General features: G+C 48.0%; 80 protein-coding genes, 1 pseudogene and 1 riboswitch. Of the genes and pseudogenes, 13 read left to right on the forward strand and 68 right to left on the reverse strand.

Features of this window, described 5'->3' with window-relative positions:
• Nucleotides 1-148: 148 nt before the first annotated feature.
• The 23 genes from ACY2VT_RS03210 to ftsH form a co-directional block, all read right to left on the reverse strand.
• Entirely contained in the window at nucleotides 149-1426 is a 1278-nt protein-coding gene (locus tag ACY2VT_RS03210; protein WP_461878852.1) for a hypothetical protein, read from the reverse strand.
• Nucleotides 1423-3030 (reverse strand): serine/threonine protein kinase, encoded by a 1608-nt coding sequence (locus ACY2VT_RS03215; protein ID WP_461878911.1) that lies wholly within the window; start codon nucleotides 3028-3030, stop codon nucleotides 1423-1425. Before ACY2VT_RS03215 ends, ACY2VT_RS03210 begins: the two co-directional genes overlap by 4 nt.
• A gap of 188 nt (nucleotides 3031-3218) precedes the next feature.
• Complete coding sequence (argS, locus tag ACY2VT_RS03220; protein WP_461878853.1) at nucleotides 3219-4985, reverse strand: arginine--tRNA ligase; 1767 nt, start codon at nucleotides 4983-4985, stop codon at nucleotides 3219-3221.
• A 22-nt stretch (nucleotides 4986-5007) separates the two neighbouring features.
• Nucleotides 5008-5475: a CBS domain-containing protein gene (locus ACY2VT_RS03225; RefSeq protein WP_461878854.1), complete on the reverse strand. Its 468-nt coding sequence runs from the start codon at nucleotides 5473-5475 to the stop codon at nucleotides 5008-5010.
• A gap of 275 nt (nucleotides 5476-5750) precedes the next feature.
• Entirely contained in the window at nucleotides 5751-7001 is a 1251-nt protein-coding gene (locus ACY2VT_RS03230; protein ID WP_022461146.1) for an ABC transporter permease, read from the reverse strand.
• Nucleotides 7002-7012: 11 nt separating this feature from the next.
• The gene (locus ACY2VT_RS03235) at nucleotides 7013-9427 is read right to left on the reverse strand and encodes a hypothetical protein (protein WP_461878855.1); all 2415 of its coding nucleotides are present in this window, start codon (nucleotides 9425-9427) and stop codon (nucleotides 7013-7015) included.
• Nucleotides 9424-10107 carry an ABC transporter ATP-binding protein gene (locus tag ACY2VT_RS03240; protein WP_461878856.1) on the reverse strand — a complete coding sequence of 228 codons (684 nt, stop codon included), beginning with the start codon at nucleotides 10105-10107 and terminating at the stop codon, nucleotides 9424-9426. Before ACY2VT_RS03240 ends, ACY2VT_RS03235 begins: the two co-directional genes overlap by 4 nt.
• On the reverse strand, nucleotides 10104-11558 hold the full coding sequence (locus ACY2VT_RS03245) for an efflux RND transporter periplasmic adaptor subunit (protein ID WP_461878857.1): 1455 nt from the start codon (nucleotides 11556-11558) through the stop codon (nucleotides 10104-10106). Before ACY2VT_RS03245 ends, ACY2VT_RS03240 begins: the two co-directional genes overlap by 4 nt.
• A 217-nt stretch (nucleotides 11559-11775) precedes the next feature.
• The gene (locus tag ACY2VT_RS03250) at nucleotides 11776-12039 is read right to left on the reverse strand and encodes a hypothetical protein (protein WP_022461142.1); all 264 of its coding nucleotides are present in this window, start codon (nucleotides 12037-12039) and stop codon (nucleotides 11776-11778) included.
• Between the two features lie 223 nt (nucleotides 12040-12262).
• On the reverse strand, nucleotides 12263-14071 hold the full coding sequence (aspS, locus tag ACY2VT_RS03255) for an aspartate--tRNA ligase (RefSeq protein WP_461878858.1): 1809 nt from the start codon (nucleotides 14069-14071) through the stop codon (nucleotides 12263-12265).
• Between the two features lie 92 nt (nucleotides 14072-14163).
• Nucleotides 14164-15420, reverse strand: coding sequence for a histidine--tRNA ligase (hisS, locus tag ACY2VT_RS03260; RefSeq protein WP_461878859.1), 1257 nt, complete (start codon nucleotides 15418-15420; stop codon nucleotides 14164-14166).
• Nucleotides 15353-16033, reverse strand: coding sequence for an HD-GYP domain-containing protein (locus ACY2VT_RS03265; protein WP_461878860.1), 681 nt, complete (start codon nucleotides 16031-16033; stop codon nucleotides 15353-15355). The genes hisS and ACY2VT_RS03265 overlap by 68 nt, the downstream gene beginning before the upstream one ends.
• Nucleotides 16030-17529 (reverse strand): coproporphyrinogen dehydrogenase HemZ, encoded by a 1500-nt coding sequence (hemZ, locus tag ACY2VT_RS03270; RefSeq protein WP_461878861.1) that lies wholly within the window; start codon nucleotides 17527-17529, stop codon nucleotides 16030-16032. Before hemZ ends, ACY2VT_RS03265 begins: the two co-directional genes overlap by 4 nt.
• Complete coding sequence (locus tag ACY2VT_RS03275) at nucleotides 17501-18124, reverse strand: MBL fold metallo-hydrolase (RefSeq protein WP_461878862.1); 624 nt, start codon at nucleotides 18122-18124, stop codon at nucleotides 17501-17503. Before ACY2VT_RS03275 ends, hemZ begins: the two co-directional genes overlap by 29 nt.
• 15 nt (nucleotides 18125-18139) lie before the next feature.
• Nucleotides 18140-20437 carry a RelA/SpoT family protein gene (locus tag ACY2VT_RS03280; protein WP_055265315.1) on the reverse strand — a complete coding sequence of 766 codons (2298 nt, stop codon included), beginning with the start codon at nucleotides 20435-20437 and terminating at the stop codon, nucleotides 18140-18142.
• 47 nt (nucleotides 20438-20484) lie between these two features.
• On the reverse strand, nucleotides 20485-21009 hold the full coding sequence (locus tag ACY2VT_RS03285; protein WP_117509253.1) for an adenine phosphoribosyltransferase: 525 nt from the start codon (nucleotides 21007-21009) through the stop codon (nucleotides 20485-20487).
• A gap of 131 nt (nucleotides 21010-21140) precedes the next feature.
• On the reverse strand, nucleotides 21141-22865 hold the full coding sequence (gene recJ / locus ACY2VT_RS03290) for a single-stranded-DNA-specific exonuclease RecJ (RefSeq protein ID WP_461878863.1): 1725 nt from the start codon (nucleotides 22863-22865) through the stop codon (nucleotides 21141-21143).
• A gap of 78 nt (nucleotides 22866-22943) precedes the next feature.
• Entirely contained in the window at nucleotides 22944-25223 is a 2280-nt protein-coding gene (secD, locus tag ACY2VT_RS03295) for a protein translocase subunit SecD (protein ID WP_461878912.1), read from the reverse strand.
• Between the two features lie 24 nt (nucleotides 25224-25247).
• On the reverse strand, nucleotides 25248-26606 hold the full coding sequence (gene scfB, locus ACY2VT_RS03300; protein WP_117509255.1) for a thioether cross-link-forming SCIFF peptide maturase: 1359 nt from the start codon (nucleotides 26604-26606) through the stop codon (nucleotides 25248-25250).
• Nucleotides 26607-26722: 116 nt separating this feature from the next.
• Nucleotides 26723-26863: a six-cysteine ranthipeptide SCIFF gene (scfA, locus tag ACY2VT_RS03305; RefSeq protein ID WP_022461131.1), complete on the reverse strand. Its 141-nt coding sequence runs from the start codon at nucleotides 26861-26863 to the stop codon at nucleotides 26723-26725.
• Between the two features lie 133 nt (nucleotides 26864-26996).
• Nucleotides 26997-27389, reverse strand: coding sequence for a TIGR04086 family membrane protein (locus ACY2VT_RS03310; RefSeq protein WP_022461130.1), 393 nt, complete (start codon nucleotides 27387-27389; stop codon nucleotides 26997-26999).
• A gap of 61 nt (nucleotides 27390-27450) precedes the next feature.
• Nucleotides 27451-29154: a hypothetical protein gene (locus tag ACY2VT_RS03315; RefSeq protein WP_461878864.1), complete on the reverse strand. Its 1704-nt coding sequence runs from the start codon at nucleotides 29152-29154 to the stop codon at nucleotides 27451-27453.
• A 157-nt stretch (nucleotides 29155-29311) separates the two neighbouring features.
• On the reverse strand, nucleotides 29312-31171 hold the full coding sequence (ftsH, locus tag ACY2VT_RS03320; protein WP_238061039.1) for an ATP-dependent zinc metalloprotease FtsH: 1860 nt from the start codon (nucleotides 31169-31171) through the stop codon (nucleotides 29312-29314).
• 257 nt (nucleotides 31172-31428) lie between these two features.
• On the opposite strand from ftsH, the gene ACY2VT_RS03325 reads away from it, so the two are divergent.
• Nucleotides 31429-32319 (forward strand): RluA family pseudouridine synthase, encoded by an 891-nt coding sequence (locus tag ACY2VT_RS03325; RefSeq protein WP_461878865.1) that lies wholly within the window; start codon nucleotides 31429-31431, stop codon nucleotides 32317-32319.
• Between the two features lie 260 nt (nucleotides 32320-32579).
• Here the strand turns inward: ACY2VT_RS03325 and ACY2VT_RS03330 are convergent, their stop codons facing one another.
• The 10 genes from ACY2VT_RS03330 to ACY2VT_RS03375 all read right to left on the reverse strand — a co-directional run bounded on the left by ACY2VT_RS03330 (nucleotide 32580) and on the right by ACY2VT_RS03375 (nucleotide 42220).
• On the reverse strand, nucleotides 32580-33080 hold the full coding sequence (locus tag ACY2VT_RS03330) for a heme-degrading domain-containing protein (RefSeq protein ID WP_022461366.1): 501 nt from the start codon (nucleotides 33078-33080) through the stop codon (nucleotides 32580-32582).
• 191 nt (nucleotides 33081-33271) lie between these two features.
• Nucleotides 33272-34066: an RnfABCDGE type electron transport complex subunit B gene (locus tag ACY2VT_RS03335; protein ID WP_461878866.1), complete on the reverse strand. Its 795-nt coding sequence runs from the start codon at nucleotides 34064-34066 to the stop codon at nucleotides 33272-33274.
• 13 nt (nucleotides 34067-34079) lie between these two features.
• Nucleotides 34080-34655 (reverse strand): electron transport complex subunit RsxA, encoded by a 576-nt coding sequence (gene rsxA, locus ACY2VT_RS03340; RefSeq protein WP_461878867.1) that lies wholly within the window; start codon nucleotides 34653-34655, stop codon nucleotides 34080-34082.
• Nucleotides 34652-35356: an electron transport complex subunit RsxE gene (gene rsxE, locus ACY2VT_RS03345; protein WP_461878868.1), complete on the reverse strand. Its 705-nt coding sequence runs from the start codon at nucleotides 35354-35356 to the stop codon at nucleotides 34652-34654. Before rsxE ends, rsxA begins: the two co-directional genes overlap by 4 nt.
• Nucleotides 35353-35991, reverse strand: a complete 639-nt coding sequence (locus ACY2VT_RS03350; protein ID WP_461878869.1) for an FMN-binding protein — start codon at nucleotides 35989-35991, stop codon at nucleotides 35353-35355. Before ACY2VT_RS03350 ends, rsxE begins: the two co-directional genes overlap by 4 nt.
• Complete coding sequence (locus tag ACY2VT_RS03355; RefSeq protein ID WP_461878870.1) at nucleotides 35988-36944, reverse strand: RnfABCDGE type electron transport complex subunit D; 957 nt, start codon at nucleotides 36942-36944, stop codon at nucleotides 35988-35990. The genes ACY2VT_RS03350 and ACY2VT_RS03355 overlap by 4 nt, the downstream gene beginning before the upstream one ends.
• Before the next feature lie 13 nt (nucleotides 36945-36957).
• Nucleotides 36958-38286 carry an electron transport complex subunit RsxC gene (gene rsxC, locus ACY2VT_RS03360; RefSeq protein ID WP_461878871.1) on the reverse strand — a complete coding sequence of 443 codons (1329 nt, stop codon included), beginning with the start codon at nucleotides 38284-38286 and terminating at the stop codon, nucleotides 36958-36960.
• 107 nt (nucleotides 38287-38393) lie between these two features.
• Nucleotides 38394-39131 (reverse strand): tRNA pseudouridine(38-40) synthase TruA, encoded by a 738-nt coding sequence (gene truA / locus ACY2VT_RS03365; protein WP_461878872.1) that lies wholly within the window; start codon nucleotides 39129-39131, stop codon nucleotides 38394-38396.
• An 89-nt stretch (nucleotides 39132-39220) separates the two neighbouring features.
• On the reverse strand, nucleotides 39221-40660 hold the full coding sequence (locus tag ACY2VT_RS03370) for an ATP-binding protein (RefSeq protein ID WP_461878873.1): 1440 nt from the start codon (nucleotides 40658-40660) through the stop codon (nucleotides 39221-39223).
• A gap of 87 nt (nucleotides 40661-40747) precedes the next feature.
• Nucleotides 40748-42220 carry a vWA domain-containing protein gene (locus tag ACY2VT_RS03375; protein ID WP_461878874.1) on the reverse strand — a complete coding sequence of 491 codons (1473 nt, stop codon included), beginning with the start codon at nucleotides 42218-42220 and terminating at the stop codon, nucleotides 40748-40750.
• 403 nt (nucleotides 42221-42623) lie between these two features.
• Between ACY2VT_RS03375 and ACY2VT_RS03380 the strand changes: the two genes are divergently transcribed.
• Nucleotides 42624-43145, forward strand: coding sequence for an FKBP-type peptidyl-prolyl cis-trans isomerase (locus ACY2VT_RS03380; RefSeq protein ID WP_461878875.1), 522 nt, complete (start codon nucleotides 42624-42626; stop codon nucleotides 43143-43145).
• A gap of 117 nt (nucleotides 43146-43262) precedes the next feature.
• Here the strand turns inward: ACY2VT_RS03380 and ACY2VT_RS03385 are convergent, their stop codons facing one another.
• The 16 genes and pseudogenes from ACY2VT_RS03385 to ACY2VT_RS03460 all read right to left on the reverse strand — a co-directional run bounded on the left by ACY2VT_RS03385 (nucleotide 43263) and on the right by ACY2VT_RS03460 (nucleotide 58040).
• Nucleotides 43263-45263 carry an ABC transporter permease gene (locus tag ACY2VT_RS03385; RefSeq protein WP_461878876.1) on the reverse strand — a complete coding sequence of 667 codons (2001 nt, stop codon included), beginning with the start codon at nucleotides 45261-45263 and terminating at the stop codon, nucleotides 43263-43265.
• A complete protein-coding gene (locus ACY2VT_RS03390) occupies nucleotides 45256-46023 on the reverse strand; it encodes an ABC transporter ATP-binding protein (RefSeq protein WP_461878877.1) in 768 nt (255 codons plus the stop codon). Before ACY2VT_RS03390 ends, ACY2VT_RS03385 begins: the two co-directional genes overlap by 8 nt.
• Before the next feature lie 146 nt (nucleotides 46024-46169).
• Entirely contained in the window at nucleotides 46170-47189 is a 1020-nt protein-coding gene (locus ACY2VT_RS03395; RefSeq protein WP_461878878.1) for a sensor histidine kinase, read from the reverse strand.
• Nucleotides 47190-47213: 24 nt separating this feature from the next.
• Nucleotides 47214-47885: a response regulator transcription factor gene (locus ACY2VT_RS03400; RefSeq protein ID WP_461878879.1), complete on the reverse strand. Its 672-nt coding sequence runs from the start codon at nucleotides 47883-47885 to the stop codon at nucleotides 47214-47216.
• A 107-nt stretch (nucleotides 47886-47992) separates the two neighbouring features.
• Complete coding sequence (locus ACY2VT_RS03405; protein WP_461878880.1) at nucleotides 47993-48514, reverse strand: nitroreductase family protein; 522 nt, start codon at nucleotides 48512-48514, stop codon at nucleotides 47993-47995.
• Between the two features lie 74 nt (nucleotides 48515-48588).
• Entirely contained in the window at nucleotides 48589-48765 is a 177-nt protein-coding gene (locus ACY2VT_RS03410) for a DUF6472 family protein (protein ID WP_461878913.1), read from the reverse strand.
• Between the two features lie 170 nt (nucleotides 48766-48935).
• Nucleotides 48936-49115 (reverse strand): hypothetical protein, encoded by a 180-nt coding sequence (locus tag ACY2VT_RS03415; RefSeq protein ID WP_461878881.1) that lies wholly within the window; start codon nucleotides 49113-49115, stop codon nucleotides 48936-48938.
• Between the two features lie 2 nt (nucleotides 49116-49117).
• Nucleotides 49118-49432: an SDR family NAD(P)-dependent oxidoreductase gene (locus ACY2VT_RS03420; protein ID WP_461878882.1), complete on the reverse strand. Its 315-nt coding sequence runs from the start codon at nucleotides 49430-49432 to the stop codon at nucleotides 49118-49120.
• Between the two features lie 8 nt (nucleotides 49433-49440).
• Nucleotides 49441-50199 (reverse strand): annotated as a pseudogene (locus ACY2VT_RS03425) (EFR1 family ferrodoxin).
• Nucleotides 50196-50786, reverse strand: coding sequence for a TetR/AcrR family transcriptional regulator (locus ACY2VT_RS03430; protein WP_461878883.1), 591 nt, complete (start codon nucleotides 50784-50786; stop codon nucleotides 50196-50198). Before ACY2VT_RS03430 ends, ACY2VT_RS03425 begins: the two are co-directional and overlap by 4 nt.
• A 214-nt stretch (nucleotides 50787-51000) precedes the next feature.
• On the reverse strand, nucleotides 51001-51459 hold the full coding sequence (locus ACY2VT_RS03435; protein WP_461878884.1) for a GNAT family N-acetyltransferase: 459 nt from the start codon (nucleotides 51457-51459) through the stop codon (nucleotides 51001-51003).
• Between the two features lie 290 nt (nucleotides 51460-51749).
• Nucleotides 51750-52952, reverse strand: coding sequence for a class I SAM-dependent rRNA methyltransferase (locus tag ACY2VT_RS03440; RefSeq protein WP_461878885.1), 1203 nt, complete (start codon nucleotides 52950-52952; stop codon nucleotides 51750-51752).
• A 42-nt stretch (nucleotides 52953-52994) separates the two neighbouring features.
• Nucleotides 52995-53903, reverse strand: coding sequence for a radical SAM protein (locus ACY2VT_RS03445; RefSeq protein ID WP_461878886.1), 909 nt, complete (start codon nucleotides 53901-53903; stop codon nucleotides 52995-52997).
• A 214-nt stretch (nucleotides 53904-54117) separates the two neighbouring features.
• Complete coding sequence (locus tag ACY2VT_RS03450) at nucleotides 54118-54993, reverse strand: methionyl aminopeptidase (RefSeq protein ID WP_117760778.1); 876 nt, start codon at nucleotides 54991-54993, stop codon at nucleotides 54118-54120.
• A 190-nt stretch (nucleotides 54994-55183) separates the two neighbouring features.
• Entirely contained in the window at nucleotides 55184-56602 is a 1419-nt protein-coding gene (locus tag ACY2VT_RS03455) for a GH32 C-terminal domain-containing protein (RefSeq protein ID WP_461874877.1), read from the reverse strand.
• 4 nt (nucleotides 56603-56606) lie between these two features.
• The gene (locus ACY2VT_RS03460) at nucleotides 56607-58040 is read right to left on the reverse strand and encodes a family 43 glycosylhydrolase (protein WP_461878887.1); all 1434 of its coding nucleotides are present in this window, start codon (nucleotides 58038-58040) and stop codon (nucleotides 56607-56609) included.
• 180 nt (nucleotides 58041-58220) lie between these two features.
• On the opposite strand from ACY2VT_RS03460, the gene ACY2VT_RS03465 reads away from it, so the two are divergent.
• Together ACY2VT_RS03465 and ACY2VT_RS03470 are read left to right on the forward strand one after the other, a co-directional pair.
• Nucleotides 58221-58649: a hypothetical protein gene (locus tag ACY2VT_RS03465; RefSeq protein WP_461878888.1), complete on the forward strand. Its 429-nt coding sequence runs from the start codon at nucleotides 58221-58223 to the stop codon at nucleotides 58647-58649.
• Between the two features lie 283 nt (nucleotides 58650-58932).
• Nucleotides 58933-60696, forward strand: coding sequence for a Na/Pi cotransporter family protein (locus tag ACY2VT_RS03470; protein WP_461878889.1), 1764 nt, complete (start codon nucleotides 58933-58935; stop codon nucleotides 60694-60696).
• A gap of 135 nt (nucleotides 60697-60831) precedes the next feature.
• Here the strand turns inward: ACY2VT_RS03470 and glgD are convergent, their stop codons facing one another.
• The 3 genes from glgD to ACY2VT_RS03485 form a co-directional block, all read right to left on the reverse strand.
• Complete coding sequence (gene glgD / locus ACY2VT_RS03475; protein WP_055219498.1) at nucleotides 60832-61974, reverse strand: glucose-1-phosphate adenylyltransferase subunit GlgD; 1143 nt, start codon at nucleotides 61972-61974, stop codon at nucleotides 60832-60834.
• A complete protein-coding gene (locus ACY2VT_RS03480; RefSeq protein ID WP_461878890.1) occupies nucleotides 61968-63176 on the reverse strand; it encodes a glucose-1-phosphate adenylyltransferase in 1209 nt (402 codons plus the stop codon). Before ACY2VT_RS03480 ends, glgD begins: the two co-directional genes overlap by 7 nt.
• Before the next feature lie 302 nt (nucleotides 63177-63478).
• Nucleotides 63479-66094, reverse strand: a complete 2616-nt coding sequence (locus tag ACY2VT_RS03485) for a glycoside hydrolase family 3 protein (protein ID WP_461878891.1) — start codon at nucleotides 66092-66094, stop codon at nucleotides 63479-63481.
• 321 nt (nucleotides 66095-66415) lie between these two features.
• Between ACY2VT_RS03485 and ACY2VT_RS03490 the strand changes: the two genes are divergently transcribed.
• Nucleotides 66416-66820: an amino acid-binding protein gene (locus tag ACY2VT_RS03490; RefSeq protein WP_461874884.1), complete on the forward strand. Its 405-nt coding sequence runs from the start codon at nucleotides 66416-66418 to the stop codon at nucleotides 66818-66820.
• A 74-nt stretch (nucleotides 66821-66894) separates the two neighbouring features.
• On the opposite strand, the gene ACY2VT_RS03495 is transcribed toward ACY2VT_RS03490, so the two are convergent.
• A complete protein-coding gene (locus ACY2VT_RS03495) occupies nucleotides 66895-68274 on the reverse strand; it encodes an MATE family efflux transporter (RefSeq protein ID WP_461878892.1) in 1380 nt (459 codons plus the stop codon).
• Between the two features lie 33 nt (nucleotides 68275-68307).
• On the reverse strand, nucleotides 68308-69630 hold the full coding sequence (locus ACY2VT_RS03500; protein ID WP_461878893.1) for an APC family permease: 1323 nt from the start codon (nucleotides 69628-69630) through the stop codon (nucleotides 68308-68310).
• Nucleotides 69631-69931: 301 nt separating this feature from the next.
• Here ACY2VT_RS03500 and ACY2VT_RS03505 point away from each other — a divergent pair, with 301 nt between their 5' ends.
• The 5 genes from ACY2VT_RS03505 to ACY2VT_RS03525 all read left to right on the forward strand — a co-directional run bounded on the left by ACY2VT_RS03505 (nucleotide 69932) and on the right by ACY2VT_RS03525 (nucleotide 77978).
• Complete coding sequence (locus ACY2VT_RS03505; protein ID WP_461878894.1) at nucleotides 69932-71467, forward strand: aminotransferase class I/II-fold pyridoxal phosphate-dependent enzyme; 1536 nt, start codon at nucleotides 69932-69934, stop codon at nucleotides 71465-71467.
• Between the two features lie 431 nt (nucleotides 71468-71898).
• The gene (locus ACY2VT_RS03510; protein ID WP_461878895.1) at nucleotides 71899-72636 is read left to right on the forward strand and encodes an extracellular solute-binding protein; all 738 of its coding nucleotides are present in this window, start codon (nucleotides 71899-71901) and stop codon (nucleotides 72634-72636) included.
• A 2-nt stretch (nucleotides 72637-72638) separates the two neighbouring features.
• Entirely contained in the window at nucleotides 72639-75656 is a 3018-nt protein-coding gene (locus ACY2VT_RS03515; protein ID WP_461878896.1) for an EAL domain-containing protein, read from the forward strand.
• Between the two features lie 286 nt (nucleotides 75657-75942).
• Nucleotides 75943-76935 (forward strand): choloylglycine hydrolase, encoded by a 993-nt coding sequence (gene bsh, locus ACY2VT_RS03520; protein WP_461878897.1) that lies wholly within the window; start codon nucleotides 75943-75945, stop codon nucleotides 76933-76935.
• 92 nt (nucleotides 76936-77027) lie between these two features.
• Nucleotides 77028-77978, forward strand: coding sequence for a tRNA dihydrouridine synthase (locus tag ACY2VT_RS03525; RefSeq protein WP_461878898.1), 951 nt, complete (start codon nucleotides 77028-77030; stop codon nucleotides 77976-77978).
• A gap of 60 nt (nucleotides 77979-78038) precedes the next feature.
• Here ACY2VT_RS03525 and ACY2VT_RS03530 read toward each other — a convergent pair whose 3' ends face one another.
• From ACY2VT_RS03530 to ACY2VT_RS03590, 13 genes are all read right to left on the reverse strand, one after another.
• A complete protein-coding gene (locus tag ACY2VT_RS03530; RefSeq protein WP_461877604.1) occupies nucleotides 78039-78830 on the reverse strand; it encodes a GTP pyrophosphokinase in 792 nt (263 codons plus the stop codon).
• A gap of 76 nt (nucleotides 78831-78906) precedes the next feature.
• Nucleotides 78907-79608, reverse strand: a complete 702-nt coding sequence (locus ACY2VT_RS03535) for a response regulator (RefSeq protein WP_461877605.1) — start codon at nucleotides 79606-79608, stop codon at nucleotides 78907-78909.
• On the reverse strand, nucleotides 79601-81490 hold the full coding sequence (locus ACY2VT_RS03540) for a DUF4118 domain-containing protein (protein ID WP_461878899.1): 1890 nt from the start codon (nucleotides 81488-81490) through the stop codon (nucleotides 79601-79603). The genes ACY2VT_RS03535 and ACY2VT_RS03540 overlap by 8 nt, the downstream gene beginning before the upstream one ends.
• Nucleotides 81491-81824: 334 nt before the next feature.
• Nucleotides 81825-82472, reverse strand: coding sequence for a potassium channel family protein (locus tag ACY2VT_RS03545; protein WP_461874897.1), 648 nt, complete (start codon nucleotides 82470-82472; stop codon nucleotides 81825-81827).
• 19 nt (nucleotides 82473-82491) lie between these two features.
• Nucleotides 82492-83832, reverse strand: a complete 1341-nt coding sequence (locus ACY2VT_RS03550) for a TrkH family potassium uptake protein (RefSeq protein ID WP_461878900.1) — start codon at nucleotides 83830-83832, stop codon at nucleotides 82492-82494.
• A 328-nt stretch (nucleotides 83833-84160) separates the two neighbouring features.
• Entirely contained in the window at nucleotides 84161-85336 is a 1176-nt protein-coding gene (locus tag ACY2VT_RS03555; RefSeq protein WP_461878901.1) for a glycosyltransferase, read from the reverse strand.
• A 32-nt stretch (nucleotides 85337-85368) separates the two neighbouring features.
• Nucleotides 85369-86214 carry a LicD family protein gene (locus ACY2VT_RS03560; protein WP_022461471.1) on the reverse strand — a complete coding sequence of 282 codons (846 nt, stop codon included), beginning with the start codon at nucleotides 86212-86214 and terminating at the stop codon, nucleotides 85369-85371.
• 68 nt (nucleotides 86215-86282) lie between these two features.
• Entirely contained in the window at nucleotides 86283-88445 is a 2163-nt protein-coding gene (locus ACY2VT_RS03565) for an ATP-binding protein (RefSeq protein ID WP_461878914.1), read from the reverse strand.
• Nucleotides 88429-89244 (reverse strand): substrate-binding periplasmic protein, encoded by an 816-nt coding sequence (locus tag ACY2VT_RS03570; protein ID WP_461878902.1) that lies wholly within the window; start codon nucleotides 89242-89244, stop codon nucleotides 88429-88431. Before ACY2VT_RS03570 ends, ACY2VT_RS03565 begins: the two co-directional genes overlap by 17 nt.
• 195 nt (nucleotides 89245-89439) lie before the next feature.
• Nucleotides 89440-92391, reverse strand: coding sequence for a hybrid sensor histidine kinase/response regulator (locus ACY2VT_RS03575; RefSeq protein WP_461878903.1), 2952 nt, complete (start codon nucleotides 92389-92391; stop codon nucleotides 89440-89442).
• Nucleotides 92392-92396: 5 nt separating this feature from the next.
• A complete protein-coding gene (locus tag ACY2VT_RS03580) occupies nucleotides 92397-94247 on the reverse strand; it encodes an extracellular solute-binding protein (protein ID WP_461878904.1) in 1851 nt (616 codons plus the stop codon).
• An 84-nt stretch (nucleotides 94248-94331) separates the two neighbouring features.
• Nucleotides 94332-94407: riboswitch (cyclic di-GMP riboswitch) on the reverse strand.
• A 128-nt stretch (nucleotides 94408-94535) separates the two neighbouring features.
• The gene (locus tag ACY2VT_RS03585) at nucleotides 94536-94853 is read right to left on the reverse strand and encodes a helix-turn-helix domain-containing protein (RefSeq protein ID WP_461878905.1); all 318 of its coding nucleotides are present in this window, start codon (nucleotides 94851-94853) and stop codon (nucleotides 94536-94538) included.
• A 215-nt stretch (nucleotides 94854-95068) separates the two neighbouring features.
• A complete protein-coding gene (locus tag ACY2VT_RS03590; RefSeq protein ID WP_461878906.1) occupies nucleotides 95069-95470 on the reverse strand; it encodes an antA/AntB antirepressor family protein in 402 nt (133 codons plus the stop codon).
• A 62-nt stretch (nucleotides 95471-95532) separates the two neighbouring features.
• Here ACY2VT_RS03590 and ACY2VT_RS03595 point away from each other — a divergent pair, with 62 nt between their 5' ends.
• From ACY2VT_RS03595 to ACY2VT_RS03605, 3 genes are all read left to right on the forward strand, one after another.
• On the forward strand, nucleotides 95533-95991 hold the full coding sequence (locus ACY2VT_RS03595) for a helix-turn-helix domain-containing protein (protein ID WP_461878907.1): 459 nt from the start codon (nucleotides 95533-95535) through the stop codon (nucleotides 95989-95991).
• Between the two features lie 200 nt (nucleotides 95992-96191).
• On the forward strand, nucleotides 96192-96761 hold the full coding sequence (locus ACY2VT_RS03600; RefSeq protein ID WP_461878908.1) for a DNA translocase FtsK: 570 nt from the start codon (nucleotides 96192-96194) through the stop codon (nucleotides 96759-96761).
• A 34-nt stretch (nucleotides 96762-96795) separates the two neighbouring features.
• The gene (locus ACY2VT_RS03605) at nucleotides 96796-97350 is read left to right on the forward strand and encodes a Uma2 family endonuclease (RefSeq protein WP_461878909.1); all 555 of its coding nucleotides are present in this window, start codon (nucleotides 96796-96798) and stop codon (nucleotides 97348-97350) included.
• 402 nt (nucleotides 97351-97752) lie between these two features.
• On the opposite strand, the gene ACY2VT_RS03610 is transcribed toward ACY2VT_RS03605, so the two are convergent.
• Nucleotides 97753-98128: FtsX-like permease family protein (locus ACY2VT_RS03610; protein ID WP_461878910.1), on the reverse strand; the 376-nt coding region annotated here is incomplete at its 5' end.

Genomic DNA, 98128 nt, shown 5'->3' on the forward strand with positions numbered 1-98128 from the left:
TAATTATACAATAAAAGGTGTCCTTTTTGGTTGTTTATCCAGAAAAAACAGTGATTTTTCTTTCAATAAGGGAATTCCCCATTCTGCTGGATGCGCTCTCGGCAAAACGGGGATATTATTTTCTAAAAGCGAAATCTCTGGGATCAGGCTATTTTCTGCAGAGGGCGCGCAGATAGCGGGTGGTCTGATTCTGAATTTCGGCAATGGCACGAATCAGGTTCCAGAGGCGCCTCAGGGACTGCCAGAGTCGGGTTCCTTTTGGTCTCTGGCTGGTTCTTTGGCTGACAAGTGTGGAAGTTTTTGGTTTCACGTTGACTTCCCACGGTTTCATGGTTCGAACAATGCCGTCTGCGCCGCGCACTTTTACAGTGATGCGGTTGTAGCCTTCGGAAAGGCTCTCGGCTTTCAGACAGATTTTGTTTTCTTTCCATTCATATTCGGCTTCGGAGCCATTTACCATGCAGGAAAGAATTTCAGCCGTGTCGGCGGCTCCCTCGAGCAGAATTTCCGGGGTATAACCGGGATCTACTTCGACGCTGGTGTCGGCCGGGCGGATAATCAGGGGGGTCGGCGCTTCGAAATCTTCGTCTGCTATCTGTGATAATATGAAATCGGCGATGATCTGCGGCGGTATTTGAGATGGCTCCTCCCCGGCACTCTCAGATGGAGTTTCGGCAGGCGGAGGACTGCTTTCTTCTGTTTGTAGCGGAATATCATCTGGATCTTGGATCACCTCCTCGGGTGTGGCTGCAGCAACGGGCAGCTGTTCGTCTGTTTTGAGTTCTTCTTTCTCCGGAGACGATTGCCCGGGCTCCGTTTGTTCCTGCTTTTCTGTGTTTGACTTTCCGGCATCTGGCATTACGGCAGACTCCTCTTTTTCTGGTGCTTTTGTTTCCGAGGTTTGATTTTCTGACTCTTCTGTCTCTGATTCTTTTGTATCTGTTTCTTCACATCCTTCCTCTGATTCCGATTCCCCGGAACCCATATCTCCTGCCTCCGGCAATTCTTCTGGCTTCCCCGATTCTGAATCTTCCGAAATTTCTTCCTCCTCTTCTTCCCACTTTTCCGCTGGTTCCTTCTCCGGATCCGGAATTACCGTCGGGGGAAGCATTTTTTCTTCTCCTTCTGTCTCTTTCTTTCCGGTCTCTGCCGGATCTGTTTTCTCTTCCGGCGGCTCTGGTTCCTGCTCTGGTTTCTCTTCTATAGGCGGTTCTTCTTCTGACTTTTCGTCCGGCAGCAGTTCCTCCGGTCCGGCTTTCCCGTCTGCATCTGTCACATCACTGTTCTCGATGATTTCAGCTTCTAATTCCACGCTTTCCACCGCACTTGCGGCCTCGCCTGTCGTCTGCTGTGTCTCCGCGTGGACTTCGATTCCCTGGACGGCCAGGAATCCTGTCATCATTGCGCATATGGTCTTTTTTCTCATCCTGCTTCCTCCCATCTTTTTCTGATCTGCTGATAAAAAATGTCCTCCTCCATTCCCGGAATTTCTGCTGCCTCGTTGAGGTACTGTTCTGCTTTTTCCTGCATGTCGAACTGCAGTGCCAGCTCTGCGGCCCTGAGCAGATTTTTCCGCCGGTTTCCATCCTGTCTGCTGCACAGAAGCCGTTCGTAATAGAGAAAGCTCTCCTGGCACCAGTCCTGTTCTCTTTCCCCATCCCCGGATTTTCCGCCAAGATAGCACGCATCCGCCAGTCTCTGCCAGATAACCGCCTCCCACTGCCCCTCCATATTCTCGCCTGCAGCCTTTTCCAGCACTTCGATTCCTTTCCGCATGGCGTCTGTGTCATTTTCACGCGCCAGTTCTTCAGAAAAACTGAAATACATTCCTGCAACAGCAAGATATCTGCGGCAGCGTTTTTCTTTTTCCGGCTCCTGCTGCGTGTCATCATAAAATTCAGCCAGCAATGGCTCCATCTGCATTTTTTCCCTTGCCGCATCATCCGCCAGACAGTATTCCACAAGTTCCTGCTCCACACGTCCCGCCTGACTGAGATGGTCTGCCTTTAAGAACGCTTCCCGCGCTTTCCGGTAGTTCGGCAGACTGCCTTCTTCCACCGGATTTCCGCAGAACCAGAGATCGCCCTGCTCCTCCCATTCGTCTGCCGCCGGAAACTGCCCCCATGGCATCCTGCTGGCAACTGCAGCCGCTCCTCCTGTCAGAAAAGCAAAAACTGCAAAGATCCGCAGAGTCTTCCTGCCTTTTTGCTTTCTTTCCAGCCGCCGCAGTGCCTTTTTGACTTCTCCGGCAGACGCATACCGCTCCTCCGGCTTTTTCTGCATACACTTTTCCAGCACCCGCCAGAGTCCTCTTTTCTGCCGCTTTTTCGCATGCTTCGCCATTGCCGCAAGCAGTGCGCCGAGTGCATAAAGATCGGAACGGGCGTCACACTTCCCGTCATACTGCTCCGGCGCTGCATAACCGCGGGTTCCATAACGGACTTCCACACCCGTTTCTTCTGTTCCGGCTGCACCGAAATCCACAAGGTATATTTCACCACGCTCTGTTATCATCACGTTGTCCGGCTTCAGATCCCGGTGGAAAACCGGCGGGTTCTGTGCATGGAGATAACAGAGAATCCCGCTCAGGGCAATTCCCGTTTTCAGAATTTCCCGGCTGGAAAACCGTTCTCCCTTACGCATACGCTGTCCGATAGATTTTCCGTTTACAGCTTCCATCACCAGAAAGCTTTTTGTCCCACTTTCCAGAAGTTCCACCGCACAGGGAATCCCGGGATATGAAAACTTCTGTAAAAGAAACGCCTCCCGGCGCAGTTTTTCCCTGTCACATATACTTACCTTGACTGCATACCGCTTTCCGGATCCAGTTTTCTCTGCAAGATAAACGACAGACGTTGCCCCTCTTCCGAGCACTGACAGCAGGCGATACTTCCCTCCCGGAAGTTCTACTTTTCCAATGATCCCGCCTCCTCTTTTTACGTCAAAGCGTTTGTCAGTCCGATATTCTGTTTTTGTACATGGATATAAATTGAGCCGAATGGCTCTTCGATAGAGTAATATAGAATCGATTTTTCAGGACGAATGTCCAAGCGGATGAAAAATCGTGATGTAAGTATAACACAACAGCCGCCGTTTCTGCAAGAACTACAGAAGCCGACGGCTGCCAAAAAAATCGCCTGTTTTTTATCTATTTTTTCCCTCTTGACTCCGCGCAACGCCAGATTGCGTCGGACTTTTAAGTTTGATCCCCTGGCGTTTTACATCCGTTCCGGTGCCGAGAATCCCAGCAGGTCGATGCAGGTCTCGAGTACCTCGCGGACGAGATCCAGCAGTGCCAGGTAAGATGCTTTTCTTGCCTCATCCTGCTCACTTAAGATCTTGGTCTCGTGGTAGAAGTGGTTGAACTCGTTTGCAAGCTCGTAGATATAAGCACAGATCTTATGCGGTGCTTTCTCCTCGAATGCGTTCTCCACAACGCCGTTGAAACGAGATACGGAAAGCATCAGAGCTTTCTCGCTGTCGCTCTTCGGTGCCAGAAGTGCGCCTTTCTTCAGTTCATTTCCCTCTTCTTTATATTTTCCGAGGATGGATTTTGTACGAACGATCGTGTACAGGATGTACGGACCGGTGTTTCCCTCGAAGGAAGTAAATCTCTCAACATCGAATACATAATCTTTCGATGCCTGGTTGGACAGGTCACCGTATTTAATAGCAGACAGTCCGACAATCTGTGCCGTTCCTCTTGCATCCGTATCTTTTACGCTGCGGTTCTCCACGATCTTCTGATACATCTCATCGTTGATCTCGCCGATCAGACGCTCCAGACGCATAACGCCGCCCTCACGGGTCTTGAACGGTTTTCCGTCTTTTCCGTTCATGGTACCAAATCCGATAAAGGAAAGAACGGTATCATCATTCACCAGTTTGGCTTTTCTTGCACAGCGGAAGCACTGTACAAAGTGAAGCTCCTGACGTTTGTCTGCCAGATAGCAGATCTCGTCCGGCTTGTACAGTTTCATACGCTGGATGATGGTTGCCAGGTCTGTCGTATCGTACAGCGCTGCTCCATCGGATTTTAAGATCATGCACGGCGGGATCTCTTTTGTGTCTGTCTCTTCTTTGACATCAACAACGAGTGCGCCCTGGTCATAATGTGCATAACCATTGTCTTTCAGGTAATCTACCATGTCCGGAATGTACTCCTGTGCATCGGACTCACCCATCCACAGATCGAAATGAACGTCGAGGTTTCCATAGTTCTTCTTCAGATCGGCAACAGAAACATTCATAATGTGTTTCCAGATCGCACGATATCCTCTTCTGCCCTGCTGCAGCTCTCTCGTTGCCTCGAGTGCACGTTTCTTATAGTCCTCGTCCTCTTTCGATTTGCCGCTTGCGCAAGGATAAATCTCCTCGAGCTCGCTGATCGTAAACGGTGCTTCCTCCGGGTACTCTCCCGTAAAGGACTCATCAAAATAAACAAGCTCCGGATGGCGCTCCTGCAGCTCGGTGATGATCAGTCCCATCTGCAAACCCCAGTCTCCAAGATGAACGTCACCGATCATGTTGTGGCCCATGAAGCGTCCCATACGCTTGATGCTCTCGCCGATGATCGCGGAACGGAGATGGCCGACGTGAAGCGGTTTTGCCACGTTTGCTCCGCCGTAATCTATGATGATGGTTTTCGGATTTTTTGCCTTCTCTACAGAAAGATCTTCATCGTTCTGCATTTTGGAAAGATAATCTGCCAGAAATTCCGGGTTGATTTTCAGGTTGATGAATCCCGGTTTTACGGCTTCAATTTCACCGATCACGCTGTGGTCGGTCACTTTTTCTACAACTGCTTCAGCCAGCTGGATCGGTGCTTTGTGGTATGCTTTTGCAGCTGCCATTGCGCCGTTGCACTGGTATTCGCACAGATCCGGGCGGTTGGAAACGGAAACCCTTGCATAGGACGGGTCCATCTCCGCAGCGGTAAAGGCTTTTACCAGCTCTTCCTGGATAAGATCGATCAGTTTTTTCATAATGCTTCCCTCATTTTCTTCTTTACTGCAGAATCATCTGTTCTGCGTTTTGTTTCCGCGCGCTGCGCCGGGCTTCTTCCTCTTCTTTGATGCCGCTTTTCTGATAACAGTACTGGATGATGTCTCTTCTTCGGATGATGCCGATGAAGGTTCCCTCGTCATCCACAACTGGAACGAAATTCTGCCGCATGGACATCTCGATCAGGTCCTCGATGTTGCTGTTGATGTTGACGGACTCATAATTCCACCGTTTCGGAACCTGCCAGAGCGGGATATCCTCTGCTTCATGGTAATTCAGCAGATACCGTTCTTTTACGATGCGGAGCAGATCTCCTTCCGTCAGTGTTCCCACGTAGCAGCCCTTTTTGTTCAGTACCGGAACCGCCGTGTATTTATGATATTCGATCTTCTCGATGGCCTGCCGAAGTGAGCAGTCATCATACAGATAAGCCGTTTCACTTTTCGGTGTGATAAAAAACAAAATATTCATTCGCGTATACTCCTTTTCGTTGGTCATACTCTTGTTTGATTATACCATAGACGAATGTGAAATGTCTTTGAATCTTTCTTATATTTTCATAAACATACCGAATCCGAAACTCGAATGCCTCTTTGCTGCGCTGCAAATTGCGCTTATTTTCCAGTATAACCGACTTTCCGCAAAAAGTAAAGATCTTAAGTTTCATCCGCACACGCCGCACAAAAAATCCGTACGGATCCAGCACCTACGCTGTACCCGCACGGATTTTTCAACTCTTTCTTGTTCTATTCTCTTCGCAGCGCATCAATCGGATTCAGGTTCGCTGCTTTTACCGACGGCAGCAGTCCGAATACGATACCGATCACCATGGAGAATACCACGGAGAAAATGATCGCCGGAATACTGATCGCCACAGGCGTCTGCGATACCCTCGAAATCACCTGTGCCATGATAATGCCGCCCAGCACGCCGAGCAGTCCGCCGATGCTGGTGAGCACCGCCGCCTCGGTCAGGAACTGGAACAGAATTCTGCGTTTTCTTGCTCCGATCGCCTTTTTCAGGCCGATCTCGCTTGTACGTTCCGTTACAGATACCAGCATAATATTCATAACACCGATACCGCCGACCAGAAGCGAAATGCTCGCGATCCAGATCAGCTGCTGGTTTGTGCTCTGGCCTAACTCCTGCAGACTCTTTGCTTTCTCCAGCAGATCCTCTGCCTGATAGGAAAGAGAATCGGTTGTATTGGTCACGGATTCGTTCATGATATCCGCTGTTGTCTTTCCCACCGTGCTCATATCCTCGGTCGTTTTTGCCATCACAACGGCATTTTCCGGCTCATCATACTGGAATACGATCGGCCAGCAGACATCCGGCATCAGCACCAGCGGATAGGATTCCTGATTGTACGTATAGTAGTCATCCCTGGAATTGATGACCGGCTGAAACGAATCGGCTTTTTTGATCACGCCGATCACCGTGAACGGCTCGCCCATGATCTCGATCGTTTTGCCGACCGGCGACTCATCCGGGAAGAGTGTCAGCACTGCGGTATCGTCGAGGAGGACAACTTTGTGGATCTTCGAGAAATCGCTCTCTACAAAGCCGCGTCCCTGATAAATCTGATAGCCGCACGTCGACAGATAATTTTCATCCACGCCAAGCGCCTTCGCACTGTCCAGTGTTGTGTTTCCTTTTGCGATGCCGCTCACATACGTTCTTTCGGTGTAAAACGATGCATTTTCCACCTGATCCTGCTCGCGGATCCGCTTTTTCTGATCATCGGACAGTTTCGACACGCCGCTTGGCAGTCCGTTGTCCATCCAGTAATCGCCGTCGCCCTGCTTTAAGCTGACGGTCACGTTGTTGTTTCCGGCTCCGATCAGGTTCTGTTTGATCTGCTCATTCGTTCCCTTGATCGTGGAGACAATTGAGATGATCGACGCAATTCCGATGATAATACCCAGCATCGTCAGGAAGGAACGCATTTTGTGTGACCAGATTCCCTGAAAGGAAAGTCTTACATTTTCTAACATGGTGCGCCTCCTTAACTGTTGTAATAATCCGATGAACTGGATTCCTTCGTGTCTGCGCCTTCCACCACGGTTTTGCCGTACGGGAATGCAATGTAATCCTCTTCGGAAAGACCGCTCTTCACTTCGTAATAGCTGCCCCACAGAAGTTTTCCGGTTACCACATTCTGTTTCTTTAATTTATCATTTTCATCCCGGATATAAACGAATTTCTGTCCGTTCTCCTCACGGATGAATTCTTTGCTGACGTACAGGCCGTTGCCGTTTTCTACATCGTTTCCGACAGTGATTGCAATCTCGATCCAGTCGCCGTTTTCAAAACCTTCTCCGCCCTCCGGGATAACGGCTGTGAACGGGTAGAAGGAGGCTGGTGTCTCGCTGTAGGACATGTAGCTTGTTGTCGGGTACGGGGAAATCTCGGTTACGGTTGCCGCTGCAAAAGCACCCGAAGACCAGGAAGTCACGTTGAGTTCGTCGCCGACTTTTACCTGATCGAGATACGTCTCGCTTAAGTAGCCGTGCACGTACAGACCTTCGTTTCCGCTGACCTGGATAAAGGCGCTTCCGTCGTTGGACGGGTTTTCTGCATTTCCAACCTTCTTTACCACACCGCTGATCGTCGCTTTTACGGTCTGGGAATCCAGGGATTTCTGCGTATTTTTGACTTTGAGTTCCTCTTCCTTCTGATCCAGCTTCAGACCACGGATCTGGCTCTCTTTTTCGCTGATGGCTTTTTTCAGCTCATCTTTTGTGTAGGTCATCTGGGTATCATCACCGGAAGAAGTATTGTTGTTGGCGCTGCTTCCTGTGGATGATGTAAAGAGGGACTGTACCGATGCTTTTTCACCGTAGAATACGGTTTTTGCTGTTGTCTGCACTGCTTCCGGTGCACTTTCACTCTGCGGTTCCGCTTCCGGTTCTGCCGGGACTTTGGTCGGCGTCGGCGTTTCCGTCGGAACTGGGGTCTCGCTCGGCACCGGAGTTTCTGTTGGAACCGGCTCTGTGGTCGGAATCGGTGTTGTACTTGGTTCCGGGCTGATGGTCGGCTCTGGAGTTACACTCGGTCTCGGCGTAACGCCCGGGGTCGGAGTTACACTTGGTGCCGGGGTAATTGTTCCTTCTTTTACCGTCACATTTGCAGTGCTGACTGCCATGGAAGTACCCTTGTCATTTTTCGCTGTCACTTCTACTGTGTAGATTCCGGCATCCTCTTTTGTGATGTTTTCTTTTGTGTAAGTATCCTTAAAATCTCCGTCGATTGTCTTTCCGTTGTGTTTCCAGACGTATGTGTAAGTGACATCTGTTTCGGTGTTTTCCGTGGAATCGTCTGTCTCTCCGCTTCCATTTCCGGCTTCACCCGGCTGTGTCACATCGTCCTCGGACGGACTCTCGGTTTTATCATCCGTTTTATCGTCAGCTTTCTCATCTGGCTTCTCTTCGGTATCTTTCTTCTCATTGATTCCGATTTTCAGCTTCAGCCCGCCGCCCTCTGCCACCTCTGTGTTGGCAAGCGGCGTGGTAATTTTTACTTCCGGTGCATCCGCCGACTCGGATTCTTTCAGACTCAGGACTGCTTCATACGAAGTCTCGTATGCTTTCGCAATCTTCGTTCCATCCTGCTCCCACACGGTTTCCAGCGCCTCTGCGGCTTTGTTTTCCTCATGAATCTCCAGGCGGAACCAGTATCCTTCGCTGTCCTCTTCTTTTTTCGTTCCCTTTTCATCCGCGTATCCTGCCATCTGATTCAGGAATCCGCCTGTCAGGACTGTTCCCGGTGCGCAGAGATAGGTGTATGGGTCTTCCTGCGTTCCTTCTCCTTTGTATGGTTTGGAACCAAATACAAGCTTATTCGTACTGCTGTACAGAACAGCATCCTCGTACGTCGGCTCCGGTTCCGGGGTCGGAATCGGTTCGTCCGGAAAATCCGGATCGATGGGTTCATCTGGAAAATCCGGGAAATCCGGAAAGTCGGGATCTTCCGGGAAATCCGGCTCCACCGGATCCAGCGGGGTATCCGATACCGGTTTTGTCTTTTTCAGCTTTTCCAGTTCTTTTTCACTCTGCTGGATTTTCAGCTTTGTCTGTGCAAGCTGTAACTGCTGCGTTTCCAGATCCAGCTCGATCATGCTGGTATCATATGTCATCAGCGTGTCTCCGGCATTTACCACATCGCCCTCTTTGACGAGAACCTGGGAAATGGTCTGGCTTTCGGAAAGATAGATGTTCTGGGAAGCCGTCGAGGTGATCTGGCCTTCCATGTTCATACTGTCTCCCCAGTAACCACTCGTAAAGTCACTGACCGGATACACTTTTACGGTCGTCTTCTGCGCCTGGCGGATGCCGTAATAACCGCCGACACTGACACCGCCTACGGCAACCGCGGTCACGACTGCAATCGCTGCTTTCTTTGCGGCTTTTCCTTTTTTCATGCTTCGGCCACCTCCTTCGATTTCATCATTCCATCACGGATCTCCACGGTGCGCTGTGCCATCGATGCAATATCCGCGTCATGTGTGATCATCAAGATGCTGACACCCTCGTCGTTCAGGCTCTGGAACAGCTCCATGACCTGTTCGCCGGAATGGGAGTCGAGCGCTCCGGTCGGCTCATCGGCCAGCAGAATTTTCGGATGGTTGACGATCGCTCTTGCAATCGCCACTCGCTGTTTCTGGCCGCCGGAAAGCTGGGTTGGTTTGAAACTCATACGGTCGCCGAGCCCCACCCGCTCGAGGGCAATCGCCGCCCGCTCTCTTCTCTCTTTTTTCGGCACGCCCGCATACGTCAACGGCAGGCATACATTTTCCATTGCGCTCTGTCTTGCAAGGAGTTGGAAGTTCTGGAAGACAAAGCCGATTTTCTGCAGGCGGATGTCCGACATCTGATTGTCACTGCATTTGCTGATGTCCTGTCCGTCGAGGATCAGCCGTCCGCTCGTCGCCTGGTCGAGGCAGCCGACAATATTCATCAGTGTTGTTTTTCCGGAACCGGAAGGACCCATGATCGCAACGTACTCGCCTTCTTCCATGGAGAAGTTGATGTTTTTCAGAACCGGAACCGGGATTTTGCCCTGCATATATTCTTTACAGATATTCTCTAATTCCAGAATCACGGCTGCACCTCCCCGTCCTCCGTCGATCCGGCTTCCTGTGTGTCTGCCGCGTCGTTCTCGCCAGCTTCACCACCGTCGGCGCCGCCGATCACGTTCGTCGTATCTTCCTCACCGCTGTACTCTGCGCCATCCATGGTATTGTCGACCATGCCGTTTTCATCCTGCGTCATACCGTCGTCGACCATTCCATCGTCGTTGTCAAGCATACCGTCATCCATCATTCCGTCATCTTCGCCGCCGGCCGGATTGCTCTGTCCCAGCGAACCATCAGTGCTGACGACGGTCTTCATGCCCTCTTCCAGACCCTCCTCCGGGAAGGTGATGGCATCCTCCTCTTTGAGACCATCAGTGATCTGATATTCCATCATATTTTCATCGTGTGTTCCAAGGGTTACACTTCGTTTTTCCAGTTTTCCATTTCCATCATCAGCCCAGACATAAGGATTGCTGTCGATATCGTTGATAAAGTAATCGGACAGCCAGATTCCAGTTTTGACTTCCTGCTGACCGATATCCGGCTCTACGTAAACATGCTGACCGAGCATCAGGCCATTTGTTCCATCGAGCTGTACATAAAACGGATAGTTGCTTGACTGCGTCATACCGTCTCCTGAACTGCTGTAAACGTTATTGCTTCCTGTCCGGGCATTTTCCCGATCAATCTTTGTCACGGTTCCGGTCCAGGTCTGATTCTCATCTACACGAGAATGTACGATCACCTGGCTTCCTTCGGTAATCGAACCGTCGCTCATATTCTGTTCATTGATCTGGCCTTTTACACGGAAATCTCCCGTTGCAAGAACGGTCAGGAAGGAATTGTCGGAGCTGTCACCGGAGTAAGCGCCGGCGCTGCTGTCATCGTTGTTGATTGATTTTACAACACCGGCGATTTCGCTGATCACGGTCGCATTGGTGATGTTATCGTTTAATTTATCAATCTCCGCCTGTTTTGATTTTCCTTCATATTCTTTTTTCTTTAAATCCAGCTCCGCTTCCTGAATTTCCAGTGTGATGCTTGCCTGCTGGTCTTTTGATGCCTGCTTTTTGTCTTTGTAAAGCTGGTCGATATTGGTATTCATACTTGAAAGTTCATTGTTTATGCGTTCCAGATCCAGCTGCGCCTGCTCGAGGTCACTCTGGAATTTCTCGGTATCGTAGGAGAACAGCGGTGTTCCGACCTGAACCTCCTGACCGACTTCCACATAAACTTCCTTTACCGTTTTCTCGCTGTTTTTCTCTACCTTCCAGGTATTTTCCGACTCCACAACACCGGCATAGCGGTTTTCCATTCCATTTCCGGTTCCCAGATTGGTCAGGGCTTTTACAGTATTGACATAGACGACGTTATCGTCCTCTTTTGTACTGTTTCCAAGGAAGTGCCATGCCGCTCCCCCTCCGGCTGCCGCCAGAACTGCAACTGCACACACAATCGCGATTACTTTTTTCTTCATATGCTTCCTCCCACTTTTCTATTTTACAAATTAATTTTCTGCTTTCCCAAGTTAGTTCTATCGTATCACATTTTGTTTTTTGTTTTCTTACTTTTTCCTTACTCTTTTTTAAGCAAATACTGGCTTTTTTCTGAAAATAGATTTTTGTCATTAAAAACCTGCCTCCGTGTTTATGACGGAAAGCAGGTTTTCTTTCGAATCTGTTAGATTTTATTTTTTATGCTACAAGTTTCATCTCCCGCAGAATGCGGTATACGAGATAACAGATCAGCGCTGCACAGACCAGTTTGAACAGAAGCGGAACGACGGCGAACACGATTTTAAAGCCAAGCCAGATCACGCCGATCGGGAGAAGAATAGTGGCGCATGCGCCGAGGACTTTTCCTCCAAATTTCAGCAGCAGTCCGACGATCCCAAATAAAATTCCAATTCCGCAGAGCAGACCAAAACAGGTTGCCAGCATGACTAATGTAACTAACATAGTGATTCCTCCTTGTCTTTTTCTCTATGTGTTCCACTTGCTGTGGATGTTTCCGTATCTTTCTTACAAACCATATTGTAGCACTTTTTTCCAGCAAAACAACGGGAAAGACGTGGAAGAATTTCTTAAGTTTTTCTTTACACCGATCGAGTGAAACCTAAAAAAGGACAGACAACGCTGCACTTCTGCAAAATTGTCTGTCCTGTAAATTACAAAATTTTCTTTACTCTTCTGTTGTCTCTTCCTCAGCCTGCGGCTCAACCTCAAGACCCAGCTCTTCCAGCTGTGCTGCGTCAACCGGTGACGGAGCCTCGGTCATCAGACAGGAAGCATCTTTTACCTTCGGGAATGCGATGACGTCGCGGATGCTGTCCTCTTTTGCCATCAGCATAACGAGACGGTCCAGTCCGTAAGCCAGTCCGGCGTGAGGCGGAACTCCGTATTTGAAAGCATCCAGAAGGAAACCAAATCGCTCATGTGCCTGTTCCTTTGTGAAACCAAGCATCTCAAACATCTTCTCCTGCACATCGTTCTGGTGAATACGAACGCTTCCTCCTCCGATCTCAGTGCCGTTCAGAACAATATCGTAGGCTTTTGCACGAACTGCGCCCGGATCGGTGTCCAGAAGCGGCAGATCCTCGTCCATCGGCATGGTGAACGGGTGATGCATTGCGGTGAAACGGTTCTCCTCATCGGACCACTCCAGAAGCGGGAACTCGGTAATCCATACGAAACGGTACTCGTTCTTGTCGAGCAGTCCCATCTGCTCTGCCAGTTCCAGACGAAGTGCGCCAAGAACGTTCCAAACGATCTTGTTGCGGTCTGCTGCGAAGAGAAGAAGGTCTCCTGCCTGTCCGTCCATGGCTTTGATGAGAGCTTCCATCTGCTCCTCGGTCATAAATTTGGAGAAGGAAGATTTCCAGCTGCCGTCCTCATGGATTGCAATGTAGGCAAGACCTTTTGCTCCATATCCTTTCGCAAACTCAACGAGCTTGTCGATTTTCTTTCTCGGCATTGCGCCCTGTCCCTTTGCGTTGATACCGCGGACAGAACCGCCGTTTTCGAGTGCGCCTTTAAATACAACGAACTCGGTATCTTTTACGGTCTCGGAAACATCAACCAGCTCCATACCGAAACGCAGGTCCGGTTTGTCGGAACCGAAACGATTCATAGCCTCTTTCCAGGTCATTCTCTGGATCGGGAGCTGTACCTCAACGCCGAGCACCTCTTTGAACAGGTGTGCCAGCAGTCTCTCATTGACATCGATAACGTCATCTACATCAACGAAAGCAAGCTCCATATCGATCTGGGTGAACTCCGGCTGACGGTCGGCACGCAGGTCCTCGTCACGGAAACATTTTACGATCTGGATATAACGGTCATAGCCGGAGCACATCAGAAGCTGTTTGAACAGCTGCGGAGACTGCGGCAGTGCGTAGAAGCTGCCCGGATGAACACGGCTCGGTACCAGGTAATCTCTGGCGCCTTCCGGTGTAGATTTCGTCAGCATCGGGGTTTCAATCTCAAGGAAGCCTTCTTTGGACATGAACTCACGGGTGAGCATTGCCACTTTGCTTCTCATGATCAGGTTTCTCTGGATGTCCGGGCGGCGCAGATCCAGGTAACGGTATTTCAGACGAAGTTCTTCTCTCGTCTTGGAATCCTCCTCGATCGGGAACGGCGGGGTTTCTGCCTCGGAAAGGATGCGTAAGGACTCAGCCTTTACTTCGATCTCTCCTGTTGCCAGGTTTTCATTGACAGCACCGGAGCGGGCCATTACTTCACCTTCTACGGCGATAACGAACTCGCTGCGCAGTTTTGCTGCTTTTTCAAAACCTTCCTCACTGATCGGGCCGTTCTCAAAGATGATCTGCATAATACCGCTTCTGTCACGTAGATCGACGAAAATAATTCCGCCTTTATTACGGCTTTTCTGTACCCAGCCCATCAGGGTTACTTTTTTTCCGATATCTGCTTTTGTGACTTCCGCACAGCGGCAGGTTCTCTTCAGGCCTTTCATGGATTCAGCCATTTTCTTGTTCCTCCTATTTGGAACTGCGGACACAAAGAATCTGCATCCGCAGCACATCGTTTTTTCATGCGATTACTATTATTGGATATTCCTTACATTTTGTCAACAAAAAATTCTTCAATCTCAGTGTAGCCCTCGCTGGCAAGCTGCTCTTTCTGGAATTTCTTGTTCTTCTTCATCACGACGATGTTGATGGCCGTGCCTTCACTTCTCTCTTTTGTCGCCTGCTGAATGATCTTCTGCATTCCCTCTGCCGGCATGTTTTTCTCGATCAGGTACGCTTTTTTCTTCTGTGCGCCCGGGATCTGGTAATCTCTCTCAAGCAGAAGCATAACGATACGCTCAAATCCGATGGAGAATCCGCATGCGCAGGTCTGGTTTCCGGTGAATTTTCCGATCATTTCATCGTAGCGTCCGCCGCCTCCGACAGATCCGCCGTACTCATCCATAGCGATCTCGAAGATCGGTCCGGTGTAGTAGGACATTCCGCGCACCAGAGTCGGATCGAAAGCGATCTTGAATTCTGCGGTCTTCACGGCATTGACACTGTCGATGATGATCTTCAGGCCGTCTGCGTACTCTTTGTCAAGGAATCCCTCGAGTTTCTCACGGCAGTACTCTACGCCTGCGGTATCCGGGGTGATCTCCTCGAACATTTTCAGGTATTTCTCTACGGACTCTTTTGCAAAGCCGGCTTCCTCGAGCTCTTTGGCAACGCCCTCAAGACCGATTTTATCCATCTTATCGAGGATAATAAATACGGTGTCATAGGACTCCTCCGGGAATCCGCTGTAGGCTGCCATTGCTTTTAAGATGCGGCGGTCATTAATACGGATCGTAAAGTTCTTGAAGTCCAGTTTTCCAAGCAGTGTGGTGGTAGCAAGGATCAGCTCAATCTCTGCGAGGTTGGTCGGCTCGCCAAGGATATCGATATCGCACTGCATGAACTGGCGGTATCTTCCTCTCTGCGGACGGTCTGCACGCCATACATTTCCCATCTGAAGTGCTTTGAACGGGGACGGAAGCTCGTTTGCGTTGTTGGAATAGTAACGGCAGAGCGGAACGGTCAGGTCATAACGCAGGCCGCTGTCTACGAGATCGTTTTCTTTCTCAGCGGTCTCGAGTTTCAGCTTCTCTCCTCTTTTTAAGATCTTGAAAATCAGTTTCTCATTCTCGCCGCCCTGTTTGCTGTTCAGGTTTTCGATATGCTCCACGCATGGGGTCTCCATGGAGGTAAAGCCGAAGGTTCCGTAAGTTTCCTTGATCAGACGGATCACGTAGTCACGGATTGCCATTTCTTTCGGTAAAATATCTTTCATTCCGGTAACCGGTTTCTTTTTTAATGCCATTTTCTGTTTTCTCCTTTATGATTTCCCGGATCAATTCATCGACATCAGAAAGCTCGATCGCTTTCTGGCTGCCGCTGTGGATCACTCTCTGAAATGCCAGGAACATTTTCAGATCGAAATTTTTGACTTCTTCTGTCATAAGCTCCATCGCCTGTTCCCGCGTAAACGCACTCCGGTACGGGCGGTCGGAGGTCAGCGCGCAGTACACATCACAGATGCGTAAGATACGCGCCCCAAACGGAATCTTTTCTCCCGCCAGATTGGCCGGATACCCGGTTCCGTCATAATTTTCATGGTGATACAGAATACTCTCCAGCACAAAATCGGAGTAGCCGCGTCCCTGCAGGAGTTCATAGCCCAGTGTGGAATGGGTCCGCACAAAGCGCATCTCCTCGACGACGAGCGTATCCTGTTCTTCTACGTAATTCTCCAGTACAATCTTTCCGATATCGTGGAGAACGCCCGCTTTTGCAAGCTCATAGCAGATTTCTTTCTCATACCCCAGTTCCCGCGCAAGATCGTAAGCTAAATTGCTCACTTCCATGCCATGGATGAGCTGCTCGGTCAGGGTATAGCGCAGCATGTGAAGCTGCTGACTGGAATTTTCTTTCATTTTGGCAGATACTTCTCCATTCCGATACGCTTTCTCTCGATCATTTCATCGATACGCTCCACGTAGTTTTTCAGATCCTTCACGTTCTCCACCCGCTCAATGCGCTCTCCGTGTTCAAACACGAATTTCGTGGACGCTCCGGCTCCCGCGGCCAGAATGGACTGTTTTTCCTCCATAATGAGGATGTTGTAGATGCCTGCTTTTCCTTCGCGGGAGTAGCCGACATTCTCAAAGTTACCCGCCATATTTTTCTGGCGGTACATGTAATACGGTCCCATCTCCATGCGGTGTGCGCTGTCCATCGTCATTTTCATGATCTCGGCAGAGTTTTCAAACGAGATCTCCTGATATTTGTCTTTGAACAGGTTGAGTCTCGTTGCACGCTTTAACGCAAGGGAATGGACGGTCAGGGAATCCGGATTCAGCGCTTCCACTTTTTCCAACGTATGCGCCACTTTTTCCTTGTCCTCGCCCGGCAGACCGACGATCAGATCCATGTTGATGTTGTCAAATCCAAGGGAACGCGCCATACGGAATTTCTCCTCGATCTCCTCCACGGTATGGTGGCGTCCGATCAGATCCAGCGTTTCCTGGTTCATGGTCTGTGGATTGATCGAAATACGGGTGACCGGGAATTTGCGGATGGCTTTTAAGACCTCCTCATTGATCGTATCCGGCCGTCCTGCCTCCACGGTGAACTCCTGCACCTGCTCCATCGGGAAGAGCTCTGTCACTTTCGTGAGCAGGCGCTCCATCTGTGCCGCATTCAGCGTGGTCGGCGTACCGCCTCCGATGTAGATCGTATCAAGGGTGTAATCCTTCATGTTCTCACTGATAAAGGTCAGTTCTTTGATCAGTGCATCGAGATACGGATCTACCATATGCTCCCAGCGGCTTAACACATGGGAGCCGAAGGAACAGTACAGGCAGATGCTCGGACAGAACGGGATGCCAATGTACAGGCTGTAACCGTGTTCGTAGTCGATCGTCTTTAAAACGTCCTTTTCCCGGTTGGCAATCGTGATCGCAAGTGCCGTCTTTTCCGGGCTGGTGTAGTAGGTTTCGCGCATATATTTTGCGATTTCTACATTCTTCTTTCCCTCTTCAAGCATCTTCATCGGAATTTTCGTCGGACGGATGCCGGTGAGATCGCCCCATGGAAGTTCTTTGCCGCTCACTTCGGAAAGCGTGCGGTATACCATCCGTTTCAGGACATTTTTCGTTTCATGGCGGTCTTTTTCATATTCCACCGCCTCACACTGCGAAGCGAGCGTCTCATGTTTCTCGTCTGCAATCGAAAAACAGATCTGATCTGCCTCGTATGTGATCGTATCATAATATGCAAATTTCCCGTCCGGCTCCCCATCCTCTTCGTACCATGAGGTAATCTCACAGCCCGGATAGAATGCCTTGATCAGGGAATACACATCGTATTCAAAATCTTTTCTGTTAAAACAAAGGCTGATATTAAGCAAGGGGATTGTACCTCTTTTCATGTTCAATCGTAGTTTCATCGTTGTGGCCCGGATACACGGTCACATCCCCGGGAAGCTCTTTTAACAGGCGCTTGACCGACGCGATCAGCTCTCTGCCGGAGGATGTCGGGAAGTCGTATCTTCCGTAGGACTCGCAGAACAGCGTATCACCGGAAAAAAGTGTTTTCTCTGCCGGAATATAGTAGCAGACACCGCCTGCCGTGTGCCCTGGTGTCGCAAGAACGTGGATTTCAAAATCTGCGAGATGCAGCACATCGCCCTCTTTTACGGTTTTGTCCGCCTGCATCGTGTACGGTTTGCTCCAGAGCCCGGAAAGATTTTCCTTTGGATCCTCCAGCAGGTGCTGCTCTTTTTCATGGACATAGACCGGGATATGGTACTTTTTCCGCAGCGCATCCGCTGCCAGCATATGGTCGAAATGGCCATGGGTCAGCAGAATGGCCTCCGGGTCGCCGTCGATCTCGTCGATCTGGCGTTCAATCTCCAGCGGCGAATCGCCCGGGTCCACGATCAGCACCTTCTGGCTGTCCGGATTTTCCACAACGTAGCAGTTTGTCGAGAGCATTCCAAGTGCCCGGTAATTTACCTTTATCATACGCTTTTCTCCTTTTTATCCTCTCGATCTCTGAATATCAATCACGCTCTCCACCTGGCGCACCTTCTCGATGATGCTGTTCAGCTCTTCGTTGTTGTGCACGTCGAACGTCACATCGATGGAAGCCGTTCCCTGCTTGCTCGTTCTCACGTTCATCGCCGCAAGGTCGATCTTCCGCTCGGTAAAGATCTTGGAGATATCCACCAGAAGACCGGTACGGTTGTTTGCGTAAACGCTGATCTCCACGGTATAGAGAGAGCCGCCGTTGTCCTCTGCCTGCCATTCGGCATCAATGAGACGCGCCCGCTCGGATTCCGGCAGATTCAGGACATTGACACAGTCGGTGCGGTGAATGGTCACGCCGCGTCCTCTTGTGACAAAGCCCACGATCTCATCGCCCGGGATCGGATTGCAGCATTTGGAGAATCGAACTGCCACATCGTGGATACCGCGCACGACGATGCCGCCCTTGCTCTTTCCAACCGGCAGAACTTTCTCTCCGGATGCCGCCTCGAGCACCTGCTCGTCGGTGATCTCTTTTTTATGCTGCTTTTCGTACGTCTCAATCAGCTTGTTGAGTACCTGGCCCTCTTTTAAGCCGCCGTGGCCGATGGCTGCAAGAACGGAATCCCAGTCGCGGAAGCCGTACTTTCTCATGACAGCCTCTTCGTACATCGGTTTCGTATAGATTCCAAGGTTTTTGCCCTTCAGCTTTGCATAGTTGGTGAGCATTTCCTTGCCTTTGACAATGTTGTCCGTCTTGTTCTGCTGGCGGAACCACTGGTTGATGCGGCTCTTTGCCTGGGAACTCTTCGCAATTTTCAGCCAGTCGCGGCTCGGTCCCTTGGAGTTCTGCGAGGTGATGATCTCGACGCGGTCTCCGTTGTGAAGTTCCGTCTCGATCGGCACGAGTTTTCCGTTGACCCTCGCTCCGACCATCTTGTTGCCGACCGCACTGTGGACGGAATAAGCAAAATCGATGGCACACGATCCGACTGGAAGCGTTTTGACATCGCCCGCCGGGCTGAAACAGTAAACATTGTCGGCAAACAGGTCAAGATCGCTCTTTAAGAGGTTCATGAACTCATGATTGTCCGCCATGTCCTGCTGCCACTCCAGAATCTGGCGCAGCCAGGTCAGTTTTTCCTCTTCCTGCTCCGGTCCCGGTTTCTTGCCGTCGGAGGCCTCTTTGTATTTCCAGTGTGCCGCGATACCGTATTCTGCAATCCGGTGCATCTCATAAGTACGGATCTGAATCTCAAACGGCTGTCCGTTCGGTCCGATCAGGGTTGTATGCAGGGACTGGTAACGGTTTGGCTTCGGCATCGCGATGTAATCTTTGAAACGGCCCGGGATCGGCGTGTACATTTCATGGATGACACCGAGCGCTGCATAGCAGTCTTTGACGGATTCCACGATGATGCGGACCGCAAAAAGGTCATAGATCTGATCCAGCGTCTTGTGCTGGTTGACCATCTTTTTGTAGATGCTGAAAAAGTGCTTGATTCGTCCGTTGACGTCTGCCTCAATGCCGGCCTGGTGGATATGACGGGTCACCTCTTTTACGATCGCATCGACAAACTCCTGCCGCTGCTCCCGTTTCATGCTGACCTTCTGCACCAGTTCATAGTACGCATCCGGCTCCAGATATTTCAGAGAAAGGTCATCGAGTTCGACCTTGATCTTGGAAATACCGAGGCGCTGTGCAATCGGGGCATAGATATCCATCGTCTCACGCGCTTTTTTCTTCTGCGTCTCCGGCGACCAGTACTGTGCGGTCCGCATGTTGTGCAGACGGTCCGCCAGTTTTACCAGAATAACGCGGATATCCTTTGCCATCGCAAGGAACATCTTTCTCAGGTTTTCTGCCTGCTCCTCGACCTTATCCGCAGAATATTTCAGCTGTGCCAGCTTTGTGACACCGCTTACAATCAGGGACACCTCCGGGCCGAACTCCTCGGTCAGCTCTTCTTCGGTCATGACGGTATCTTCGACAACGTCGTGCAGAAGGCCTGCCGCGATCGACTCCTTGTCGAGCTCCAGATCTGCCAGGATAATTGCCACACAGAGCGGATGGATGATGTACGGTTCCCCGCTCTTTCTTTTCTGGTCCTTATGTGCATCCGCTGCCACGCGGTATGCTTTTTCGATCAGGGAAATATCGTCCGATGGATGATATTTTTTCACAGAAGCGATTAATTCCCCGTATAATTCCTCCGGACTTGTAAAATCGTCCGTCTTGCGGATTCTGGCTTCTGCTGCCGCCACATCCTTTTTTAATTCTTCTTCACTGATTCTTTTCTCTTCTTCCATATGTATCCCTCCGCTCTTATGATTATCCCCTGCGCTTCTTGGATACGTTATTTGCCATCGTAACGGATGACAGATTTTACATCATATTTTGCCAGTTTTTCGCGTCCTTTTAAGCCGGCAAGCTCCATCAGGAACACGATTCTGGTTACTTCGCCGCCGAGGCGCTCGATCATTTTTGCACAGGCCTCCACGGTACCGCCGGTTGCAATCAGGTCATCGATGATGACTACCTTCTGGCCCGGTTTGATGGAGTCTTTGTGCATCTCGATCGTTGCGCTGCCGTACTCCAGATCATAACTCTCCTCAATGGTCTCCAGAGGAAGTTTTCCTTTTTTACGGATCGGCACGAACGGTTTGTGCAGATTGTAGGCGATCGGCATACCGAAAATGAAGCCGCGGGACTCGGTTCCGCAGATTACATCACAATCTACTTCTTCTACAAAATGCTGCATCTCATCTATAGCAAGCTGCAGTCCGTCTGCGTCCTGCAGGATACTCGTTACATCTCTGAAAATAATACCCGGTTCCGGGAAATCCGGAATACTTCTTACGTAATCCTCTACCTTTTTCATAAAATATTCCTCCGTTTCGTCAGGGTTTGACAATTCACCTTACAGTATAGCATCAATATTCTTCTGCGTCAATTTTGTTTCCGATAGAAAACAGAGCCAAAATCCAGGGGATTCTTGGCTTTTTTGCATCTTTAAAAGTAACTCTGAATATTGATCTGTAATTTGTCGCGTCCGTTCCACGTATCGATCGACGGATAGTACGCTACCGAGAGGGTCGGATGTGCATCCACGTATGCGGCGAACGCTTCTCCCTCGCCGAAATAGACACCATCCATCTGGTATCCGCCCGCGTCGGCAAGCTGTACTTTCACCACATTTCTATTCTTTCCAAAAATGCGGTAATTTAATACAGTCAGTCCTTTCTGTGCGAACAGCGGTTTCGTGTTGCCTTTTCCGAACGGCTCCAAGAGACTTAACTGACGGATCAGATTTTTGGTGATGTAGGTGATCGGCATCGGCACATCGATCACGACTTTTTCGACAAAATCCTCTTCCGTCAGCGTGGAATTATCGTTCAGTGCCCGGCGGAACGGTTCGATCATCTCCTCTCCTGCGAGGGAAAGGCCCGCAGCCATCGGGTGGCCGCCGAATTTCGTTATCAGTTCTTTGCATTTGCAGAGCTCCTCATACATCGAATACGCTTCGATCGAGCGGCCGGAGCCCTTGACGCCCTCCTCACTTCTGGTGAGTACGAAGGATGGTTTGTGGAAGTGCTCCCGCAGGCGACCTGCGATGATTCCGGCAAGGCTCTCGTGGCAGTCCGGCAGATAGACGACGAGCACTTTGTCGTTCTGCAGCGGAGAGGTTTCCACCAGCTCGATCGCCTTCGCCTCTCCCTGGCGCGTCAACTCCTTGCGGCTTTCATTCAGGTCTTTCAAGTCCCCGGCAAGCTTTGCGGCCTCCTCACGTGTCTTTGCGCAGAGCAGTTTTAACGAATGCTCCGCCGTGTCAAGCCGTCCCGATGCGTTGATGCACGGGCCGAGAACGAAGCCGATGTGATACGGTGTCACGTTTTCCGCCTCGATGCCCTGCACACGGATCAGCTCCTGCAGGCCGAGGTTCTGCGTTTTATGGAGCGCCCGAAGGCCGGCTTTTACAAGAATCCGGTTTTCTCCCTGCAGATCCATCACATCACCGATCGTCGCAATGGCGACAAATTCCAGAAAGCGGAAGCTGTGCTCCTTTGGAAGACCTGCTTTCGCCTCCATCGTCTGGATCAGTTTCCATGCGACGGCCGCACCGCAGAGGCCCGGAAATGGATAGGAACAGTCTTTCTGTTTCGGATTGACAACCGCGTCCGCCGGCGGCAGGATGTAGCGGCGTTCTCCGTTTTCATCCTCCTCAAACGGAACCTCGTGGTGGTCCGTCACGACAACCGTCATGCCGAGCTCTTTTGCCAGACGGATCTGACTGCTCGCCGCGATGCCGTTGTCGCAGGTGACGATCGTGTCCCGCCCCTCATCCGCGGCAAACTGCACAAGATGCTCATTTAAGCCGTATCCATCTGCAATCCGGTCCGGGATACGCACATCCACATCGGCACCGAGATCTTTTAAGCTGGTCAGCAGAATATACGTTGCCGTAACACCGTCGATGTCGTAGTCCCCGATGATGCGGATCGGCTTTTTCTCCCGGATTTTTTCTGCGATCAGATCTGCCGCGCGCTCCATATCCTTCATCAGCAGCGGATCATGGAGCTGTTCGAGATCTCCGAAGAGATACTCTTCAATCTCTTTTTCCCCTGTCACATCCCGGTTCCGGATCAGGCGGGCGATGACGGGATCAATGCCGAACCGGTCCGCAATCGCCTGGAAATCGGCGCGTTTTGCCGAAACTACCCAGCGTTCTTTCTTCATATGTTCTCCCCTTTCCTGTTAGCAGGAAACGCCGGACTTTTCCGGTCCGGCGTTTCTCTCTTTATAGTTTTGCTGCTCTTATTTATTTTTTGTCTTATTCTGTACTGCTTTGGACGGCACATATTTGTTTTTTCCAACGTGCTTCATCACATACCACAGGGCACCTGTGATGCAGACAGAAGTGTAAGCTCCGCATACGATACCAACCATCAGAGGTGCTGCAAAGTCGCGGATAGAAGAAACTCCCATCACGAACAGAACAAAGATGGTGATAAAGGTGGTGAGGGAACTGTAAATACTTCGGGTCAGGGTGTCCGTGATGCAGCGGTCAACCAGGGACTCGATCGGCTCTCTCTTTAACTCCGGCAGATTCTCACGGATACGGTCGAAGATGACGATCGTACTGTTGATGGAATAGCCGAGGATCGTCAGCATACACGCGATAAAGGTGCTGCCGACCGAAATACGGGATACCACATAGAATCCGAACACAATGGCGATATCGTGCATCAGTGCAAGGATGGCACTCGATGCGAAACGGATGTCGCGGAAACGGATCCAGATGTACAGCAGCATACAGATAACGGAAATGATAACCGCTTTCATCGCATTCTGGCTCATCTCTTTACTTACGGTGGAAGAAATGTTGTCGAATGTGATCTCGGAGGTATCGACTCCGAAATTGTCTGCCATTGCCTGGTAAACCTGCTCACGCTCTTCCAGAGTCAGAGAACGTGTTTTGATGATGACATTGTTGCCTCCGACAACCTTTGTCATCTGAATATTGGAATCTTTTGTCACGCCTTCCACAACCGGCTCTACCTCTTTGTCCAGCTCTTCGATGGAGTAATCCTCGTTGAACGGAACGTTGATGGAAGTACCGCCCTTGAAGTCAAGGCCGAAGTTCAGTGCGCTTCCCTTTGTCTGATGCATGAAAATCATGCTGGCCGGAACGGCAAGCAGCAGAATGCAGGAGATCGTGAAGAAGATCTTTCTCTTTTCCACAAATGGAAATCCCTTGCGCTCTTTCTTGGTTCCGTAGTATTTCGCATCCTTCAGTCCCATACCGTACAGGCTGTTGACCAGCAGTCTGGAAACAACCATGGCGCTGAACATGGAAAGAACAATACCAAGAGCAAGTGTCATGGCGAATCCGCGGACATTTCCGCTTGCGAGTGCATACAGAACGGCTGCTGCAATCAGAGTCGTTACGTTTCCGTCCAGGATGGCGGAAGCTGCCTTCTTGAATCCGTCGCGGATTGCTGCATGAACCGTCTTTCCGGCACCGATCTCCTCCTCGATACGGGCGTAGATGATAACGTTCGCATCGACTGCCATACCGATCGACAGGATAACACCGGCGATACCAGGCAGAGTCAGGGTCAGGTCAAATGCATTTAAAGCAATCAGGTTCAGCTCAACGTAAATGAGCAGTGCCCATCCGGCTGCAATACCAGGCAGGCGGTATACAACTGCAAGGAAGATGATGATCAGGATAATGCCGATCGCTCCTGCTTTCACGCTGGTGGAAACAGCTGCAGATCCAAGCTGTGCTCCAACGACGCTGGAGTTGATCTCCTCAAGTTCCAGGGAAAGGGAACCGATACGGAGGGTGGATGCCAGGCTGGTTGCTTCATCCCAGTCCATGTTTCCGCCGGAGATGACTGCAGTACCATCGGAAATCACAGCGTTTACACTCGGTACACTGACGAATTTCTCATCATAGTAGATACCGATGCTCTTTCCTGCACTGTAAGCTTCCTGGGTTGCGTCTGCAAATTTCTGTTTTCCTTCGTCGGTCATTTTCAGCTGAACGACGCTCTCGGTTGCTTTTGTGGTGGAGTTCTGCTGATGCATGGCTTCTGCGCTTGCCACATCTTTACCGGTCAGAACGACGGAGCCGTCCTCCTCGAGCTCTTCGATGGTTTTTCCGTTCAGAACGTACTCGCCGGTCGAGCTGTCATAGGTGTAGTTTTCTGTTCCGTCATCATTCGTCTGTTTGATGAAATACAGGCTTCCCGGTTTACCCATCTCTTCCAGAATGGTGGTTGCATCGGTTGCACCTGGGATTTCAATGGTGATACGGTTGTCGCCCTGCAGATACACCTGTGCCTCTTCGCTGTACTGCTGCGCACGCTGTTCCAGCTTGTAGCGGGTATCTGACATTTCTTCGTCTGTCGGGTTGTCCTTTACGGCCTGATAGGTAATGCTGACACCGCCGGACAGATCCAGACCCAGGTTGATGTTCTTCATCGAACCGGTTCCGGTAGGACCCCATCCTTTGATCATCGTCCATCCAAGAAGCACTGTTACAATGGCTGCCAGGACGAGTGCGATGATACTCTGTTTCTTCTTCATCATGTCGCGATTTTCCTCTTTTCTTTAATCTTCGGCCAGAGCTGCCTTTATCATCAATGCACACTCGATCCGTTTCTGCTGCATCTTGCATCCGATCTCGTAAACATCGTTGATCTTACCTGTGAAATTGTAGGAGTTTGCCGCGCATCCGCCGCTGCAGTAGAACCGTGCAAAGCACTGGCTGCACTCCTTTTTGGAATAAACGTTGCATTTTTTGAATTCGTTGACAGTTTCTGTCTTTTTCACGCCTTCGTAAACATTTCCAAGGCAGAAATCTTCCTGTCCTACGAACTGGTGGCACGGATAGAAATCGCCCCACGGTGTTACCGCAAGGTACTCGGTTCCGGAACCGCAGCCGGAAAGACGTTTATAAACACATGGTCCGCCGGTCAGATCGATCATGAAATGGAAGAAATTGAAGCCTCTTCCTTCTTTTTCTCTCTTGATCATCTCTCTTGCCAGAATGTCGTACTGTTCGAAAATCACCGGAAGGTCTTCCTCGCGGATCGCGTAATCCTCGGTCGGAGGTGCTACAACAGGCTCCACCGAGATCTGTTTGAAGCCGAGGTCTGCCAGATGGAGGACGTCGGCAGCAAAGTCTGTGTTGTAATGCGTGAAGGTTCCGCGCACATAGTATTTGTCCTGATGACGAAGCTCAGCGAATTTCTGGAATTTCGGCACAATCAGATCGTAGCTTCCGGCACCTTTGCGGAACGGACGCATGTGATCGTGAACTTCTTTTCTTCCGTCAATACTTAATACGACGTTGCCCATCTCTTTATTGCAGAACTCCATGACCTCGTCGTTTAAGAGAACACCGTTGGTGGTCAGGGTGAAACGGAAGTTCTTGTTATGTAACTTCTCCTGTTCTCTTCCGTAGGCTACGAGCTGTTTTACAACATCCCAGTTCATCAGCGGTTCACCGCCGAAGAAATCTACCTCGAGGTTTCTTCTGCTGCCGGAGTTTGCGATCAGGAAATCAAGCGCTTTTTTGCCGACTTCCAGGGACATCAGTGCACGTCTTCCGTGATACTCGCCCTCTTCTGCGAAGCAGTAACGACAGGCAAGGTTGCAGTCGTGTGCAATGTGGAGGCAGAGTGCTTTTACGACGGTCGGACGGTTGGAAAACTGATCAATTGCGTTTTCGTAGATGTCTTTTGTAAAGAGCATGCCGTTGTCTGTAAGTTCCTGAATTTCTTCTCTGGCTTCGGTGATGTCCTGCTCGGCATATTTACTGCTAAGCGCCTCTGCTGCCTCTTCTGCATTTTTTCCTTCGTTCATGCAGGAAAGGACATCGTATACGCAGTCATCCACAACATGGACGGAGCCGCTGTTGACGTCCAGCACCATGTTGAAGCCATTGCTTTTATATAAATGTATCACTGTGGTATTCCTTTCTATAACTCTCTCTTTTTTTGATGTGCCTGGCAAAAAGAATGTTCCCAAATCCGGCGAAACCGGTTCTGGGAACACCTTTTACTCGTCCTTATGGATTACTTTTACTTATGCTCGCAGCTCTGGTTGCCTACGGTGCAAGAAGTCTTACATGCGGACTGGCAGGATGTCTGGCACTCACCGCATCCACCTTTTTTTACAGTGTTCTGTAAGCTTTTTGTATTTAAAGTTTTGATGTGTTTCATGGCACATTCCTCCTTCATTGTAGTTGACGCGCGACTTTTTTATAGTCTTCGGCCATTAGCTCTTCCCATTATAGCATAGGTTTTTCAAATTTAAAAGTCTGTTTTTTGAAAAAATGTTCTGTTTTGTCCGCTTTTATCTGCCGTGTGCCGTCATTCCGCCTGCCATTCCGCCGACGGCACAGACTGCTGCCGCCCACAGAAGTCTTCCGGCTCCGGCAAATCCGCCCGGCAGGAAGACTGCGGAGACGATGATCAGAATGGCAAAATACACGATTCCAAAGCAGATGCCCCAGAGAAACCGCCGTTTTCCCGCCATGTTTCCTGCCATTCTTCCGCCGGAAAAGCTTGATGCCAGATAGATCACCACAATGCCCGCCTGCACCCAGCTTTCCTTCCAGGAAAATTTCCAGAGCAGGAAAGACAACAGCAAAAGAAGAAGCACCGAGATCAGATAGGAAACGAGAAGAGCCTTCAGCCAGCCGATCCCGCTGCCCGCACCCACCGCCCATGTTTTCTTTTCTTCCATAAGAAAAAGCCCTCCCATACTGTAAATGTATGGAATGGCTTTTCCGGATATGCCTGTTTCTTTATTCTTCGTCAAACGGATGATTCTTTTTGAATTCCAGCCATGCGGCCATGCTCTTTGCGCGTTTTGCCTGCATCTGAAGGAATGCCATGCAGAACATAACGGCTGCAGAAAGTGCGGAGCTGATCGCCAGCGGAAGCACCATCGTCTCATCGCCGGTGTTGACCGGGATGCTGCGGATGCTTACAGTGGTCTGTGTCTTCTTCTGCGGAATCTTTGTGCTTCCGGTATTGGAATTGGAAGAGCTGTTGTTACTGCTGCTCTTCGACGGTGTGGCTGTCGGAGTCGGAGTGGATGTCTTATTCGTTCCGTAGTTGTCCGGTCCTACAAGGATCGTTCCTGCGGCACGCAGCGTACTTACGTCATCGGCTGCACTTGCTGTCATTTCACCGGCACTCAGGTTGGATTTCTGCTCTGCAGCTGCAAGCAGTTCCTGCTCGCCTTCGTCCGCCGTCTCAGCTTCTGCTGTTTCCGTCTGCTCCTCTGATACAACGCTTCTGGACAGACTTACTGCCCTCGGCTGGATCAAAAGATAGACATCGGAGACCAGATAGCCGTCTTCTGTGCTGTCCGTACCGGATGGATTGGAAATTTCATCGAAATTTTTTACGGTTTCGTTTTCTTTCTGAATTTCATCTTTTACAAGGTCATCCAGATTTTCATCCTGTTTCCACTGGTCCGATGATGCATCATTTCCCGTTCCGTTCTGGTTATCTTGGTTTGCATCGTCCTGGTTTGTATCATCTGCTGCAGGATCGTCTTTTGCTGTATCATCCGGGGCAGGTGTCACGGTTGGATCTTCTGCCGGAGTTTCCGGATTCTCCGGATTTTCACTGTCATCGGTATTCTCGCCCGGTACTGTCGTCGGAGTTACTTCCGGCGTTACGGTCGGTTCCGCATCCGGTGTCGGCGCTGCCGTTGGTGTATCCCCTGTATCTTCTCCGTTGTCCGCATCCGGTGTCGGAGTTGCCGTTGGTTCCTCCGCCGGCGTTACGGTCGGCTCTGCGTCCGGCGTTTCCGTCGGTTCTGCGTCCGGGGTCACCGTTGGTTCTGCGGTCGGCTCTGCATCCGGCGTTTCCGTCGGACCCGGAGTTGGTGTTACGGTATCTTCTGCCGCATCCGGTGCCGGAGACTCGCCTGGCGCAAGCGTTGGTGTTTCCGAAACCGTTTCTTTTGCTTTTTCTGCTGCCAGAACAGCCTCATATCCGGCTTCTGTCACCACGATTTCATCTGCCGCAAAAACGGTATCTGTTACTCTTCCCCAGAAGTCTGTTTTCTGCTGTTTCTTTCGATACGTTTCCAGCTCTTTTTCATCCATGCCGACGAATACCAGATATTTTTCTGCTACTTCCTCCGTTGCCGTTCTGCTGGTATCTGCAGCAGTGTTTTTTTCGGTTGTTTTTCCGTCCGCCTGCAGTTCTGCCGCTGCAGCTGCAAGAAGCTCCTGTGCTTTTTCCACGGTTTTTACTGCTGTCTCTGCCGTTGTACCGTCTGCCGTATCATCGCCGGTTTTCAGATTCACATAAACGGCTGTCCGTTTTGTCTTTGTCTCTGTACCGTTCTCCGTTCCGGAGACAGTTTCGTTCTGTACTGCGCTTTTTTCCGTTCCTGCCGATGCGCTGGCACGGAGCGGAACTGCATCGGAAAATACCAGTGTGCCCGCAAGAACTGCACCCATCACTTTCCATGCCTGTTTTTTCTTCATTGCGTATCTCCTTATATTTTATATTCTCTTGGTCTATCCTGAAAAATTCTGTCTTTTGTGTCATAATTTCGCATTACAGCATTATAGCACAAGAAAGAATCCCGCGCAAGGCTGAAGTCGCCTCGGAGCGCGGGATTCTCGTTCTCATTCTGTGGATTTAGTTTGTCTCAATTCTCGTTGTCGTGAGCTGATCCGGGGATAAATTTAGGATTTCCATAAACTCATCACCTGTGATCGTTTCTTTCTCATACAGATATTTTGCCAGCTCGTGGAGTTTCGGCATGTTATCTTTTAAGAGCTGCTCTGCTTTGTCGTACTGTTTTCTGACTGCTGCAACAACCTTCTCATCAATCTGTGCTGCTGTCGATTCGGAGCATGCCAGGGAAGTGTCGCCGCCGAGGTACTGGTTCGTTACCGTCTCAAATGCAACCATACCGAACTCCTCGTTCATACCGAAGCGGGTGATCATGGATCTTGCCACCTTCGTTGCCTGCTCGATATCGTTCGAAGCACCTGTCGTGATGGAATGGAACACCAGATCCTCTGCCACACGGCCGCCGGTCAGCGTTGCAATCTTGTTTTCCAGCTCTTCGCGGCTCATCAGGTTGTGCTCATCTTCATCCACCTGCATCGTGTAGCCGAGGGCGCCGGACGTACGCGGGATAATGGTGATCTTCGTAACCGGAGCGGAATGGCTCTGCAGTGCTGCGACGAGTGCATGGCCGACCTCGTGGTAGGAAACGATCAGTTTCTCTTTGTCGGTCATGATCTTATTCTTCTTCTGGTATCCGGCGATGACAACCTCAACGCTCTCCTCCAGATCCGCCTGGGTGACGAATTTTCTTCCATCACGGACGGCACGGAGTGCTGCCTCGTTGATCATATTGGCAAGTTCTGCACCAGAAGCACCGGATGCCATACGTGCGATCGCATTGTAATCGACATTGTCGCCCACGCGGATGTTTTTCGCATGGACTTTCAGGATTTCCTCACGGCCTTTTAAGTCAGGCAGTTCAACCGGCACACGGCGGTCGAAACGGCCCGGACGAAGAAGTGCCGGGTCCAGGGAATCCGGACGGTTCGTCGCTGCCAGAATGACAACGCCTTTCTTTCCATCGAATCCATCCATCTCGGCAAGCAGCTGGTTCAGGGTCTGCTCACGCTCGTCGTTTCCGGAGAATCCGCCGCCGTCACGTTTTTTGCCGACGGTATCGATCTCATCGATAAAGACGATACACGGTGCTTTCTCATTTGCCTGCTGGAACAGGTCACGCACCTTCGCAGCTCCCATGCCGACGAACATCTCTACAAACTCAGAACCGGAAATGGAGAAGAACGGAACATTTGCCTCTCCGGCTACTGCCTTTGCAAGCAGCGTTTTACCGGTTCCTGGAGGGCCGACAAGCAGTGCTCCTTTCGGCATTTTTGCACCAATTTCTTCATATTTTTTGGGATTATGCAGGAAGTCAACAATCTCCTGTAAAATTTCTTTTGCCTCATCCTCTCCGGCAACATCTGCAAATTTAATGCCGGTTTCGGACTGTACATAAACCTTGGCGTTGCTCTTTCCAAAGCTCATCGCATTTCCCATGCCGCCCATCATCTTGCTCGTCATGCGTTTCATCAGCCACTGTCCGAGCGCAACCATCACAACGATCGGTATTACCCATGTTAAAAGAAATTCCATGAGTGGCGACATCTGCTCTATGATCGGCGTTCCGAATTCGGTAATACCTGCCTCATATAAACGATCTACCAGCTTGTAATCATTCATCACACCCGTCTTATAATAATTCGCCGGGCTTGATTTGTCGCTGAAAATAATCTCATTTGACTGGATCTGGACTTCGCTGATTTCGTTGTTATCTACCATCTGCAAAAATTTTCCGTAATCAACTTCTGTTACTTTGGGCTCGAGAAGTCTCGGGAAAAGCAGAAGATTTAACAGCAGAATGACGATCAGCGCAATTACATAATAAAAAATTATGGGTTTTTTCGGTTTTTGCACCTGCTTCATCTGTATCCCCTCCTGTTTCTTGATTTTCTTTCTTTTTTAGTAGCATAAACTTTTCTTTCGCTAAAATCAATCAAATTCTGACATTTCATGAAACTTTTATACTTTTTTATATTTTCGCTATAGAAAGGTAAGTTTCTTGCTTTTCCATCTGTTTTCGGCTATACTTGCGAAAGACTGGGAAAGTCTCTTTTTGAAATTTTGCCCCGAAATGACAGGGTTCATTCGATAAAAAAGCTATAGAAACGGAGGTTTTGTGTATGGGACACAGGTTTACATATGTGGTTTCGCCGGAGGAGGAACGGGAAAATCTGACTGTGGAATGGTTTCTCCGCCGGCATGGATATTCGCGCCATATTATTACGGGCTTAAAACGCACAGAGGACGGCATTTTCCGAAACGGCGTCCGCGCCTGGACGAGCCAGGCCGTGCACGCCGGGGATGTGATCGAAACGCACCTTGTCGAAACAGAACCCTCCGACGGAATTCTGCCGCGGCCGGTTCCGTTTTCGGTTGTGTATGAGGATGACGACATCCTCGTTGTGGATAAACCCGCTGATACGCCGATTCATCCGTCGATTGGAAATTATGAAAATACGCTGGCAAACGGCATTGCATGGTATTTTGAACAGAAAGGTGAACCCTTCGTCTACCGCTGCATCAACCGCCTCGACCGCGACACCACCGGCCTTATCGTGCTCGCCAAGCACGCCTTAAGCGCCGCCGTCCTCTCCCAGGCCATGCGCTCCCGCGAAATCCACCGCACGTATCAGGCCTTCGCCCTCGGCGAAACCGCTGCATCCGGCACCATCGACGCCCCGATCGCCCGCCTCGACGGCTCCCTCATCCAGCGCACCGTCGACTTTGCCTCCGGCGAGCGCTCCGTAACCCATTACCGCACCCTCGCGCACTGCTCCGGTTTCTCCCACCTCGAACTCAGCCTCGAAACCGGCCGCACCCACCAGATCCGCGTCCACATGGCTTACATCGGACATCCGCTGCTCGGCGACACCCTCTATAACCCAACCCCAGGCACCTTCCCTCGCCAGGCACTCCACTCCGCGTCACTCTCCTTCGTCCATCCGATCACCGGAGAACCTTTAACCTTCCACGCGCCATTACCTACAGATATGCAAAATCTTTTACCGTAAATCCCGCCAATACGTACACCGGTGGAAACACTGCTCAGGCAAAGGACGTGGCAGAGGGCGGTCTAGTTTCTGTTAGTGAAAAAATGACCGGAAAGGCAGGATGAATTCTGGTGCTCAACACCAGAATTCAAGACACACTGAGCCGAAAAATCATCAAGATTTTTCAGCGAATTGTGTCGGTTCCTGCCTTTCCGGCCATTTTTTTGCTTACAGAAACTCCCTCTCTGCCACGTCCTTTGCCTGAGCAGTGTTTCCACCCTCTACACCGTTCTGATTCTCGGCACTTCATCAATATGGAGATATTTACTAATGCATTTCACAATCACATCATGATCCGAAACCTGTCCCATGCCGGACACTGCTACGGTTGCCACAACGCCGACTTCTTCCACGCAGATCGGAAAACCTCCGCCCAGCATTGCGTATTCCTTCGGGTCCAGTACCATCTGTTTTACGCTCTCCGGCGCATTCGTCGCTGCCATGTAGAGCTGCAGCGAACTCCGCTCCGTCAGAAGCACCGAATTGCTCTTCCGTCTCATCAGCTCCACATTGTGCGGCGTAATGCCGTTATCACAATACTGGAATACAACTTCTCCATTGCTTCTGCGGATCATGATGCCAACCTGCGCTCCGCGCCGTCTTGCCTCCATCAGGATCATCGTTCCCAGTTCCCATGCGTCTGCATTTGTAAAATGCGTAAACTGCAGAATATCCTCCTGCATATCGAGCACTTTCATCAGTTCATCCATTGTCATTGTCATACTTTTGCCCCGTCCTTTCTGCCATTTTATATTTTTTTAGCTTTTCGCCCCTCGTTTTCTGACTTTCAGTTTATCATTTTCCCAAATTCAAGTCAAGCCAGCCACCCCCGGCATTGGCTAACACGATATCACCGAAAAGCAAAAATTCCACGCCGCAGAGGTTCCCTCCCACAGCATGGAATTTCTCATTTTTATTTTTCTACCATAATACATTTCCGCGGGCAGTTCTCCGCACATAGGCCGCAGCCTGTACATTTTGCCGGATCAATCTGCGCATGCTGATCCACGACATGGATCGCATCCGACGGGCAGTTCTTTTCACATTTCTTACATCCGATACAGCCGATCTCACACGCAGCCATCACTGCTTTGCCCTTTTCGGTTGAACGGCATTTTACTGTAATCTTCTGCTGATACGGAATCAGCTCAATCAGATTTCTCGGACACGCCTTCACACAGGCGCCGCATGCCTTGCATGCTTCGCCATCCACAACAGCAATTCCGTTTTCAATATGGATCGCATCGAACTTACATGCCTTCACACAGTTTCCAAATCCAAGGCATCCGTTTCCGCAGCTTTTTGGTCCGCCACCCGGTACAAAGCCTGCATAGGAACAATCTCTTGCTCCCGTATATTCATACTTGTTCTTTGCCACTTCACACGTACCGGCACACCGTACCACTGCTTTTTTGCGCTCCTGTACATCGACTTTTTGTCCCATGATAGCTCCGACGGCCGCTGCAACCGGCGCTCCGCCGACCGGACAGACGGAAACCGGTGCTTCGCCTTTTACAACAGCAGCAGCCGCACCGTCACAGCCCGGATAGCCGCATCCACCGCAGTTGTTGCCCGGCAATGCTTCGCGGACCTTCGTCTCACGCTCATCCACTTCCACATAAAACTTTTTTCCGGCGATTCCGAGGAGAACACCTATCAAAAGGCCGGTTCCACCCACCATCAGGGTGGCTGCTAAAATACCATTCATCTTCTCTTTCCTCCTAAATCATTCCGGAAAATCCCATAAATGCCATTGACATCAGCATTGCCGTAAGAAGAACGATCGGCATTCCTTTAAAGGACTCCGGGATATCGTTGTACTCCATCTTTTCCCGCAGGCCGGCCATCAGAATCATCGCAATGGTAAAACCGACCGCCGTTGCCAGACCGTAAACGGTTCCCTGCAGAATCGTATAATCCTTCTGCACATTGATGAGTGCCACACCGAGTACGGCACAGTTTGTCGTAATCAGCGGCAAATAAACGCCGAGCGCTCTGTACAGCGACGGAATCGTCTTTTTCAGGAACATCTCAACGAGCTGTACCAGCGCCGCGATGACGAGAATGAAAACAATTGTTTTCAAATAATCAAGATCCGCCGGTGCCAGAATAAATTTGTAAATCAGACTCGTCACAAAGGAGGAAATCGTAAGGACAAAAATAACCGCTCCGCCCATGCCGGCCGCCGTGTCCATTTTCTTGGAAACACCGAGAAAAGCACAGATGCCAAGGAACTGGCTTAAGACAACGTTATTGACCAGCGCGGCACCGATGGCAATTAAAATCAGTTCTTTCATTTCGCTTTCTCCTTTCCTTTCACAGCCTGGCAGTACGCCTTATTGGCACATGCCATACAGCCGGTCTCTTCTGCCTGGACTGCCGGTTTTCCGGTTTTTTCCGATTTGTGACGTTTGATGCGGTTTTGCACAGCAACCAGCATTGCCAGCACAAGAAATGCCCCCGGCGCCATGATAAAGATATTCATCGGCTCATAAGCACCTGGCATCACCTGGATATCGAACATGGTGCCGGCTCCGATCAGCTCACGGAACATACCGATCAGCGTCAGACCGACGGTAAATCCAAGTCCCATACCGATACCATCAAACAGAGATGGGAGCGGACTATGTTTTCCGGCGTATGCCTCGGCGCGTCCCAGGATGATACAGTTTACGACGATCAGCGGAATATAAATGCCAAGCGCAGAATAAAGTTCCGGCAGAAAACCTTCCATCAAAAATTCTACGATCGTTACAAACGATGCCACGACAACAATGTACGCCGGCATGCGCACGCCATCCGGGATGATTTTCCGAAGCAGGGAAATCATCAGGTTAGAAGCGGTCAGAATGACCATCGTCGCAAGACCCATGCCGATACCGTTCTTTGCAGAAGTGGTAACCGCAAGTGTCGGACACATGCCCAGCATCATGACGAAGGTCGGGTTTTCTTTTATGATTCCATTATAAAGCCGTTCCAGCGGCGTATCTTTTCTCATGAGTTCCCTCCCTCTCCGGAAAGCAGCCCGGATTCACTGCAGTAGTTAAAACAGCAGATTCCTGCATTGACACCGTTTGTTACAGCGTTCGTTGTCAGAGTTGCTCCGCTCAGCGCATCGATTTCATCATCCGCGGATGCGCCGGATTTTGTGTAGGCGAACGCTTCTACCTTTTTATCCTTGAACTGATTTTTGAAATCGTCTGTGTCGGCACGCATACCAAGACCTGCTGTCTCGGAAAGTGACAGGAAAGAGATTCCCTTTGTCGTTCCGTCCGATCCAATTCCCATCGAAAACTGCATGCCGCCGCCATAGCCCTCGGTCGTGGAGATGATCTCAACCAGACCGATCGTTGCGCCGGATGTGTCTTTTGCGAGCAGCAGCTCGTCGATCGTCTGGGCATTAAAACCGTGGCCGGTTAATGCTGCCGCAAGCTCTGCCTTTTCTGCATCGCTCATCGTTACTTCTTCAAAGGAAGCTGCCTCCGGGAATACATTCTGGCAAGATTCCTGTTTTTCTTTCTCCTGTTGCTTCTGAATCGGCTCCAGGGTTACCTGATGTGCCGCCCCGAGAAGCAGTCCGGCAATCAGCGTGATCGCCGCAAGAATCAGTGCGTTTTTTATGATTTTGTTCATGCTTTTTTCTTGCCTCCTCTTCCGAATCCAACCGGCACGGTCACGCGCTCAATAAGCGGAACCAGAAGGTTGGTAAAGATGATGGCATAGGAAACGCCCTCTGCCGAATTTCCAAAGATACGGAATACACCGGTCAGAAGTCCTAAAATGACCGCGTAGATATACTGTCCCTTCTTTGTGATCGGACGGGTAACGTAATCGGTTGCCATGAACCATGCGCCAAGCATCAAACCACCGCCAAAAAGATGCGCGCCAAGGAAGTTGATATCAAAACCGTGGCCGCCGAAAATCAGGGCAAATAAAAGCTCTGTTCCAATGTAGATGAGCGGAATATTGAGGTCCATCACATGAATGCAGACAAGGAAAATGCCGCCAATCAGAAGTGCCAGCACGGAAGTCTCACCGATCGTTCCGGTCGTATTTCCAAGGAACATGGACAGCAGATTCACCTGCTCTCCTGCTTTTGCTGCGGCGAGCGGTGTCGCACCGGATACGGTATCCACAAGATGTGCGGCTGCCGGGGCGGCAAAGTTTGTCATGTGCCCCGGAAAGGAAATCAGAAGGAAACATCTTCCTGCAAGCGCCGGGTTCATGATGTTCTGGCCAAGGCCGCCGAAAAGCTGTTTTACAACAAGAATTGCAAACACACCACCGATCACCGGCATCCAAAGAGGTGCCTGCACCGGCATGTTCATGGCGAGCAAAAGTCCTGTGACAAGTGCACTTCCATCTGTAATCGTCACCGGTTTTTTCATGCCTTTTTCATAGAGATATTCCGTCAGTGGACAGACCGCCATCGAAATTGCAATCAAAAGCAGGGCCCGAAGGCCGAAATTCCAGATTCCCACGCAGGCTGCCGGCGCAAGGGCAAGCAGGACGGCAAACATGATTTTGTCTGTCGTCACCTTGGACCGCGCGTGCGGGGAAGATGATACGTGTAACAATCCATTCATATGTAAGATCCCCCTATTTCTTCTTTCTCTTTGCCAGAAGCACTTTACGCATCGAGCTGATTTCCTGCGTCAGCGGACGTCTTGCCGGGCAGATAAAGGAACAACAACCGCATTCACAGCACTCCATTCCACCGTATTTCAGAAACTTCTCTTCTTCGCCGTGCTCCGCAAAAACAGAAAGGCGGGCCGGAAGAATCTGACCCGGACAGACGGAAACACAGCGGCCGCAGTTGATACAGGCAGAAGGTGCCAGCGCAGATACTTCATCCTCCGTAAGACAGGTCAGCGCAGAGGTTGTCTTGGTAACAGGAACATCCATTGTAAACAGAGCCCTTCCCATCATCGGGCCACCGCAGATGACCTTGGCTGCCTCATGTTTCAGACCGCCTGCCTGCTCCAGAAGCTCCGATAAGAGCATGCCGACCGGCACTTCAAAGTTGCACGGATTCTGTACGGCATCGCCTGTTACGGTAACAATGCGGCCCATCAGCGGCTCGCCGTAACGGACTGCCTGGTAAATGGCGGTTACGGTGTCGATGTTGTCCACGATGCAGCCTGCGTCTGCCGGCAGCATGGAGGAATTGACCTTGCGTCCCGTTGCGGCGTAGATCAGCATACGCTCGGCGCCCTGCGGGTACTTTGTTTTGAGCTCCAACACCTCAATGTTGTCCTCCGGAAGCACCAGCTCACGGAATTTTGCAATACAGTCCGGCTTGTTGTCCTCAATGCAGATGACTCCCTTTGCTTTCGGGAACATATGCAGCATGATTTTCAGGCCTCCGATGACCGTTTCCGGCTCCTCGAGCATTCTGCGGTAATCGCTTGTCAGATATGGTTCGCACTCGGAACCATTGACGAGAATGTGGTCAATCGCTGACGGATCTTTCGGTGATACCTTGACGTGTGTCGGGAAACCCGCACCTCCCATTCCGACGATTCCGGCCTCTTTGATCTTGTTCCGGATCGTATCTGCATCGAGTTTTTCCCAATGAGGGCACTCCTCAAATGCTTCTTTTTCATACAGCCCGTCGTTCTCCACAACAATACAGTCCACCGGAGAACCGGCCGCGGAAATTTTTTTCTCAATTCCTTTTACCGTACCGGAAACCGATGTGTAAACCGGAGCCGAAACAAAGCCTCCCGCTTCTGCGATTTTCTGTCCCGCCTTTACATGGTCGCCTTTTTGTACGATCGGCACAGCAGGCGCTCCGATGTGCTGTGATACTGCGTAATACAATAAGCTGCCCGGCTGCGCTTTGGCAATCGGTTTGTCCTTGGAGAGTTCTTTTCCCTCGTACGGGTGAACGCCGCCATGAAAAGTATTTCTTTTCTTCTGAAACATGCTTTTCACCTCATCCTTTCTCTTTTCTATGTTGCATTTATCAATTCACAGCCCATTTTTCGGATTTTTATGCAAAAAAGGCTGGTGCATTGCCCTTATTATTCCAGTTATTCATATCGGACTTCTTTTAACAGAAGTCCGCACGCCGGTGCAAGAAAACCCGCACTTTCGCGGTCTTTTGCTTTGAGAAGCTCCGTCATCGATGCAATCTCCCGTTTTCCCATCCCGGCCTCCACAAGCGTTCCGGTCAGGATCCGCACCATGTGGTACAGAAAACCGGTTCCGGTATAGGAAATGGTAAGAATCCCGTCTTTCTCGCAGAAATCAATTCCGGTAATCGTCCGCACCGTCGATTTTTTCATACGTTTATTGGCACAGAAGCTCCTGAAATCATACGTTCCGATAAACGCTTTCGATGCTTCTTTCATTTTTTCCACATCAAGTACCGCTTCCGGAAAATATACGTATTTCCGCTCAAAAACATGCTTTCTGCCATCGATCACAATACGGTATTCGTATGTTTTATCCACCGCATTCAGACGGCTGTGAAAGCGCTCCGGCATCCGCGCGAGGCTGGTGACTTCGATGTCCTCCGGCAGATAATGGTTGATTGTCTGCAGAAGTTCTTCATCGGATAGTTCCGTATGGAACTTTGCATTTGCGACCTGTCCCGCCGCATGGACGCCGGCATCGGTTCTGCCCGCGCCGTGGATCTCCACCGGCTCTCCTGCGATCCTGGACAACAGCGTTTCGAGCTTGCCCTGAATCGTGTTGTCTGTATTTCCCTGCTTCTGCCAGCCGTTGTACCGCGTGCCATCGTACTGCAGGATCATTTTATAATTCATCTTTTTCTCCCTTCCTCTTCCTTTCAAATCATTTTTCTCCGGAAATGGGCTTTTCAGAACCATTTTCTTCTTTACAAAGTGGCAGCTTATCATTTGGCATCCATGCTTTTCTCAATCAAAAAACTCCTTAACGCTGGACTTCGCGCCAGATTTGCTTCAAACAGCACCACTTCTGCTCCGCCCGGAAAGCTGTTCTGTAAAAATTCAGCGGCACGGCGAATCTGCAGTTTCACATCCTTTACTTCCTTTTCCACTTTTTCCTGTTCCAGTTCACATACCGTTTCAAAAAGCTCTTTCATCTGATCCGAATCGGTTTTGCGACATTTTTTAGCGGTCTCCTCGAGTTTTTTTAACTTTTTCAAGACCCGCGCATTCGTTTCTTCCTCGTCCTTTTTCAGCAGTCCCTGCTTTTTGCACACTGCAAATCCCTGCTCTTTCTGCTGCAGCCAGGATGCGTATGTTTCATCTTTTTTCTGCCTGCAAAGCCCGATAAACTGGCGAAAGCACTCGGAGAGCTCCTTTGCCGTGTGCTCCTGCTTCTGGCAGGCGGATGCCTCTTTCTGAAGTGCCGCATGAAACAGAGACAGCAGTACAGATCGTTCTTCTGCGGAACCATTGGCCGCCATCTGCTGTTTTTCTGCCATGATTTTTCTGGAAAGCACACCGGTCAGAATCTCCTCCACACCGTAATCCTGTCCATATTTTTCGTAAATCCTGTAGTACGAGCTGAATTCCTCCGCCGTCTTTTCTTCCTGCAAATATTGTCCAATCAGTGCTTCGTCGACCGGAAAATGCAGGATTTCATAACTTTTCAGCACTGCCGACAAATCCTCCCAGCCGCGTGCTGTCACAAAACGCTTCTCATCCGCTTCCTGCGAAACAGAATAAAAATGGTCACTGTGTGCCGTAAGATACGTTGTCACAGCACTGTGGATCTGATTTTTCTCCGCGTAGGAGAGCCAGACGGAAAGATCGGGAACCACATCAATCTTTCGCACACGATCGAGTGTTGCCACATCAAATTCCCGCACAGATTTATTGTATTCCGGCGGATTTCCGGCGGCCACAATCAGCCAGTCATCCGGGATGCGCTGGTTGCCGAATTTTTTATCCTGCAAAAGCTGCAGCATTACCGGAGCGAGGGTCTCGGAGACGCAGTTAATTTCATCGAGAAAGAGGATACCCCGCTTCTTTCCGGTCTGCTCCATGCAGTCATAGATCGAGGCGATGATCTCGCTCATCGTGTATTCCGTTGTATGTACCATTTTCCCTTCGATTTCACGTTTGCAGATCTCCGGAAGGCCCATGGCACTCTGACGCGTATGGTGTGTCATCGTGTAGGCGACAAGCCCCACACCGCACTCTTCTGCGATCTGCTCCATAATTGCCGTTTTTCCGATGCCCGGCGGGCCGATCAGGAGAATGGGACGCTGCTGTCGGAGCGGAACCAGTGGAAAACCAATTTCATCTCTTGCAAAGTATGCGCGCAGGGCTGTTTCAATTGTCTCTTTTGCTTCTTGTATGTTCATATGTTCTCTCTTATCTTATGCGCTCTTTATGTACTCTCGAAATCTTTCTGTGTTTGATTTTGCGAGATGCTTTTTTGTCAGTTGTGTTCAAAGAGTACATTCTTCTGTCAGCAGTTTTTTTGCCCATTTGGGGACAAGATTCATTTTTTCGGTCTGTCTGACAAAGACGAATGCCGTCTCGTAATCGGGCTTTTGTTCGGGATAAATTCCGTCTCCGTCGGTAAAATAGATCAACGCTTTTAAGTTTCGGAATACGTGCTGTTCCCGCAACTCTTCCACTTTCTGAAAGACAGGACGGAAATCGGTTCCGCCTCGGCCCTTGATCGTGACTGCTTCGCGGTATGCTTCCCATTCTTTCGGGGAATGAATCATCGTGACATCCTGCACAAAGCTGTCGCACTGGATCAGGCAGACGTTCCAGCTGGAAAAGAAGTTTTCTTTTTCTTCAAGAATGCTGCGCGTCTCACCAAGGAACTTTGCTACAATTTCTTTTTTGCACGAACCGGATGTGTCGATCGCGATAACCAGCTCTTCGAGACGGTTTCCTTCCCGCGTCTCCGGCGGCTCGATGAAAGGGAAATTTCCGTAATACATAAGACCATAATGGTAAGCGACTGGATCGAAGCTGTCGAGATCCAGCTCCATTTCCTCGCGGGTAACGGTAAAGCGTTTCAGGAAGCGACGGTAATCGTACGCTCTTTTTTCGATCCCGGACAGGGTTTCTTTTTTTCCACCACGGTTCTGGCCTCGCCGCAGGCCGCCGGTGCCGTAGTTTTCCGCCAACTTGCGGGCAGCACGTTTCCAGACTGGTTGAGAAGACTCGATAAGTTCCGTCTCTTTTTCCGGCACCAGCCATGAAACCGGAGACTGTTTTTCTTTTTCCGGCATCAGCCATGAAACCGGGGACTGTTCTTCTTTTTCCGGCTCCGGTGTTTCTTTCCCAAACCGGCGGATGCATTCCAGCAGCAGGTGCTGATAGCCCTCCTTGAGGAACGATGAATTTTCGGCACACATGCGGAGTACAAAATCGGAGTTAAAATATATCGTATGACCGTCGGATGTGATGGCTTTTGTCCTGTCAGATGGCTGATGCTGAAAGAAAAGAATCGCTTCACCAAGTTCCGGGTACAGCCAGCAGAGATTTTTGCGGGCTTCTTCGAAAAGCCGGAGCGCCAGCGCTTCTTTTTCTTTTGTGGGCTTTTCTTTTTGAAACGCAGCTTCTGTTTTTCTGCTTTCCGTATTCTCCTGCATCGGATCCTGTGAGCTCCGGTTCAGGAGAATGCGGAAGGCCTGCCATTTCTGCTGGTCGGCGGCAAGGTTGAGAAAACGTTTTCGGTCTGCATCGGACAGCCATCCGGTCTGCAGAATATTTTCCAGCTTTGAAAAATCATCCTCACGAATCAGCATTTCGACAGCGGGACGAATGCGTTTCCGCAGGTATGCGGTATATGCGGCTCGCTGTTCTTCCGGAAGATCCTGCGATTCACAAAAGCCGGAAAGTGCAGCCCGGAGGCGCTGCTGTTCGGATGTCGTCGTTCTGAAACTACTCCAGTCATCCATTTTATTCACTCCCTTACTCGCCGCGTTTTCTCACTTGCACTCAATCTTACGCTATCGCGTAAGCGACATTCGTCGTTCGCCAACTGAAAATAAATTTTCGTTTGACTCACTTGCACTCAATCTTACGCTATCGCGTAAGCAACATTCGTCGTTCGCCAACTGAAAATAAATTTTCATTTGGCTCACTTGCACTCAATCTTACGCTATCGCGTAAGCAACATTCGTCGTTCGCCAACTGAAAATAAATTTTCATTTGGCTCACTTGCACTCATTATATCGTCATTTTTGAGCATTGACAATGTTGGATCGTGTTATTTTTTTCACACTTTTACCATATTTTTATGATATATTTGATATTATAAAATACGATTGCAGTCGTAAAAGTGCAAAGGAGATCCTTTTTATGAACAAAGAAAACAGAAAAGCTGCCAAGGAACGGCGTGCCAAAGAGCGGGAGCACGAAGCGAAAGTAGCGCATTACAAAAAGATCTGGAGCTGGGCCGGACCGGCTCTGATTGTCGTTGTGATCGTCGGCCTTATTATCGCCAGCGTACTCGATTCCAAACGACTCTCTGCAAAAAGTGCCTCGGAGGATACCGCAGCCGCCTCATCAGCCTCCACTTCGGCTTCTGCCTCTTTGCAGACCGACACTTCCCTTACCATCGAGGACGGTGATACCGTCAATATCGACTATGTCGGCTCCATTGACGGCGTGGAATTTGAAGGTGGAAACACAAAAGGAAACGGCGCTGATCTTGTGATCGGCTCCCACACTTACATCGATGACTTTGAAGAACAGCTCATCGGCCATCACCCGGGCGACAGCGTAGATGTAACCGTCACTTTCCCGGAAGACTATGGAAAAGACGAACTCAATGGAAAGGAAGCTCTTTTCAAAGTTACCGTCAACGGCATTTATAAATAGGACAGCAAAAAAGACATCCTCCACAGATTTTCCGTCTGCGCCGGATGTCTTTTTCTCATCGTTTTTTGTTAAGTTTTTTTCAAAGCCGCGCTGATGTTTTGAAAAAAGTACATCTTTTTATTCCACAATTTTGTAATACGCCCGCGCCGTCAGCACATAGACGATCAGGTAAACCACGGCAAACGCCGCAATCGTAATCGCTGTTGCAACCAGGAACAGATTGCTGTCCGGGAAATTCAGCATTGCCATGATACGCTTGGTCAATGGAAACGCTACCATTGTATGCACCACGGCCATCACAAGCGGCAGGAAGAATACCGTTACCACCTGTGACTGAATCGTCTGACGGATTTCTTTGCGGCTCATGCCGACCTTCTGCATAATCTGGAACCTTTTTCTGTCGTCGAAGCCTTCCGAAACCTGCTTATAATAGATAATCATAACGGCACCCATCAAAAACAGCGCACCAACGAAAACACCTAAAAACAGAAGTGAACCATACAGACTGTAAACCGTATTGCGCTCTTTTTCGCGCACTTCCAGCCATCCGTTAAAAGATGATTCCGTCAGTATCGTCTCAAGCTCATCTCCAACGGCGATCTGTTCGCCGGCATCCCCGGTAAGATCCAGAGCATATTCCCAACTGTATCCTTCTGGCTCCTTTCCCTGCACAGCCGCATACGCTTCCTTTGCTTCCTTGTTCCGCGTCACCACCGTCATTGTCTCATACACCTGCGTCTTCTCATCCAGAATGTACGATTTTTTATCGGTATTCCATTTTTTTACTTCATACGTCTGATTTCCCAGTTCAATCGTGTCATATCCATAATTTTTCTGTTTTGCCTGAAAAACCAGAGCCTGCCCTGGTTCCAGCTCTACCTGTTCGCCGGTTACCTGTTTGTACTCCGACTCTTCCATAATCTTTATCAGTGTACTCGCCGCAGCATCATCTGACTGTGTTTTTTCTACTTTGTTTCTATCTACAACAGCAAGCATAACATAGTATCTCTGATCACTTTCATACTCTTTTTTGAGCTGCTTTTCTTCCAGATGCTGATCAATCTCAGTTTTCACTTCCTCTATCATCTTCTGACTGACCGGCTCCACCGTCTCCATAATGCCGCTCACGCCAGTATTTGCTTCGATCGAAATCTGATGTGGAAACCGCGTATAGGTAACCTCCTCAATCCCCGTCCACAGACATGTGCTGATGGAGATAACCAGAAGCACACCCGTTGACAGAATACAGATATTCGCAAGACCGACCGCATTTTGCTTCATGCGGTACAGCATGCCCGAAATGCTTGTAAAATGGCGTGTCTGGTAATAGTAATTCTTGTTTTTCTTCAGGATTTTCAAAAATGCAATACTTCCAGCAGAAAACAGACAGTACGTTCCCGCCATAACCAAAGCGATTGCAATAAAAAACTTATCAAGCGCGTCCATCGAGGACTGGCAGGTCAGAGCAAGATAATAGCCAACACCAAGCAGCATGAATCCCAAAACCGCCGTCAACAGCTTCGTTTTCGGCTCCCGCTCGCCCTGCGCGCCGCCGTGCAGCAGTTCAACCGGCTGTGAGACATGGATCTGGCAGAGACTTAAGAGAAAATTGATCACAAAAATCAGGCCGAACAGCAGCATCGTACTTCCCACGGCTTTTGCACTGAACGCAAAACCAATTGTTCCGTTCAGTCCGGTCAGCTTTATCAGCACCAGAAACAGCAGGCGGTACAGCAGCACACCGAGCAGAATACCGATTCCAAGCGATGCCGCCCACAGATACAGACTTTCAAAAAAGAGAATCTTCGCCAGATGCTTTTTCTCCATGCCGAGGATCTGGAACAGACCGAACTCTTTTTTTCTTCTTTTTGCCAGAAAGCTATTGCTGTAGATCAGAAAAATCACCGCGAACAGGCCAATGATATAGGTTCCCATCCCCATCACTGTCAGGATCGTATCTTTTCCGATCATGGAATCAAAGCCACTTCCCTGCGCCAGTGTATCCATGATAAAAAACATCACCACCGTGCCGATGCACGACAGCAGATACGGAAGGATATTCTGACGGTTTTTGCTTAAATTTGTTTTTGCCAGTCTGGCATACAGCAGATTATTCATCCCGTTCACCACCCGTCGCAAGAATTGTCAGCGTATCGGAGATCTTCTGATACATCTCATCGCGTCCTAAAGAACCGCGATACAGCTGGTGGAAGACCTCGCCGTCCTTGATGAACAGCACACGCTTCGCCGAGCAGGCCGCCTTCACACTGTGCGTTACCATAACAATTGTCTGGCCCTCCTCGTTGATCTCTTCGAACAGGTTCATGAGGCCATCCGCTGCATGGGAATCGAGCGCGCCGGAAGGCTCATCCGCAAGAACCAGCTCCGGATTGGTAATCAGCGCACGCGCAACGGCTGCACGCTGCTTCTGTCCGCCGGACACCTCATATGGGTATTTATTGAGGATCTGGGTGATGCCGAGTTTTTTCGCAATCGGCTCTGCCCGAAGACTCATCTCCTCGTATTTTTTTCCTTCCAGCACGAGCGGCAGATAAATGTTGTCACGCAGGGAAAAGGTATCGAGCAGGTTGAAGTCCTGGAACACGAAACCTAAGTTTTCGCGGCGGAATCCGGCAATCTCCTTCTCTTTTAATTCGCCGAGATTTTTTCCATTTAACCGCACCTGTCCGCCGGTTGGCTTGTCTAGTGCTGCGAGCAGGTTCAGAAGCGTCGTTTTTCCGCTTCCCGATTCGCCCATGATTGCAACAAATTCGCCCCGCTCCACTGTAAAATTAACGTCTTTCAACGCTTCCACCCGGTTGCTGCCGAGGCGCGTGGTATATGTTTTTTTCAGATGTTCTACTTCCAGAATTGCCATGTCACATTTTCCTTTCTGTCTGAACTGTTTTCTTAATTGACAAGGCTTATTATACCCGTCCGCACCCTCTTCTGCCTTAGGATCATCTTACAAAAAGACCGGCAACCTTACATTTCTGTAAGATTCCCGGCGAAGCTCTCTATGTACTACAGGGATACGGTATCCAGCCCAAGATACACCTTCGTTCCCACTCCCATCTCCGACTCGATGCGGATGGTATGCGAAAGTTTCTCCATGATCTGGCGGCACAGATACAGTCCGATGCCCGTTGACCGCTTGTCTGCGCGGCCGTTGCAGCCCGTGTAGCCTTTTTCGAAAATCCGCGGCAGATCCTCCGGCGCAATGCCGATGCCGGTGTCCTCAATCACCAGCGTTTTTGGTGCATCCGGTGACAGATAGATGTGAATGCTGCCACTTTTCGTGTATTTCAGCGCATTTGACAGAATCTGCTCCAGCACAAAGACGAGCCATTTTTCATCTGTCAGCACCTCGCAGTGCACCGGCTCGTAGGAAAGTATAATTTTCCGGCGGATAAAAAGCGGGGCATATTTCCGCACAGCTTGGCGGATCAGCGCATCCAAATCGTACCTTGCAAAGACAAGATCCGATGTCATTTTTTCCATGCGCAGGTACTGCAGCGCCATCTGCACATACTGCTCCGTCTGGAAAAGTTCGCTCTGCATTTCACGCGAAAGCGGCGTATCCTCCTCCTGCAGAAGCAGCCGCATCGCCGCAATCGGCGTTTTGATCTGATGGGTCCACATGGTGTAATACTCCATCATATCGCGGTATTTCTGCTCCATCTTAATCTGTTCTTCCTGAAACTGCCGCTCGTAGGATGCGATGATCTGCTGGTAATCCCGCGCCAGAAGCCCGTCCGCCTCCGGAAGCGCTTCTGTTTTGCCCTGCGGTTCGGCGGCAAGGAGTGCTAAGACCAGATGATGTTTCCGGTACTTCCCATAATGAAAGCAAAAACCTGCGGCTCCGGCAGCAGCCATCAGCACGATCATATAAACGGTGACATCCTGCGGCACATTGCGCAGAAAACAGAGGAGTGAAAATACTCCGATAAAAGCGGCAATCCGCACAGTCGATGCAAGATGCTCTTTCAAATACCAGTTAAGAAGCATAAACTCCTGCCGGATTCCCTCTTTCTGCTGTTCCATCCTTTTTCTCCTGTTCTGCTTCCGTCATGCAATCAGGTAGCCGACACCCTTTTTCGTCTGGATAAAGTCTGTAAGTCCTGCCTCCTCCAGTTTTTTCCGCAGGCGCGTGACGTTGACGGTCAGCGTGTTGTCATCTATAAAGCTGTCCGACTCCCACAGATGCATCATCAGCGTATCGCGGCTGACGGCTTTTCCTTTATTTTCGAGAAGGGACTGCAGAATGCGCCACTCATTTTTTGTCAGCTCAATCCGCTTTCCCCGGTAATTCAGCACACCACTTCCCGTATCGAGCATGGCACCGCGGTGCTCGAGGAAATTCGTTTCTCCGGCAAATTCGTAGGTGCGGCGGAGCATCGCCTGGACTTTGGCGGTCAGGACACTTAAATCAAACGGCTTCGCGATAAAGTCATCGCCGCCCATATTAACGGCCATAATGATGTTCATGTTGTCCGATGCAGAAGAAAGAAAAATTACCGGCACTTTAGAGACTTTTCGAATCTCCTGGCACCAGTGAAATCCGTTAAAAAAGGGAAGATGAATGTCCATCAGCACTAATTGCGGATTTTTCACGGCAAATTCGGCGAGAACGCCGGAAAAATCCTGTACGCAGAACGCATCCATGCCCCAGGAAACCAGGCTCTGCTGCACGGTGCGGGCGATAACTTCATCATCTTCTACAATCATAATTCGATACATGGCTGTTCCTCTGTTGTCTCTAGTACTTGCTTGATCCGGTTAAAAATATGGACTCCGGGCGGGTGTTTTCAACGCACAGCCGCTCCCGGAGCCCTTTTCGCAGATGATTATACTCTTACAATATAATCTGCTTTTCTTTCTTTTGCCTCCGGGTACTCGCAGTCGCGATAGCCGAGGATGCAGTGTCCGATGCCAACATAATTTTCGGAAAGTCCCCACTCTTTTAAGAGGTCTTTTCCCTCCGGGCTCGCGAACTCTTCTTTTGCACGATGGATCCAGCAGGAATCCACACCAACGGCATGTGCTGCCAGCATCAGATTTCCCATGACAAGAGAGCCGTCCTCCACATAAGTTCCGCGCTCCGGGTCAGCAAGCACGATCAGAACCGTCGGCGCACCGTAGAACGGATCGGATGTTGTACCCATAACAGCCGCATTCATCTTCGAAAGTTTTGCAATCAGCTCCGGTTTCTGTACCACAACAATCACCGGCGACTGTTTTCCCATGCCGGTTGCCGCATACGTTCCGGCCTCCAGAATCGCATCAAGCTGCTCATCCGTAATCTGCTCCGCTTTGTATTTGCGGATGCTTCTTCTTGTTTTGATTGCATTTAATACTTCGTTGTTCATGGTAAAAAGCCTCCTGTTCTTTTTCTATTTTTATCGCAAACGCCGCAGCTTTGTATACCGGACGCATTGCCTGCCTACATCTGTTTCCGCACAATCCGATACTCGTCGCCGAGCTGGTAGTACGGACAGTCATAAAATTTATCCTGCAGAAAACGTGCCATCTCATCCTCATCGAGATCCACCTCGCAGGTGTAGCACTCATAATCCTCATCATACACAAAATTGCCGCACGACTCACAGCTTGTGGCCATCTGGCGGGAGTGCTTTTTCTTCTGTGTGTGGGATGTTGGTTCTGTCATATGGCAATTCCTCCCATTTCTTGCTTTTTCTATTCGATTCCTTTCGCATAGTTTTACTATATCACAACTTTCCGCAAAAAAACAGCGCAGGATTTTTTCCTGCGCTGTTTTTCAGTTACAGTTCACTGCTCCCAGGCTTCCCACCCATCCACATTCCTACTCTCTATATATGCGGACAGTTCCACTGCCATTTTGCTCTCCTCCGGAATCCGCAGGTGGCCTTTCGTTCCGCAACCGTTTCGCCGAACGAGGGAATGGGTGATGTGGTCATCTGTCAGCATCAACATGCTCTGCATTTTCAAAATTAAATGTCTTCCTGCCTCATATCAACAAATTTGCCAGATTTTTCATATCTTGCATTATTGATCAGCACTTTTACCTTTGATTTTTCATTTTCCAGTCTTTTGATTAGCCCATCATAAGAAGACTCGTTGCTTAAATCCACCTCTATTGCGACCACTTTTTTATTCTTGTATTTTCCAGCAAGTTTATCTAATCGTCCTTTTCTTCTTGCTAAAATCCAGTATTCATCCATCTGCGGATATCTGTTTACGACTGCCTCTAAAAACTTTACACCAAGACCTGATGACGTTCCTGTAATTACTGCTATATCTGCCATAGTTCCTCCTAAATTCTTGTATACGGATTTTTATACTGCCCATGTCTGTTCGTTTTTCCAGTGCCATAGCTGATTGCAAATTTCGGACATCTGTGAAGACATCCAAGACACATTTCACATTCTTCCACTTTCCAGACCGGACATCCCTCTTCCATCTGTATCGCACCAACCGGACATTTTTTTGCACAGACACCACAACCGACACATGCGTCTTTGTTTACTGACAGATTTTTTGTTTTTCTCTCTGTCGCATACATATAAGCTGCGGGAATTGCAGCCACCCACTTTGGTAATTTCTTGTCTAAAAAGTCACCTTTTCTTTTTTAAATTATATTGTCGATTACAAGTTCCAGCTGGTTTTTGCCGTCACTCAGCCACTTATCTACTCTATTCTTATTCGTAAGGTCAAACACCGGTGTCCATGTATCAGGCATGATCACACTATAATACGCATCAAACGTCTGTCCATGACAAGCTATAATGTCCTTCGCCATACTGCCATCCTTACCTGTTGTCGTTCCATAGCTGGCAAGAAAAAATGTATATCCACAATTTTCTGTTCTAAGTTTATCCAGATATTCTGCAACAATCCGTGGAAGACGCCAGAAATAAGTCGGCACCACAATTCCAAGTATTGTTTCATCAGAAAAAACATACTTATCTTCACGGATGCAGTCTACGATAGACATGCATGTTTCGTTTGTTTTCTCTGCAATCTGTTCAGAGATATATTTTCCGTTTCCTGTTGCACTGAAATACAAAATCATTTTTTATGAGCCTCCTTTTCCACACTGCCAAGCAGAAATCGGACTGCTTGTAATGCTTCCTCTCTGCTTAGCTGTTCCTTTGTGAAAAAACATTTTTCAAGCAGCATTTCAAGTGTTGCAGCATAGTAGTCAACCATAACATCTTCCCTCACAGGAAAATCCTTCGTTCCGGGACACATACTTATCACCTGTCTGATCTGATTTTTCATAAAAGTACGCAGAGAAGCCATGCATCTTCCTTCCAAATTGTTTTTTAATAAAATGTTACAAATCTGTAATCTATACTGATCAAGGTAATCATATAGGAGAGAAAATATCTGTTCTGTGTTTTGTTCTCCCTGAACATTCAGATATTTTTCTATATCCATATCTTTCATAATTGCAATCCAGCAATAATCCATCAGATCATAAATATCATCAAAATAGTTATAAAATGTTGACCTTGGATAATTGCATATATCGCATATTTTCTGGACAGAAATCTCTTCTAACGACATATCTGCCAGCATTACAATCATTCTTTCTGTAAAGTCTGCTAATGTCCGTTTCGCAAATCTGCTTGTTTTATTTGATAATTTAAATTTCATTTCAATCACTCCAGCTGAATATTTATGTACAGATGTCCATCTGCTTATAATTTACCAACCGTATAATTAAAAATCAATCTTCACTTATCGGTTCTTGCCCATATATGGACATTCTTGTAAAATTGTCCATAAAAATGCCAGTGCATATTTAACGTACACTGGCATTATGATTTGGCAAAATTTAATTTTCTCCAATGAAACAAACTTGAATTTGTCATATTCCCATCACATAGATTTGGCAGGGATTCCATTTATCCCATAATGTAGGAAATACTTCAAACTCTTTAAAACCGATAGAAATGTAAAACCGATTTGTATCGTCATAGGATTTATATTTTCCCATTTGAACAGTTTTAACCTGTATAAATGAATAACCCATTTCTTTTGCAGCCTTTTTCGCACGGTTAAAAAGATCTTTTCCGATTCCCTTGCGATGATATTCTTTTAAGACGCCCATAACCGCAAGCTCAACTGTATCTTTTCCCGTTTCTTTGAGATACAAAAATCCCAAGTCTTTTTCGTTTTCCATGGCACAAAAGAAGACTTTCCCTGCGCTGTCGCGGATATATTCTTCTCGTGCCTCGGGGATTCCAAACCATTCAGGCAGTTCTTCCAATATATTTCTGGTTATGCTCTTTTTATCCTCATCATTTGCTATTTGAATGATATGCATATCAAAAGTTTTCCTCCACAAATTTGTTAATTTGTTTTATTATAGCACATGTAACCCCCTTCACAATAAAAAAAGAGCAACCGAATTTTCTCGATCACTCTCTGTTCATTACTTCCATGATAATAATATCATAGCTTCCCTTTCAAAAAAAGTCTCAATACCGTAGCCAAACCGTAGTCATTCCGTATATATTTGTAACTTTTTTTTGCGATGCTTTACGAATTTTTCTCTGTAAATATCAAATGCCTTCCAACCCTTATAAATCAAGCATTACCGCCACTTTCCAGTCATTACTTTTCATCAACGACCTGAAAAATGTAGAACTTCAGGTAATAGGACTCATCCGCCGCCCACAGAATTGGGTGATCCGGGGCCTGGGTGCGGTACTCTACCTGACGGAGGCGTTTGTGAACGTTGTGAGCCGCCTGGTTGATGGTTTTCGTGAAGAGTTCATAGTCCATGAAGTGGGAACACGAACAGGTGCACAGGTAGCCGCCGTCTTTGACCAGTTTCATGCCACGCAGATTGATTTCACGATATCCCTTGATTGCGTTTTTGATGGAGTTTCTTGATTTTGTGAAGGCCGGCGGATCAAGGATAACAACATCGAATTTCTCACCTTCTTTTTCAAGACGCGGCAACAGTTCAAAGACATCCTCGCAGACGAAAGATGCTACGTCTTCCAGACCGTTTAAGGCTGCGTTCTTCCGTGCCTGCTCTACACCGAGCTCCGATGCATCAACGCCGATGACTTCTTTTGCTCCTGCATATGCCGCATTCAGCGCGAACGATCCTGTATGGGTAAAGCAGTCGAGCACTCTCGCGTCTTTGCAGAGCTTCTGCAAAGCCAGTCTGTTGTACTTCTGGTCGAGGAAAAATCCTGTTTTCTGGCCGTCCTTGACATCGACGAGATAATGAACACCATTCTCGACGATTTCAACGCTGGTGTCAAACGGCTCGGAGAGAAATCCTTTCACACGCTCCATGCCCTCCTGCTCACGCACTTTTGCATCACTTCGCTCAAACACGCCGCGAATCTTAATCCCGTCAGCTGCCAGAATCTCCTCCAGCAGGCGGATGATCGTCATTTTCATTTTGTCGATACCAAGTGCCAGCGACTGAACGACCAGCACATCGGAGAATTTATCCACTACGAGTCCCGGCAGAAAGTCTGCTTCACCGAAAATCAGACGACAGCTCGATGTGTCCGTCACTTTTTTACGGTACTCCCAGGCATCCTGCACTCTTTTTTTCAGGAATGCTTCATCGATTTCCTGGTCGATATTTCTTGTCATCATACGGATGCGGATTTTGGAATGCTCGTTGATGAAACCGCGCCCCATCGGGTATCCGTCGAAGTCGCGCACCAGCACGATATCTCCGTTTTCATATGCTCCTAAAATCGAAGCGATCTCATTATCAAAAATCCAGGCTCCGCCCTGCTTTAGGGCGCGGCCCTCTCCTTTTTTCAGTGTTACAACTGCGTTGCTCAAAAGTTTTTCCTCCTCGTATTGTACAATTTAAATTCGTTGTTGTCAGATTCCTCTTCCGTCAAATTCCGGAATGAAGCTCTCCTCAGCCACCGGGCCTTCCTGTAAAAAGGCGTTGGTGACGCCGAGGGAAAACGTATAGTCCAGCAGACGCTCATACTCCCGCTTTGTCGTTTTCCGGTTCAGCAGACTTATGTTTTCCACCTGCGGAAGCGGCGTGTACTGGCTCATGAGACTCAGCCAGACGGTATCGCCGTACGTCTCATAGACGTATTTTACCACAGCTTTTGCATTTTTTACAGCACCGGGCAGCAATAAATGGCGCACAATCACACCTTTTTTCATCAGACCATTTTCATCGAATACAGCTTCACCCGTCTGGCGCACCATTTCCGCGAGCGCCCGTTTTGCTGTTTCCGGGTAATCTTCTGCCCGCGAGTACGCTTTTGCAAGGGATGGGTCCATATATTTAAAATCCGTCAGGTAAATATCGATCAGCCCGTCCAGTGCCTGCAGGGCTTCCACGCTCTCATACCCGCCGCAGTTATACACAACCGGCACGGTAAGTCCCTTTTTCTTTGCCAAAAGAAGTGCCTCCCGGATCTGTAACGCATAGTGGCTCGGCGTCACGAGATTGATGTTATTCGCATTCTGCGCCTGCAGCTCCAGAAAAATGTCCGAAAGCCGGTCGATCGAGATCACTTTTCCGCTCTCCATCTCCGCGATATGATGGTTCTGGCAGTAGACACACCGCAGATTGCACCCGGAAAAGAAAACCGTCCCTGACCCCGTCGTCCCGGAAATACAAGGCTCCTCCCAGAAATGCAGCGCCGCCCGCGCCGCCGCAACCCCGGAGGGCGCCTTACAATACCCTGTCTTTCCATGCTCCCGGTCCGCTCCGCACTTCCGCGGGCAAACCCGGCACCGGCTCATCTCCTGTTCCAAATCCAGCATAATATTTCTCCCTTTTCTCTTTCAAAAATCATCATCCTTGCTCGCACACCGTATCTCTTCCGATCTGTCGTTTTCCTGTTTCTTTCGGTTTCTTTATTATAATTGTATTTCCTGCCATTATGCAACCTGCTTTTCTCTGACAACAAAGAAAAAAGCCGTGTCTCTGGAGAATAGTTTCTTCCACAGACACAGCTTTTGTATTTCTATGCGTCAATTAATATGCCAGAATTTCATATCCATCTTCTGTTACCGCAACCGTAACCTCCCACTGGGCTGACGGTGCGCCGTCTTCGGTGTAGACAGTCCAGTCGTTGTCGGAGTCGATGAAAATCTCATCCGTTCCGAGATTGATCATCGGCTCAATCGTGAATACCATACCCGGTACGAGCAGCATTCCGGTATCGCGTCTTGTGACATAGCTGACGAACGGATCCTCATGGAACTCCAGACCGACACCATGGCCGCCGATGTCACGGACTACTTTATAGCCCTGGCTCTGGGCAAATTCATTAATCACAGCGCCGACATTGCCAAGCCGGTTAAACGGGCGCACCTCGGAGAGTCCGAGCTGTACGGCTTTTAACGTATCTTCCACCAGCTTCTTTGAGACCTCGTCTACCTCACCGATACAGAACATACGGGAAGAGTCGGAAAAATATCCTTTATAGATGGTAGAAACATCAACATTGATGATATCTCCGTCCTGCAGAATTTCCTCCTCGTTCGGAATTCCATGGCATACCGCATCGTTGATGGAGGTGCACACGCTTTTCGGAAATCCCTCATAGTTCAGCGGTGCTGCAATTCCGCCGAGTTCTTTTGTCTTTTCCGCAACCAGACGGTCGATGTCTTCCGTACTCATGCCTGCATGAATGTTTTCGGCCACATAATCCAGAACTGCAATATTGACAAGACCGCTTTCACGAATCCCATCGATCTGATCCGGTCTTTTGATAATTTTCTTCGGCGGAATTTTCCATCCCTTTAATTTATAAGAATTGATTTTCTCATCCAGCGCCAGATGGCAGTCTTTGTACTTCTTCCCGCTGCCGCACCAGCAGGGATCATTTCTTCCAATTTTTTTCAGCATAATGTTCTATCCTCTTTCTGAACGCGGAACGACAGATCCGATTTTCTGTCCCCCGCTGAAATTCATATAACTCCTCTACTACTTTACCACACTCCGGCAAAACTGCAAGCAAAAGTTCCCAAATGAGCAACTCTCTCAAAAGAGACCCTCCGCCGGATTCCGCATGCGGACGGCGTGTGCAGCAAGGTTATCATGCGTGAAAAACCTTTATGTCCCGAAATACCGCTTTCCCATCCGATGCATACAGCCCGAAGCATCCGCCCGTTTGATCATACATCCTCGTTCCAAGCGCAATTTTGCCATCCACATAAGCCTCCAGAATCGTACCGTCTGCAATCACATCGACATGAAAGCTTCTTCCCGTTGATGACGGCAGCGGCCGTTCCAGTTCCACCTCATACGGGAACATCTGTCCGCCCCGCTCTGTCATGCGGACTCCGGATTTAAACTCGATCCGGCGACGGCCAAAATCAATCAGAAGATAATAACCGACCGTAAATGTTTCTTCGACATGCACGGCAATTCCAACGCTCGGACAATCCCCGTCCACCTCGACGTCAAAGGAAAGACGACTCGTTTCACCCACCGGGTTCAGCAGCAGCGCACCAAAATCGTACGGTGTATCAACCTCTGCCTGGTTCTTTTCCAGCTTCCACTCTCCTGTCAGCGCCTGCATCTGAAGCGGTTCTTCCCATCCCACGGCTTCCAGCACCTGCGGAATCGGCTTCACAAAAAGATCGCCATTCTCATCCTGCCACAGCTCATGCACCACCAGACTGCCGCCCCAGTCCCAGGTATTGCAGTCTTTTCCGGGATATCCCGGCGGATCAAAATTATGCTCATTGACTTCTCTTGTCGGGTTCCAGCCGTAAACGTATCGGTGAACGCCATCACTTCCCGTCTTTGCCGCATAAAAAGCGCGCGTGTCGAATGTATCAACTTCCGGCGTCTGCCACGGTCCATACGGACTTCTGCTCTTCCGGTACATCGTCTGATAGCGGTCCGCATACGACGAAAAGACGAGATAATACCAGTCTCCCATCCGGAAAAAGTCAGGGCACTCAAATGCACACTGTGCATTCATCGGCGCATAGAACGGCTCGCAGTAGTCCCAGTGATGCAGATCCTTCGATTTGCACAGACCCACACAGCTTCTCCTCGTCGTTTTTCCTTTTTTCTGCGCCGCAAAAATCATCCACCAGCAGTTTTCCTCCTCACTCCAGAAGACAAACGGATCCCTCCAGTGGATCGGCTCATAGATCACATCATCCGACGCAAAGCGATCCTCCGGGATTTCCATCCACACATCCAGATCGGTGCTGACGGCGTGATTCATGTAATTCTTTTCCGGCAGCTTCTGAAAGGTACAGTAAAACATATGATACAGCCCGTCCACTTTGATCACAGAACCCGTGCCGCCCACGATTTTTGTATCATGCTCCGTATAATGAATGTGATCCGTTGTGCTCAGCATCACCCAGCTGTCCTGATGCTGTTCATCCCGGTTCGCACGGTAATTGCGAAGATAAAACGGTTTAAAAACACCATTGTCGTAATAGGGGATCACATCACCCAGCACTGCCTTTTCCGGTCGAAAATAAAGACTCATCCGTTCACCCTCCCATCGTCGTTAGTTGAATATTTTCAAAACGCACTTTTCCGTCAGATACAGCAAGGCCAAACTTCCGGTCGTGCAGGTCATACGCGCGCACACTGAGAGCCGTTGTTCCGCCCACATAGACTTCCATCACAGACTCATCGATATAAATTTCCATGGAATACGTTTTTCCCGGAATCAGCTCCAGCGGTCGCTCCAGCTCGACATCGTACTGGAACGTCCATCCACCCTGCTCATGCATACGGATTGCACTCTTGTACTCCAGACGCTGCCGCTTCGGATCTAAGTAGAAATAGTAGCCTCTCGCAAACTCCTCATCCACCTGCAGTGCCACGGCAAAGCGCTCCGTTCCTTCAGAAAACGTGAAATCAAGTGCCAGACGGCCCTGATGCGGAACGTCGTTTTCACTGAGTGCAGACGCATAAGCATACGGCGTATCAACAACAGCAGATGTTTCACCAATCTCCCACGCGCCGCTCATCGGTACCCACTTTACGTCATTTTGAATGGTCAGAACCTCTTTCAGTGCCGGATTTGGTCTTACCGCCAGTGTGCCGTCCTCCTGTGGATAAATTTCATGCGGAATCAGCGTACCGCCCCAGTCATACGTTTTGTAATCGTATCCCTCGTGGTTCGGATCCGGGTCGAAATTCCAAGTGTTCTGTGTCCTTGTCGGATTCCAGCCGAACAGATACCGGTGGTTTCCATCCCCGCAGCTTTTTGCCGCGTAGAACGCACGACCGTCAAAGGAATCTGTTTTCGGGCGTTTCCACGGTCCATGGCAGGAACGGCTCATGCGGTAAATGGTCTGGAAACGGTCTGTGAACTGCGAAAAGATCAGATACCACCAGCCGTTTTCATAAAACATATCCGGGCACTCGTACGCAGACATGCTCGCATGCGGTGCATACAGCGGCTCACAGCATTCCCAGTGATGAAGATCTGCAGATTTACATAAGCCTACACAGCCGCGGCGGCCTGTTTTTCCCTGGCTCTGCGCACACAGCAGCATCCACCAGCAGTTTTCTTCCTCATTCCAGAACACGTATGGATCGCGCCAGTCGGTCGGAAGATAGATCGTTTCATCCGGTCCGAAGGTTTCCTTTTCGTGTTTTGTCCAACTCTCCAGATTCCGGCTCGTCGCATGGCAGACGTACTGCCGCTGCGGGTTCTGCTCAAAAATACAGTAATATAAATGGTAAATCCCATCCGCCTTGATGACAGATCCGGTTCCTCCCAGAATCCCAATCGCCGTCTCCGGCCCATAATGCACCATATCTTTTGTGTTTAGCAGATGCCAGCCTTCTTTCCGGTCACTGCCGAAATACGGATTCCAGTTTTTCAGATAAAAAAGGTGGAATTTCCCATCTTCATAATAAGGAATCACATCGCCGACACGGGCATGCTGCGGGGTATAAAATAACTGCATATTTTTCCTTCTCCTTTCCGTTTTTCTGCGTTTTTTTCCGCTTTTTCGTACTCTTTTTCCGATGCTTTTATTATACTTTTTTCCCTGTAAAATTACAATTAAAATCAGGTATATTTGCCCCGATTTCCGGCAATACTTTTTCATGAAACCACCAAAGAAAGCAAGAAAGGAAGATGCACGATGAGTGGAGATGCAGAGCTTTTAAACTTTATTTACCAGAACTCCCAGATGGGTGTCGACACGATCCGGCAGCTCATTGGAGTCGTTGAGGACAAAGACTTAAAAGAACATCTGAAAACCCAGTTTCAGGGCTATGAGGAATTTCATCAGGCGGCAAAGGAGCTGCTGAACGAGCATGGATACGATGAAAAAGGCCTTGGCATGATGGAGAAAGCACGCACGTATTTTATGATAAACCTGCAGACCATGACGGATCAGTCCGCCTCACACATTGCCAGCATGCTGATTACCGGAAGCAGCATGGGCATCGTCGAGGCGATCCAGAAGTACCGCCAGTATGAGGACGCGGATCCCAAAATCCGGGATCTGATGGATAAGCTGCGAAAATTTGAAGAATACAACATGGAAAAGTTAAAAGATTTCTTATGAAAATCATATTCAGCCAAACTACCCGCATCTGCAGATCCTGCGAGTGGCAGCTTCTTTCGGATGCAAAGGAATCGAGAAACGATCCGGTACCGGCACAAAACAGTGCCGCACCGGATTTTGAGTTGTTTTGACCGTTTTACAAACTTTACATACATTTAACACAAAACTGTTTTTAGATGTGTTATCTTCTAAATGTAGGTTTTTTCTCGAGTAAGACCTGCAAAACGTGTATCTATTGTTAAACCCACGAAAAGAAAAAGAAAATTACGTAAAGGGAGAAATTATGGACATTTTTGGAGTGTTATCCTTTGTCGGTGGCCTTGCCATGTTCTTATACGGCATGAGCGCCATGGGCGATGGTCTGACCAAACTTTCCGGCGGTAAACTGGAATACCTGCTGGAAAAGCTGACCTCAAAGCGGATTATGGCAGTTCTTTTAGGTGCCGGTGTTACCGCAGTTATCCAGTCCTCTTCTGCAACCACTGTTATGGTTGTCGGATTCGTAAACTCCGGCATCATGAAGCTGAACCAGGCAGTCGGCATCATTATGGGTGCCAATATCGGTACCACCATCACTTCCTGGATCTTAAGTCTTACCGGCATTCAGGGCGACAATGTATTCATTAAAATGCTGAACCCGTCGTCCTTTTCCCCTATTCTTGCAATCATCGGCGTTTTTATGCTGATGCTGGCAAAGAGCGATAAAAAGAAAAATGTCGGTACCCTGTTAACCGGTTTTTCCATTCTGATGTTTGGTATGCACACCATGAGCAGCGCTGTATCACCGCTCGCAGATGTACCGGAATTCACGGGACTTCTCGTAAAATTTTCCATGCCGGTGCTCGGTGTTCTCGCCGGAACCATTCTGACCGCCGTGATCCAGAGTTCCTCTGCTTCTGTCGGTATTCTTCAGGCACTCTGCGCAACCGGTTCCGTCAGCTACGCCGTAGCGATCCCGATCATCATGGGACAGAATATCGGTACGTGTATTACCGCATTGCTCTCCTCCATCGGTACAAGCCGCAATGCACGCCGTACCGCAATGGTTCACCTTTATTTTAACATTATCGGTACTGTTCTTTTCCTGGTTCTCTTCTATGGAATCAATGCCTTTGTACATTTTCCATTCCTCGAAACCTCCGCAAATGCAGCCGGTATCGCAATCGTTCACTCCGGTTTCAATATTTTTGCAACTCTGATCCTGTTCCCGTTTGCGGACGGACTGGTTAAACTTGCGAAACTGACCATTCCGGACGGACCGGAAGAAAAAGCAGACGAAGCGGTTCAGATGCTCGATACCCGTTTCCTCGACAGCCCGGCTTTTGCTCTGCAGCAGTGTAAAGTTGCAGCCGCAAAAATGGCAGAGCTGACCGAAACCGGTCTTGTTACTTCCGTTGACCTGATGGCCTCCTACAACGAGGCAGATGCGGAAAATGTAGATATTCTTGAGAAAAAGGTGGATCATTTTGAAGATGCCCTCGGCACATATCTGGTGAAGCTTTCCAGCGAAAAGCTTTCTCCGAAGGACAGCCAGACACTTTCCATGATCCTGCACTGCATCGGCGATTTCGAACGAATTTCCGATCACACCGTCAACATCATGAAAGCTGCAAGAGAAATGCATGACAAGAACCTGCAGTTCTCCGCTGACGGAGCCGCAGAGCTTGCTGTTTATGGAAAAGCAGTCAAAGATATCGTCAGCCTGACCTTCTCCGTTTTCAACAATGAGGATGTAAAAAAAGCAAATGAAGTGGAACCGCTCGAGCAGGTGATCGACAGCCTGAATTCCAGCCTGAAGAACCACCACATTGAACGACTCCAGAGTGGAAAATGCACAATCGAGCTTGGTTTTATCCTTTCCGATGTAATGACCGACTTCGAACGGATTTCCGACCACTGCTCCAACATCGCCGTCTGCGTCAGCCAGATCCACAGCGGATCCTTCGATACGCATGAGTATCTGCATGCGCTGAAGAAAGAAGAAGAGTTTGAGGCAGAGTATAAAGAACTAAAAAAACAGTATCAGCTGCCAACGCTGAAAGCCTGAAAACAAAACATACTTTTCTGAAAAAAGGTACTGCACAGGATGGATCCGTTCCTGGTGCAGTACCTTTTTTTGCGCTTGTTTTTCATCTTAAAAAGCGGGCAGGGAAGATATCCTCCCTGCCCGCCTGGGGTGTCTTTATACTACCTGATCCTTCGCGATAAATACCGGGAAGGAGTCGGTTCCTTTTAACTGTTTGCCTTCGGATACGGTTACGTATTTGTCGGAGACAACGTATTCGATCTCAGCGCCTGCTTCGATGACGGTGTCCTGCATCAGGATACAGTTCTTTACTTTTGCTCCTTTGGCTACTTTGACGCCACGGAACAGGATACTGTTTTCAATCTCACCTTCAATCACACAGCCGTCAGCTACCATCACGTTTTTCGCTTTTGATCCGTTGATATAACGGGTCGGATTGTCGTCACGGACTTTGGTATAGATCGGGTTTCCCAAGAAGAGGCTATCCAGATTTTCATCTTTTAAGAGCTTCATGTTCTCATCGAAATAGCTCTTCATATCGTCGATTCTTGCCTGATAGCCGGTAAACTCATATCCCTGAATATTCAGCTTCTCTGTTTGCGGTGCCAGGACATCACGCTCAAAGAATTTATTTCCAAGGACAAAGCCTTTTTTGATTTCGTCGATCAGAAGCTGACGCTCCATCACGTAGATATTCATCGATACATTCTGTACTCCGTTTTCCTCCGAGTTTACAAAGATCTTGCTGATCTTCTGTCCTGCCATGGAGAAGGTGTAGTGCAGATAATTGGTTTTCTCGTAAGAGCTTCTGACGCCTTCCGGAATCGGCTGTTTGGTATAAGCTGCCGTAACATCTGCGCCGCTTTCGATATGCTGATTCAGCATCTCTTTGAAATCAAAATTGCAGGCAATGTTGGTGTCCGCCATAACAACGTATTTTTCTTTCTGCCATTTCAGAAAATCGAGAACATTTGCCAGTGCTTCCACTCTTCCGGAATACACCTGAATTTTCTTCTCAGAATAAGGCGGAACAATATTTAAGCCGCCTTTTTTTCTGGCAAGATCCCACTCACGTCCGGAGCCGAGATGATCCATCAGCGAATGGTAATTTTTGCGGACGATAATGGATACATTTCCGATTCCGCAGTTTACCATGCTGGATAAGATAAAGTCCACCATGCGGTAACGGCTGGCAAAAGGAATGGAGGCCATCAGACGCTCGTTTACCAGATCCGGTACCTGATCATCATAGCTGTTTGGGAAAATGATGCCCAGTGCATCTGCATTTGCGTTTACCATTCTTCTTCACCATCCTTTACATTTGCATTTACCATTGCATTTGGTCCTACCTTGGCACGCTCACCGATATGAATTCCGGATCCGATGGTGGCAACACCTTTTTCGCCATCATGCGGCATCTCTCCTACCACGGCATTCTGGCCAATCACAACGCTTTCCGCAACGATACAGTGTTTTACGACTGCTCCGGATTCGATCACGGTTCCTCCCATGATAACGGCATCTTCTACTTCTGCGCCCTCGGCAACCTTTACGCCTGAGAACAGAATCGAGTGTTTGACATGACCTGCAATACGGCAGCCATCGGTGATCATACAGTTTTCCACAACAGCGGTTTCGGTGATCTTATGGCCTGTTTTTCCGCTGTTTCGGCTGTAAATCTTCCAGTCATTGTCAAACAGGTTGATTCCGCTGTGTTCCGGATCGAGGATTTCCATGTTTGCCTCCCACAGAGAGGAGATGGTTCCTACATCTTTCCAGTATCCGCTGAAGTGATAAGCGTACATATTGCGTCCGTCTTTTAAAAGATTCGGGATGATATTGTTTCCGAAATCGTTCGAAGAATTCGGGTCTGCCTCGTCCTCAATCAGATATTTTTTCAGGATATCCCAGTTGAAAATGTAGATACCCATGGATGCCAGATTGGATTTCGGCTGTTTTGGTTTTTCCTGGAACTCGGTGATTTTGTCATTTTCATCTGCCACCATAAGTCCGAAACGGGATGCTTCATCCCACGGCACTTCCATAACCGCAACGCTGAACTCTGCTCCTTTTTCCTTATGGAAGCGGAGGAAATCGCTGTAGTCCTGTTTGCAGATCTGGTCTCCGGAAAGGATGATGACATACTCCGGATCGTAGCTCTCGATGAATGGAATGTTCTGGTAGATGGCATTTGCAGTTCCTTTATACCAGTCAGAACCTGAGGCTTTCTGATAAGGAGGCAGCACGTGAACACCTCCATGGAGGCGGTCCAGATCCCACGGCTGGCCGTTTCCTATGTACTCATTTAACACCATTGGCTGATACTGAGTCAGAATACCTACGGTATCAATTCCGGAATTTACGCAGTTAGAAAGCGGGAAATCGATGATTCTGTATTTTCCACCAAATGGAACTGCCGGTTTTGCAAGCTTCTCGGTCAGCGCATAAAGGCGAGATCCCTGACCTCCGGCAAGAAGCATTGCTATCATTTCTTTTGCCATAATCTATCCCCCTGTTTTAATAGATATATTCATTATAACACACTATTTGCTCTGTGGACAAGCTTTTTTGTGCATTTTCCACTATTTTTTTATTTTTTACCGATTTTATTCTGTATTTTTCTCCAGTTTTACCGTTTTTTCGTGAGCTTTTTACATTTTATACCACCAGGCGGGGCTTGCAGGTTGCGGAAATCGTTTGTCTCATGCAGTCACAGACTTGCCTCTTTGACCGTACAAAAAGCAGCCCCGCAAAGCCTTATGGTAAGGGTCTGCGGGGCTGCTTCTATGCTTTTTTTGATTTTTTATGCTTTTGTAACGGTAACTGCCTCTTCGAGATCGAACTGATCACCATATGGTTTGCAGTCATCATAGGCGAGGGACTGCAGAACAACATTCAGAATGCGGTATGCACAGGTCTGAAGCTGTCCAAGCGGCAGGGTTCCGTCTGCAACAGATGCTACAATTTCCTGACGGTTTCCTTCCTGGCCCGGCATCTGCAGATCATTTCCTGCAAGAACACATTCTCTTGAAGTGGAATGTCCGTATTTCAGGTTATATTTATAGGCAAACAGTCCGCTCATATCCTCTGAGGTTCCCCAGTCGGTCATAACATAACCTGCGAAGCCCCACTCATCTCTTGCTGCTGCCGTCAGAAGGTCGTGGCTGTTGGCAGTATGTACGCCGTTTACCAGGTTGTAGGAGGACATGATTGTCATCGGCTGTGCTGTCTTGACTGCGATTTCAAAGCCCTTCAGATAGATTTCACGCATTGCACGCTCGCTGATATGCTCATTGACATACATACGGTTGTCTTCCTGGTTATTGGCTGCAAAGTGCTTGATGCTGGTTCCGATTCCGGCATGGGACTGGATTCCTCTGGTATCGGCTGCTGCACACATACCTGCCACAAGCGGATCCTCGGAATAGTACTCGAAGTTTCTTCCGCAGAGCGGATTTCTGTGAATGTTCATGCCAGGCGCCAGCCATACGGAAATATGGAATTCTTCCATCTCTTTTCCGACGATATCGCCGCATTTCTGGATCAGATCCATGTTCCAGGACTGCGCAAGAAGTGCTGCTACCGGGATTGCAGTGCAGTACTGGAAGTATTCGATGCCGCCTTCCGGAACTTCAATTTTATTTTTGTTAAACGCATCTTCCAGCGTATTTCCGGAGGAAACCATTTTTCCGTCTGCGTCAACGACAAAGTGCGGAATCAGACGAAGGCCGGCCGGACCATCGGCAAGAATCGTATTGTAAATGCCTCTGTCTTCCAGAAGAATGGAAGTCGTATCTCCCGCTGCTCCAGGTGCCATATCGGAAGAAGATCCGATAAATCCTTCCTGACCAAGTCCGTCTGCAGTACCATTGCAAACGGCAGCCATCTCTTCTACGGTCAGCTGCGATACGAGATCTTTTAACGTTGCTTTTCCGCTCTTTACATCTGCTGCAGTCAGCTTCTCGCCCTCGTAAACCGGGAATGCTTCCGGTGTCTCACTGTATGTAATCGTTTCGGTCTTGATGCATTTGCTGCAGATATCAATCTGTTTTGCAGCTGCTTTCTCTTCTGCTTCTCCCTCATAGCTGTATGGGGTTACGCCAGCTTTGGAGAGTTCCTGCGGAGCGTCGTCTGCCGGGAAGAGGTTCTTTGCCTGAACAGTAACAACGGTCTCTTTGAGGTTCAGGGCAGCTGCGACTTTCGTTGTTCTGGAGCTATTGCCGACACGGATATAGTAGGTTCCTGCCTCGAGTACCCATGCTGCTTTCTTCTCATCGTAGGAAGCCATGGATCTGGTCGGGAAGGAAACGGTCAGGGTCTGGGACTCGCCTGGGGCAAGCAGATCGGATTTTCCGAATCCGCCGAGCTCCTGATACGGTTTCTCTACTTCTCCTTCCGGTGCGGAATAGTAAACCTGAACAACTTCTTTTCCGGCGAATTTGCCACCGATATTCTTTACGGATGCGGTAACGGTAACGTTCTCTGCGTCTGCCTCTACCTCTTTTACTTCCATCTCAAAATCGGTGTATCCTTTGCCGTAGCCGAAGCAGTAGTTCGGGGTTACGTTGAAGGTATCGAAATAACGGTAGCCGACATAGATGCCGTCATTGTAATACTCATCGTTGGTGTCGCCATTGTTGTGACTGAAGTTTTTGGAGGATGGATAGTCTTCATAGGAAGCAGCCCAGGTATCGGTCAGTTTTCCGGATGGAATACCTTTTCCAAGGACAACATCTGCAACAATGTTTCCGGTTGCATTTCCTGCCTGTCCTGCGAGAAGAATCGCGTTCAGTCCTTTGATTTTCTTTAATTCGGTGGTATCCACCAGGTTTGCAATATTTAAAATTAAAACGGTTTTCTCATAATGCTCTGCCAGATAAGCGATGTCTGCGAGCTCGTTTCTGCCGAGCAGATAATCGCACTCTCTGTCGTAGCGGTCTGCGCCCTCGCCGGAGTTTCTTGACAGAACGTAGATTGCGGTATCGGTGTCTTCTTTTTCGGTGATAGCCGGTACGTCAGGCTGTGCGAATACTTCGGAAAACATAACGGCAAAAATCGGAACGTGAAGCTCCTCTGCTTTTTTTGCCAGTTCTGCCTGGTATGCGGCCTGCGCGTCTGCGAGGACTTTGTCGTATTCATCGAGCCATTTACCGGTCAGGATTTCAAAACCGGCCTCTTTTAAGCCCTGTTCAATCGTGACAACCGTTCTTGTGTTAACGTCTCCGGAACCGGTACCCCCTTTTACCGTGTGGCGGACGCCGTTGCCATAAACTGCGACTTTTCCTGCACCGGCAAGCGGCAGGGTTCCGTCGTTTTCAAGAAGTGTCATGCACTCACCGGCCAGTTCACGTACCAGCGCGGAATGTTCTTTTTCTCTTGCAGATACTTCTCCTGTTTTTGATGCATAAAATGTAGCCATAATTCTAATACCTCCCAATGATAAATTCACATATATCGCTTATATTGTAGCGCATTTTTCGGCATTATGCAAAAGTTTTTTCGCCTGTTTTTTTATATTTCATCTGTATTTTGTGTATTTTCTCTTACAAACCGACTTTTCTGTCTTTTCCCCATCCATCGATTTCTTTTTTCATTTTTTGTATTGATGTTTTTATTCTATCAATTTTCTGCAAGCAATACACTTTTTTCATCTTTTTTCGTCTTCTTTTCCAAAATTCGTTGACGGGTTTGATTTTGGCAGTATAATAAAACCAGAAATCTATTTTAGGAGGCCCCAATTATGTTAAAACAAATTTCTATTTTCGCAGAAAATAAAAAAGGCACGATGCAGCAGATTACACAGATTCTGTTTGAAAATGACGTCAACATTTTAGGTTCCGTCAACAATGACAGCGCAGAGTACGGCATTGTCCGCATGGTCGTTTCCGATCCGGATAAAGCAGAGCAGGCGCTTCAGGCTGCCGGTTACATGACACGCCAGACAGATGTACTCGGTGTTGAAGTCGTCGATCAGCCGGGTAACTTAAATTCTCTTCTGAAAACACTGCTTGAGACAAATATCAGCATCGACTACATCTATCTCTCCTTCAACCGTGAGTCCGGCTGCCCGATCATGGTGTTCCATGTACCGGATGTGTACGAGACAGAAGCAAGCTTAAAGAGCAAAGGATATACTGTTCTTTAGAGCGTGTTTGAAAAAGACATCTGACGAAGTGATTTTTCACCTCCGCAGATGTCTTTTTTCTATATCTATATCATCTATTCTTTTGCTTCATCCTCAAACAGATGATCCCGCGTAATGTTCTTTGCCCACAATCCGCTCTTATACCGTTTCAGAACCCACGGCCATTTTACAAACTCATCTGTACACAGCAGGAAGTAGACCCAAAGAACCGGAAGCTTGAAGACAAACGCTGCAATAAATCCCAGCGGCACCGCATAGCACCACATATCAATCGTATCGCAGATCAGTCCGAACTTCGTGTCACCTCCGGCACGGAATACTCCGGCAATCAGCGTCGTATTGACAGCTGCCCCCATAATATAATAGGTGTTGATCAGCAGCATATATTTCAAATAATGCATCGCAGTCTCATTTAACGAAGCAAATCTCAGTACAAACGGCGTGATGACCAGTACAACCAGTCCGCCCACTGCTCCGGTAACAACCGTCAGCTTCAGCAGTTTCGATGCATATTCCTTCGCCTTTTCCAGATTTCCTTCTCCCATAACATTTCCAAGCAGAATACCGCCCGCACTTGCCACACCAAAGCACAGCACGGTTCCGATGTTTCTTACAACGACAACGAGCGAGTTTGCCGCTACCGCATCGCTTCCCAGATGGCCCAGGATCACAGAATACATCGAAAATGCAACGCCCCAGGAAAGATCATTTCCAAGCGCCGGAAGTGACAGCTTCACAAAATCGGAAAACAGCAGCTTGTTGCGGATGAACATGTACCGCAGATCGAGCTTGATATCCTTACTCGTAATCGACACAATCACGCAGCCGATCAATTCAATGACACGCGACATCGCCGTTGCGATTGCAACACCGGTTGCTCCAAGCTTCGGAAATCCGAAAAGGCCAAAAATGAAGCATGCGTTGAAAAATACATTCAGTGCGAATGCCATCATATTCATCGCCATGCTGATCGTCACACGGCCGAGGCTTCGAAGCACCGCAAGATAGACCTCCGTGATGCCCCAGCACAGGTAGGTAACACCCATGACACGCAGATACGAAGCACCGATCCGGATCAGTTCCGCATTATCTGTAAACAGACGCATCATCATCTGTGGCATGGTAAAAGCAATTCCTGCCACAACAACGGAGATGATGACGGAGAATCGAAGTGCGATTCCCTCGACAGTCTGAATTGCGCGCATATTGCCCTTTCCAAAGTACTGGGCACACAGAAGTGTTGCTCCTGTTCCCAGTCCGTAATAAACCATAAATAATACATTTGCATAGTTGGATGCCAGAGATACCGCGGAAATAGCGGACTGTCCCACGTAGTTCAGCATCACGACATCGGCAGAGTTAACTGCCGCGCTTAAAAGATTCTGAATCACAATCGGCAGAACCAGCTTAAAAATCTGGCTGTAAAAGCCCTGCTCTTTTGTTGTTGCCCTCATGTTTCTTCTCCATTTCTCTTCTTTTTCTCTTCTTTATTTGTCTTCTTTCTTTTCCTGTTTTGCCTTCACATACGGATATCGGACCTGCGTGTAAACAAACATCACCAGAATATAGATGCCGCATGCGATCGCCGCCGGAACGGTAAGATCCGACAGATTGACATACGAGGTTCCAATCATCAGAATGCCGATGAAAAACAGCAGAATGTGAAGTGTCCGCTTTTTCATACAAAACGCAGATTTCTGATACTCTTCCGGGAAAATATCCGGCAGACGCCAGCAGGCCAGCAGCACCATAAACTCCGTCGCCATATCGGTTCCGACACCCATGTTTGAAATCAATGTCAGATCCATTCCCGTAAGGATCGGAATGGCGCCCATCAGGAAAAATACCAACAGAAGGATCACCGGAACACCGTTTTTATTCTCCTCCGCAGTTTTTTCCGGCAGCCAGCCCTGTTTTGCGGCCGCCTGCAGTCCTCGTGTCACCCAGCTCAAGGTTCCGTTCAGGGTGGTGAGCAGCGCAAATACAGCACCGCCGAACACGAAAAACAGGTACAGCCAGGTTGGAAAAATCTCCTGCGCGACAAGGGTCAGGTTCTGAAATGCAACCGTTTCGACCGGAAGCACGCCGCCTGCCACAATACCGATCAGCACGTAGAATACAGCAACGATACTTGTGGAAAGCACGATAACCTTTGGAATCGTGCGGGACGGCTCCACGATATCGTCTCCGTTCTCCGCAACGAATTTTGCGCCTCCGCACGCAAAACTCAAAAGCGCTACACCTGTGAAAAAGTTCTTCGGACCGTTCGGCATCAGATTGGATACCGTCGGTGTCAGGGCATCCCAGCTCACTTTCGGCAGTCCGAATACAATAAATAAGAACAGGCTTAAAAGCAGCATCACAACCATGCCCTTCTGTACGAGTGCACTCGATTTCAGTCCGACGAGGTTGATGGCTGTACAGATGACAAGTGCCGCCATGGCCACAACCGCCTCATTGAACTGCGGAAAGATCGAGCAGAAATAGCTCGCAAAGCCTTTCGCGTACGTCGCGATCAGCACCTGGCTTAAGACGAACATCGCAATGTACATAAATCCGGCTTTTTCGCCCATCAGCCGGCGGATGTAGGTGAAACCGGCGCCCGACGACGGGATCGCGGATGTCAGGATAATGAACGGCACACAGGTGATGATGGCGAGGACTGCGCCCAATACAAACGCGGCCGCAATGCCGTGTCCCGTCAGACCGATGACGATTCCCGTCAGCACCATGATTCCTGAGCCGATGATCTGTCCGATCGCAAGTCCCATACAGTCAGAAAAATTCAGTTTTTTATGACCTTCCCCCATACATTTTCCTCCCTTTCTCTCCCTTTTCTATTGGCAGATTTCAACAGAAACGCATAAAATCCTATTTTTTATTCTACCGAAATCTCATCGTTTGTCAATTTGCAAAATGCGCAAGGTTTAACGTTTTACCTGTACAGAATAGACAAACATTATAATTGAACTTATTTTTTCTTCCGTTTTGAACTTTTCAATATTTTTTACAAATCCCAGCTTTTTCTATTGAACTTTCTTTCCACTCATGCTACAATAAGCACAGTTTTGAACTTTCTTTATTTTGCATTCTATTTTAAGGAGATTTTCTATGACAAATGAAACCTTTTCCGACCGTCTGAAACTGGCCATGCAGGCAAAACAGTTCAAGCAGGTCGATTTGATCCGAGCGGCCCAGCGGCGCGGTGTGAAGCTTGGAAAAAGCCATGTCAGCCAGTATGTCAGCGGAAAAACGGTTCCGCGCTCCGACATTCTTCACTTTCTGGCCGATGTGCTCCAGGTCGATCCCGATTGGCTGCTTGCAAAAGATTCCACAGTAAAATATACGGCAGATACGGTTTCCGATCCGTCAGGATCCTTTTCTGATCCATCTGCCGCTTTCATTTCCCAGACAAAAACAGGAGGTTCCCCTATGCGAGAATTTAAAAAATCATCGAAACTCGACAATGTCTTATATGATGTCCGCGGACCTGTCGTAGAAGAAGCGAACCGCATGGAAGCGTGCGGCACACAGGTTCTGAAACTGAACATCGGAAACCCTGCTCCATTTGGCTTCCGTACTCCTGATGAGGTCATCTACGACATGAGCCATCAGCTTACCGACTGTGAGGGTTACTCTCCTTCCCAGGGACTTTTCTCCGCAAGAAAAGCGATCATGCAGTACGCACAGTTAAAGAAACTGCCGAACGTTTCGATCGATGATATCTACACCGGAAACGGAGTCAGTGAGCTGATCAACCTCTGCATGTCCGCTCTTCTGGATGACGGGGATGAAATCCTGATCCCGTCTCCGGATTACCCGCTCTGGACGGCATGTGCAACGCTGGCCGGCGGAAAAGCCGTTCATTACATCTGCGACGAGCAGTCCGAATGGTATCCGGACATCGACGATATGCGGAAGAAAATTACTGACCGCACGAAGGCCATCGTCATCATCAACCCGAATAACCCGACCGGCGCGCTCTATCCAAGAGAGGTTCTGCAGCAGATTGTCGATCTCGCCAGAGAGCATCAGCTGATCATCTTTTCCGATGAAATTTATGACCGGCTCGTCATGGACTGTCTTGAGCATGTTTCCATTGCATCCCTCGCACCGGATCTGTTCTGTGTCACCTTCAGTGGTCTTTCCAAATCGCACATGATCGCAGGCTTCCGTATCGGCTGGATGATCTTAAGCGGAAATAAAGCTATCGCAAAGGACTATATTGAAGGACTCAAAATGCTTTCTAACATGCGTCTCTGCTCCAATGTTCCGGCCCAGTCCGTTGTCCAGACCGCTCTTGGCGGCCACCAGAGCGTCAACGACTACATCGTTCCGGGCGGACGGATTTACGAGCAGCGCGAATACGTTTACAAGGCATTCTGCGATATTCCGGGTATCACCGCAGTCAAACCAAAAGCTGCGTTCTACATGTTCCCGAAAATTGACACAAAAAAGTTCAATATCACAAACGACGAAAAATTTGCTCTCGATCTGCTGCGCGACAAAAAACTTCTGATCGTCCACGGCGGCGGCTTCAACTGGGGACAGCCGGATCACTTCCGCGTTGTTTACCTGCCGCGAATTGAAGTTTTAAAGGATGCGGTTGGAAAGATCACCGACTTCCTCTCTTATTATCATCAGTAAAATTCTGATCACTTTTTTTCACAGAGCTCCACCGGAAATACCACCTTTTCCGGCGGAGCTTTTTTCCTTTACCGGATTCTTTCCTGCTGCATTACACTTCACCGGTATCCGGCAAACGACAGATAACTTTTCGTTACTGTTCACTCAGCAGTGAAACACTTGCTGTTTCGCTGCGTAAGAAAGTGATTCAGGCGTGAGCAGCCCTCCTTTTGCGAAGCAAAACTTTAAATGAGGGCTGCGAATGTTACAGTTCGCTGGGAACCAGTGAACTGTAACAATTTTTCTGTTCCACGGCTTAATTTCGATTACGGCTCCTGTTCCTTTATGTTATAATTCTTTTAAATCAAGTCACAAAATTATAAAGTTTTTTAGATATCCTGGTCGGTGCCAGGCAACTCGGATGTACCATTTTTGATGTAAAAAACGGCAAAATGACGCTGCATTTTGATCACGATGTAATGCGAACGCTCTGGGACAACTATTACGTTCCGTTTATCAAAGGTTATTTTGCCGCTTCCGGTCACTTCCGCAGTGATGACATCAAAACCGGAAACATTCTTGCCTACGCCGGTTCCACTTCCAGTGCAACCTTCTTTCCGAAGCAGGTCGCCACCTCATATTCCGATGCTCACAGTATTTCCATGAAGGTTCTTCCCTGTCCGAAGTTTGCAGACGGAGAAGCTTATGCGGTACAGCAGGGTGCCGGTATGGTTGTCACACAGAACAGCGAGCAGGAAATCAAAGCGTGCGTAACCTTCCTCAAATGGTTTACCGCACCGGAAAACAACATTACCTTCTCCGTAGACTCCGGTTATCTGCCGGTTACAAAAGACGCCAACAACATGGCTGCCATACATCAGCAGTATCCGTCTCTTTCCGATTCCATAGACACGGTTCTGACCAAATCGATCCACGCCATCACCACAAACAGCCTCTACACAACCAAACCGTTTGAAAACGGAAATGAGGCACGCTCTGTTCTGGAGCATGCCATGAGTGACCAGGCTTCTGCTGACCTTCTCATTGTCCGTGACCGGATGGAGCAGGGACAGACACTCGAGGAAGCATCTGCCGAATTTCTGACCGATGACCACTTTGAAGCCTGGTACAGCAGCACACGTTCCACACTCTCAGCTTTGGTCGATCAGGAAACTCTGACAGGAGAATGACAATGAAAAAAAGAAAGAAAGAAAAAACAATTTTTCGGACGATCCTGTTCGCCATGCTTCTCGTACTCGGCATTGAAATTGTCCTTCTTGTTTCTGCCCTGTATCTTAGCAATGTCAGTACAAGACTGAACCAGAATGCCATGGATCTTCTCGACATGCAGACCAGCAACCGCGCCGATTATCTGGAAAACATACTGCTTTTCAACCAGGAGCTCTCCACGCTTTCTTCTTGTATCAACGAAAAAGCTTCGGAGCTCTCCGCTGCCCAAAAGCTGGATCTTTCCAGGATTGGAAACAGTTCCGCCGAGGCGCTTCCTCTTCTGGAAGAAATCAGTTCTGCCATGATTTCCACACTGCGCAGTAAATCCGTCACCGGGGTTTTCGTTGCCTTTACAACGGAGGAATTCTCAAAATCAAGTACGGTTTCCGCGATTCCGGGCATGTATCTGCGGGATCTGGATCCCACTTCCCCTGCTTCTGCAGCCAACGATGATCTTCTTCTGGAACGCTCTCCCATAGCGCTTGTCCGTTCCATGGGTATTTCCACAGATAAATCCTGGACAACTTCCTTTGACCTGACACAGAAGCCGGAAAGTGCTTTCCTCACACCGGTTTTTCTTGCCACATGGGCAGATCACGGTGCGCTGGACGCGGATAATTACGGTCGCTGGACGGTTTTGCCCTACACGCTTTCCGGGGATGACCGTCCTGCCATTGCCTACACAATTCCGCTTATCACATCCGACGGTACCATTTACGGCGTTGTCGGTATCGAGATGCTTGTCTCCTATCTGCAGTCGCTTCTTCCCTATTCCGAGCTGCAGAACGAAAGCAATGGAACGTACCTTCTCTTTTCCGCGTCTGCCGCTTCACTGAACAGCGATCCCCCATCCCAGATCATCTGCCGCTCAGCTGTCTGTTCCACCGGAAACGGTATGACGTTTTTTGAAGAGGAGAAGCAGGCATTTACGCTTAAAGAACATCCTGACGGTTCCTTCTGGCTGCGAAGTGACGGAAGTACGTATTACGTTTCCGTCACACCGCTTACGCTTTACAGCAGGAATGCGCCATTTTCCGATGAACAGTGGGCACTGGCCGGTACCGTAAAAGCATCAAACCTGTTTTATTTTTCCAGGCAACTGCTGCGTATTCTGATGACCGCCATTGTGTTGACTCTGTTCGTCGGACTCGTTTCCAGCCTGATCACCAGCCGTTTGCTGGCGCATCCTGTCTCCCAGCTCTCCGCAGAGGTGGCTGTCGCACAAAAAAACAGGGAAAAGCTGCCGACTCTCTCCCGCACGGGAATTCGCGAGCTCGATCAGTTTTCGCAGGCAATTACACAGCTGAGTCAGGATATTCTGACAACCTCCACAAAATTCCTGCGTATCATGGAAATGGCAAGCATTGAGCTTGGTGGCTATGAGATGCGTTTTGATCTCAACACGGTCTATGTCACAAAGAACTTTTTTTCCATGCTCAACCTTCCATCTGAAGATGTTTCCGGGCTTTCCACCCGGTATTTCCAGCAGATACTGCGTGAATTTGACCAGACACATTCTCATACCGTATGGATCGGGCATTCCAAGGTGTATGAAATTTCATGTTCCGACGGAACAATCCGCTACATCCGTATGGAGACCTCCCGCGAGGGCTATGCGCAAATCGGACTTGTCGAAGACTTTACCTCCGTTATGCTGGAACGGCTGCGCATGGAACAGGAGCGTGATTACGATGCATTAACCGGTCTCTACAACCGACGCGCGTTTCAGCGGGAAAGTGAGGCTCTTTTTGAGCATTCGGAAGTTCTCGGTCACGCTGCCCTTCTGATGATCGACCTTGACAATTTAAAACGCACCAACGATACCTTCGGCCACGACTGGGGCGATGCCTATATCCGGCAGGCAGGACAGTGTTTTATCTCCTCCGTGCCGGCTAAAACGCTCTGTGCCCGTATTTCCGGCGACGAATTTAATCTTCTGTTCTACGGCTACCAGTCGCAGGAAGAAATTCGGGCACTTCTGCAGAATCTTTCCCTTGCGGTTTCAAATACGGCTCTGGAGCTGCCAAGTGGTCGTAAACTGCCCCTTCGCCTTTCCGGCGGAGTTTCCTGGTATCCGGAAAACAGTACAGATCTGTCTACGCTGAAAAAATATGCAGATTTCGCAATGTACCAGGTAAAAAAAGCGGAAAAAGGGCACATTACCGAATTCGATCCGGAGCTTTTTACAAAAAGCGCAAAGGAAACCGAGATGCGCCGCCTGTTCCATAAAATGTTGAATGAAGAGCTGTTTACCTATTACTTCCAGCCAATTGTTTCCGCCACGGACGGCAGTATCTACGCCTACGAGGCGCTGATGCGCGGAAATCTCCCGGCACTTACCCGTCCGGATCAGATCCTGCAGCTGGCTCACGAGGAAGAGTGCCTGCATGAAATAGAACGTCTGACCATGTTTCTCTCTGCAAAATCCTATGCCACATTCCTCTCCACCCATCAGATACGCGGTGATGAGCTTCTCTTTGTCAATTCGATTGCAAGCCAATGCATGAATCACGATGAGGCAGTGGCTTACGTCGAACAATACAGCTTTCTTCAGGATCGGATTGTCATCGAAATCACAGAGGAGGATTCGCCGGATCTTACAGCTCTGCAGCAAAAACGTGAGATGCTGGGATTTTCCGGTGTATTTGCCCTGGATGACTACGGCAGCGGCTACAGCAATGAAAAAATGCTTCTGGAGCTTGCACCGGCGTATATCAAGCTGGATCTTTCCATCATCCGCGACATCGACTCCGATCCGGACAAGCAGCAGATCGTAGAAAATATTGTTTCCTATGCACATCAAAGAGGCATGAAAATCATTGCTGAGGGTCTGGAAACTCCAGCTGAGCTTTTGAAGGTACTGGAACTGGATGTGGATCTCCTGCAGGGCTATTTTCTTGCAAAACCGTCCGCTGTTCCGAAACCTGTCAGTGCAGAATCCGTTGCTGTCATAGAACGCTTCCGGAAGCATCTTGCGTAATTCCACCTCTTCCTGCAGCATCCTTTCAAATCACAGCATCTATGGCAGATCTGCTGCTTTGAAACAGGTACCGGTCAGCGGCCCGGAGCGTATCTGAGCAATCATCCCTCAAAAAACACCCATAGCAAAACCCTGCAAAAGCAGGGTTTTGTCTACACTCTGAGGATCCTGCAAGAGCAGGATTCTTTTTTATACTTTTTTCATATTTTTCTCCTGTTCGTTCCTCCGCTTCTGTGCTATGATACCTTACAGCAATGACAACCCGTCCATCGAAAGGAGTTTTTCTATGTGTACAGCAGCAACTTATCAAACACGCGACTTTTATATGGGTCGTACACTCGATTATGAATTTTCCTATGGCGACCAGATCACCGTCACACCTCGCAATTACCCGTTTTCCTTTCTTCATATGCCGTCCCTTTCCCATCACTATGCAATGATCGGCATGGCGTGTGTGATGGATGATTACCCGCTCTATTATGAAGCATTCAACGAAAAAGGGCTTGGTATCGCCGGCCTTAATTTTGTAGGAAATGCCGTTTATTTCGATCCGAAACCGGAGAAAGATAACATCGCGCAGTTCGAACTGATTCCGTGGATTCTCGGTACGTGTGCTTCACTTGCCGAAGTAAAAGAATCCCTCTCCCGTATCAATCTCATCAGCACACCTTTTAAAGAGAATCTTCCGCTCGCACAGCTTCACTGGATCATCGCAGATGCATCGGGCGCCATCACCGTGGAATCCACGGCGGACGGTCTGCATGTCTACGACAATCCGGTCGGCGTTCTGACGAACAATCCGCCGTTTCCAATGCAGATGTTTTCACTGAACAATTACCTGCATCTGTCACCGAAACAGCCGGCCAACACGTTTTCCAACCAGCTCGATCTTTCTACGTACAGCCGTGGCATGGGCGGTCTTGGACTGCCGGGCGACCTCTCTTCTGCTTCCCGCTTTGCGCGTGTTGCATTCGTAAAACAGAATTCGATTTCCGGGGATGGAGAAGCAGAAAGTGTCAGCCAGTTCTTCCATATCTTAAATTCCGTCGACCAGCAGAGGGGATGCTGTGAGGTGGCGGATGGAAAGTACGAAATCACGCTCTATACGTCCTGCTGCAATGCAACGCGGGGAATTTATTATTATACAACGTATGACAATCATCAGATTTCTGCGGTTGATATGCACCGCGAGAATCTCGATGGCGAAACCCTTTGCTGCTTTGCGCCGGTTACGGGCGAGCAGATTCATATGCAGAATGATAGCAATCCCGGAAAATAATACCAAAAATTCAGCACTGCCCTTTTTGCGTTATTCTCTGTTCTTGCTATCGTTCCTTTTCCCGACTATTTTTCGAAAGGATTTTCATCACTATGCAGTTTTATCTCGCCCCGATGGAAGGGCTGACCGGGTATGTGTACCGGAATGCTTACCACAAATATTTTCCGGCGGCGGACCGTTATTTCACGCCGTTTATTACAAATAAAAAAATGAGTTCCCGCGAACGGAACGATATTCTCCCGGAGCACAACGAAGGGATGACGGTGATTCCGCAGATTCTCACGAATCAGGCGGAGGATTTTCTGTCCCTGACAAAGGAGCTGAGGGAGTACGGTTACGATACCGTCAATCTGAACCTCGGATGCCCGTCCGGCACGGTTGTCGCCAAGCGGCGCGGCTCCGGGCTGCTCGCGTGGCCGAATACGCTCGACGCGTTTCTCGATGAGATTTTTTCGTCGTGCGACTGCCGCATCTCGATCAAAACGCGGCTTGGCACAACGGATACCGACGAGTGGGAGGATCTGCTTACGGTTTACGACAAATATCCGCTCGAGGAACTGATCATTCATCCGCGGATTCAGAAAGATTTCTATAAATTTACGCCGCGCATGGAGTGCTACCGGACAGCGTATGAGGCAAGCCGCCATTCGCTCTGCTACAACGGTGACATTTTCTCACCCGATGATTTTCAGAAGCTCTGCCGTGAGTTTCCGGACACGGAGAAGGTGATGCTCGGACGCGGGGTACTGCAGAATCCGTGGCTGATTGGGATGCTGCGCAGTGCAGATCCGGCAGGCGGCGAAGCCTCTGCTCCCGATAAAGAGCTGCTGCACGCGTTCTGTGAGGATCTCTGCGCCGGTTATGCGCGTGTGATTTCCGGGGATAAAAATGTGCTGTTTAAATTAAAAGCACTGTGGATTTATCTTGGAACGTCGTTTACGAATCCGCAGAAGTATCTGAAAAAGATCAAAAAGGCGAACCGGCTTGCGGAATATGAAGATGCGGTTGACGCACTGTTCCGGGAACAGGAGCTGATTTTCTAATCATTAACCGCACCACATAAAAATACGCCGCAGACCTGCGACGTATTTTTATGCTTCCTCTCAAATTCCGGTTTTATCTTTCATTGATGATGATACAAGTGAGTATCGTTCTTCTTCTGCGGCTTCCTCCGCAATCAGATTCCTGATATTCTGCATCCGGTTGTCCAGCTCAGCACTCTGTCTGGCGCAGTCGTAAAGCTCATCCTGCAGATATTTCACATGGTTTTCCGGAATATTTTTCTTGTATCGCATCTTATGTTCCAGGCTTGCCCAGAAATCCATTGCGATGGTACGGAATTGTACTTCCACATAGACCAGCTTTTTCCGATCCTGCAGAAAAATCGGTACCTGAACGATCAGATGAAGGCTGCGGTAACCGCTCTCCTTTGGATGCTGAATGTAGTCTTTCCGCTCAATCAGCGTAATGTCGTCCTGTTTCAGAAAGCTGTCCGCCAGCTTGTAGATATCACTTGGGAAAGAACAGATGACACGCACGCCCGCAATATCACGGATATTTTCCTCAATCGACTCCAGGGTAACGGGAACATCCTTTACCCGGATTTTTCGCATAATGCTCTCATATGATTTGATTCTCGTTTTAATTCCCTCTATCGGATTTTGATCATACGATAACGAATACTCCTGGTTCAACACCTTGAACTTCGTCTCAACCTCCATAATCGCACACTGATAATAGGACATCAGAAGGTCAAACGGTTTTTTATTTTTCTGTATCATGTCAATAAATTCGTCGGACAGAAGACTCTGCCGCACAATTTCATCCCGTTTTGACTCGATCAGATTCCGTCCCTGTTTTTTAACTTCCTCCAGTACTTCGAAGTTTTTCATCATCCGCTGTTGTTCCTCCCAAAACTGCATTTTCTGTCCTTTATGCTACCATTTTGAGTTCGCAAAGTCAATTTTTTCTTTACTCTACCCGAAGCATCCGATATCCGACACCGATGTGAGTCTGAATATACTGTGTCTGATCTCCGTTTTTTTCCAGTTTTTTTCGAAGTGTTGCCATGAAAACCCGGAGGGATGCGATATCATTTTCCCAGCTGCTTCCCCAGATTTTCTGTGTGATAAACGTATGGGTCAGTACCTTTCCTACATTTTGTGACAGCAGACAGAGCAGCTTGTATTCGATCGGTGTCAGATGAAGTTCCTCTCCGTCAAGATATGCACATCCTGCCGCATACTCAATCCGCAATGCTCCGTTTTCAAACACGGCCGACTGCACTCCGTTTTCCGCCTGCATCTGGGACAGACGGCGCTGTGTTACCCGAAGGCGTGCCAGCAGTTCCTCTACCGAAAACGGTTTCGTCAGATAGTCATCCGCTCCGGCATCCAGCGCCTCGATTTTATCGCTGTCCTCGCTTCTTGCGCTGATCACGATAATCGGCATATTGGACCAGCTCCGGATATTTTCGATCACCTCCACGCCATCGATATCCGGCAGGCCAAGATCCAGCAGGACAATGTCCGGATTGTGCGTCGATGCCTCCATGATGGCGCCTGCTCCGTTTTTCGCGGAAATATATTTATAATCGTGTGTTTTCAGTGTTGTCGTAATCAGGTTGTGGACCGGCGTATCGTCTTCCACAACCAGTATTAAAGTCTTATTCATTCAAATTCACCTCACTGAGCGGCAGTGTAAAACGGAAATGGCAGCCGTGCGGAACGCAGTCACGAAGCACCAGTTCCCCGCCATGTGCATTTACAATGGAACGGCACAGTGCCAGCCCAAGGCCAAGGCTTCTTCGGCTGTCACTCACCTTATTTTTTCCGGAATAGAACATTTCAAATACATGTTCCCTGCACTCTGCCGGAATGCCGGGTCCATTGTCCTCCACCGCAATCCATACGTTCTTCTCTTCTTTTCCGGCTGTAATCCGGATCTTGGATCCTGCCTGTGTATATTTTACTGCATTGTTGATCAGGTTTACCAGTACCTGTACAATCAGCTTTGCATCCATGCGGGCGAGCAGTACATCTTCCCCGCAGTCCACCGTAATGTAATGCTCCTTTTTCCGTCGTTCTACATGGCGCAGCGCCTCGCGGACTACATCCTCAACCACCTGATCGGATAATTGCAGTTTTACACTTCCATCTTCTATTTTCGTAAGTGCAAGCAGATTTTCCACCAGTTCAATCAGCCATCCGGCATCTTCATAAATATCCGAAAAAATCTGTTTCCGCATCCCTTCGTCCAGTGCATCAAAGTTACTGATCAAAGAGTCCGCATTGCCGAGAATCGATGTCAGTGGTGTGCGCAGATCATGGGAAATCGTCCGCAGCAGATTCACCCGAAGCTGCTCATTTTTTGCCATGACTGCCGCCTCTTCTTTTTCTCTCGCACTTTGTTCCCGATCCAGTGCCATGGCACACTCTCCCAAAATGGAAAGCAGGATACTGTTTTCAAACGCATCCAGTGGTTTTTGCCCGATGAAAATGCCGATCACACCATATCTGTGCTGTGCCGCATAGATGGAAAGATACAGATACGGTTCTTCGGAAAAACGTTCTGTCATAGCTCCCGCCCGTTTCCGGTTTTTCAGAACCCACTGCAGGATTTCCTGTTCCTTCCCATCAAATACTTTTTCTGACTTTATTCCTGTTTCTGTGTTGTAAAGAGTCCCCTGTACAATGCTGCTTTCCTTTGTTTCTACCGGTGCCACAACCAGATCCCTTCCCAGAAGCTTTACCAGCTGCGTCGCCGTAATATCAAAGATTTCCGCTGCATCCTCTGCCTTTTGCAGAAGCTGGCTGGTATTAAAAAGAATCTTGGTTCGAAAAGCATCTCGTGCGGAAAGCTTTGCATTTTCTTTCAATTTTGACGCAAGCGTACCCGTCAGGATTGAAATACCCAGCATGATCGCAAAGGTCACAGGATATCCGGAGCCATACGCATGCAACGAAAGCCGCGGCTCTGTCATAAAATAATTAAACAGGACAACACTTGCAACAGAACTGATCACGCTGCAGGTATAACCGCTGGTCAGAATAGATGTCAGCATGGCACCAAACAAATATACGGTAATAATATTGGCATCGGTAAAACCAAGCCGGAAAAAAATTTCTCCGATTCCGGTTGCTGCACCCAGAATCAGAACCGTAAGCATCAGTTCTTTCCAGGAAGGCAGCTCCATCCACTCCAGAAAATTTTTTCGTTTCTGATATCTCCGGTACACGTCTGAATCTGGAATGATGTGAATTTCCAGATCAGGCACAAGATCCGTCAGACGCTCGGTCCACACCCTTCGCTGATGAAAATAGCCCTGCTTCATCATGCTCTTTCCAATGACAATCCGTGTTACCTCGGAAATTCTTGCGTATTCTGCAATTTGCAGAGCAATATCCTCACTGTGTGTCGTTACAATCTCAGCCCCGCTCTGCTCTGCCAGACGAACATGCTTCTGCAGCCTTGCCAGATCCTCCGGTGTTTTTTCTGTTTTTTCTGCTGTCTGCACATACAATGCCGTAAAGCCGGCCTGAAACGCCTGCGCCATCTGCGCAGCAGTCCGAATGATTTTTTCATTAGATGGCGAAGAGGACAGGCACACCAGAATATGTTCTTTTTTTTGTTTTTCTTTTTCCAACTGTCTCACCCCACCTCCTATTGTAGATCAGAAATGACGAGAAAGCTATAGTCAGGAAATCTTTTTTTGTTCCGTTTCCTGTTCTTGTTTTCTGTTTTCCGTGAGATTTTGTCCCGTTTCCTGTTCCTCTCTTCTGTTTTCCGTGAAAAATGCCTCTATCTGATCTACGAGCACGCCGCCAGACAAAAAGCCGACCAGGGAAACGAAGAGCAGCCCTACATTCAACACAGAAATCACCTCTCTTTCAGATCCGAAAGCATTTCTGGATTGCTTTGTATTCCCCAAGCACCAGTATGGTAGCATCTCCCTCCAGAACCGTCTCCGGAGACACCGCAACATCTGTTTTTCCATATTTTCTTGTTGCCAGAATATTAATACCGTATTTTTTCCGGATATCCAGCTGGCCGACATTTTTTCCGGTCCAGTTCTCCGGGATTTCAACCTCAAAGATCGCATACTGACTGTCAATTTCAATATAATCAAACACATGATCCGAGCTGTAACGGATCGCTGTCCATTTTGCCATCTGTTTTTCCGGATAGACAACCTGATCCGCTCCGTTCCGCAGCAGGAATTTTTCCTGTACATCCCGCTCTGCCCGGGACACGACCCATTTTGCACCCAGCTCCTTCAAAAGACATGCGGTTTCCAGTGAATCCTGGAAGCTGCTACCGATCGTCACAATACAGACATCATAATTTCCCACGCCAAGGGATCGCAGAAAGTCTGCATTGACACTGTCACCGATTTGCGCATTTGTCACATACGGCATCACCGCATCAATCCGTTCCTCATTTCGGTCTACTGCCATCACCTGATGTCCAAGCTGGTTCAGGTGCATGGCAATATGTCTTCCAAATCTTCCTACTCCAATCAGTAAAACATTTTTCATCTCATCTCTTCCTCTCTTTTTATCCTACATTTATTTTTTCCAGCGGCATTTTTGCATGTGCGCTCTTTCTCCCGGACATCGCAGCATAAACAAGTGTCAGACCGCCAACTCTTCCAAGAAACATCAGTATGATCAGAATTCCTTTGGAAAGTACACCGAGCCGCGGCGTAATACCAAGAGTCAGACCAACCGTTCCAACAGCAGATGCTGTCTCAAACAGACAATCAGAAATCGGCAGGTTTTCTGCCACACTGATCACCATTCCTCCGATCAGCACCAGAAACAGATACATCATCAAAATCGTAGATGCATTTTTTAATACCTCCTGACCGACCCTGCGTCCAAACATCTGTGTGTCCTCTCTCTGACGGAACGTAGCAGACGCATTGGCTGTCAGCACGGCAAACGTGGTGATTTTCATTCCGCCTGCCGTTGATCCCGGCGCTCCGCCAATCATCATCAGAACGATCATAAGCGCCTGGGACGCTCCTGTCATTCCGGAAAGATCAACCGTATTAAATCCGGCCGTTCTTGTTGTCACGGACTGAAACAATGCGCAGAGCGTCCGCTCCTTGACCGGCATTCCGGCGAAATCCCGGAAGAAAAAAAAGGCCGCCGGAACAAAAATCAGAAACAGGCTCGTAAGCAGGATCACCTTACTTTGCATGCAGTACTGGCGAAAATGATATTTTTTTGTATAGATATCATCCCACGTCAGAAATCCGATTCCACCTGTTACGATCAGCCCCATAATCGTAAGATTAACCAGTGGATTTCCCACATAAGAAGTCAGGGACGGATACAGATGATCCGTTTTTCCAAGAAGATCAAATCCCGCATTGCAGAAGGCGGATACAGAATGAAACAACGCCATCCAGATTCCTTTTCCGCCGTAATCCCGTAAGAAAACAGGCAGAAGAAACAACGCCCCCAACAGTTCAATTCCAAAGGTTCCTTTGAGGATAAAACGCGTCAGGCGCACAATTCCGCCCACCTTCGGGGCAGAAATCGCATCCTGCATCGTGCTTCGCTGCATCAGGGAAATTTTTCTCCCGGAAAGCATCGCAATTGAAACGGCAATCGTAACTACACCAAGACCACCGATCTGAATGAGCAGCAAAATCACGCTCTGCCCAAAGACGGACCAGTAGCTTCCTGTATCCCTGACTGCCAGACCCGTCACACAGACGGCTGATGTTGCCGTAAACAAAGTTTCTGTAAATGGCGTTACATTTCCTTCCCGCGAAGCCACAGGAAGCATCAAAAGCAGTGCTCCTGCCAGAATTACCCCTGCAAAACCAAGAATGATAATTTCAAACGACGACCATTGTTTCCTGTATCGCAGTTTTATATTCCACATTTCTCTTTTTACTCCTTCTTTTTGATTCCTCCTTATTTTAGAGACTTCCGTTTTAAAAACGTATAAATACCTGTTCATCCGTATTAAGATTGTATAAAGATTCCGACAGCAAAAAACAGTTCGGATTATCCCCGCTGGAATACCGCCGCGCGAAAGCATCACGGAAATCCTCACAGAGCTTCAGAACGAAGTCGAACAGTTTGACAAAGCAGATAAATATATATATGAAAACAAGCAGCAGAGCAAGCAGGGACGCCAGGACTAAAGAAACGCCGGAACCGGAAATATCTTATCGCCGGTTCTGGCGTTTTTTCTTGCTGTTTCTCTTTTATTTTTTTGCAAACGCTTCTATCTGCGCATATCCCGCTGAAAAATCAATGGGTTCCTCCCGCAGCTTCTTTCTGACCACATCGCGTCCTTCCTGATCTGCCAGCACTTTCTGGATTTTATCAGCAAACTGCATCACATCCAGTGGACAGAGATATCCGTTTTCCCCATCCCGGATCTGCTCGCGCATGGACGGAATATCGGAAGCGATGATGACCTTCTGCAGGCTTCTCGCCTCTACAATCGTAATCGGATAGCCTTCGTGACGGGACGGCTGGAGATACAGGTCGCAGGATTTTACGTACGGCGCAGGATTTTCGCGCATTCCGAGAAAAATAATTTCCTGCTCCACCTGATATTCCTTTGCCATGGTCCGCAGCTTATTCAGATCTCTTCCATCACCGATGATGAACCATTTGAAGCGAAGTCCCCGTTTTTTCAGCTCCGCCGTAATCTGCACCGCAATATCATATCCTTTTTCTTCCGAAGCTCTTCCCACAGTCAGAAATTTCAGCTCTCCTGTGTACTGCGGATCGCTAAGCGGCTCCTCACTCCGTCTCTGCACCTGTTTGATGTCAATGAAATTCAGCAGAACCTCTGTCCGGTCCGCGAGTTCCGGAAAACGGGCAATGACCTGTTTCCGGACAGGCTCGGAAACGCAGTAAATTTTGTCATACTCCGGAATAAAGTCCTTTGTCCGGAACAGCCACCAGAGATTTTCTCCGTGGAACCAGACCGCTTTTTTCCGCGCATTCGTCTTTCTGGCTCCGAATGCGGTTGTGAACGCACCGAATCCGAAAAAGTCGAAAACAAGATCGTATTGTTTTGTTTCCGGCTCCACACACTCCAGAATCCGTTCATACAGTTTTCCATACCGTTTCTTTCCATACACGACGCGCATTAGAAATACGCCCATTCCTCTGGCATAGAAAGACCGTTCTGCCGGTGTCTCCCGTTTTCCCACAATCCGTTCCAAAGCCGGATGCGGTTTTTTGTTCCAGATCATCTGGCGCACTTCCACTTCCTTCGGAATCCGCTCCAGCAGAACGCCTCTTTTTTCGACCAGAAGAAGCGTTACATCTTCTTTTTTCTCCACCAGTTTCTGCAGCAGCGCTGCCATGGCCACTTCCGTTCCGCCCATGTCCATGGTACGTCCCAGCACCAGTATTTTACTCATTGCTTACCTCTCTATCTGCTTTTTTCTCTGTTCTAACGCCAGTAGGCATCTCCCACATGCGCAGGATGACGCTGATCCTCCGGCGGAAGCTGATGGTAATCGCCGTACAGGGTGTGAAGATACGTCTCGTATCCCGCCGGGGCATTGATCAGATGGCCTTCAAACGGAAGGCGCACGATCTCTTCGATCGCTGTTTTGGGAATCGCGTCCGACTTGCGGTAACCGCCGCACTGGCAGGCCACCCACTTTGAGTCCTCCGCGCGGTACTTTCTGCACTCTTTTTCCATCTCGCGCAGAATCCGCTCTTTTCCATAACATTTCCGGATCGCCCATTTGCACCATTTTGCGAAGCTTCCTTTGTTTCCTTTTAAGGTCTGGCGGTAGGTGCGGAATGCATTCATCCGCTGGCTTTCCAGAAACAGCAGCTTTTTCCAGTGACGGTCGTACTCCGGTGTATCTTTTTCCGGCAGTCCGTCAAATGGGAAAATGTCGACGAAAAGACCGGTATCCACAGCTCCTGCCACGTGCTCCACAAGACTCGTTCCGGTGTGTACCAGCTTTCCGTATGCCAGTGTGAAACCCTTTGTATTATGAAAATTCATGACGCGGTACGGTGTATCCGTTTCGCTGTTTACAATCTGTTCCAGTTTTTCATAATCCGCTCTCGGCATCCAGACATCCACATCATCATCCCACGGAATGAACCCCTGATGCCGGATCAGCCCGAGCAGCGTTCCATCTGCTGCAAAATAGATCAGGTGATGTTTCCGGCAGACTTCATCCAGATACAGTAATATTCCAAGCGCAATCTCCTGTTTTTCTTTTAATTCTGTAATTTTACGCATAACGGCATTGCCTTTCTGTTTTGTTTTTCCCATCTATTATAAACACTCTGCCGGATTTTTTCAAATTAAAGTTCCTGCGGATCCGGATGCTGCCCTATCAATTATTTCACCAATTTATAAATTACTTTTATCAGTAATTCCACATCAACAGGCTTAGCAACATGTTCATCCATCCCTGCTTCTTTTGCCCTTATTCTGTCCTCCGTAAACGCATTTGCTGTCATTGCAATGATCGGTATTTTCTTTGCATCCTCTCTGTCCAGAGACCGGATCATCTTTGTGGCTTCATAACCATTCATGACCGGCATCATAATGTCCATAAGAATGACATCAAACTCACCAGGTTCACTATTTCTGAACAGCTCAACAGCTTCCTGACCATCCCAGGCTTTTGTCACGACAACACCTTCATTCTGAAGCATAAATTCTGCGATTTCCATATTCAGCTCATTGTCTTCTGCCAGAAGAATATGTAGCCCCTTTATAGATTTTTTGGATACATCCGTCTGTTCTTCCCGTTTATCCGCATCCAGATCTATTTTAAACGGAACTCGGATCACAAATGTCGTCCCTATGCCTTCTGCGCTTTCAAAGGTAATCGTTCCACCCATTTTCTCAATCAGCTTCTTCGAAATCGGCATTCCCATACCTGTTCCGGTAAATTTTGTGCGGCTTCCAGTGTGTTCCTGTGCAAATGGTTCAAAAATATGTTTTTGAAACTCTTCTGACATTCCGATTCCGGTATCCCGGCAGACAAATTCCATTGTCGTCATTTCTGGCTGTTCGGATGGAATTTCCATGCAGCTGATATAGATCTGTCCGTTTGCCCTGTTATATTTCACCGCATTTGACAGGATATTCATCATCACACGTTTCACATATCCTGCACTTCCAATAAAATCCCGGTGTGTGATTTCTTTTTTCTCCCATACAATCCGGATATTCTGTTCTGCAGCAATCTGTTCGATCACAACAAGCACTTCCTCAGAGATTTTTCTCAGATTAAATGGAACCTCTTCCAAAACGATTTCACCTGACTCAAGCTTACTCATATCCAGAACATCATTTACCAGTTCCAGCAGCAGATTGGATGCCTCTTTCACCTTTGCTCTGTATTCTGTCTGCTTCTCCATATCATCTGCATAATGGTCTGCCATATTGATCATGCCGCAGATTCCATTGATCGGAGTCCGGATATCATGGCTCATCCGCTGGAGAAACTCTGTTTTTGCCTCATTGGCGGCTTCTGCCTTTTTTGCTGCTATCAGAAGTTCTGCTTTATATTTTTCATCTTTTTCCTGTTCCTGTTTCCGGTGTGCCAGATTGGTTCTATATGTCCAGAACCAGAAGATACTAAACATCAGAAAATATAGAAAAATAACGCTTATCACACTTAATGGAAGGTTATGGAACACTTCTGTATCCGGAAGATACGCATAGATATAATAATCCCTCTGCTTCAGCATGATTCCATAACATCCGATTCCTTCATTCTTCAAATGGTAAATGTGATGACTGTCTGTATGCTTTTTCATTGCCTGAACAACTTCGTTGTCAGCCGTATTCTGTCCTAACAGACTCTCATCATTGCTGGCAACAACGATTCCATCGTCTGCAACAAGAATCGTTCCATCTTTCTGAGTACTATAACCGTTTAAAAGTCCCTGTATCGTCAGTGTATAGTTTCTGGCAAATTCAGGAGAAGTGTAATAGTAAACTGCAACAATACCCGGAGCATCTTTTCTGGCACAGGCTGCAATGTCGACATGTGATCCATCTTCCCTGTCAAACTGTTCCGAATAAGTTCTTTCTTCATATCCGTCAAAGTCCATGATAATATCTTTTTGCAGATACTCTGTAATCTCATTGGCCAGAGATTCATCCGTACTGTATTCACAATCCATCTTTCCTTCTGTATCCAGTACAATGATGCCATCCACCCAGAGAGTCTGCAGGTTTTCTTTCAGGAAATCCTCGCTTAACTGGCCTCCGTTTTCTGTTTCAGTTTTAATATTTGTACTCATCTGTCTGGCACTTTCAATGGCACGGAGGAGACTTTTGGATTCCGAAGATTCATTATAATGGGTATAGGTGGAGCACTGCACTTTCACATAGTTTACAATCTCCACCATTCTTTTCTCTTCTTCTGATTTTTCTGCGTGGAAGAAATAAAACAGAGAGACTACAGCCACACAGATTCCAATCAGACCTCCGAGCATCTGGATTCGTTTTTCTTTTTTACTTCTCTTAATATCCAAGATCATCCACCTCCAGATACTTCTGGGGATCATCCAGATATTTTTCAATGATTTTCAGGGATGTGCCATCCTGACGCATTTCTTCCAGCGTCTGGCTCATCTGCTCACAGATTCCTCTGTCATCCTCTTTTGCAAAAGCAACGCCTATTCCGGTGATCATCAAAGGCTCTTCCAGGATACGGAAGCTTGCATCATCATCCTTCATATACTGGACGATAGATTCCTCATGTGCGGCAACTGCATCTACATAGCCTTTTCCCAGAAACGTATAGATCAGTTCCCGGTGTCCCAGGCTGATCAGATTTCCCAGCTTTGGGATCCTCTCATCCGTCCGGTTCAGAAAGATGCCTTCCGGTTTGGTTGTGGACTGGACAGCCAGGTTTTTTCCCTCCAGGTCACTCAGTTTATAGATATCACTGTTCTCGTTTACAGCGACCACCTGACGGCTTGCTATGTATGGTCCTGCCCAGCGGTAATCGTCAAGACGCCCTTCCATAGAAAAGCAGGCCATGATACAGTCAATCTCTCCGCTCTCTACCAGTTCTTTTTTCTTCTCCCAGTTTATCTGGACAACCTCCACCTGATATCCCATTCTTTTGAATGCTTCCGTAGCCAGTTCCACATCAATTCCTGTCGGGATTCCATCCTCATTCAGATAATTATATGGTGGATAGTTATCGCTGCCGAGGGTAATAACAGGTTTTTCGGTTTCTTCTTTTATGTTATCTGTGTTTTTACACCCTGCCAGGGTGACTGCTAAAATTCCTGCAAGCAGAATGCCTGCAATCACTCTTTTTCCTTTCATTTTCTGTCTATCCTTAACTATCCTTTTCGATTTTTTTATGTCTGGTTACTTTCCATTTGTTACTATTCAATGACCTGCGGTTCGATACCCCCCACCGGATTTTATGTTTCTGATCGTCTTTTCCAGTACCTTCATCTCAACCGGTTTTGAAAGATGTGCATTCATACCGGCTGCATCATAACGTACATCTGCTGCCTAATCCAGCAGATTCTTCTGTAACGTATCAATCAATTCTTCAATAATTATTGGCTTGGATAAGAATCCATCCATACCGCATTCCAGAACTTTCTTTCTGTCCTCATCAAAAGCATTAGCGGTCATGGCAAGAATGGTAATTCCCGACAGTGCCGGATCATCCAGCGCGCGGATCTGCTTCGTAGCATCGTATCCATTCATTACCGGCATCTGCACATCCATCAGCACCAGATCATAATTACCTGGCTTCGAATTCTTAACTTTCTCCACTGCCTCTGCTCCATTTTCGGCAGTGTCAACCAGGAATCCATATTCTTTCAGAATTTCCACCGCAATTTCGCTGTTCAGCTCATTGTCTTCCACAAGCAGTATACATCTGCCCCTGAAATCCAAATCTGCTGCCGGAAGGATTGTATCCTCGGCCTCTGCCTGCTTCTGGCCGATAGCAGTCATCAAGGTATCTCTGATATCTGACATAAACAGAGGTTTTGCACAGAATGCAGTCACTCCTGCTGCTCTGGCTTCCACTTCAATATCTGACCAGTCATATGCCGTCAGGATAATAATCGGCGTATCATCACCGAGGCTGCGGATCTGGCGGGTAACTTCAATACCATTCATATCCGGAAGACGCCAGTCGATAATATAAGCGTGGAACGCGTCTCCCAGTTCCATAGACTGCCGCGCACGGAGAACAGCTTCCTTGCCGGAAAGTGTCCATTCCGAACGCATTCCAACCCTCACAAGCATTTTTGTCACGCTGTCACAGGTATTGAAGTCGTCGTCTACAACCAGTGCCTTAAGGCCCTCCAGCTCTGCGATCTTCTCTATACGTTGGTGCTCAGACTGGATCCGGAATGGCAGACGGACAATAAATTCTGTGCCTTTGCCCTGTTCTGTCTGAACCTCAATGGTTCCGCCCATCATATCTACAATATTCTTGGTAATGGCCATGCCAAGTCCTGTACCCTGTGTCCGGCTGACAGTAGAAGTCCGCTCACGTTCAAAAGGAGAAAAGATCTTTTCTACAAATTCCTGACTCATACCGATTCCATTATCCTTTACCCGAAATTCGTACAGTTCGCTGTCTTTTACTTTCCCCGGGTACTGTCTGAGACGGACAGAAACAGTTCCCCCTGCCGGAGTAAACTTAACCGCATTGGACAAAAGATTCAGCAGTACCTGATTCAGCCGCAGTTTATCACAATAGACATCTTCATTCGTAACGTCCATGGCATCCATATAAAGTTCCAGCTGCTTCGCATGAATCTGTCCACTGATGATGGCCTTCAGATCATGAAGCACATCCGACAGGCAGACTTCCGTTTCTTCCAGATGGATCTTTCCACTCTCGATCCGGCTCATGTCCAATATATCATTGATCAGTGAAAGCAGATGCTTACTGGAAGAAAGAATTTTGCCCAGATAATCCTGGACTCTTTTTTTATCATCTATATTACTTACAGCCAGTGTCGTAAAACCAATAATCGCATTCATTGGTGTCCGGATATCATGAGACATATTGGAAAGAAAAATACTCTTTGCCCTATTTGCAGTCTCTGCCGCATGGACTGCCTCTGAGAGTGCCTGGTTCATTTTCCGATCCGAGGTACGGTCCGACATAACCAGGATATATTTCTTTTTCCCATTTACCTCGCTGCACATTACAATATTATGAAACCAACGCTTTTCTCCTGTCTTCCGATGTATCGATTCAAAATCCCACTCCTGCTGTTCATGAACCGGGATTTCTTTCAGATAATTCTTCTGCGAGTCTTTAGAATCTTCAGGGTGTAGTTTTCCTAAAACATGAATATCTTTTCGAATCTGTTCTACTGTAATACCCAGCAGTTTTTCCGCATTAGGGCTGACGTAATCCGTCTGATATGTTTGGGCATCCAGCATCATAAAAACGTCATCCACATTCATTGAAAGCTTTTGAAATAACTCCTCTCTGTACAAAATCTCTGCATCTTTTCTCTTAAGATTTCTCCTGCTTTTCTGGATAATAAGACTGACAAAAAAAGCAGCAATGCAAAGTATAACAGTTCCAACAAGAAGTATCGTGGTAAACTGCAGATTGTTCATACTGGCATTGACAATATCGGCCTGGACAAGTCCCAGAAACATCCAGTCTTGAATATCTGATTTTTCATAGACCAGATAATAATCCCTTCCATCCAGATTTAGCAGCATCGCATCGGTACGTCCCGCTTTAAACTTCTCCCAAAGCCCATTGATTTGTTTTTCAGACATATCTGAATGATTTCTCAGAAGACCGAAGAAATTATAAACGTTTCCCCATGACTCGGAAGAATGATCAATCACAACACGACCATCCTGATGAACAATTAAACTCTGAGCATTTCCATTGAAAGAAGAAATATCCAGCACATCTACGATATCAGAATTTTCATAAGCAATGGCAATTGCATCATATTCAAATCCCTGATAAATTCCATGAGCCTTAGGAGTAACAAAAACAAGCAACTGGGATTTTCCGGGAACTGTTACATTAGTTATCACATCATTTCCCTGCCGAATCTCCTCTTCCATATTTTCCTGCAATCCAAGATACCCGGTTTCTCCTGTTACCATCTTATAGTCTCCGACCGCAGACAGAAAATAGAACTCCAAAAAGCCTGCATCTTCCTGTGCTTTCTCAATATATTCACGAATTTCGTCTTCACTTTGGATATTCCGCAGATTCTCACTCCACATATGAAGATATGTCAGGTTCTTATCTGTCAGTTCCCTCAGCATATTATCAGACTGATGAAAAACCTCCGTCAGATGAGAAACACTTTCCTCATAAATAGTTTTCGATACAAATTTATAATATCGAAAAACAGCCAGAACAATTCCTATAAAGAGAAGAAGAAAGGCAACTATCCTTAACCCTTTTCTCCTGACAGGTTTCTTTCTGTTTCTATTATAATTCATAACATCCATTCTTCTCACCTTAGGGTCATGTAATCTTCTGGCTCTGCAAGAACAGCATCACCATCTGAAATATATGCTGTCCAGGTATCATCTACAGAGATACCTCCTCCATCAAATACAATATTTTCATCTGCTGGATAAGCTTCCATGTGCTGCGGTGAAGCAATGCAGGTCACCGTAAAAGTATCCTCATCCTGAATTTGTTTTCCATCCTTTATAACTTTACTTAATGTATAGCCATCATCTGTTTCACTAATTTCCACAGAAACGCCACTGAGCACAGGCAGAGAACCCCGGTTAAATGGGATGAAACCTCCATCATAGCCTTCTACAAAGTTTTTAATCATCTCTTTCAGTTCAGCACCGCTCATTTTGCTGCTATAAGCTGAAAGTTCGTTTGGCATGATCATATTGCGTGCCATTTTTTCTGTATATCCTGCCTTCAGTACATTTCCCGTAAAACTGTTTCCCGTAGCAATCAGCACATCCGATCCATAAATCCCCCGCAGAGTATTTGCCATAACAGAATAGGCTGCATTACCTCCACTACTGTGGAAACGGTTGGAATAAGACTTCTGTGAATCCAATACTACTTTCTCAGAAGTGGATTTCTCCTCAAGAAGCTGATTGTTAAATGACTCATAGGCCTGCTCTGCATTATATTCTCCAGAGATCATTTTGGAAACCACATCCCTGGAAACAGAGAAAAAGTCATTTGACGCAATACGAATATACATATGGTTTTCTTCGATCACAGGTTTCACATCTTTCATATATTCCGTAAGATGGAAAGGCACATCCTGACTGTAACTTAACAGATCCTGACCATCACTAATGATGCGGTTCTGTGCACCCTCTGAAAGCATTGTGTTCAGCACCTTCATTGCTTTCTTGCTGCGTGTCTCATCCTGTTCCAAATCGCGGTTTAAAGCCACCTGGAAATATGGCGTGGTCATCAGCCACTTTTTATCGTCCTCTTGAAAGAATGGCAGGAATGTTGTGTTAATTCCCTGATTCTGAAACATTTTTACACCGGAAGAACTGCCAAAGTACATGGCAAGCTTACCACTCTGGTACATCTCAACGATATCATCATAATTCATATCCAGATCATCCTGACTCAGTCCTGTATCCTGGATGAACTGCTCCATACGTTCAAAAGCCCCCGGCCAGACTGTACTGTCAAGGCCTTCTCTCTTTGTATTACCCGGGTCACTGTAGGTGGTTCGCCACTTGCGTCCGTCTACAGATGACAAAGCTGATGCGGACAGCCCCTGCAGTGTTTCCATACAGGTATAATCATAATAATAGTCTGCCGTAAACCCACGGATCCCCACTTTGTCAAATGCCTCACAGGCAGAGACAAAGCTTTCATAATCTGTTGGCAACGGGATATCATATTTTTCAAAAAGGTCTTTGTTCACTACAAAACCATGGGCATCTGCACATACCGGAAGCCAGTTTACGCTTCCATCCTCGTTTCTGAAATTGCTGAGATATGTATCGTAGACAGCACCTGCCTCATTGGTTGTGGAAAGATCCATCAGGCTGTCTTTCAGCGGACTTGCATCATGCAGCGAAAAACGACAGCAGGTTATAATATCCGGCAGGCCACCGTTTTCTTTAAGAAACTTGTAGAAATCCAGATCATTGTTCCCTACTACAAATTCAACATTGATATCCGGAAGCTGTTCCTGGATGTATGGTGCGTATTTTTCATACAGGTTTGTACTCCATAAATACACCGTGATCGTTTCTGCATCTTCTTTTTCTGCACTCTTCGCGCCGCAGCCTGACAAAAGTGATACGGCCGTCACCGTTGCCAGAAGCACAGTCAAAACTCTGCTCCATTTTTTCTTTTTCATTACAAGTTCTCCTAATACTTATTATAGATACGTCTATGAAATAACACCGAAAAAAGCACTGCCAGACAGACAGTGCACCTCATTTTATGCAACTGGCTGCCATTTTACAGGCCCTGTAGCTTTGCGTCCCAGACTTTCATCTGGTTTGCCGATTGTCCTTTTTAAGCTTTTAAACTTATGCAAAAAAACTGGTTTTATTATACTATAACGCTCTACTGTACACAAGAAAAACATTACCGTTTTAACGTTCAAAAAAAGAACAGCCGATACATATACCGAACTGTTCTCCTACTTCCGAAGTCCACGCAGCATTGACATTACTGTTTCCTGCTCATTTGTACTCAGATCGTTCCATATCTCTAGAACTTCTTTCTGCTCTTCTGTCAGATTCTCTGAATTACCTTCCTGAAAAAACTGTGATAATGTCACGCCCAATGCTGTACATATTTTTTCAAGTGTGATCAGTGACGGCAGGTTTTCCTTCGCCATGATTCTTCCCAGTGATGACTGGGAAATTCCTGACAGCTGCGATAATCTGTATTTACTGATGTCACGCTTTTCACATAAAGATGTTATTTTATCCGCAATATACTTCTCTATCTGCAAGTAACTATATCTCATTTCCGCTATTACATGTTCTTATTGTACCTGTAATAATGAAAAAATATTAGTAACCAACTTTGCAATCATTTAATCCCACAATAGGAAGTATACGCATAAAAAAATATAAAGATACTTTCGTTTCCGCAAAAGTCAATTTCGCTTATATCGTTTTTATAATATCACAGACAGTTACGTTTGTCACATAAAAGTTTGAGGTCTCAAACAAAAAATAAGCCTGCCATCATCCGCGGATTTCTCCACAGACAACAGCAGGCTTTCTCTAAGTCGATCAAATACTGGCGGCACTGCTTGCCTTTTTCGGTTCTGCTCATGAGGCAGAGATGTTTTGCCATTAATACAGTTATAGCATAGTCCTCAAGTTCTCTTCTTGCTCCATTATTTACAAACGTACTTGATGTACACTTGTTGTAATCTTCCCCTTCTACAAACAATTCCTTATTTGTATCGAACCATCTGCTGAATCTTGATGAAATACCAAGCGCCTCGTGCAAATCTCTTGCTGATACAGTCGGTCTTTCTGTTTCGTAATTAATTTTCAACAATTCTTTCATTGCTATTATCCTTTCTGTTTGGTTTTCTAAACTATCCTTAATTATCATTATAAAATTGTTGCGTTTTCTAAACTTTTATGTTACTATTCATTCATAAGGAGGTATACATAATGGGTACAACTTCTCAACGAATATTAGAAGGAATGGAACTACGAAGTTACAAACAGGCTGATCTGGTAGAAAAGACTGGTATCAGCAAAGGTGCTTTAAGTTCCTATATTGCCGGAAGATACGTTCCAAAACAAAATAATATTTATCTAATAGCAAAAGCTTTAGATGTCAACGAAGCGTGGCTCATGGGCGCAGATGTTCCAATGGAGCGGCAAGATTCCACTGCTTTGTCAAACAAATTCTACTGCAATACAGAAAAAGAAAAATCTTTGATTCAGTCATATCGGAAATTGAATTCATCGAATCAAGACAAGGGGCTTTCTTATATAGAAAATCTTTTGACTACGCAACGCATGGAAGACGAAGTATTCCTGAATGCAGCTCATGACCTTGGTGCTACCCCAGAGCAGAAGCAACACGCCGACGATATTATGCAAGACGACAGCGAATGGGAGTGATTTTGTGACTTACGAAGAACTCTTGATCTTATCAGAATCTGAAAATCTGATAGTAAAAGAAGCTTTGGAGTGCTACAGTAGAAAATACGTAGAAAACCTTGTCACAATAGATAATTATACAATCCGATTTGTTCCATCACTACAAGTGATGGAGTTCTGGAAATAAATATCAACGCAGGAGATATTATATATTATATATTATGAGTTCGAAAAAATCTTCCCAGAATGGATCTGGATGCGGTTGTTTAATCTACATAATAATCATACTAATTATAGGTGCCATTATAGATACTTACCTCTCAGAAATTATTAAATTTGGAACTATGCTTTTAACTACTGTCGGAATCATCCTCGGATTGGTTTTTGCCGTAAAGATAATAAGTGCACTGGTAAAATTTTTTCACAAAATTCATCTTCAAAAGAAACAAGCTGCTGAAATTTCTGGTCTAAATGAAATGCAAAGTTTAAATATCGCTGCCACGCCAGGAGTAGAAGAAATACCACCAAAAACGGAGCTTTTAGATTCTTCTTCTATAAGCTCTGCTGATTTGACAGAATTAGCAGATAAAACAATTCTTAATTCAGAAGTAAATCACTATTATGTAGACAATATTACAGCAGATAATTACTTTATAGAGGCTGGAGAATTAGTTACAGATCGTCAACGTGCATCAGTTGGACATCTTCAGCGAGCATTACGCATAGGATTTGACCGTGCAAATATAAACACTACCCCATCGGATAACGTCGAGCTTGAGTCACTAGGGTAACTAAATATCTATTTCACAGAAAGGAGTCGATCTCATGCCATTACCAAATCCACAGTACTACACAATTGAAGACATTTACGCTCTCCCCGAAGGCGAACGTGCCGAGCTGATCGACGGAAAGATGTATATGATGGCTCCGCCGAGCTATTTGCACCAGACGCTTTGTATGGAGCTTTCCGCCACGATCCGGGACTATATCCGCAGCCACAACGGTTCCTGTCAGGTGCTCCCGTCACCGCTTGCCGTAAACCTGCAGGCGGATGATACGACTTACGTAGAACCGGATATCTCCGTTGTCTGCGACCGGAGTAAGATTAATCCAAAGGGAATCAGCGGTGCACCGGACTTCATTGTGGAGATCGTCTCTCCCAGCAGCCGGAAGATGGATTATATCACGAAAAACACTCTTTACTCTGAGGCCGGTGTTCGGGAATACTGGATCGTGGATCCGCCCCGGAGGCGGACCACCATATACCGCTACGAAGAAGATGTCGCGCCGATGATCGTTCCTTTCGATCAGCCGCTGACTGTCGGCATCTACGGCGATCTGCAGATCACAATCGCGGAATTGCTGAAAAACTTCGAATAAAAAAACGTCCCGGTGTTCCCCAACACCAGGACGGCAATTTTTATCTTTCCTTAGTCGTCCCGTACAATATCGGAACACGAATAAGTGAAACCTTTGCAATTGACCTGATCGAGGATATCGATCTGGAAAAGCATGAACTTCATATAAGACGGCAGATGGTAAAAATTCAAAAAACGTGGTATTTTAAAGCACCCAAATATGACTCTTACCGTATTGAAAAACTCAAGTGTGAGCTATCAGCATGGGAACAGGAGCGTAATTGTCATACAGCTAAGATACAATGGCACTTTCAAACGGGAGATGCACGCGAAAAGCTGATATCGCTGTATCCGACACTTTCAACTGTCACTTCTTAAGCAAAGTGACAGTTACACTAAAAATCGATGATACACTATACTATAGCTATCCATCATACCTTATTCTTTCAACCAGCGTTTCCTTTTTCAGATTACTGCTTAAAACGCATGAAAGTACAATCTGCAACAGACCGACCAAAAAAATCATAATAAAAATTGGTACGATTGGAACATGATAGATATTCATTCCAAATATTCCCATATGTTTTGCATAGGAAAAAAGTGCATAGCCGAGCGGCAGACCAATGATCAAAGCTACGCATATGGTACCAACCGTAAACATCAGTCCCTGTAACTGCAGGCATAAATTTAATTGTTTATTTGTCATACCCACAGCCTGTAATATACCATATTCCTGCTTTTTTGTCGTAATATTCATGATCATGGTATTCGCCATATTCATAAACCCGATGAGTCCTACA

The organism is Fusicatenibacter sp. (assembly GCF_050872605.1).
Classification (GTDB): Bacteria; Bacillota; Clostridia; order Lachnospirales; family Lachnospiraceae; genus Fusicatenibacter.

What these genes read in the sequence shown, in the direction of transcription:
- ACY2VT_RS03210 (WP_461878852.1), bottom strand. Translation starts at nt 1,426, where the DNA reads ATGAGAAAAAAGACCATATGCGCAATGATGACAGGATTCCTGGCCGTC.
- argS (WP_461878853.1), bottom strand. Translation starts at nt 4,985, where the DNA reads ATGAAAAAACTGATCGATCTTATCCAGGAAGAGCTGGTAAAAGCCTTT.
- ACY2VT_RS03225 (WP_461878854.1), bottom strand. Translation starts at nt 5,475, where the DNA reads ATGAATATTTTGTTTTTTATCACACCGAAAAGTGAAACGGCTTATCTG.
- ACY2VT_RS03230 (WP_022461146.1), bottom strand. Translation starts at nt 7,001, where the DNA reads ATGTTAGAAAATGTAAGACTTTCCTTTCAGGGAATCTGGTCACACAAA.
- ACY2VT_RS03235 (WP_461878855.1), bottom strand. Translation starts at nt 9,427, where the DNA reads ATGAAAAAAGGAAAAGCCGCAAAGAAAGCAGCGATTGCAGTCGTGACC.
- ACY2VT_RS03245 (WP_461878857.1), bottom strand. Translation starts at nt 11,558, where the DNA reads ATGAAGAAAAAAGTAATCGCGATTGTGTGTGCAGTTGCAGTTCTGGCG.
- ACY2VT_RS03250 (WP_022461142.1), bottom strand. Translation starts at nt 12,039, where the DNA reads ATGTTAGTTACATTAGTCATGCTGGCAACCTGTTTTGGTCTGCTCTGC.
- aspS (WP_461878858.1), bottom strand. Translation starts at nt 14,071, where the DNA reads ATGGCTGAATCCATGAAAGGCCTGAAGAGAACCTGCCGCTGTGCGGAA.
- hisS (WP_461878859.1), bottom strand. Translation starts at nt 15,420, where the DNA reads ATGGCATTAAAAAAGAAACCGGTTACCGGAATGAAAGATATTTTACCG.
- ACY2VT_RS03265 (WP_461878860.1), bottom strand. Translation starts at nt 16,033, where the DNA reads ATGAAAGAAAATTCCAGTCAGCAGCTTCACATGCTGCGCTATACCCTG.
- hemZ (WP_461878861.1), bottom strand. Translation starts at nt 17,529, where the DNA reads ATGAAAAGAGGTACAATCCCCTTGCTTAATATCAGCCTTTGTTTTAAC.
- ACY2VT_RS03275 (WP_461878862.1), bottom strand. Translation starts at nt 18,124, where the DNA reads ATGATAAAGGTAAATTACCGGGCACTTGGAATGCTCTCGACAAACTGC.
- ACY2VT_RS03280 (WP_055265315.1), bottom strand. Translation starts at nt 20,437, where the DNA reads ATGGAAGAAGAGAAAAGAATCAGTGAAGAAGAATTAAAAAAGGATGTG.
- ACY2VT_RS03285 (WP_117509253.1), bottom strand. Translation starts at nt 21,009, where the DNA reads ATGAAAAAGGTAGAGGATTACGTAAGAAGTATTCCGGATTTCCCGGAA.
- recJ (WP_461878863.1), bottom strand. Translation starts at nt 22,865, where the DNA reads ATGAAGAAAGAACGCTGGGTAGTTTCGGCAAAACGCGCCGATTTCCAG.
- secD (WP_461878912.1), bottom strand. Translation starts at nt 25,223, where the DNA reads ATGAAGAAGAAACAGAGTATCATCGCACTCGTCCTGGCAGCCATTGTA.
- scfA (WP_022461131.1), bottom strand. Translation starts at nt 26,863, where the DNA reads ATGAAACACATCAAAACTTTAAATACAAAAAGCTTACAGAACACTGTA.
- ACY2VT_RS03310 (WP_022461130.1), bottom strand. Translation starts at nt 27,389, where the DNA reads ATGGAAGAAAAGAAAACATGGGCGGTGGGTGCGGGCAGCGGGATCGGC.
- ACY2VT_RS03315 (WP_461878864.1), bottom strand. Translation starts at nt 29,154, where the DNA reads ATGAAGAAAAAACAGGCATGGAAAGTGATGGGTGCAGTTCTTGCGGGC.
- ftsH (WP_238061039.1), bottom strand. Translation starts at nt 31,171, where the DNA reads ATGAAGCAGGTGCAAAAACCGAAAAAACCCATAATTTTTTATTATGTA.
- ACY2VT_RS03325 (WP_461878865.1), top strand. Translation starts at nt 31,429, where the DNA reads ATGGGACACAGGTTTACATATGTGGTTTCGCCGGAGGAGGAACGGGAA.
- ACY2VT_RS03330 (WP_022461366.1), bottom strand. Translation starts at nt 33,080, where the DNA reads ATGACAATGACAATGGATGAACTGATGAAAGTGCTCGATATGCAGGAG.
- ACY2VT_RS03335 (WP_461878866.1), bottom strand. Translation starts at nt 34,066, where the DNA reads ATGAATGGTATTTTAGCAGCCACCCTGATGGTGGGTGGAACCGGCCTT.
- rsxA (WP_461878867.1), bottom strand. Translation starts at nt 34,655, where the DNA reads ATGAAAGAACTGATTTTAATTGCCATCGGTGCCGCGCTGGTCAATAAC.
- rsxE (WP_461878868.1), bottom strand. Translation starts at nt 35,356, where the DNA reads ATGAGAAAAGATACGCCGCTGGAACGGCTTTATAATGGAATCATAAAA.
- ACY2VT_RS03350 (WP_461878869.1), bottom strand. Translation starts at nt 35,991, where the DNA reads ATGAACAAAATCATAAAAAACGCACTGATTCTTGCGGCGATCACGCTG.
- ACY2VT_RS03355 (WP_461878870.1), bottom strand. Translation starts at nt 36,944, where the DNA reads ATGAATGGATTGTTACACGTATCATCTTCCCCGCACGCGCGGTCCAAG.
- rsxC (WP_461878871.1), bottom strand. Translation starts at nt 38,286, where the DNA reads ATGTTTCAGAAGAAAAGAAATACTTTTCATGGCGGCGTTCACCCGTAC.
- truA (WP_461878872.1), bottom strand. Translation starts at nt 39,131, where the DNA reads ATGAATTATAAAATGATCCTGCAGTACGATGGCACGCGGTACAACGGC.
- ACY2VT_RS03370 (WP_461878873.1), bottom strand. Translation starts at nt 40,660, where the DNA reads ATGAACATACAAGAAGCAAAAGAGACAATTGAAACAGCCCTGCGCGCA.
- ACY2VT_RS03375 (WP_461878874.1), bottom strand. Translation starts at nt 42,220, where the DNA reads ATGGATGACTGGAGTAGTTTCAGAACGACGACATCCGAACAGCAGCGC.
- ACY2VT_RS03380 (WP_461878875.1), top strand. Translation starts at nt 42,624, where the DNA reads ATGAACAAAGAAAACAGAAAAGCTGCCAAGGAACGGCGTGCCAAAGAG.
- ACY2VT_RS03385 (WP_461878876.1), bottom strand. Translation starts at nt 45,263, where the DNA reads ATGAATAATCTGCTGTATGCCAGACTGGCAAAAACAAATTTAAGCAAA.
- ACY2VT_RS03390 (WP_461878877.1), bottom strand. Translation starts at nt 46,023, where the DNA reads ATGGCAATTCTGGAAGTAGAACATCTGAAAAAAACATATACCACGCGC.
- ACY2VT_RS03395 (WP_461878878.1), bottom strand. Translation starts at nt 47,189, where the DNA reads ATGGAACAGCAGAAAGAGGGAATCCGGCAGGAGTTTATGCTTCTTAAC.
- ACY2VT_RS03400 (WP_461878879.1), bottom strand. Translation starts at nt 47,885, where the DNA reads ATGTATCGAATTATGATTGTAGAAGATGATGAAGTTATCGCCCGCACC.
- ACY2VT_RS03405 (WP_461878880.1), bottom strand. Translation starts at nt 48,514, where the DNA reads ATGAACAACGAAGTATTAAATGCAATCAAAACAAGAAGAAGCATCCGC.
- ACY2VT_RS03410 (WP_461878913.1), bottom strand. Translation starts at nt 48,765, where the DNA reads ATGGCCACAAGCTGTGAGTCGTGCGGCAATTTTGTGTATGATGAGGAT.
- ACY2VT_RS03420 (WP_461878882.1), bottom strand. Translation starts at nt 49,432, where the DNA reads ATGGCAGATATAGCAGTAATTACAGGAACGTCATCAGGTCTTGGTGTA.
- ACY2VT_RS03430 (WP_461878883.1), bottom strand. Translation starts at nt 50,786, where the DNA reads ATGAAATTTAAATTATCAAATAAAACAAGCAGATTTGCGAAACGGACA.
- ACY2VT_RS03435 (WP_461878884.1), bottom strand. Translation starts at nt 51,459, where the DNA reads ATGCATATCATTCAAATAGCAAATGATGAGGATAAAAAGAGCATAACC.
- ACY2VT_RS03445 (WP_461878886.1), bottom strand. Translation starts at nt 53,903, where the DNA reads ATGCTGGATTTGGAACAGGAGATGAGCCGGTGCCGGGTTTGCCCGCGG.
- ACY2VT_RS03450 (WP_117760778.1), bottom strand. Translation starts at nt 54,993, where the DNA reads ATGCTGAAAAAAATTGGAAGAAATGATCCCTGCTGGTGCGGCAGCGGG.
- ACY2VT_RS03455 (WP_461874877.1), bottom strand. Translation starts at nt 56,602, where the DNA reads ATGAGTCTTTATTTTCGACCGGAAAAGGCAGTGCTGGGTGATGTGATC.
- ACY2VT_RS03460 (WP_461878887.1), bottom strand. Translation starts at nt 58,040, where the DNA reads ATGCAGTTATTTTATACCCCGCAGCATGCCCGTGTCGGCGATGTGATT.
- ACY2VT_RS03465 (WP_461878888.1), top strand. Translation starts at nt 58,221, where the DNA reads ATGAGTGGAGATGCAGAGCTTTTAAACTTTATTTACCAGAACTCCCAG.
- ACY2VT_RS03470 (WP_461878889.1), top strand. Translation starts at nt 58,933, where the DNA reads ATGGACATTTTTGGAGTGTTATCCTTTGTCGGTGGCCTTGCCATGTTC.
- glgD (WP_055219498.1), bottom strand. Translation starts at nt 61,974, where the DNA reads ATGGTAAACGCAAATGCAGATGCACTGGGCATCATTTTCCCAAACAGC.
- ACY2VT_RS03480 (WP_461878890.1), bottom strand. Translation starts at nt 63,176, where the DNA reads ATGGCAAAAGAAATGATAGCAATGCTTCTTGCCGGAGGTCAGGGATCT.
- ACY2VT_RS03485 (WP_461878891.1), bottom strand. Translation starts at nt 66,094, where the DNA reads ATGGCTACATTTTATGCATCAAAAACAGGAGAAGTATCTGCAAGAGAA.
- ACY2VT_RS03490 (WP_461874884.1), top strand. Translation starts at nt 66,416, where the DNA reads ATGTTAAAACAAATTTCTATTTTCGCAGAAAATAAAAAAGGCACGATG.
- ACY2VT_RS03495 (WP_461878892.1), bottom strand. Translation starts at nt 68,274, where the DNA reads ATGAGGGCAACAACAAAAGAGCAGGGCTTTTACAGCCAGATTTTTAAG.
- ACY2VT_RS03500 (WP_461878893.1), bottom strand. Translation starts at nt 69,630, where the DNA reads ATGGGGGAAGGTCATAAAAAACTGAATTTTTCTGACTGTATGGGACTT.
- ACY2VT_RS03505 (WP_461878894.1), top strand. Translation starts at nt 69,932, where the DNA reads ATGACAAATGAAACCTTTTCCGACCGTCTGAAACTGGCCATGCAGGCA.
- ACY2VT_RS03510 (WP_461878895.1), top strand. Translation starts at nt 71,899, where the DNA reads ATGACGCTGCATTTTGATCACGATGTAATGCGAACGCTCTGGGACAAC.
- ACY2VT_RS03515 (WP_461878896.1), top strand. Translation starts at nt 72,639, where the DNA reads ATGAAAAAAAGAAAGAAAGAAAAAACAATTTTTCGGACGATCCTGTTC.
- bsh (WP_461878897.1), top strand. Translation starts at nt 75,943, where the DNA reads ATGTGTACAGCAGCAACTTATCAAACACGCGACTTTTATATGGGTCGT.
- ACY2VT_RS03525 (WP_461878898.1), top strand. Translation starts at nt 77,028, where the DNA reads ATGCAGTTTTATCTCGCCCCGATGGAAGGGCTGACCGGGTATGTGTAC.
- ACY2VT_RS03530 (WP_461877604.1), bottom strand. Translation starts at nt 78,830, where the DNA reads ATGATGAAAAACTTCGAAGTACTGGAGGAAGTTAAAAAACAGGGACGG.
- ACY2VT_RS03535 (WP_461877605.1), bottom strand. Translation starts at nt 79,608, where the DNA reads ATGAATAAGACTTTAATACTGGTTGTGGAAGACGATACGCCGGTCCAC.
- ACY2VT_RS03540 (WP_461878899.1), bottom strand. Translation starts at nt 81,490, where the DNA reads ATGGCGCAGGCGTTTCAGGCCGGCTTTACGGCATTGTATGTGCAGACA.
- ACY2VT_RS03545 (WP_461874897.1), bottom strand. Translation starts at nt 82,472, where the DNA reads ATGAAAAATGTTTTACTGATTGGAGTAGGAAGATTTGGAAGACATATT.
- ACY2VT_RS03550 (WP_461878900.1), bottom strand. Translation starts at nt 83,832, where the DNA reads ATGTGGAATATAAAACTGCGATACAGGAAACAATGGTCGTCGTTTGAA.
- ACY2VT_RS03555 (WP_461878901.1), bottom strand. Translation starts at nt 85,336, where the DNA reads ATGAGTAAAATACTGGTGCTGGGACGTACCATGGACATGGGCGGAACG.
- ACY2VT_RS03560 (WP_022461471.1), bottom strand. Translation starts at nt 86,214, where the DNA reads ATGGGAAAAACAAAACAGAAAGGCAATGCCGTTATGCGTAAAATTACA.
- ACY2VT_RS03565 (WP_461878914.1), bottom strand. Translation starts at nt 88,445, where the DNA reads ATGATCTTGGATATTAAGAGAAGTAAAAAAGAAAAACGAATCCAGATG.
- ACY2VT_RS03570 (WP_461878902.1), bottom strand. Translation starts at nt 89,244, where the DNA reads ATGAAAGGAAAAAGAGTGATTGCAGGCATTCTGCTTGCAGGAATTTTA.
- ACY2VT_RS03575 (WP_461878903.1), bottom strand. Translation starts at nt 92,391, where the DNA reads ATGGATGTTATGAATTATAATAGAAACAGAAAGAAACCTGTCAGGAGA.
- ACY2VT_RS03580 (WP_461878904.1), bottom strand. Translation starts at nt 94,247, where the DNA reads ATGAAAAAGAAAAAATGGAGCAGAGTTTTGACTGTGCTTCTGGCAACG.
- ACY2VT_RS03590 (WP_461878906.1), bottom strand. Translation starts at nt 95,470, where the DNA reads ATGATAATTAAGGATAGTTTAGAAAACCAAACAGAAAGGATAATAGCA.
- ACY2VT_RS03595 (WP_461878907.1), top strand. Translation starts at nt 95,533, where the DNA reads ATGGGTACAACTTCTCAACGAATATTAGAAGGAATGGAACTACGAAGT.
- ACY2VT_RS03600 (WP_461878908.1), top strand. Translation starts at nt 96,192, where the DNA reads ATGAGTTCGAAAAAATCTTCCCAGAATGGATCTGGATGCGGTTGTTTA.
- ACY2VT_RS03605 (WP_461878909.1), top strand. Translation starts at nt 96,796, where the DNA reads ATGCCATTACCAAATCCACAGTACTACACAATTGAAGACATTTACGCT.